Annotated in this window: 115 protein-coding genes, 2 pseudogenes and 1 riboswitch (2 of these 118 cut by a window edge); of the genes and pseudogenes, 60 read left to right on the plus strand and 57 right to left on the minus strand. The window is 62.4% G+C overall.

Features of this window, described 5'->3' with window-relative positions; all coding sequences use genetic code 11:
- The 4 genes from BMY91_RS14620 to BMY91_RS14635 form a co-directional block, all read right to left on the minus strand.
- On the minus strand, positions 1-556 hold the 5' portion of the coding sequence (locus tag BMY91_RS14620) for an aldo/keto reductase (RefSeq protein WP_090823134.1). The gene continues 449 nt to the left of window position 1, outside the view; only the first 556 of its 1,005 coding nucleotides appear in the window; its start codon is at positions 554-556; its stop codon lies off the left edge, out of view.
- A gap of 203 nt (positions 557-759) precedes the next feature.
- Positions 760-1,140: a DMT family transporter gene (locus BMY91_RS14625; protein WP_090823136.1), complete on the minus strand. Its 381-nt coding sequence runs from the start codon at positions 1,138-1,140 to the stop codon at positions 760-762.
- A 2-nt stretch (positions 1,141-1,142) separates the two neighbouring features.
- Positions 1,143-1,457 carry a DMT family transporter gene (locus tag BMY91_RS14630; protein WP_090823138.1) on the minus strand — a complete coding sequence of 105 codons (315 nt, stop codon included), beginning with the start codon at positions 1,455-1,457 and terminating at the stop codon, positions 1,143-1,145.
- Between the two features lie 9 nt (positions 1,458-1,466).
- A riboswitch (guanidine-III (ykkC-III) riboswitch) is annotated at positions 1,467-1,532 on the minus strand.
- Positions 1,533-1,589: 57 nt separating this feature from the next.
- Positions 1,590-2,213, minus strand: a complete 624-nt coding sequence (locus tag BMY91_RS14635; protein WP_090823139.1) for a HutD/Ves family protein — start codon at positions 2,211-2,213, stop codon at positions 1,590-1,592.
- A 97-nt stretch (positions 2,214-2,310) separates the two neighbouring features.
- On the opposite strand from BMY91_RS14635, the gene BMY91_RS14640 reads away from it, so the two are divergent.
- The 3 genes from BMY91_RS14640 to BMY91_RS14650 all read left to right on the plus strand — a co-directional run bounded on the left by BMY91_RS14640 (position 2,311) and on the right by BMY91_RS14650 (position 4,123).
- Positions 2,311-2,916, plus strand: coding sequence for a phosphoribosylanthranilate isomerase (locus BMY91_RS14640; RefSeq protein ID WP_090823140.1), 606 nt, complete (start codon positions 2,311-2,313; stop codon positions 2,914-2,916).
- 250 nt (positions 2,917-3,166) lie between these two features.
- Entirely contained in the window at positions 3,167-3,616 is a 450-nt protein-coding gene (locus BMY91_RS14645; RefSeq protein ID WP_090823142.1) for an SRPBCC family protein, read from the plus strand.
- Between the two features lie 105 nt (positions 3,617-3,721).
- Positions 3,722-4,123: a YccF domain-containing protein gene (locus BMY91_RS14650; protein WP_018778312.1), complete on the plus strand. Its 402-nt coding sequence runs from the start codon at positions 3,722-3,724 to the stop codon at positions 4,121-4,123.
- Positions 4,124-4,135: 12 nt separating this feature from the next.
- On the opposite strand, the gene BMY91_RS14655 is transcribed toward BMY91_RS14650, so the two are convergent.
- Entirely contained in the window at positions 4,136-5,830 is a 1,695-nt protein-coding gene (locus BMY91_RS14655; protein ID WP_090823144.1) for a sialidase family protein, read from the minus strand.
- A 57-nt stretch (positions 5,831-5,887) separates the two neighbouring features.
- Between BMY91_RS14655 and BMY91_RS14660 the strand changes: the two genes are divergently transcribed.
- Both BMY91_RS14660 and BMY91_RS23495 read left to right on the plus strand, forming a co-directional pair.
- Positions 5,888-6,259, plus strand: coding sequence for a hypothetical protein (locus tag BMY91_RS14660; RefSeq protein ID WP_090823146.1), 372 nt, complete (start codon positions 5,888-5,890; stop codon positions 6,257-6,259).
- 8 nt (positions 6,260-6,267) lie between these two features.
- Complete coding sequence (locus BMY91_RS23495) at positions 6,268-6,396, plus strand: hypothetical protein (protein WP_256212754.1); 129 nt, start codon at positions 6,268-6,270, stop codon at positions 6,394-6,396.
- A gap of 45 nt (positions 6,397-6,441) precedes the next feature.
- Here BMY91_RS23495 and BMY91_RS14665 read toward each other — a convergent pair whose 3' ends face one another.
- From BMY91_RS14665 to BMY91_RS14675, 3 genes are all read right to left on the minus strand, one after another.
- Positions 6,442-7,206: a 2-phosphosulfolactate phosphatase gene (locus BMY91_RS14665; RefSeq protein WP_090823148.1), complete on the minus strand. Its 765-nt coding sequence runs from the start codon at positions 7,204-7,206 to the stop codon at positions 6,442-6,444.
- Complete coding sequence (locus tag BMY91_RS14670) at positions 7,203-8,072, minus strand: DUF4031 domain-containing protein (RefSeq protein WP_090823149.1); 870 nt, start codon at positions 8,070-8,072, stop codon at positions 7,203-7,205. Before BMY91_RS14670 ends, BMY91_RS14665 begins: the two co-directional genes overlap by 4 nt.
- Positions 8,073-8,204: 132 nt before the next feature.
- Positions 8,205-9,539 (minus strand): FAD-binding oxidoreductase, encoded by a 1,335-nt coding sequence (locus BMY91_RS14675; protein ID WP_090823151.1) that lies wholly within the window; start codon positions 9,537-9,539, stop codon positions 8,205-8,207.
- 268 nt (positions 9,540-9,807) lie between these two features.
- Between BMY91_RS14675 and BMY91_RS14680 the strand changes: the two genes are divergently transcribed.
- From BMY91_RS14680 to BMY91_RS14695, 4 genes are all read left to right on the plus strand, one after another.
- Positions 9,808-10,218 (plus strand): TOBE domain-containing protein, encoded by a 411-nt coding sequence (locus BMY91_RS14680; RefSeq protein WP_090823153.1) that lies wholly within the window; start codon positions 9,808-9,810, stop codon positions 10,216-10,218.
- The gene (modA, locus tag BMY91_RS14685) at positions 10,215-11,021 is read left to right on the plus strand and encodes a molybdate ABC transporter substrate-binding protein (protein WP_090823155.1); all 807 of its coding nucleotides are present in this window, start codon (positions 10,215-10,217) and stop codon (positions 11,019-11,021) included. Before BMY91_RS14680 ends, modA begins: the two co-directional genes overlap by 4 nt.
- Positions 11,022-11,083: 62 nt before the next feature.
- Entirely contained in the window at positions 11,084-11,893 is an 810-nt protein-coding gene (locus tag BMY91_RS14690) for an ABC transporter permease (RefSeq protein ID WP_090823158.1), read from the plus strand.
- Positions 11,890-12,963, plus strand: coding sequence for a sulfate/molybdate ABC transporter ATP-binding protein (locus tag BMY91_RS14695; protein WP_090823160.1), 1,074 nt, complete (start codon positions 11,890-11,892; stop codon positions 12,961-12,963). The genes BMY91_RS14690 and BMY91_RS14695 overlap by 4 nt, the downstream gene beginning before the upstream one ends.
- Before the next feature lie 5 nt (positions 12,964-12,968).
- Here BMY91_RS14695 and BMY91_RS14700 read toward each other — a convergent pair whose 3' ends face one another.
- Positions 12,969-13,586: an MSMEG_1061 family FMN-dependent PPOX-type flavoprotein gene (locus tag BMY91_RS14700; protein ID WP_090823161.1), complete on the minus strand. Its 618-nt coding sequence runs from the start codon at positions 13,584-13,586 to the stop codon at positions 12,969-12,971.
- A 150-nt stretch (positions 13,587-13,736) separates the two neighbouring features.
- On the opposite strand from BMY91_RS14700, the gene clpB reads away from it, so the two are divergent.
- On the plus strand, positions 13,737-16,394 hold the full coding sequence (gene clpB / locus BMY91_RS14705; protein ID WP_090823163.1) for an ATP-dependent chaperone ClpB: 2,658 nt from the start codon (positions 13,737-13,739) through the stop codon (positions 16,392-16,394).
- Between the two features lie 16 nt (positions 16,395-16,410).
- Here the strand turns inward: clpB and BMY91_RS14710 are convergent, their stop codons facing one another.
- Complete coding sequence (locus BMY91_RS14710; RefSeq protein WP_256212755.1) at positions 16,411-17,265, minus strand: septum formation family protein; 855 nt, start codon at positions 17,263-17,265, stop codon at positions 16,411-16,413.
- A gap of 243 nt (positions 17,266-17,508) precedes the next feature.
- On the opposite strand from BMY91_RS14710, the gene BMY91_RS14715 reads away from it, so the two are divergent.
- From BMY91_RS14715 to BMY91_RS14725, 3 genes are all read left to right on the plus strand, one after another.
- Positions 17,509-17,733: a DUF3073 domain-containing protein gene (locus tag BMY91_RS14715; protein WP_024818182.1), complete on the plus strand. Its 225-nt coding sequence runs from the start codon at positions 17,509-17,511 to the stop codon at positions 17,731-17,733.
- Positions 17,734-17,917: 184 nt separating this feature from the next.
- Positions 17,918-18,700, plus strand: a complete 783-nt coding sequence (locus tag BMY91_RS14720; protein WP_177179925.1) for a VOC family protein — start codon at positions 17,918-17,920, stop codon at positions 18,698-18,700.
- Positions 18,697-19,467, plus strand: coding sequence for a VOC family protein (locus tag BMY91_RS14725; RefSeq protein WP_090823166.1), 771 nt, complete (start codon positions 18,697-18,699; stop codon positions 19,465-19,467). The genes BMY91_RS14720 and BMY91_RS14725 overlap by 4 nt, the downstream gene beginning before the upstream one ends.
- Before the next feature lie 136 nt (positions 19,468-19,603).
- Here BMY91_RS14725 and purM read toward each other — a convergent pair whose 3' ends face one another.
- From purM to BMY91_RS14755, 6 genes are all read right to left on the minus strand, one after another.
- A complete protein-coding gene (purM, locus tag BMY91_RS14730) occupies positions 19,604-20,752 on the minus strand; it encodes a phosphoribosylformylglycinamidine cyclo-ligase (protein ID WP_090823168.1) in 1,149 nt (382 codons plus the stop codon).
- Entirely contained in the window at positions 20,749-22,380 is a 1,632-nt protein-coding gene (gene purF / locus BMY91_RS14735) for an amidophosphoribosyltransferase (protein WP_090823170.1), read from the minus strand. Before purF ends, purM begins: the two co-directional genes overlap by 4 nt.
- 135 nt (positions 22,381-22,515) lie before the next feature.
- A complete protein-coding gene (locus tag BMY91_RS14740) occupies positions 22,516-22,848 on the minus strand; it encodes a hypothetical protein (protein WP_090823172.1) in 333 nt (110 codons plus the stop codon).
- A gap of 88 nt (positions 22,849-22,936) precedes the next feature.
- Complete coding sequence (gene uraH / locus BMY91_RS14745) at positions 22,937-23,278, minus strand: hydroxyisourate hydrolase (RefSeq protein WP_017199951.1); 342 nt, start codon at positions 23,276-23,278, stop codon at positions 22,937-22,939.
- A complete protein-coding gene (uraD, locus tag BMY91_RS14750; RefSeq protein WP_090823174.1) occupies positions 23,275-23,784 on the minus strand; it encodes a 2-oxo-4-hydroxy-4-carboxy-5-ureidoimidazoline decarboxylase in 510 nt (169 codons plus the stop codon). The genes uraH and uraD overlap by 4 nt, the downstream gene beginning before the upstream one ends.
- Before the next feature lie 153 nt (positions 23,785-23,937).
- Entirely contained in the window at positions 23,938-24,768 is an 831-nt protein-coding gene (locus BMY91_RS14755; protein WP_090823176.1) for a phosphatase PAP2 family protein, read from the minus strand.
- A gap of 193 nt (positions 24,769-24,961) precedes the next feature.
- Between BMY91_RS14755 and BMY91_RS14760 the strand changes: the two genes are divergently transcribed.
- On the plus strand, positions 24,962-26,056 hold the full coding sequence (locus BMY91_RS14760) for a pyridoxal-phosphate-dependent aminotransferase family protein (protein ID WP_090823181.1): 1,095 nt from the start codon (positions 24,962-24,964) through the stop codon (positions 26,054-26,056).
- 92 nt (positions 26,057-26,148) lie between these two features.
- On the opposite strand, the gene BMY91_RS14765 is transcribed toward BMY91_RS14760, so the two are convergent.
- From BMY91_RS14765 to BMY91_RS14830, 14 genes and pseudogenes are all read right to left on the minus strand, one after another.
- Entirely contained in the window at positions 26,149-26,421 is a 273-nt protein-coding gene (locus BMY91_RS14765; protein ID WP_139244871.1) for a hypothetical protein, read from the minus strand.
- A gap of 8 nt (positions 26,422-26,429) precedes the next feature.
- Entirely contained in the window at positions 26,430-27,524 is a 1,095-nt protein-coding gene (locus BMY91_RS14770) for a C2 family cysteine protease (protein WP_090823185.1), read from the minus strand.
- Positions 27,525-28,070, minus strand: coding sequence for a hypothetical protein (locus BMY91_RS14775; RefSeq protein WP_254779812.1), 546 nt, complete (start codon positions 28,068-28,070; stop codon positions 27,525-27,527).
- Between the two features lie 209 nt (positions 28,071-28,279).
- Complete coding sequence (locus tag BMY91_RS14780) at positions 28,280-28,699, minus strand: ATP-binding protein (RefSeq protein WP_090823189.1); 420 nt, start codon at positions 28,697-28,699, stop codon at positions 28,280-28,282.
- Positions 28,692-29,024, minus strand: a complete 333-nt coding sequence (locus BMY91_RS14785) for an STAS domain-containing protein (protein WP_090823191.1) — start codon at positions 29,022-29,024, stop codon at positions 28,692-28,694. Before BMY91_RS14785 ends, BMY91_RS14780 begins: the two co-directional genes overlap by 8 nt.
- Positions 29,014-30,987, minus strand: a complete 1,974-nt coding sequence (locus BMY91_RS14790) for a glycosyltransferase family 2 protein (protein WP_090823193.1) — start codon at positions 30,985-30,987, stop codon at positions 29,014-29,016. The genes BMY91_RS14785 and BMY91_RS14790 overlap by 11 nt, the downstream gene beginning before the upstream one ends.
- Positions 30,988-31,006: 19 nt before the next feature.
- A complete protein-coding gene (locus tag BMY91_RS14795) occupies positions 31,007-32,122 on the minus strand; it encodes a PP2C family protein-serine/threonine phosphatase (protein WP_090823194.1) in 1,116 nt (371 codons plus the stop codon).
- A gap of 179 nt (positions 32,123-32,301) precedes the next feature.
- On the minus strand, positions 32,302-32,769 hold the full coding sequence (gene bcp, locus BMY91_RS14800; RefSeq protein ID WP_090823196.1) for a thioredoxin-dependent thiol peroxidase: 468 nt from the start codon (positions 32,767-32,769) through the stop codon (positions 32,302-32,304).
- 96 nt (positions 32,770-32,865) lie between these two features.
- Positions 32,866-33,636 carry a winged helix-turn-helix domain-containing protein gene (locus BMY91_RS14805; protein WP_090823198.1) on the minus strand — a complete coding sequence of 257 codons (771 nt, stop codon included), beginning with the start codon at positions 33,634-33,636 and terminating at the stop codon, positions 32,866-32,868.
- A 10-nt stretch (positions 33,637-33,646) separates the two neighbouring features.
- The gene (allB, locus tag BMY91_RS14810) at positions 33,647-34,996 is read right to left on the minus strand and encodes an allantoinase AllB (protein WP_090823199.1); all 1,350 of its coding nucleotides are present in this window, start codon (positions 34,994-34,996) and stop codon (positions 33,647-33,649) included.
- On the minus strand, positions 34,989-36,158 hold the full coding sequence (locus BMY91_RS14815) for a glycerate kinase (protein ID WP_090823201.1): 1,170 nt from the start codon (positions 36,156-36,158) through the stop codon (positions 34,989-34,991). The genes allB and BMY91_RS14815 overlap by 8 nt, the downstream gene beginning before the upstream one ends.
- Before the next feature lie 25 nt (positions 36,159-36,183).
- On the minus strand, positions 36,184-37,959 hold the full coding sequence (gene gcl, locus BMY91_RS14820) for a glyoxylate carboligase (RefSeq protein WP_090823203.1): 1,776 nt from the start codon (positions 37,957-37,959) through the stop codon (positions 36,184-36,186).
- Positions 37,960-38,092: 133 nt separating this feature from the next.
- Positions 38,093-38,989, minus strand: a pseudogene (locus BMY91_RS14825) (2-hydroxy-3-oxopropionate reductase); the annotation flags it as partial.
- 65 nt (positions 38,990-39,054) lie between these two features.
- Complete coding sequence (locus BMY91_RS14830; protein WP_024818157.1) at positions 39,055-39,858, minus strand: hydroxypyruvate isomerase family protein; 804 nt, start codon at positions 39,856-39,858, stop codon at positions 39,055-39,057.
- A gap of 402 nt (positions 39,859-40,260) precedes the next feature.
- On the opposite strand from BMY91_RS14830, the gene BMY91_RS14835 reads away from it, so the two are divergent.
- The 12 genes and pseudogenes from BMY91_RS14835 to BMY91_RS23665 all read left to right on the plus strand — a co-directional run bounded on the left by BMY91_RS14835 (position 40,261) and on the right by BMY91_RS23665 (position 53,478).
- Complete coding sequence (locus BMY91_RS14835) at positions 40,261-41,469, plus strand: ABC-three component system protein (protein ID WP_090823204.1); 1,209 nt, start codon at positions 40,261-40,263, stop codon at positions 41,467-41,469.
- Positions 41,466-41,957, plus strand: a complete 492-nt coding sequence (locus BMY91_RS23660; protein ID WP_371261052.1) for a three component ABC system middle component — start codon at positions 41,466-41,468, stop codon at positions 41,955-41,957. Before BMY91_RS14835 ends, BMY91_RS23660 begins: the two co-directional genes overlap by 4 nt.
- Positions 41,954-43,894 carry a DUF3732 domain-containing protein gene (locus BMY91_RS14845; protein ID WP_177179926.1) on the plus strand — a complete coding sequence of 647 codons (1,941 nt, stop codon included), beginning with the start codon at positions 41,954-41,956 and terminating at the stop codon, positions 43,892-43,894. Before BMY91_RS23660 ends, BMY91_RS14845 begins: the two co-directional genes overlap by 4 nt.
- A gap of 298 nt (positions 43,895-44,192) precedes the next feature.
- Positions 44,193-45,188 carry a LacI family DNA-binding transcriptional regulator gene (locus BMY91_RS14850; RefSeq protein ID WP_090823210.1) on the plus strand — a complete coding sequence of 332 codons (996 nt, stop codon included), beginning with the start codon at positions 44,193-44,195 and terminating at the stop codon, positions 45,186-45,188.
- Positions 45,189-45,386: 198 nt separating this feature from the next.
- Complete coding sequence (locus BMY91_RS14855) at positions 45,387-46,697, plus strand: ABC transporter substrate-binding protein (RefSeq protein WP_090823212.1); 1,311 nt, start codon at positions 45,387-45,389, stop codon at positions 46,695-46,697.
- Between the two features lie 2 nt (positions 46,698-46,699).
- A complete protein-coding gene (locus BMY91_RS14860) occupies positions 46,700-47,641 on the plus strand; it encodes a carbohydrate ABC transporter permease (protein ID WP_090823214.1) in 942 nt (313 codons plus the stop codon).
- Positions 47,638-48,537 carry a carbohydrate ABC transporter permease gene (locus BMY91_RS14865; RefSeq protein WP_090823216.1) on the plus strand — a complete coding sequence of 300 codons (900 nt, stop codon included), beginning with the start codon at positions 47,638-47,640 and terminating at the stop codon, positions 48,535-48,537. The genes BMY91_RS14860 and BMY91_RS14865 overlap by 4 nt, the downstream gene beginning before the upstream one ends.
- A 39-nt stretch (positions 48,538-48,576) precedes the next feature.
- Positions 48,577-49,680: a Gfo/Idh/MocA family protein gene (locus BMY91_RS14870; RefSeq protein ID WP_090823218.1), complete on the plus strand. Its 1,104-nt coding sequence runs from the start codon at positions 48,577-48,579 to the stop codon at positions 49,678-49,680.
- A gap of 1 nt (position 49,681) precedes the next feature.
- The gene (locus BMY91_RS14875; RefSeq protein ID WP_090823221.1) at positions 49,682-50,428 is read left to right on the plus strand and encodes a ThuA domain-containing protein; all 747 of its coding nucleotides are present in this window, start codon (positions 49,682-49,684) and stop codon (positions 50,426-50,428) included.
- A gap of 4 nt (positions 50,429-50,432) precedes the next feature.
- Positions 50,433-51,628, plus strand: a pseudogene (locus BMY91_RS14880) (Gfo/Idh/MocA family protein).
- Positions 51,629-51,729: 101 nt separating this feature from the next.
- On the plus strand, positions 51,730-52,140 hold the full coding sequence (locus BMY91_RS14885) for a hypothetical protein (RefSeq protein WP_090823223.1): 411 nt from the start codon (positions 51,730-51,732) through the stop codon (positions 52,138-52,140).
- A 978-nt stretch (positions 52,141-53,118) separates the two neighbouring features.
- The gene (locus BMY91_RS23665; protein ID WP_371261053.1) at positions 53,119-53,478 is read left to right on the plus strand and encodes a PadR family transcriptional regulator; all 360 of its coding nucleotides are present in this window, start codon (positions 53,119-53,121) and stop codon (positions 53,476-53,478) included.
- A gap of 75 nt (positions 53,479-53,553) precedes the next feature.
- Here BMY91_RS23665 and BMY91_RS14895 read toward each other — a convergent pair whose 3' ends face one another.
- Positions 53,554-54,447: a LysR family transcriptional regulator gene (locus BMY91_RS14895; RefSeq protein ID WP_090823226.1), complete on the minus strand. Its 894-nt coding sequence runs from the start codon at positions 54,445-54,447 to the stop codon at positions 53,554-53,556.
- A 116-nt stretch (positions 54,448-54,563) separates the two neighbouring features.
- On the opposite strand from BMY91_RS14895, the gene BMY91_RS14900 reads away from it, so the two are divergent.
- From BMY91_RS14900 to BMY91_RS14910, 3 genes are read left to right on the plus strand one after another with little or no spacing between them, the layout of a single operon-like run.
- Entirely contained in the window at positions 54,564-55,328 is a 765-nt protein-coding gene (locus tag BMY91_RS14900) for an enoyl-CoA hydratase/isomerase family protein (protein ID WP_090823228.1), read from the plus strand.
- Between the two features lie 37 nt (positions 55,329-55,365).
- Positions 55,366-56,961, plus strand: coding sequence for an acetate--CoA ligase (locus BMY91_RS14905; protein WP_090823230.1), 1,596 nt, complete (start codon positions 55,366-55,368; stop codon positions 56,959-56,961).
- Positions 56,958-58,280 carry an MFS transporter gene (locus BMY91_RS14910; RefSeq protein ID WP_090823232.1) on the plus strand — a complete coding sequence of 441 codons (1,323 nt, stop codon included), beginning with the start codon at positions 56,958-56,960 and terminating at the stop codon, positions 58,278-58,280. Before BMY91_RS14905 ends, BMY91_RS14910 begins: the two co-directional genes overlap by 4 nt.
- An 86-nt stretch (positions 58,281-58,366) precedes the next feature.
- Here the strand turns inward: BMY91_RS14910 and BMY91_RS14915 are convergent, their stop codons facing one another.
- Positions 58,367-58,942 (minus strand): hypothetical protein, encoded by a 576-nt coding sequence (locus tag BMY91_RS14915; RefSeq protein WP_256212757.1) that lies wholly within the window; start codon positions 58,940-58,942, stop codon positions 58,367-58,369.
- 295 nt (positions 58,943-59,237) lie between these two features.
- On the opposite strand from BMY91_RS14915, the gene mpaB reads away from it, so the two are divergent.
- The 14 genes from mpaB to BMY91_RS14965 all read left to right on the plus strand — a co-directional run bounded on the left by mpaB (position 59,238) and on the right by BMY91_RS14965 (position 70,026).
- Positions 59,238-60,260, plus strand: a complete 1,023-nt coding sequence (gene mpaB / locus BMY91_RS14920) for a daptide biosynthesis RiPP recognition protein (protein WP_090823496.1) — start codon at positions 59,238-59,240, stop codon at positions 60,258-60,260.
- On the plus strand, positions 60,260-61,546 hold the full coding sequence (mpaD, locus tag BMY91_RS14925; RefSeq protein WP_090823233.1) for a daptide-type RiPP biosynthesis aminotransferase: 1,287 nt from the start codon (positions 60,260-60,262) through the stop codon (positions 61,544-61,546). The genes mpaB and mpaD overlap by 1 nt, the downstream gene beginning before the upstream one ends.
- Positions 61,543-62,763 (plus strand): daptide-type RiPP biosynthesis dehydogenase, encoded by a 1,221-nt coding sequence (gene mpaC / locus BMY91_RS14930; protein ID WP_090823235.1) that lies wholly within the window; start codon positions 61,543-61,545, stop codon positions 62,761-62,763. Before mpaD ends, mpaC begins: the two co-directional genes overlap by 4 nt.
- A complete protein-coding gene (locus BMY91_RS23145) occupies positions 62,760-62,903 on the plus strand; it encodes a daptide-type RiPP (RefSeq protein WP_175538643.1) in 144 nt (47 codons plus the stop codon). Before mpaC ends, BMY91_RS23145 begins: the two co-directional genes overlap by 4 nt.
- Before the next feature lie 50 nt (positions 62,904-62,953).
- Positions 62,954-63,079, plus strand: coding sequence for a daptide-type RiPP (locus tag BMY91_RS23500; RefSeq protein WP_256212758.1), 126 nt, complete (start codon positions 62,954-62,956; stop codon positions 63,077-63,079).
- Positions 63,080-63,141: 62 nt separating this feature from the next.
- Positions 63,142-63,279 carry a daptide-type RiPP gene (locus BMY91_RS23150; RefSeq protein ID WP_166660325.1) on the plus strand — a complete coding sequence of 46 codons (138 nt, stop codon included), beginning with the start codon at positions 63,142-63,144 and terminating at the stop codon, positions 63,277-63,279.
- Between the two features lie 84 nt (positions 63,280-63,363).
- On the plus strand, positions 63,364-64,179 hold the full coding sequence (gene mpaM / locus BMY91_RS14935; RefSeq protein WP_090823237.1) for a daptide-type RiPP biosynthesis methyltransferase: 816 nt from the start codon (positions 63,364-63,366) through the stop codon (positions 64,177-64,179).
- Positions 64,176-65,369, plus strand: coding sequence for a YcaO-like family protein (locus BMY91_RS14940; protein WP_090823498.1), 1,194 nt, complete (start codon positions 64,176-64,178; stop codon positions 65,367-65,369). The genes mpaM and BMY91_RS14940 overlap by 4 nt, the downstream gene beginning before the upstream one ends.
- Entirely contained in the window at positions 65,366-67,048 is a 1,683-nt protein-coding gene (mpaP, locus tag BMY91_RS14945; RefSeq protein WP_090823239.1) for a daptide biosynthesis intramembrane metalloprotease, read from the plus strand. The genes BMY91_RS14940 and mpaP overlap by 4 nt, the downstream gene beginning before the upstream one ends.
- A complete protein-coding gene (locus tag BMY91_RS14950) occupies positions 67,045-67,755 on the plus strand; it encodes an ABC transporter ATP-binding protein (protein ID WP_090823241.1) in 711 nt (236 codons plus the stop codon). Before mpaP ends, BMY91_RS14950 begins: the two co-directional genes overlap by 4 nt.
- A 20-nt stretch (positions 67,756-67,775) precedes the next feature.
- Positions 67,776-68,525, plus strand: a complete 750-nt coding sequence (locus BMY91_RS14955; protein ID WP_256212759.1) for a hypothetical protein — start codon at positions 67,776-67,778, stop codon at positions 68,523-68,525.
- Position 68,526: 1 nt separating this feature from the next.
- Positions 68,527-69,210 (plus strand): hypothetical protein, encoded by a 684-nt coding sequence (locus BMY91_RS14960; protein ID WP_090823244.1) that lies wholly within the window; start codon positions 68,527-68,529, stop codon positions 69,208-69,210.
- Positions 69,211-69,241: 31 nt separating this feature from the next.
- Positions 69,242-69,427: a SoxR reducing system RseC family protein gene (locus tag BMY91_RS23155; protein WP_175538644.1), complete on the plus strand. Its 186-nt coding sequence runs from the start codon at positions 69,242-69,244 to the stop codon at positions 69,425-69,427.
- Complete coding sequence (locus BMY91_RS14965) at positions 69,424-70,026, plus strand: NUDIX hydrolase (protein WP_177179928.1); 603 nt, start codon at positions 69,424-69,426, stop codon at positions 70,024-70,026. The genes BMY91_RS23155 and BMY91_RS14965 overlap by 4 nt, the downstream gene beginning before the upstream one ends.
- Positions 70,027-70,033: 7 nt before the next feature.
- Here the strand turns inward: BMY91_RS14965 and ggt are convergent, their stop codons facing one another.
- The gene (ggt, locus tag BMY91_RS14970; protein ID WP_090823500.1) at positions 70,034-71,869 is read right to left on the minus strand and encodes a gamma-glutamyltransferase; all 1,836 of its coding nucleotides are present in this window, start codon (positions 71,867-71,869) and stop codon (positions 70,034-70,036) included.
- Positions 71,870-72,093: 224 nt separating this feature from the next.
- Here ggt and BMY91_RS14975 point away from each other — a divergent pair, with 224 nt between their 5' ends.
- On the plus strand, positions 72,094-73,053 hold the full coding sequence (locus BMY91_RS14975; RefSeq protein ID WP_256212760.1) for a hypothetical protein: 960 nt from the start codon (positions 72,094-72,096) through the stop codon (positions 73,051-73,053).
- A gap of 74 nt (positions 73,054-73,127) precedes the next feature.
- Here the strand turns inward: BMY91_RS14975 and BMY91_RS14980 are convergent, their stop codons facing one another.
- The 8 genes from BMY91_RS14980 to BMY91_RS15015 all read right to left on the minus strand — a co-directional run bounded on the left by BMY91_RS14980 (position 73,128) and on the right by BMY91_RS15015 (position 81,881).
- A complete protein-coding gene (locus tag BMY91_RS14980) occupies positions 73,128-73,805 on the minus strand; it encodes a hypothetical protein (RefSeq protein ID WP_143054077.1) in 678 nt (225 codons plus the stop codon).
- A gap of 129 nt (positions 73,806-73,934) precedes the next feature.
- On the minus strand, positions 73,935-74,894 hold the full coding sequence (locus BMY91_RS14985; RefSeq protein WP_256212761.1) for a hypothetical protein: 960 nt from the start codon (positions 74,892-74,894) through the stop codon (positions 73,935-73,937).
- A gap of 98 nt (positions 74,895-74,992) precedes the next feature.
- On the minus strand, positions 74,993-76,147 hold the full coding sequence (locus BMY91_RS14990; RefSeq protein ID WP_090823250.1) for a glycerate kinase: 1,155 nt from the start codon (positions 76,145-76,147) through the stop codon (positions 74,993-74,995).
- A gap of 1 nt (position 76,148) precedes the next feature.
- Positions 76,149-77,642 (minus strand): C4-dicarboxylate transporter DctA, encoded by a 1,494-nt coding sequence (gene dctA, locus BMY91_RS14995; RefSeq protein ID WP_090823253.1) that lies wholly within the window; start codon positions 77,640-77,642, stop codon positions 76,149-76,151.
- Between the two features lie 94 nt (positions 77,643-77,736).
- Positions 77,737-78,834, minus strand: coding sequence for a tartrate dehydrogenase (locus BMY91_RS15000; protein WP_090823255.1), 1,098 nt, complete (start codon positions 78,832-78,834; stop codon positions 77,737-77,739).
- Positions 78,835-78,964: 130 nt separating this feature from the next.
- Entirely contained in the window at positions 78,965-79,873 is a 909-nt protein-coding gene (locus tag BMY91_RS15005; RefSeq protein WP_090823257.1) for a LysR family transcriptional regulator, read from the minus strand.
- A gap of 76 nt (positions 79,874-79,949) precedes the next feature.
- Positions 79,950-80,852 (minus strand): diacylglycerol kinase catalytic domain-containing protein, encoded by a 903-nt coding sequence (locus BMY91_RS15010; protein WP_090823259.1) that lies wholly within the window; start codon positions 80,850-80,852, stop codon positions 79,950-79,952.
- A 9-nt stretch (positions 80,853-80,861) separates the two neighbouring features.
- Complete coding sequence (locus tag BMY91_RS15015; protein WP_090823261.1) at positions 80,862-81,881, minus strand: SPFH domain-containing protein; 1,020 nt, start codon at positions 81,879-81,881, stop codon at positions 80,862-80,864.
- Between the two features lie 103 nt (positions 81,882-81,984).
- On the opposite strand from BMY91_RS15015, the gene BMY91_RS15020 reads away from it, so the two are divergent.
- Positions 81,985-82,707, plus strand: a complete 723-nt coding sequence (locus BMY91_RS15020) for an NUDIX hydrolase (RefSeq protein WP_090823263.1) — start codon at positions 81,985-81,987, stop codon at positions 82,705-82,707.
- A gap of 77 nt (positions 82,708-82,784) precedes the next feature.
- Here the strand turns inward: BMY91_RS15020 and BMY91_RS15025 are convergent, their stop codons facing one another.
- The 5 genes from BMY91_RS15025 to BMY91_RS15045 form a co-directional block, all read right to left on the minus strand.
- Complete coding sequence (locus tag BMY91_RS15025; RefSeq protein ID WP_090823265.1) at positions 82,785-83,699, minus strand: phosphotransferase family protein; 915 nt, start codon at positions 83,697-83,699, stop codon at positions 82,785-82,787.
- A gap of 98 nt (positions 83,700-83,797) precedes the next feature.
- Positions 83,798-84,394, minus strand: coding sequence for an AAA family ATPase (locus BMY91_RS15030; protein ID WP_090823267.1), 597 nt, complete (start codon positions 84,392-84,394; stop codon positions 83,798-83,800).
- Between the two features lie 96 nt (positions 84,395-84,490).
- Entirely contained in the window at positions 84,491-85,324 is an 834-nt protein-coding gene (locus tag BMY91_RS15035; RefSeq protein ID WP_090823269.1) for an enoyl-CoA hydratase/isomerase family protein, read from the minus strand.
- Positions 85,321-86,538: a CaiB/BaiF CoA transferase family protein gene (locus BMY91_RS15040; RefSeq protein ID WP_090823272.1), complete on the minus strand. Its 1,218-nt coding sequence runs from the start codon at positions 86,536-86,538 to the stop codon at positions 85,321-85,323. Before BMY91_RS15040 ends, BMY91_RS15035 begins: the two co-directional genes overlap by 4 nt.
- Before the next feature lie 28 nt (positions 86,539-86,566).
- Positions 86,567-87,958 (minus strand): SLC13 family permease, encoded by a 1,392-nt coding sequence (locus tag BMY91_RS15045; RefSeq protein WP_090823274.1) that lies wholly within the window; start codon positions 87,956-87,958, stop codon positions 86,567-86,569.
- A 112-nt stretch (positions 87,959-88,070) separates the two neighbouring features.
- Here BMY91_RS15045 and BMY91_RS15050 point away from each other — a divergent pair, with 112 nt between their 5' ends.
- The 6 genes from BMY91_RS15050 (at position 88,071) to BMY91_RS15075 (ending at position 92,616) form a co-directional block, all read left to right on the plus strand.
- Positions 88,071-88,835, plus strand: a complete 765-nt coding sequence (locus BMY91_RS15050; RefSeq protein WP_090823276.1) for an IclR family transcriptional regulator — start codon at positions 88,071-88,073, stop codon at positions 88,833-88,835.
- A 231-nt stretch (positions 88,836-89,066) separates the two neighbouring features.
- A complete protein-coding gene (locus BMY91_RS23160; RefSeq protein ID WP_175538650.1) occupies positions 89,067-89,225 on the plus strand; it encodes a hypothetical protein in 159 nt (52 codons plus the stop codon).
- Positions 89,222-89,485, plus strand: coding sequence for a hypothetical protein (locus BMY91_RS15055; RefSeq protein ID WP_090823278.1), 264 nt, complete (start codon positions 89,222-89,224; stop codon positions 89,483-89,485). Before BMY91_RS23160 ends, BMY91_RS15055 begins: the two co-directional genes overlap by 4 nt.
- Before the next feature lie 397 nt (positions 89,486-89,882).
- Positions 89,883-90,338 carry a hypothetical protein gene (locus tag BMY91_RS15065; RefSeq protein ID WP_090823282.1) on the plus strand — a complete coding sequence of 152 codons (456 nt, stop codon included), beginning with the start codon at positions 89,883-89,885 and terminating at the stop codon, positions 90,336-90,338.
- Positions 90,339-90,451: 113 nt separating this feature from the next.
- A complete protein-coding gene (locus BMY91_RS15070) occupies positions 90,452-90,955 on the plus strand; it encodes an SRPBCC family protein (protein ID WP_090823284.1) in 504 nt (167 codons plus the stop codon).
- A 128-nt stretch (positions 90,956-91,083) separates the two neighbouring features.
- Complete coding sequence (locus BMY91_RS15075; RefSeq protein WP_090823286.1) at positions 91,084-92,616, plus strand: CYTH and CHAD domain-containing protein; 1,533 nt, start codon at positions 91,084-91,086, stop codon at positions 92,614-92,616.
- Positions 92,617-92,668: 52 nt separating this feature from the next.
- On the opposite strand, the gene BMY91_RS15080 is transcribed toward BMY91_RS15075, so the two are convergent.
- Positions 92,669-93,505 (minus strand): alpha/beta fold hydrolase, encoded by an 837-nt coding sequence (locus tag BMY91_RS15080; RefSeq protein ID WP_090823504.1) that lies wholly within the window; start codon positions 93,503-93,505, stop codon positions 92,669-92,671.
- A gap of 148 nt (positions 93,506-93,653) precedes the next feature.
- Between BMY91_RS15080 and BMY91_RS15085 the strand changes: the two genes are divergently transcribed.
- Together BMY91_RS15085 and BMY91_RS15090 are read left to right on the plus strand one after the other, a co-directional pair.
- Positions 93,654-95,387, plus strand: a complete 1,734-nt coding sequence (locus BMY91_RS15085) for an ABC transporter ATP-binding protein (RefSeq protein ID WP_090823287.1) — start codon at positions 93,654-93,656, stop codon at positions 95,385-95,387.
- Complete coding sequence (locus BMY91_RS15090) at positions 95,384-97,354, plus strand: ABC transporter ATP-binding protein (protein ID WP_090823289.1); 1,971 nt, start codon at positions 95,384-95,386, stop codon at positions 97,352-97,354. Before BMY91_RS15085 ends, BMY91_RS15090 begins: the two co-directional genes overlap by 4 nt.
- 115 nt (positions 97,355-97,469) lie before the next feature.
- Here the strand turns inward: BMY91_RS15090 and BMY91_RS15095 are convergent, their stop codons facing one another.
- Positions 97,470-98,042 carry an MOSC domain-containing protein gene (locus BMY91_RS15095; protein WP_090823291.1) on the minus strand — a complete coding sequence of 191 codons (573 nt, stop codon included), beginning with the start codon at positions 98,040-98,042 and terminating at the stop codon, positions 97,470-97,472.
- A 64-nt stretch (positions 98,043-98,106) separates the two neighbouring features.
- On the opposite strand from BMY91_RS15095, the gene BMY91_RS15100 reads away from it, so the two are divergent.
- The 3 genes from BMY91_RS15100 to BMY91_RS15110 are packed head-to-tail and all read left to right on the plus strand — an operon-like array spanning position 98,107 to position 99,566.
- On the plus strand, positions 98,107-98,544 hold the full coding sequence (locus BMY91_RS15100) for a hypothetical protein (RefSeq protein ID WP_090823292.1): 438 nt from the start codon (positions 98,107-98,109) through the stop codon (positions 98,542-98,544).
- Complete coding sequence (locus BMY91_RS15105) at positions 98,541-98,732, plus strand: helix-turn-helix transcriptional regulator (RefSeq protein WP_090823294.1); 192 nt, start codon at positions 98,541-98,543, stop codon at positions 98,730-98,732. The genes BMY91_RS15100 and BMY91_RS15105 overlap by 4 nt, the downstream gene beginning before the upstream one ends.
- Before the next feature lie 54 nt (positions 98,733-98,786).
- A complete protein-coding gene (locus BMY91_RS15110; protein WP_090823296.1) occupies positions 98,787-99,566 on the plus strand; it encodes an alpha/beta fold hydrolase in 780 nt (259 codons plus the stop codon).
- Here BMY91_RS15110 and BMY91_RS15115 read toward each other — a convergent pair.
- Positions 99,563-100,162: a TetR family transcriptional regulator gene (locus BMY91_RS15115; RefSeq protein WP_090823298.1), complete on the minus strand. Its 600-nt coding sequence runs from the start codon at positions 100,160-100,162 to the stop codon at positions 99,563-99,565. The two genes, BMY91_RS15110 and BMY91_RS15115, sit on opposite strands and share 4 nt — an antisense overlap.
- Positions 100,163-100,242: 80 nt before the next feature.
- Here BMY91_RS15115 and BMY91_RS15120 point away from each other — a divergent pair, with 80 nt between their 5' ends.
- Positions 100,243-101,022, plus strand: a complete 780-nt coding sequence (locus BMY91_RS15120; protein WP_090823300.1) for an SDR family NAD(P)-dependent oxidoreductase — start codon at positions 100,243-100,245, stop codon at positions 101,020-101,022.
- Here BMY91_RS15120 and BMY91_RS15125 read toward each other — a convergent pair.
- Positions 101,017-101,442: an NUDIX hydrolase gene (locus BMY91_RS15125; RefSeq protein ID WP_256212763.1), complete on the minus strand. Its 426-nt coding sequence runs from the start codon at positions 101,440-101,442 to the stop codon at positions 101,017-101,019. The two genes, BMY91_RS15120 and BMY91_RS15125, sit on opposite strands and share 6 nt — an antisense overlap.
- A gap of 388 nt (positions 101,443-101,830) precedes the next feature.
- Between BMY91_RS15125 and BMY91_RS15130 the strand changes: the two genes are divergently transcribed.
- The gene (locus tag BMY91_RS15130) at positions 101,831-103,108 is read left to right on the plus strand and encodes a hypothetical protein (RefSeq protein WP_254779821.1); all 1,278 of its coding nucleotides are present in this window, start codon (positions 101,831-101,833) and stop codon (positions 103,106-103,108) included.
- A gap of 127 nt (positions 103,109-103,235) precedes the next feature.
- Here BMY91_RS15130 and BMY91_RS15135 read toward each other — a convergent pair whose 3' ends face one another.
- From BMY91_RS15135 to BMY91_RS15150, 4 genes are all read right to left on the minus strand, one after another.
- Positions 103,236-103,415, minus strand: a complete 180-nt coding sequence (locus BMY91_RS15135) for a hypothetical protein (protein WP_090823304.1) — start codon at positions 103,413-103,415, stop codon at positions 103,236-103,238.
- Positions 103,416-103,422: 7 nt separating this feature from the next.
- Positions 103,423-104,553, minus strand: a complete 1,131-nt coding sequence (locus BMY91_RS15140) for a glycosyltransferase family 2 protein (RefSeq protein WP_090823306.1) — start codon at positions 104,551-104,553, stop codon at positions 103,423-103,425.
- A gap of 243 nt (positions 104,554-104,796) precedes the next feature.
- The gene (locus tag BMY91_RS15145) at positions 104,797-104,967 is read right to left on the minus strand and encodes a hypothetical protein (RefSeq protein WP_018778796.1); all 171 of its coding nucleotides are present in this window, start codon (positions 104,965-104,967) and stop codon (positions 104,797-104,799) included.
- Positions 104,968-105,147: 180 nt separating this feature from the next.
- The gene (locus tag BMY91_RS15150; protein WP_090823308.1) at positions 105,148-105,978 is read right to left on the minus strand and encodes an oxidoreductase; all 831 of its coding nucleotides are present in this window, start codon (positions 105,976-105,978) and stop codon (positions 105,148-105,150) included.
- A gap of 123 nt (positions 105,979-106,101) precedes the next feature.
- Here BMY91_RS15150 and BMY91_RS15155 point away from each other — a divergent pair, with 123 nt between their 5' ends.
- On the plus strand, positions 106,102-106,995 hold the full coding sequence (locus tag BMY91_RS15155; RefSeq protein WP_090823310.1) for a helix-turn-helix transcriptional regulator: 894 nt from the start codon (positions 106,102-106,104) through the stop codon (positions 106,993-106,995).
- On the opposite strand, the gene BMY91_RS15160 is transcribed toward BMY91_RS15155, so the two are convergent.
- The 3 genes from BMY91_RS15160 to BMY91_RS15170 form a co-directional block, all read right to left on the minus strand.
- A complete protein-coding gene (locus tag BMY91_RS15160; RefSeq protein WP_090823312.1) occupies positions 106,965-107,507 on the minus strand; it encodes a GNAT family N-acetyltransferase in 543 nt (180 codons plus the stop codon). The two genes, BMY91_RS15155 and BMY91_RS15160, sit on opposite strands and share 31 nt — an antisense overlap.
- Positions 107,504-108,853: an LLM class flavin-dependent oxidoreductase gene (locus BMY91_RS15165; RefSeq protein WP_090823314.1), complete on the minus strand. Its 1,350-nt coding sequence runs from the start codon at positions 108,851-108,853 to the stop codon at positions 107,504-107,506. The genes BMY91_RS15160 and BMY91_RS15165 overlap by 4 nt, the downstream gene beginning before the upstream one ends.
- 78 nt (positions 108,854-108,931) lie before the next feature.
- Positions 108,932-109,816 carry a MetQ/NlpA family ABC transporter substrate-binding protein gene (locus BMY91_RS15170; protein ID WP_090823316.1) on the minus strand — a complete coding sequence of 295 codons (885 nt, stop codon included), beginning with the start codon at positions 109,814-109,816 and terminating at the stop codon, positions 108,932-108,934.
- A 221-nt stretch (positions 109,817-110,037) separates the two neighbouring features.
- Between BMY91_RS15170 and BMY91_RS15175 the strand changes: the two genes are divergently transcribed.
- Positions 110,038-110,964, plus strand: the 5' portion of a protein-coding gene (locus BMY91_RS15175; protein WP_090823321.1) for a methionine ABC transporter ATP-binding protein. 168 nt of this gene lie beyond the right edge of the window; 927 of the gene's 1,095 nt are visible here — the first part of the coding sequence; it begins with the start codon at positions 110,038-110,040; its stop codon lies off the right edge, out of view.

A 110,964-nucleotide genomic window follows, 5' to 3' on the forward strand; every position in this document is an offset into this window, starting at 1 on the left:
TGAGCTCAACATCCCTGCTCCAGATTGACCATTCACTTTGGACCGCGGCAATGGGATGGACGGCGTTGGCCTGCCTGAGCTCCTCGGCTGTCACTTCTGACAGTCCCAGGTGCCGGACCTTGCCCTCACGGACCAGCTCCGCCATGGCCTCCACGGTTTCCACTATCGGAACGCGGAGGTCACGGCGGTGCAGGTAGTAGAGGTCAATCACGTCAGCGTCCAGGCGGCGGAGGCTCGCTTCCGCTGCTTGCCTGACGTAGGGCGCATCCCCGCGGACTCCCGTGTACCCGTCCGCGGGGTTGCCCTCTATTCCAAACTTCGTAGCCACTTGGATCTCGTCTCGCCGCTCTTTCAGGAGCCTGCCCACGAGTTCCTCGTTACTGCCGGAGCCGTAAACATCTGCGGTGTCGATGAACGTTATCCCAGCGTCCACGGCATGCCTGAGGGTTTGCAAGCCTTCCTCAGGGTCGATTCCGCCGTAGACAGGGGTCAGCGCCATTCCGCCGAAACCGAGGGGACTAACTGTGAGGCCATCGCCGAGTTGAACTGCAGTCATGAACTTCTCCAATGTGCGTTTGGGTGCTCTTGAAGGCGTGAACTCCACGACGGTCGCGGGTATTCCAGCGTTACCTGCGCTCCTTCCCAGTTGGTCCGCTGATACCCGGGCTGGTGGTCCGCATACCTCCGTGGTTTCGGGGTTTTGTATGCTGCCGAATGGAGTACCGCGCGGACAACCGGGAAGGAACGCTGCGGAGTCTCCTACTCGGCCTTGGCTACAGGCTTATCGGAAGGCAAGGCCTTCAAACCGGCAGCACAGCCAACGATTCCCGCGATGAAGAGAAGCTTCAGCGGACTTGCCGATTCCACGCCCGTGATCATGGCCCAGCCAACAGTCAGCGCAGCACCAATACCCACCCATACGGCGTACGCCGTGCCGAGGGGGATGCGCTTCACCGCGAGGCCCAGTCCGATCATGCTCAGGACGGCCGTGACGGCGAAGACCAGGGTGGGCATGAGCTGTGTAAAGCCATTGGAGAGGCCCAATGCGGTAGCCCACACGGCTTCGAGCAGCGCCGATGCCAGGAGGATGATCCAGAAGATTCCGGTGCCTGTGTTCTTGGTATTCGTGCTCTTCGTCATGGCTATGCCACCACCTTCAGGCCCACTACGCACGCGCCGATGCCGGCAAGCAGAAGCAGCCGGGCCGTCGTTGCACGTTCAACTTTGGTGACCATCGCGTAGGCGGCGGTCAGCACCACGCCCACGCCAACCCACACAGCGTATGCAGTGCCTGTTGGAATGGATTGCATCGCGATGGCCAAGCCGCCCATGCTGGCGGTGACCGATACCAGGAAGACAACTGTGGGTATGGGTTTACGGAAGCCCTTGGAACGATGGAGAGCTGCTGCCCAGACGGCTTCAAGAGCTCCGGCAAGAATGAGAATTATCCACGACATGACATTTCCTTTGGCCAGTCTTGTCGCGTGCCGGGTACTGAACCGTCGTCCGGAGGTTCCAGAGGGGAACCTTCATTTCAGGCTAGCAACTCCCGCGCAGGGTGGCTACTTCTGGTGGTTAACGTCACCAGATCAGGCGTGGGCGGAATCCACATGATCAATGGAGATCACTGCCACGAAGCCACGGCCGGAGATCTCGGGACTGCGTGTGTCTGAGCCGACCACGGCGTCGTAGCGAGCCAACTCAACAGGTTCCACCGCGCTGCTTGCCGGAGCGTCGCCGTCTTCCTCCGGGGCGTCACCGGGCGCAACGCTCGCCTTGCCCTCCAGCAGGATGGCAAGCTGGCCCTCGAAAACGGGGTGTGCGCGCTTCTTGGAGATCTCCACAATGGACGTGTATCCCTTGAACGCGCCGGCGCGTGCGATGACGTTCAAATCCCGGATGTCACCGGTCGGGAGGGTGGCCGAGGACGCCGCCTCACCGGAGAACCTGAACGGACGGTACTTCTCCAGGGGGTGCTCGGAGCCGTCAACCGTGAGGAGCAGCAGTTCGCCGTCGATGATGGTGATGACCCGCTCCATTCCCGGGAACGTTGAGAACTCTCCGGCTTTGGAGACGTCCGCGATGCTGACCCGCCAGTCCCACGCACCGTCCTGTGCCGAAGCTGCCTTCGGATGGCTGGCGAGTTCGCGCGTCACCCCGCCCCCGTTGCGCCACGGTTCGGGATGAATGTCGGCAAAGCGGATGATCTCCATCCGACCAGCCTAGTGGTGGACGCTGGTTCTGCGTTGGCAACGTGGCTTGCTAACGTCATATGTGGAAAACGTTGCGGTTAAGGCTGGAGGCACGGGAATGTTCGTCAAAGTGTGTGGCTTGAGCACGCCCGAGTCTGTTCGCGAAGCCGTCGACGCCGGTGCAGACGCCGTCGGTTTCGTCCTTACCGCCAGCCTTCGCGAAGTCAGCCCGGAACAGGTACGCATCTTGCTGCCGCTGGTGCCCGCCGGGGTTCATGCAGTGGGCGTTTTCCGGAACGAGACCGCTGCTGATGCCGTCGCTGCTGCCAAGGCCGCAGGGCTCAGCTGGGTTCAGTTGCACGGTCACCGGACGGCGGACGACGTAAAGACAGTGCACGACGCCGGCATGCGGCTCATCCGGGCAGTCACCATGGGCGCCTCCCAGGAAGAGTTCGCTGATCTGGGCGAGCAAATGTTCCTGGTCGACGCCGCCGTGCCGGGGTCGGGGGAGTCCTGGGACTATGCATCCGTGCGCACCAAGGGCATCGACGGCCGCGAATGGCTGCTCGCCGGAGGCCTCGAGCCGGGCAACGTGGCCTTTGCCGCAACAGCCGCCGGAGCTTGGGGTGTGGACGTTTCCTCGGGAGTTGAGGCTTCGCGCGGCGTGAAGGACCTGGCCAAGATCCGCGCCTTCGTCCACGCCGCCAAAACTGCCGGCCCCTAGGACGCTCTCTCACCGTTCGTTGGTTTTCCGGTGATCCTCTCTCACCGTTCGTTGGTTTTCCGGCGATCCTCTCTCACTGTTCGCCGTCGGTCCGTGGGGAGGTGAGAGAGGGTTGGTGGAAATCGGTGATTTGGTGAGAGAGGGTCCGAGTTGTCGGGGCCACCCTCTAGACTCGCTTCCAACGGCAGCTTCACAGCGGAAACCTCACAGCTGAAACGCATCGAGTCCACGGAAAACCAGGAGTCACTCAATGAGCACGGAACACTTCACCCTGACCATGACCCGCGAGTTCGACGCTCCCCGCGAAAAGGTTTTCGAAGCCTGGATGAACCCGGATCTGCTCACCCAGTGGTTCGGGCCAGTGGATGTGGACGCACCGCGCGACAAGATCATCATTGAACCGCGTGTGGGCGGAGTGTGGCAGGTAGTGATGGGGTGGACGGACGAGAATGGGCGCCAGGAGGCCCCTATCGAGGCCGTCATCAAGGAGTTGGACGCACCCGCCCTGCTGGTCTCCACCGCGAAGGCAGCCCCTGACGCGGATCACGACTTCGAAGAGATGCGGCTGGAATTCGAGGACCTTGACGGCCGCACACGCATGCACCTGACGCAGAGCCCGTTCGCTTCCGAGGACTGGGTTGAGATGACACGCGATGGTTGGGGCACGTCATTCGACAAGCTGGATGAACTGCTGGCCTAAGTCCGCCGCCCCGGGCCTACGTTCCGGGACCATCGCTTGAAGTCAGGGAAGATTCAGGGCAGACCCCTAGGCTTTTTGTCTGACCCACAAGGGAGAATGAGGACTATGAAAACGATCCTTAACGTCATCTGGCTTGTCTTCGGTGGGTTCTGGTTGGCCCTGGGCTATTTCGCGGCAGGCATTATTTGCTGCGTGCTCATCGTGACCATCCCTTGGGGCATCGCTTCGTTCCGGATCGGCGCGTACTGCTTGTGGCCCTTTGGCCGCATGGTGGTTGAGAAGCCGGGCGGTACAGGGGTGTTCGCGCTCCTGGGCAACGTCATATGGTTGTTGGTGGCGGGAATCTGGATTGCCATCGGCCACGTGGTCACGGCGTTTGCCATGGCCATCACCATCATCGGTATTCCGCTGGCCATCGCCAACCTGAAGCTGATTCCGGTGTCGCTCATGCCGCTGGGTAAGCAGATTGTGCCTACCAACCAGCCGTTCGTCAGCACCTACCGCTAGGAATCGTTTCTTTCAGGAGGCGGTAACCGCCCCGGTGCGCAGATCGAAGCGGAACGTCCGCTCCAAACTCACCAACCCGCCGTCGGACCCTGCTGCGGAAACGCCTGCCGTGGACGCCTCTACCTTGAAAACGAGGTCCAGTGTTGGTTGGCGTAAGTCTGTTGTAGTGACGGTGTACGTCGGGGTGAAGTACAGGACTTGCTCGCCAGGCTGCAGGTCCGCGGGCGGGAAGTCGCCAGGGTTGTTGTGCGGTCCCAGAAGTACGACGCCGGAGGCCGGCTCAGTGCCTCTGTTGCGGATGCGTCCGGTGAAGGCGAGGACGTCCCCGGCTTTGTAGCCCGGGCTGACGGGTCCGTAGTTGAGGTCCTGCGCTTCCCGTGTGCCAAGAACCTGATCCCCGGCGTAGCCTTGGCCGATTTCCTTCCAGGTCTGTACATCCCAGGCGCCGGCGCTGCTGGAGGGGATCACGTGAAAGTCGCCGGCGTTCTGCCAGACGGCGGGCCGGCCTGGTGTGATGGACCGCAGTTCCATATGGAACACCAAGCCTGTGGCGTCCGAACCATCCGGAACAGCCCGCGGTGGAGCGGAAAGTTGCCCCGTGAGCTGCTCGGCGGGGATCGAGGCGAACACGATTTCCCGGTACCCCTGCCGTTCATAGAGCACCCCGATGTTCCCGTCCGGCAGCCGCGTCACGGTTGAGTATGCCGAACAATCCTCGCAGAGCAGCAGTTTGGCGGGCCAAGTGGCGCCATTGTCGGGGGAGAGGCTGAGTACGGTGTTGCGGCGCAGATGAGGGTCCTGATTGTTACTGGCGAGCAGCCACTGGGAGGTGTCCGGGGTTGCGAAGGCGGACACATTGGGAAGGGCGTCGAACCGCGCCACAGAGCCGTTGTCGCTCGGGTCCGGCAGCTCTGGAACCGGTTCAAGGATGCTCCACGTCTGAGCGCCGTCCTCGGATACAGCAGACAATCGGCACGGCGTAGCCCGCGAATGCAGGAGCAGCCGGCCATCGTCCAAGCACACCACCTTGTTTTCGTTGGGTCCCACCCCTGTGGAGCCGGGACCGATCAGGTCACCCAGGGCCCAGGTTTCGCCGTGGTCGTCGCTGAACGCAGATGCGGCCATGATGGTGCCCTCCACCAGCAGCACAAACTGCTGCACCAACCGGCCCGTATAAGGACCGGCATGCATCTGGATCCCTTGTCCCGCTGCGGCGAACAGTCCGGTGGCACTGCCTTGTTTGAGCTGAGCTGTGAGCCGACGATGCTGCCAGGTGTCGCCGTCGTCGTCGGAGAAGCTGACGTCGGCATGCTGAACGTCGTCGTTGGGTTCCATGCCGGGGACGGCCTCGAAGAAGCCCGCGTGTGTCCCGGCGGAGTGGAACATGAAGATGCGGCCGGTCCCGGCGTCCACCAGGAGGCTGGGATCCCCGAAGCCGTGGAGCCCGGAGCCTGTGCGTACCACCTGCTGTGACTCCCATGTGATGCCGTTATCGTGGCTGCGACGCAGGAGGAGATCGATGGGATTGGGCAGGTCATCAAGATTGGGCCGACCATCGTAGGCGGCCAGCAGCGTGCCCCGCGTGCTGACGGCAAGCGCCGGGATCCGGTACTGGCGGTAGCCGCCCACGCCGCGGACGGCCAGGACGTGCTCCACAGACGGTTTGGCCGGCGGCAGCTCAGGATAATCCAAGAGGTAGGAGGTCACACCTCTATGCTAGCCCGACCCCTGATACCCCTGAAACCGTGGCGGTAACCTTGGCGGGTGACCAACAACGCCCAGCCAAGCGCCCAACACCGAGCCGAAGCACTCAAAGAACGCGTCTATGTGACCTTCACCGGGTTGGCGGTGGTTCTCGCTCTGCAGTCGCACGCGGAGACCCTGACTGCGGGGGAGGCAGCGTCCACGCTGGCCATCACAGTGGTGGGAACGCTGCTGGCTGTCTTTGTTGCCGATCTTGTCTCGCACTTGGCCGTACACGCCAAAACCCCCACCAGAGCTGAGCTGTCGCACATGGCCCGGACCAGCTTCGGCGCGTTTGGTGCGATCGTCCTGCCGATGATTTTCATCGGTGTGGCAGCCGCGTCGGCCGGTGGAGCATCGAAGCCTCGCTGCGCGCGTCAACCATCGCCCTAATCACCGCCTTGGTCCTGATCGGTTATCTTGCTGTCCGCAGGGTGCAGATGGCGTGGTGGAAGAAGCTGATCGCGTTGGGGGCGGAGTTCCTGCTGGGACTAGCTGTGGTGGGCCTAGAACTCCTCGCACACGGCTGAGAACGCCAAAAATCGCGAAGAGAGGGAAGCTTCCGCCCGCCAGGACTAAGCCCCCTGAAACGCTCCATCCCGCAACAAGGCCACTTTCGAACTGGCATCAAGCTCGGCGGCAATCCGGACGTCGTCCGAGTAGCCGGAGTCCATGAGTTCCCGGCCGCTGGAACACCCGCGCAGGATCGCGGCCAGCCGGGGTTCGGCGGCGTCGAAAGCCGCGGCAGCAGCCGCCGCCTCCGGGGAGAAATTGTGCCGTCCGGCAGCGGAGAGTCCGGCGATGAAAGCACCCGCGCCCAGCTCATCCTCCAAAGCCGGCCGCAGGGCCCCGTGGGTCCACTTCTCACCGGCCGCAATGACGGCGATGACGGCACCGTCAGGCAACGTCGCATGAACCCAGTCGGCCGTGGCGGCGGCGTTGCGCAGCGAGACGGCCACCACCTGGCGGGCAGAGGCGGCCAGTTCATGGCTGATGGCGGAACCGTTGGGGGAAGGCAAAACCACCCGGTCCACTATTGACGCAGCCCGAAGACTCGCAGGGGACAAACTCAGCCCCTCAGAACCCCGTGGCCCCGCCAACGCAGCCCCATGATGGGCGGCGAACTCGCTGGCCGCTGCATCCCGCCAAGGGTAGGGAAAAACCTTCGCCCCGCGGTCCACCGCAACACTGACGCACGTGGTGAACGACAGGACATCAACCACCACGGCCAGGTCAGCTCCAGGCACCACCGCACGGGCGCCGTCGAGCCCCCACTCAAATCGGACCGAGTACGGAAGTTGCCGCTGCGGCGCGCCAGGTTCGCTGAGCGGGCTGCTCACGCGAGTTCGCCGGCCAGGTTGCGGCGGGCGGCGTCCAGCCACAGCCCTTGGGCGCGTTCGCCGTGGAACAGGGGGTCAAGTTCCAGGAGATGACGCACGACGGCGGCACGCCCCTTCGCGAAGTCGTCGTCACTGACGTGGGCATAGTCTTCACGGACGGCCGCCAGATAACGTGCGTAGGACTGCTCGTCTCCACCGAGCACGGAGAGGTCCGCATCGCAGAGAAGGGCTCCGGCATGGTCACCCGGCTCCGGGCTGTGTGAGGACGTGAGCCGGACCAGCCGCGCCACCTCGGCCACATCGGAGGAAGCCAAGCCCGCAGCCGTGAGCCGGTCTTCGGCCAGACGCGCAGAATCTTCCTCATCCTGCCCGGCCACTCCTTCATAGACGGCATCGTGGAACCACGCTGCCAGGGCAACTGTCCGTGCAGGCAGGGCGGGTTCAGTCAGGACGTCCAGAGCCTCAAGTACGGCCAGGAGGTGCGTGCGGCTATGGTACTTCCGCCCGTCCTCGCCCCAACGTTCCAGCAGCTCAAGTCCCAATTCCTCGTGGCCCGGGTAGATGCTGTTCCAGCGTTCCATCAAAGGTACGGTCAAGGCTTTGCTCCGCTCACGGGCCGGGATACGCAGTCCGCTCGCGATGAGTTTGCGGACCAGGATCCGGGCCTCCACTGGGATGGCGCCGGCAGCCACCAGGGAGTCGTACCGGCGTTCCGGAACGTCATAGTGGTCTCCGTCGAAGGCTCTCTCCGGGACTCCGGCGGCTGCCGCAAAGGTGTGCAGCTCCTCCAACGACGTGTCCGATACGAGGTGCGAAAAGACGGTCCCGTGTGCCGGCCACAAGGGCGGATCGACGTAGATGGCCATTGCCAAAGTGTAGTCCCGGGCGATCCTTCCCAGTTGCCGGCCATCGAGGCGTCTACCGCCGTGCTGCCGCCCCGGAAACCCGGGCTTCGCTGCCCGTGCTGTCCACGGCAACTGGGAAGGAGCGTAGGAGAATCAGCGTTCGGCCGGCAGGATGTTCTGGTTGCCGCGGAACACGTTGTCGGGATCGAACTCGCCCTTCACCAAGGACAGGCGACGGTAGTTTTGCTCGCCGTAGGCCGCCATGATCCTGTCTTGGCCTTCGTCGCCGATGAAGTTCAACCAGACGCCGCCCGTGGTGTGCGGGGCGATGTCCTGCCGGAACTGCTTGACCCAGGCTTTGGCTTCCAGGCCACCCTCACGCGTTTCGGACAAGCCGAATGGATGGCTGACCCACGCCGCGCCGCGGTGCTGCAAGGGTGTCTGGGCCGCGGCCGGCCCTGAAACGGCTCCACCCCAGCGCGCCACCAGTTGCTGCGAGTGGGCTCCGGGAAGCCTGTGGGCAGAATCCACCAGGAGATCCAGCGCGTCATCGCTGAGCTCGTTGTGGTAATCGGCGCTCCAGTAGTTGTAGAGGTCCGGAGGGTCATCGATCATGCACTGGAAATCCGCGTACCCCATGGGCGAGACCAGATCGACGGCGGGACCCAGGTCCCGGAATGGCTTTGCGTGCTCTTCGCCGGCCTCCAGATCACCGGCGTGCAGGTAGGCCATTCCGACGGCGAGCTTGCCCACCATGCCTTCCGGGACGAACTCTTCCGGCGGAGCGGTGAGAAACACGAGCGCTGTCCCCACGGCGTCGGGAGCTTCCAAAGCGAGTCCCCGGAAGGCCCGCGACAGGTCCGAGGCGTCCTCCCCAGGGAACAACATGAGGCCGGCCATGACAGTAGGGCCGACGTCGTGCAGCTGGAACGTGAGGGAGGTGGCTACGCCGAAGTTCCCGCCTCCTCCGTGGAGCGCCCAGAACAGCTCCGGATTCTGCTCCCGGCTTGCTGTCACCCGTTCGCCGGAGGCGGTCACCAAGTCAACGGAGAGCAGGTTGTCGCACGCGAAGCCATAGGATCGCTCCAGCCATCCCGAGCCGCCGCCCAACGTGAATCCGGAGACTCCCGTGGTGGAGGCTCGGCCGCCGGTGACGGCCAAGCCGTGCTGTTGCGTTGCGCGGTCGAATTCGCCCCAGGTAAGTCCAGCGCCGGCCGTGGCGGTCTTCGCCTCAGGGTCCACGCTGATCGACTTCATGGGGCGGACGTCAACCACCAGTCCGTCGTCGTTGGTGGACATGCCTGCCACCGAATGCCCGCCCGAACGCACTGCTACGTCCAGGTTGTGGTTGTGCGCATAGCTCAAGGCCTCGGCAACCTCGCCGGGATCGGAGCATTTGGCGATGACCGCCGGCCTGCGGTCGATCATCGCGTTGAAGAGTTTTCTGGCTTCGTCGTAGTCCGGACTGTCCGGACGAATCCATTCCATGGGACGTTCCTTTGAACATGAAACTCTCCCCCAGATCAGGGTACGGCGGCGGGTCTCCGTCGGCTAGAGCAAAGCGGTGGCCCATCACTTTCCGCCAGGCGCACCAGAGGTTACGGGTGCGTCGTGCGGCACCGGGTGCGATGAGAACGCCTAAGGGGTGCAGACGGCGGTAAAAGGTGCAGACGTCAGCACGCCACCCACAAAGTCATATTTCGTTTGCGGAACAAACAACGCTTCTGAACCGCAAACACGGAACTATACTCATTCCATGCCGCAAATACGAATTTCCGAGGCCGCCCGCTTCCTTGGCGTCAGTGACGATACCGTGAGGCGCTGGACGGAAAACGGGACGCTGACCGCGCAGAAGGATGGAGCCGGCCGGCTGGCCGTGGACGGCTTGGAGCTTGCCACACTTGCCCGGGACCAGTCCCACCTCCCTGACGACCCCTCGCGTTCAGGAAGTTCGGCCAGGAACCGCTTCGTTGGCCTGGTGACAGGCATCACCGCGGACAAGGTCATGGCCCAAGTGGAACTCCAGTGTGGCCCGTTCCGGGTGGTGTCACTGATGAGCAGCGAGGCCGTCCGTGAGCTCGGGCTGGAACTCGGGTCAGTTGCCACCGCCGTGGTCAAGGCCACCACCGTCATTATCGAAACTCCGCAAGGAAAGAGCATCATATGAGGACCCTCCACCTGAAGAAGAGCATCGTGGCCATGACGGTCGCGGTGGGACTGACCAGCGCACTAGCGGCGTGCGGCACCCCGGCGCCGGCCACAACGCCGTCCAGCTCCGGCAGCACGTCCCAGCTGAGCGGAACTGTAACCGTCTTCGCGGCGGCCTCCCTCAAATCCACGTTCACCCAGCTGGCCAAAGACTTTGAGGCGAAGAACCCCGGCACCAAAGTGACGCTAAGCTTCGCCGGTTCCTCGGACCTGGTGACGCAGATCAGCCAGGGTGCTCCGGCCGACGTCTTCGCTTCTGCCGACACCAAGAACATGACAAAGCTGGCTGACGCCAAACTGCTGGACGGTACCGCCACCAACTTCGCCACCAACGTCCTGGAGATCGCAGTCCCGCCCAGCAACCCGGCGTCGATCTCTTCCTTTGCCGACCTCGCCAAGTCCGGCGTCAAATTAGTCACCTGCGCCAGCCAGGTTCCGTGCGGGGCGGCAACGGACGCGGTGGAGAAGGCCAGTGGCATCACGTTGAGCCCCGTCAGTGAGGAATCCTCGGTCACCGATGTCCTGGGCAAGGTCACGTCGGGGGAGGCCGATGCCGGTCTGGTGTACGTCACGGACGTGAAAGGAGCCGGCGACAAGGTCAAGGGCATTCCCTTCCCGGAATCGGACAAGGCAGTCAATACCTATCCGATCGCCACGGTAAGCTCCAGCCAGAACAAGGAACTGGCCGCGGCCTTCATCGCAGCCGTCACCAGCGAAGAAGGCAAGAAGGTTCTGGGCGACGCCGGATTTGGCGCACCCTGACGGGAGCGCACCCTGACGGGAGCGCACCCTGACCGGCGCACCCGCACAACTGTAAGGAGAACATGAAGAGCGCCACCGGCTATCAAGGCATCCCGCGTTGGATCTATGCCATTGCAGCCGTGGGTGGGCTTCTGGTGGTGCTTCCGTTGGCAGCGATGCTTGCCAAAGTGAACTGGCCCCAGTTCTTCCCGCTGATCACGTCCGAATCTTCACTGGCCGCCCTGGGGTTGAGCTTGCGAACCTCGGCGGCCAGTACGGTGCTTTGCATTGTGCTGGGAGTTCCGTTGGCGTTGGTGCTGGCCCGCGGCGAGTTCCCCGGGCAGCGGCTTCTCCGCTCGTTCGTTCTGCTGCCGCTGGTGCTGCCACCCGTCGTCGGCGGCATCGCCCTCCTGTACACCTTTGGGCGGCAGGGCCTCCTTGGCAAGTCCTTGGAGGTGGCGGGTATCCAGATCGCGTTCTCAACCACGGCCGTTGTGTTGGCCCAAACATTCGTGGCTCTTCCGTTCCTGGTGGTTAGTTTGGAGGGCGCGCTGCGGTCGGCCGGGAACAGGTACGAGGCCGTTGCTGCGACGCTCGGGGCGCGTCCCACTACGGTCCTTCGACGCGTCACACTTCCGTTGGTCCTGCCTGGGCTGGCGTCGGGGGCCGTGTTGTCTTTCGCGCGCAGCCTGGGGGAGTTCGGTGCGACGCTGACGTTTGCCGGAAGCCTCGAAGGCGTAACGCGCACCCTGCCGTTGGAGATCTATCTTCAGCGGGAGACCGACGCCGACGCTGCAGTCGCGCTGTCCTTGGTCCTGGTGGCGGTGGCCGTGGCCGTGGTGGGGCTCAGCTATGGTCGCCGGCGCAGCACCACGTCGGAGGTGCACGCATGAGTTTTGAGGTGCACGCGAGCCTCCGCGCCAGAAATTTCGAGATGTCCCTCAGCCTCAACGATGGTGAAACCGTGGCCATCCTCGGTCCCAACGGTGCGGGAAAATCCACTCTGCTGGGTGTGATCTCAGGACTGTTGAGGCCGGATTCCGGTGCGGCGCGAATCGGCGACAAAGAGCTGTTCAGGCTCGACGGCGGAACCCGCCTGTGGAGCCCACCCCACCTGCGCGGGACTGCGCTCCTGGCCCAGGAAGCGCTGCTGTTTCCGCACCTTAACGCCTTGGACAATGTGGCGTTCGGTCCGCGGTGTGCCGGCGCTTCCAGGACGGCGGCGCGGGAAACCGCGGAGCATTGGCTGGCCGAGGTGGACGCCCTGCCCCTCGCCAAACGAAGGCCTGCCCAGCTGTCCGGCGGGCAGGCCCAACGCGTGGCGGTGGCCCGCGCCTTGGCGGCCGACCCCGAACTCCTGCTGTTGGACGAACCCATGGCGGCCCTCGACATCCATGCAGCACCGCTGCTCCGCCGCGTGCTCAAACGGGTTTTGAAGGACCGCAAGGCCATCATCGTCACCCACGATGTCCTGGACGCCTACATGCTGGCCGACCGCGTGATCGTGGTGGAAAAGGGGCGCATCGCCGAGGAAGGCCCCACGCGCCAGGTCCTGGAACGGCCCAGAAGCCACTTCGCCGCCGGACTTGCGGGACTCAACCTCGTCACCGGCACCATCACCGAGGATGGAATCACGACGCCGGATGGCCGGGTTTTCGCTGGACAGCACGATTCCGGCTGGTCACCTTCGCCCGGCCAGGCAGGCGTGGCGGCGTTCCCGCCGTCGAGCGTTTCCGTCTTCCTGGGTGACGTCCACGGAAGCCCCCGCAACTCGTTTGCCGTCACCATTACGGACCTTGAGCCGCATGGGGACCAGATCCGGGTCCGTGCCGGCGGGGGCAGTTCGGCCCCGTCACTGTCCGCCGACATCACGCCTTCAGCGTCCGCCGACCTGGGGCTTGTTCCGGGCATGGACGTGCGGTTTGTGGTCAAATCTGCGCTGGTGTCCGTCTACCCCGCCTGAGCCCCTTAGTCCCGGTACATCCGCTCTGCGTACGACGGTCCGTAATAGCTTTCGAGTTCTTCCAAGGGAGTTTCCGGCTGCGTGTAGGCCTGCGAGAGGGCCGCGATACTTGGCAGTCCGTCGGTGTCCCAGGTCTCGGGCTGCCACAGACCGCTGCGCATGAAGGCCTTGCCACAGTGGGTGAACACTTCCTCCACAGAAACTACGACGGCGGCACGCGGACGGTGCCCCTTGACCACCATGTGGTCGAAGAAGTCGGCGTCGCGGACAATCTGTGCCGTCCCGTTGATCCGGAGGGTGTCTGTGCGGCCCGGTACTACGGAGAGGATGCCAACGTTCGGGTTTTCCAGGATGTTGTGGAAGCCGAACGCGAGCTTGTTGCCCGGGCGTTCGGGGATGGCGATGGTGCTGTCATTCAGTACCTGGATGAAACCGGCCGGGTCGCCTTTGGGTGACGCATCCACGCGACCTTGCGCATCCGTCGTCGAGATCACGCAGAAGGGGCTGGCCGCGAGCCATTGCCTGTCGAAGTCGCTGAGCGAGGTCCGTACTTTCCGGCGGACGCGCTCAAGTGGCAGCCCGATCAGCTCTTCGAGTTCGTCAGCGGTGGAGATAGTGTCCATGGACCCAGCCTACTTACCCCTGATTTGGGTGGACTCTGGACACCGGTTTCGCCGTGGGCAAACATGGAACACAATGGGCCAAAAATCAAAGTTGAGCGTAGTAGACTCAACTTTGAAAGTATTGGTTCAACTCCAGAAAGGGAGCACTCTTTGGACGTCAAATTCACCACCAAAAGCCAGGAGGCCCTTTCTGCGGCCGCCATGAACGCCTCAACTGCCGGCAACCCGCAGCTTGAGCCCGCCCACCTCCTCAAGGCCCTCATGGACCAGCGCGATGGCGTCGCGGTGGCCCTGCTGCGTGCCACTGGCGCGGATCCGGATGCCGTGAGCGTGCAGGCCAGTTCGGCCATCAAGGCGCTGCCGTCGACTTCCGGCAGCTCGGTGCAGCAGGCACAGCTTTCCCGCCAGTCCATGCAGGCCATCCAGGCTGCCCAGAACGAGGCTGACAAACTCGGCGATTCCTTCGTCTCCACCGAGCACCTGCTGCTGGGCCTCTCAGCCGGAAGTGACGCCGTCGGGAAGTTAATGCGCGACGCCGGCGCCTCCCATGAAGCGCTGCTCGCCGCGCTGCCGGGTGTCCGGGGCGACAGGAACGTCAACTCGCCGGATCCGGAGAACACCTTCCAGGCCCTGGAGAAGTTCGGTACGGACCTAACAGCCGTGGCCCGGTCCGGCAAACTGGACCCTGTGATCGGCCGCGACAGCGAGATCCGCCGGGTTGTCCAGGTCCTGAGCCGCCGCACCAAGAACAACCCGGTCCTGATCGGTGAGCCGGGTGTTGGCAAGACGGCCGTCGTCGAAGGCCTTGCCCAGCGCATGGTGGCCGGCGACGTCCCGGAGAGCCTGCGCGGCAAGACGCTCATTGCGCTGGACCTCGCCTCCATGGTGGCTGGGGCCAAGTACCGCGGCGAGTTCGAGGAACGCCTGAAGGCCGTACTGGAGGAAATCAAGAATTCCAACGGCCAAATCGTCACGTTTATCGACGAGATCCACACGGTGGTGGGTGCCGGTGCCACGGGTGAAAGTGCCATGGATGCCGGAAACATGCTCAAGCCCATGCTGGCCCGCGGCGAGTTGCGCCTCATTGGTGCCACCACTTTGGACGAGTACCGCGAGAACATCGAGAAGGACCCTGCCCTGGAGCGCCGCTTCCAGCAGGTCTACGTCGGCGAGCCCAGCGTTGAGGACACCATCGGTATTCTTCGCGGCCTGAAGGAGCGCTACGAGGCACACCATAAGGTGGCTATCGCTGACTCCGCCCTGGTGGCCGCAGCAACACTGTCCAACCGCTACATCTCGGGCCGGCAGTTGCCGGACAAGGCAATCGACCTGGTGGATGAGGCTGCGTCCCGGCTCCGCATGGAGATCGACTCCGCACCGGAGGAGATCGACCAGCTCCGCCGCGCCGTGGACCGATTGACCATGGAAGAGCTGGCACTCCAAGGCGAGACGGACCCTGCGTCTGTGGAACGGTTGGCTGCGCTCCGTGCAGACAAGGCGGACAAGAACGAGGAACTCAGTGCCTTGAACGCGCGCTGGGAAGCTGAGAAGGCCGGCCTCAACCGCGTCGGCGACCTCAAGGCCAAGATCGATGAACTGCGTTCCGCCGCGGACAAGTCCCAGCGCGAAGGTGACCTCGAATCGGCGTCGCGAATCCTTTACGGTGAGCTGCCTGCCCTGGAACGCGAGCTGAGCGCCGCTGCCGAGGAAGAATCTGCCCGCAGTGATTCGAAGCCGGAGCTCATGGTGGCAGAGGACGTGACCGCTGACGACATCGCAGAGGTCATCTCTGCCTGGACCGGCATCCCGGCCGGCCGCATGCTGCAAGGGGAATCCCAGAAACTCCTTCACATGGAAGAAGAGCTCGGTAAGCGCCTGATCGGGCAGTCCAAAGCTGTTCAGGCCGTGTCCGATGCCGTGCGTCGTGCCCGTGCCGGCATCAGCGATCCCAACCGCCCTACGGGTTCGTTCCTGTTCCTGGGTCCCACAGGCGTGGGTAAGACGGAGCTGGCCAAGGCCCTTGCGGACTTCCTCTTTGATGACGAACGGGCCATGATCCGGATCGATATGTCCGAGTACAGCGAGAAGCACTCGGTGGCCCGCCTGGTGGGTGCCCCTCCGGGATACGTAGGGTACGAGGAAGGCGGCCAGCTGACCGAGGCTGTGCGGCGCAGGCCGTACTCCGTGGTGCTGCTGGACGAGGTGGAGAAGGCCCACCCGGAAGTCTTCGACATCCTCCTGCAGGTCCTCGACGACGGACGCCTCACCGACGGCCAAGGCCGCACCGTGGACTTCCGCAACACCATCCTGGTGCTCACGTCCAACTCCGGAAGCCAGTTCCTGGTTGACCCCACCATGGACGCCAAAGCCAAGCGGGAAGCCGTCATGGCCGTGGTCCAGGCATCCTTCAAGCCTGAGTTCCTGAACCGCCTGGATGAAATCGTCCTCTTCGATCCGTTGTCCGTGGAGGAGCTTGCCCGGATCGTGGAGCTGCACGTGGCCGAGCTGGCCAAGCGGCTCCGGGATCGCAGGCTCAGCCTTGAGGTCACCGACGGCGCACGGGCCTGGCTGGCGATGTCCGGCTACGACCCCGCCTACGGCGCAAGGCCGCTTCGCCGCCTCGTCCAGCGCGAGATTGGCGACCGGCTGGCCAAGGAGATCCTTGCAGGCGAAATCAGCGACGGCGACACCGTGCTGGTGGACACTGCCGCTGACTTGGACGAACTCACCATTGACGGCTTCGAGGCGTTGACGGGTGCCGACGGCGGCACCCCCGCAGGGACGGGGCTCACGGTCCGTCGGAAATAGCTCCTGGTGGAGAGGGCTACTTCTGGAGGAGGTCTTCCTTGATGGTGTTGCCAGAATCCACCACGATGAAGCAGTCAACGCGGCGGTCGCCCCGATCCCAACTGGTGGTGCTCGGGTACACGTTCTGCTGCAGCAGCACGTAGTTGTCGGCTGCCGCGTTGAGCTTTGCCACGGAGGCCTTGCAGACCTCGCGGCCCTTGTCCCGCATGGCGTTGGTTCCGGGGAATGAATCGTCGGCCGGGTAGACATGAACTCCGATGAGCTGGGCCGAATGCTCCGTGTCGCACGCTACGGCCCTTGCCTCGCTGGCATTGGGATCGAAGTCGGCAAAGCAGTCACCAACCTGGAAGTCCTTTGAGCTCGCATCCCGGGGGAGCGGTCCGGGGGTTGCTGTCGCACTCGGAGTGGGGGCCACAGCTTCAGGGCGGGAACCGAGCAGGTTAAGCAGTACCCAGATCACCACCCCAATGAGGGCAAGTACGCCCAGAACGATCCCGCCGATGACCAGGCGCTGCCGCTTGACCGGATCACCGTGAGGCTCGGGCTGCCATTCCTGTCCGGGGTAGGGCTGCTGACCTGGGTACTGGCCCGGATTCGGCTCCTGGAATTGCTGTCCTGGGTATGCCGCGGGGTAGGAAGGCGGCTGCGATTCCGTAGGAGGAGCGGCGGGATCAGGTTGCTCCCCAGGGTTCGGTACGAAGTCGGGATCGATCTCCGGTGCGGGATCCGGCTGGAGCCCCGAGGGTGGGGCCCAGGGCGACGCAGGGGGCTGTTCACCGGCCGCCGGAGGCGTTGTGGGCGCAGGGGGCACCCCATCCTCGCCTGAGTCGCGTGGTGAACCGTCACGTGGGGCAGTGTTGTCCTGGCTCATTTTCCGGGGTGTGCCTTCCTGCTGTGGAGCCGCATTGAGGCAGACTCTACCCAATTTTCGTGCCTCTGGGAGGTGTTCGGCCGTGGTTTCCGGAGGAGTGGGGCCGGACGCGGGGTGGCGGTGGCGCGCAGGCACCCCCGAAAGCATGTAATCTAGACATACGACAAATTGACCAAACATTCCGGGGCCTCACCGATAGCCAAGGTGACCACCTCCGGTCCAAGTACAAAAGGGGGTCACGCCATGGGGCGCGGCCGTCAAAAGGCAAAAGCTACCAAGCAGGCTCGGGATATTAAGTACTACTCCCCGAACACTGACTATTCGGCACTTGAGCGGGAGCTCACGGGTCCGTCCAGTCGTGTAAAGAGCCACTTCCCCGAAGATCCCCCGGAGCCGGACTATTCGGCTTATGAGGACAAGTACGCGGAAGACGATGACGACGAGGTTGACACCCGCCGAATCGGATAGCTGTCGCAACCAACAGGTGCCGCTGGCACTGAGTTGCGTACCGCCGTCGTACATCAAGGTCATCGCGCATCTCCGGATGCCGTAAATCTTTTGAAAAGGGCCCTCAGGGCACGTCATTCATTGGCGTACCCTGAGGGCCCTTTTTTGCGTAGGCTGGGGTTCGAGCGCGTTGAAAGGGAAATCCATGCCGGAGGTCGAAAGCTACAAACAAGGGACACCGTGTTGGGTGGACCTTTCCTCCACCGACATTGACATTTCCAGGAGTTTCTACAGCCGCCTTTTCGGCTGGGAACTGGACGCCATGGATGCCGGAAATGGCATGACCTATTACATGGCCAAGCTCAAGGGCCGCTACGTTGCCGGAATGATGCAGCAGCAGCCTGACGCTCCGGAGGGGATGCCGTCGTATTGGGCCAACTACATCGCTGTGGATTCTGCCGACGAGGCCGCCCAGCGTGTGGAGGCCGCGGGAGGAACCCTTCTTTTCCCTCCTGACACGGTTCCCAACGGCAGCGGGCGTATGTTTTTCGCCACAGACCCCACCGGTGCCCAGATAGGATTCTGGGAGGCCGGTAACCATCCTGGATCCGGTCTGGTGAATGAGCCCGGCACCATGATCTGGAATGAACTGCAGACCAACGATGTCCCTAAGGCGGTGGCTTTCTACGAGGCAGTCACGGGAGTTACCAGCAGCACCGAGCCGGCCGGTGACCTTCGGGAGTACACCAGCTTGTTAGTGGACGGGAAACGAATCGCGGGTGCCCTCACATTGCCCATCGAAGGCTTGTCGCCGTTCTGGATGACTTACTTCAACGTGGTGGACATTGACGCCACGGTGGAACAGGCCGTGGAATTGGGGAGCCACATCATTGCGCCCGCCTTCGACGTGCCGGCCATCGGCCGTATGGCGGTGCTCATGGATCCGGCAGGGGCGGCCTTCAGCATCATGACAGGAATTTCAGCATGACGGCACGGAAACACTACGCCAGCGGAGAGCCCTGCTGGGCGGACCTGCAGACCAGGGATGTGGCCTCGGCCAAGGAGTTCTACCAGCACATCTTTGGCTGGAGCTACAAGGACCTGCCTACGCCGGACGGACGAAGCTACGCGCAGGCGTTCGTGAACGATCAGCTGGTGGCTGTGATCGCTCCCCAGAACCCCCTGCAGGAAGCCGCAGGAACCCATGGCCAATGGAACATCTATATTGCGGCCACCGATACTGACGAGGTCGCGGAGGATGCGGTCCACGCAGGCGGCAAGCTCCAATTCGGTCCGGAAACGGTGGCGGATACAGGCGTTTTGGCCTTCATTGAGGCTCCGGGCGGGGGAACCACCGGAATCTGGCAGGCTGGAACGCATCTGGGAAGCCATCTGTTCAACGAGCCCGGTGCGTTGGCGTGGGCTGAACTGTTGACGCCCGAGCCACAGGCCGCCGTCGGGTTCTTCCAGCAGCTTTTCGGTCATGAGGTCACCGAGTATCCCCAGGACGACGGCGGCAGTTACAGCACCCTGATGGTCAACGGTGACGAGGTGGCTGGCGTTGTCCCTGCCGGTGAGGGCGAGGATGCTGCGTGGCAGATCTACTTCGGCGTGGCTGACGTTCGCAAGGCTGCCGAGGCCGCGGTTGCTGCCGGGGGAGAGGTTCTGGTGGAGCCGGAGGAAAGGCCCGAGACAGGCTCCCTCGCCACCATCCAGGACCCGCAGGGCGGAGTCTTGAGCCTGATCCAGGTCTAGAGGAACCCACTGGTCCGCAGATCACGTCGTCAAGAGCGCTCAAAACCACCTGATCTGCTACGTGGTTGGGTAAAAGGAGAAACAAAAGAGCGGCCGGGCAAGTAGCCCGGCCGCTCTCTTTGAGGCGATAAACCGCTTAGGCGTAGGCGTTCACCAAACGGACAGCGCCGCCGTCGACGCCCTTGGCACCCTGGACGTAGTCCGGGCCGGTCTTGTCGATGGAGTCGGAGTCTGCAGAAACGGTACCCATGACCCAGGACGGGAGGCCGCGGTCGTTAAGGCGGGCCACGGCGGCGTCGGCGGCTTCAGCGGACACGATCGCAACCATGCCCACGCCGAGGTTCAGCGTGCGCTCAAGGTCGGCCAGCGGAACGTTGCCAAGCTCGGAGACCAGCTTGAAGATGGCGGGCAGTTCCCACGTGTTGCGGTCAACCGTGGCCACCAGGCCCTGCGGAAGCACACGGGCCAGGTTGGCGGCCAAGCCACCACCGGTGACGTGGCTGAAGCCGTGAACCGCGTTGGCCGAGTGCACCGGGAAGGTGCGGGCCAGGTCCAGGCAGTCAGCTGCGTAGACGCGGGTGGGTTCCAGGAGCTCTTCACCCAGCGTGCGGCCGAGTTCGGAAACCTGGCGGTCCAGGGCCCAACCGGCGTGGTTGATGACGCGGCGGACCAAGGAGTAGCCGTTGGAGTGCAGGCCGGAGGATGCCATGCCGATCACGACGTCGCCGGCGCGGACACGGTCCGGGCCGAGCAGGGCGTCGGCCTCGACGATGCCGGTAGCGGCACCTGCCACATCGTATTCGTGTTCGCCCAGGAGGCCCGGGTGCTCGGCGGTTTCGCCACCCACCAGGGCGGTGCCGGCTACGGAGCAAGCAGCGGCGATACCGCGGACGATGTCCGCGATGCGCTCCGGGACAACCTTGCCGCAGGCGATGTAGTCGGTCATGTAGAGCGGCTCGGCGCCAACCACCACGATGTCGTCCACCACCATGCCCACGAGGTCGTAGCCGATGGTGTCGTGGATGTCCATGGCCTGCGCAATGGCAACCTTGGTGCCAACACCGTCAGTGGACGTGGCCAGCAGCGGCTTCTTGTAGGTGAGCAGCTTGGAGACGTCGTACAGGCCAGCGAAACCGCCGACGCCGCCAATCACCGACGAGTTGTGAGTCGCCTTGATGGCGCCCTTCATGAGTTCGACTGCGCGGTCTCCCGCTTCGACGTCGACACCCGCGGAGGCGTAGGTGATACCGGAGTTATTCTCAGCGGCGGGTGTTGCGGAGCTCATACAGACTCTTTCTTGTCGGCGTCGGTCAAACGATCAGCGTCGGTAAGGAGGTTTTCGAATTCGGCGTCGGGGCCGGGATCGCAACCCGTGGCGCCCGGCTTCCCGGCAGGGTCCTCGGAATCGTCCACAGACTCGGACTGAGCGGCCGGTTCAAGGCCGCCGAGGTCCGTGCGCTCCAGCAGGTTCTTACCCAGCTTGTCCGCGTGCGGCAGCTCGATGGGGTACTTGCCGGTGAAGCAAGCGGTGCAGAGGCGTTCGCGCGGCTGCTGGGTTGCCCCGATCATGCCGTCCTCGGAGATGTAAGCCAGCGAGTCCGCACCGATTGCCGTGGAGATTTCCTCGATGGTGGCACCGTTGGCGATCAGTTCCGCGCGGGAGGCGAAGTCGATGCCGTAGAAGCAGGGCCACTGGACCGGGGGAGAGGAAATCTTGACGTGCACGGCGGCGGCGCCGGCTTCGCGGAGCATCCGAACAATGGCACGCTGCGTGTTGCCGCGGACGATCGAGTCATCCACCACCACAATGCGCTTGCCACGGATCACGGATTCCAAGGCGTTGAGCTTGAGCCGGATACCGAGCTGACGCAGGGTCTGCGAGGGCTGGATGAACGTGCGGCCTACGTATGCGTTCTTGACGAAGCCGTGCGCGAACGGGATTCCCGACTGTTCGGCGTAGCCAACGGCCGCGGGCGTACCGGACTCCGGAACCGGAATGACAAGGTCTGCCTCGTGAGTGTTCTCGCGGGCCAACTGTCGGCCCATCTCCACACGGGCCTCGTACACGGAGCGGCCGGCAATGGCTGCGTCCGGGCGGGCAAGGTAAACGTATTCGAAGACGCAGCCGGCGGGGGTTGCCTCGGCGAAGCGCTGCGAACGAACGCCGTCCTCGTCGATGGCGATGAATTCGCCGGGCTCGATCTCGCGGATGAAGCTTGCGCCAACGGTGGCCAAGCCAGCCTGCTCGGAAGCGACAACCCAGCCACGGTCCAGGCGGCCCAGACACAGCGGACGGATGCCGTAGGTGTCCCGGGCTGCGTAGAGCGTTCCCTCATCCATGAAGACGAAGCAGAAGCCACCCTTGATCTTGGGCAGCAACTCCAGAGCGGTCTGCTCCAGGGTCTTGCCTTCTTCGCCCTCAAGGAGTGCGGTCACCAATGCGGTGTCAGAGGTGTTTCCCTGCTTCATTTCACCGGTCAACTGGCCATCGTTGCGCTCAAGGATCATTTCCCGGAGTTCAGCGGTGTTGGTCAGGTTGCCGTTGTGGGCCAAGGCAACCGTGCCGGTTGCTGTTGCACCCAGGGTTGGCTGCGCGTTGGCCCAGTGGCTTGCACCGGTGGTGGAGTACCGGCAGTGGCCAACGGCCAGGTGCCCGGTAAGGGTGTTCAGGGTTGTCTCATCGAAGACCTGGGACACAAGGCCCATGTCCTTATAGACATTGATGCGCTTGCCGTCACTGGTAGCAATACCAGCCGATTCTTGTCCGCGGTGCTGCAGCGCATACAGCCCGTAATAGGTGAGTTTTGCTACTTCTTCACCGGGAGCCCAAACCCCGAAGACGCCACAAGCGTCCTGGGGGCCTTTTTCGCCGGGGAGAAGATCATGAGAAAGTTTTCCGTCGCCACGTGCCACTGGTCGATTGTCTCATGTTGTGGCCGTGGTAAGTTCCCTCGCGGCCTATGTGACCCCGTGAACTGGCGTGTTCCCGCGAAAATGCGGTGTGTCTCACATCTGCAAGCCCACCAAAGAGGCGGGCCGGCCGCCCCCTTAGCGGACGTCGTCGTGCTCTGGTCCTTCATCCGGGACTGAATCCGGAACGGCTTCCACTACGGCGCGCTGTGAGCGCTTGACGCTGATGCGGTCCAGGACCAGAGCAAGGATGGAGAACAGGATGACGCCGCCACCGGCGCAGACGATCAGGAAGAAACCGAAGACTGTGCCGGCATCGAAGGCGGGATCGGCTTGGCGGCCGTACGCGATGATCGCGGCCACAATTGCGCCCACCACCGCGCCCAGAATCATGAACGGTACAAACTTGGGTGCCCGGCGAACGGTGATTTCGCGTCGGGTGGAGTTGGGGGTGGTGTCCTCTGAAGCCATGCGTTAAAGCCTACCGTTCCGCGTTTATGTACAGATAATGCCCCCAAGGAGTCACCTTAGGGGCATTATGTGTACACAAACTCGGGAGTTAGCTGCCGCGGTACGTCGAGAACGCAAACGGGCTCAGCAGCAGTGGCACGTGGTAGTGCTCGCCGGCGTCGGACACTGTGAAGTTCAGGTCCACTTCCGGGAAGAACGTCTCCGTGCCCAGGCCCTCGTAGTAGGCACCCGTGGCGAAGTTCAGGCGGTAGGCGCCACCGGGAATCCGCTCCGGTCCGAGCGTCTTGATGCGGCCGTCGGCGTCGGTTTCACCCTTGGCCACCAGCGTCCAGTCGTCACCTTCACGGACGTAAAGTACGACGGCGACACCCGCCGCCGGGCGGCCGGAACCGGTGTCCAGAATATGGGTTGTTACCTGTGAAACGCTCATGCGTTGACTCCTTCGCTGATCAGTCCGGAGAGGCGCAGCAGTGCGATCTCCCGCAGCTGGCCAGCCACGATTGTGTCTTCTTCTTCGGGCGTGTGCGTGATGCGTTCCTGCAGGGTGCTGAGGATTTCCTCCGCGCTGCGGCCCGCCGCGCGGATCAGGAAGACCCTGCCGAACTTCTCCTCGTACGCCCGGTTGCCCTCGGCGAGGGCGGCGGTTGTTTGGTTGTCGCCCGGGTCCACTCCGGCCTGCTCCGAGCGCGACATTGCGGCCTCGGTGGTTTGTGCCTTGGGGCGTTCACCAATCCTGGGGTGGTGGGCCATGGCGGACTCCACTTCCGCGGGGGTGAAGGGTTCGGCGGCACGCTGGGCTTGCCCCAGCAGTTCGTCGACGCTGGCGTAGGGGCGCGCGTCAACCACGGCTTCTACCCAGCGGCTGATATCCAGGCAAGGGGTCAGGGTCCTGATGGCCTCGTCCCGGTCAGCGCTGTTGAATACTGCAAGCTCCATGCTTGTCATCCTCGTGCAAAATGCTGGCATCCATGGTGTGGGCTATGCGGAACCCCTACTGGTGCAGGAGGAAGCCTTTGCTTCAAGCTTCCGCATCATGGAACTGTTATTTCAGCATACGTAATTCAGTTAAGCCGAGTGAACGGCTTGGTGTCAAGAGATTACCGCGTGCTGGCGCCTGGTCCGCACTGTCAGATAGAGGCGATGGGCGGTAATCACCAACGCCAGCCATGAGATGCCGATGGCCCACGCCGCCAGCACATCGGTCAGCCAGTGGTGGCCGAGGTAGACGCGGCTCAAGCCCATGGTGATGGCAAACGCGGATGCGACCGCCACCGTGATGACCCTTGCCCGCATCGTTTTGAGCCGCAGGATGATCAGGTACGCCACAATGCCGGCGATCACGATCGAGTTGAGTGAGTGGCCGCTGGGAAATGACGCTGAATGTTCGTAGGGCGGAATCGCATCGGCCATATCCGGGCGGCTGCGGCCGAAGATCGGCTTGCCAAGGACGGTGATGGCCAGTGATCCCAATCCGGCTGCGAGCATCAGGATGACGGGCGTCCATGAGCGTCGCCGTACCGCCAGAAAGATCATGATTCCAACCGCAATGATGGGCATGCCCACCGTGCCACCGATATTCGTATAGGCAGTGACAGCAACGTCCAGCGCTGGTGAGCGAACCGACTTGGCAGCAGCCAGGACCGGATCGTCCAAGCCGGCTACGCCGTCGGCCTCGGTCACTGATTCGTACACTTCACCGAAGGCGAGAGCCAGTGCCATGGCCACGCCAAGCCCTACTACAAGGGTGATGACCAGGGCCGCATAAGGTCCCAGTAGCCGGGTGATCCATTCCGCGCCTCCGGCCAGTAAGCGGCCTACCGGGGATTTCCAGCGTGTCAGATCCTGCCCTGCGACAAAGCGGTCCTGGCTTACTTCGCCCTGCACTCCGGCTTCCGGCGACTCTTTTCCTTCAGTCGTCACTCTTGTCCCCTATCCGTGGCGGCCTCAGCGTTGGTGAGCAACCTTAGCAGTTTGGGCTTGGAGGATCCTGGGTGAGCGGCCCGGAACGTTGCGAGGCCCGCTTTACGCCCCCTACGGGCGTTTTGGCGCGCAGAGTGGGCCCCTCATCGTTGGGTGGGGCAGAATGACCTCAACCAGCTGAAGGAGTTCGCACATGCCAGACATTCTGACGTCCAGGTTCCTGTTCGGTCCCGGCCCGAGCAATTGCTACCCCGAAGCCATGTCCGCGTTGGCCTATCCCGTGCTTGGCCACCTTGACCCTGTGTTCATCGAGCGGCTGGACCACACCTGCGAGGGCCTTCGGACTGTGTGGGGTACGTCCAACGCACGGACACTTCCGTTGAGTGCCACCGGTTCCGGCGGGATGGAAGCGGCTTTCGTGAACACCGTGTCCGACGGCGACGTGGCAGTGATCGCGGTCAACGGACTTTTTGGGGCGCGGATGTGTGAGGTTGCCCGGCGATGCGGGGCCACGGTGGTCCGGGTCGATCACGAATGGGGCCAGCCTGTGGACGCCGATCGGGTGCTCTCAGCGCATCCGAACCCCAAAGTCATCGCCGCCGTCCACGCAGAGACTTCGGTGGGAGTGCTCTCTGACATCGCGGCCCTCGGCGCAGGCAAGGGTGACACGCTGTTGATTACCGACGCGGTGACGTCCATCGGCGGACTGGAGTTGCTGGCCGACGACTGGGGGATCGACGTCGGCTACGCAGGAACGCAGAAATGCCTGGGTGTGCCGCCGGGACTCTCGCCTTTCACTGTCTCTGACCGCGCCTTTGAGCGACGTGTGAAGGATCCTCGCTCCTGGTACCTCGATATCGGATTGCTGGGCGGATACGTCGGCGCGGCCAGCGGCGCCAGGACCTATCACCACACCGCTCCGGTCACCATGATTGCCGGCCTTGAAGCCGCCCTGGACCGCATCCTCGCCGAGGGGTTGGACGTTGTGCAGGCCCGGCACCGCGCCGCTGGTACAGCCTTGCAGGACGGACTGCAGGACATGGGCCTGGAGCTGTTCGCCGCTGAGGGCGCCCGGTTGCCCAGCCTCACCACCGTCAAAGTGCCCGACGGCGTCAACTCGGCTGCCGTCCGCGCTTACCTTTTGGAGAACTTCAGTATGGAGATTGGTTCAGGTGTGGGGGAGTTCGCGGACACCGTGTGGCGCATCGGCATGATGGGCCCCAACGCCAACAGTGCTTCGGTGACCCTGGTACTGGGCGCGCTCAAAGAGGCCATCGCTAACGCCTGACGCTCTCTCACCTTTGGTGGGTTTTCGGGTGACGCTCCCTCACCTTTGGTGGGTTTTTGGGTGACGCTCTCTCACCCGCCCGGCGCCGACGCTCAATCGGTGACCGGGCCGCCGTCGTACGTCAGTGTGGCGGAGGCAGCCGTACTGCCTAGCGCGGGCTGGATGGAGGTGACCGTCAACAGGCCAGCACCCGGAAGGGTGACCGACTGGCCTTCTCGGAAGGCCTGCTTTCGTTGCTGCTCGGCGGTCCGGATCCAGAACTGGATGGCCGGAGCCCCATCCGCGATGCCGATTTTGACCACCCCCACTTTGACGCCGTCGAAGGTGGGCTGCATGCCTTGCTTGACTGTTACCAGCTGTTCCACGGCCATCCTTACTTCACGTCCACGGAGTATACGGAGTCAAAGTTTTCTTTGTACTCGTCCTCGGTCAGTTCCAGCGTGCCGGACTTGAGGTCGTCGTCGCCTTCCATGTAACCGCCGGAGGGGCCCCACGGGTTGGCCAGGACAATGACTTTCTCGCCGTCGTCGTTGGTTTTCACATCCACCACAACGTACGCGTGGTTGGGCACGACGTCGGTACGGTTGACTTCGTCGGACTCCCAGACCCAGTCGAAGTCGTCGTCCTTGACGTCCTCAGTTCCCACGGAGATGGCCTGTCCGTCCGAGAGTTTGTCCTCGATGTCATCAAAGTTCAACTCGCCGTCCTTGTCAGCGGACTGCCCGGTCATCAGCTCCATGGCTTCGTTGCTGAAACCGCCGTCGATGTCGTCATAGGACCCGCCGCGGTGCTCAGCTGCCGCGCGTTCGTAGATGGAAAGCCAGTTGGGTTCGCCGTCGGCGCCGCGGACTCCGCCGTCAACCGACTTGGCCTCCACAGTGACTTCCACGGGTTCGCCGTCTTCATAAAGCGTGACAACCCAGTGCGTTGGCGGGTCGCCCACGGGACGCATGTGCTCTTCCAGGAATTCGTCGAGCTTGCCCTCGCGCTCCAGCACCTGGGCCACCGAACCGATTCCAGCCAACAGCCAGCAGTCGCCAATCTGTCCTTGATTGATGTCGCTGGGGTCCCCGGCGTCGGGGTCGTTGCGGACATCGCCGGGCACATCGACGTCGGGCTTGTCCGGGTCCAGTGGTCCTGGGTCGCCGGGAGGGTTCGAATCTCCCCGCCCGGAACGATCGGACCGATCGGAGCCCGAGGAACCGGAGCTGGACTTGTCCTGCTCGTCGGCATTGCGGATCAGCTCTTTGGCTTGGTTCTGCAATTCGCTGGAGATCTTCTTCAGCATGGGACGGTGCTGGGAGTCCCACGACGCGCGGAACATCACGGCGTCACGGCCATCCCACGGAGCGTTGTTGATGAGGTTGCCCAGTTCCATGGACAGCGAGGTCATCCGTTCCGAATGCCGCGACATGGTCTTGGCGAGTGCCCGCAATTGGGCAATATCAGCACCGTAGAATCCGGGCATTTATCTGTCCCCCTGAGGAATTTCGTTGGAATCGCATTTCTCGGACTTAACCGGAACAGTGACGCTGAGGTAGGCCGGGGATTTTGATTCGATGGTCACCGTAGCGCCTGCGGCATCAGCGCTGCGGGTGACCACCCATCCGCCGGGCACGGGGTCGGTTCCGTCGAAGGCAGGGAAGCCGTGCTTTTCCAGCACCGGATCGGCTGCACCAAAGACGTCCTCAAAGTTTTTGGATGGCTCCACGATGTCTGCGCTGCTTTTCATGCTCCGTGGGGAGAGTGTGCATCTGCCGTCTTGGGCGCGGCTCAAGCGCGCCGGATCATCCACGGTCCAGGTGATGGCCGGCATCTTGGCTTCCAGGGCGGCAACAAGATCGGTGGTCAGGGCGTTGTACTTGGCGGCGCTTTCGGCCACCGACGCTGGCTCGGAAGTCACGGGCGGCGCCTCACTGGGCACCCGTTTGGGTCCGTCGGGGGTGTCGCTGCAGCCGGCAGCAACAGTCACCACCGCAAGGGCAGCGGCCAACGCCCAAGCGTTACGGTGCATGCGGCGGTTCATTTCGTTTCCCCAATGTTGTTACGTGCTCGACGGCGGATCTCACCGAATGCTGTCACGCTCAGTTGCGCTTTGGCCATGGGCAGAACAACCCGTTGCACTTCACGTTCGGCTCACGGCGCGTTTGGTGAGAGAGTCGGGTGGATCGGCGCGTTTGGTGAGAGAGGGTCGGGTGGAACGGCGCGTTTGGTGAGAGAGGGTCAGGTCTCGCGGGTAAGGATCCAGGTGTTGGTGCCGTCTTGGCGCTCGAACGTCACTGTGGTCACCAGAGCCTCGATAAGCGCCAACCCCCGCCCGGACTCGGCATCCGAATCCGGCATATTGGCCTGCATGTCGTTGGCGAACGGTTCGCGGGCGTTGAACGCACTGACCCGCGCCACCAGGCGAGTGGTCCGGACACTGATGTCGACGTCGATCTCCACGGGCGTCTCCGCTACCGGAAGCGCGTGCTGGACGATGTTCGCGGCCGCCTCGATGACGGCGGTGGTGAACGTCATGCGGTCCATGTCCGGAACAAAGGAGGCATCGTCCCACAGGGCATCGAGTTCGTTGTGGACGGCCTCAATAGCCTGGTCGTTGGACGGCCCATGGAAGCCCCGGCGGGCAATGACGTCAGTCATCGCCGAACGCTTCTTCGGCTGAGGGGTAAGCCGTGAGCACCCGGTCCATGTTGGTCAGTTCCAGCACCATCTTGACTTGCGGCTGAACGCCGGAGATGCGGAGATCGCCCCCTGCCTGGCGGGCGGCCTTAAGGCAACCGATGAGGGCTCCGAGTCCTGAGGAGTCCATGAAGTCAGTCTCGGCCAGATTGACGACAACCCGGCTGGAGCCGCCCGCCACTACCTCGTTCACAACATCGCGGAGCTTGGGGGCTGCCACCATGTTCAAGCGACCCACGCTCTTCACCTCCGCGTAGGAGTCCTTGACCTCGTAGCTAAACTGCATCTGCATTCCTCTCCTCCGGGCGCTCCGGCCCACCGTCAGGCACGAAGCCCTTGTACAACACTGCCTTGACCAGCACGCTTAGGACCACAAGGTCGAAAGCCACCCATGCCACGTTCACCAAGGTGCCCAGCGGCTCGGAAAGCCCGGCCAACAGGCGGGCGATCCCCACCACCAAAGCAATGGCCAACAACACGGCAACTATGATCTGCGGCCTGATCAGGCTCCAACTGGGGCCGCCGCTCTGGCGGGCCTTGGGGGTGACCGCAAACCCGAGGGGACGCCCGAACCAAACGTTGCGTGCCGCCGTCGTGCAGGCCTTGATCCAGGTGGGGAACAGCGCGAGGCTGTACTGCTGCCCGCGCCAGGTGGGTATCCCGTGCCCTGCCACCAGGAACAGCAGTTGGTTCACCACCATGAAGGGGATGAAGCGGCTGAAGAAGTCCCAGCTGAGGCTGCTGACCGGGAGGATGCCGAGGGTGAGATAGATGATGGGCGCCGCGAAGTACACCACGGCCGCGAATCCGCTGAGGTAGCTCCACATGGTGGAGAAGTACATGAGCCGCTGGCCCCAAGTAAGCCGGCGCTGAATCAGTGGGTTCTCGCGCAGCAGGACCTGCATTGTGCCCTGCGCCCAACGGAGGCGTTGGGTGAGCATGGTTTTGAGGTCTTCAGGTGCCAGGCCAAGGGCAAGGATTTCGTGGTGGTACACGCTCTTCCAGCCCAGACCGTGAAGACGCATGGCCGTCGCCATGTCCTCGGTGACAGAGATGGTGGCCAGCGGCATGATCGGCTGGGCTTCGTCGGTGCGTTCAACGGAGATGGCGTCCAGGACGGCGTGTACGGATTCGAGCGCTCCCAGCGGGGACCAGTCGCGACCGGACATACGGTCGACGGCGTCACTCGCCACGGTGGTTACGCCGGACTCGCCCACGTGGGCCAGTTCCATCGCAGCGATTTCTTCGAGGTCGGACTGCAGTGCGGAGAAGTCAGCGGCGACCAAGGTGCGCACGGCGTCGTCCACCTTGCGGCGGACGCGGTAGGTGATTTCGCTGAGCGAGACGCGGGCGTCGAGTTCCTGCTGTGCGAAGGTGGTGGCGGCTTCCACCTCGTTGAGCATCTGCGTCACCAGCGGGTTCTCGGCTTCGGCGGAACGGCGGGCCTTCTTGATGGCCGAGCGCGACGCTGCCAGCGCCCTGCGCACACTGTGCTCGGTGGCTTTGACGTAGCCCACCAAGCCGAGCTGCATGAGGGCTTCGCGGCGGAGGATGGCGTTGGAGCCGCAGAAGAACGCCGCATTCCAGCCGTCCTTGCCCTGCTGGATGGGTCCGTAGAACAACGGCGCCTGGCTGCCCAGGGGATCGTCGGCGGGGACGTTGATGAAGTACTGGGGTGTCTGGACCAGTGCAACGCGGTCGTCGTTGAAGTAGCCCAGCGTCTTGTCCAGGATGTCCGGCTCGGGGATCTGGTCGGCGTCGAGAATCAACAGGTACTCGCCCGAGGTCACCATGAGGGCGTTATTCAGGTTTCCCGCCTTGGCGTGCCGCGGCATGTCCGGTGTCCAGTCCGCGCCGCGCGTCACGTAGCCGATCCCGTTGCTCTCGGCGATTTGGCGCATTTCGGGGCGGTCGCCGTCGTCCAGTATCCAGGTGCTGTGCGGCCAGCGGATGTCCTTGGCGGCCAAAGCCGTGGTCATCACCAGGTCCAGCGGCTCGTTGTACGTGGTGATGAAGACGTCCACAGTGGCATCGGCCGGGGGTGCGGGCGGTGGTTTGCGGATCTTGAGGTTCCACACCGTCAGCCCGAACAGGATCACGTCAATGAGGCTGTACGTTTCGGCGATCACCAACGGGACTGCAATCCACCACGCCTCCCAGTTCAGCGACGCCAGCCAGCGCCATGCCACATAGTTGACGCCCAGTATGACTGTGAGGACAACAAAAAGCCGGGTCCAGAAACGTGTCACAATCCCCCCTCGTGTGTAGTTAGCGTCCGACGTCCGGTTTCCGGTGAACCACGACGGCGGTCACGTCGTCTTCCGCTGTTGCCGCTGGTGCCAGCTCCAGGAGGGCCGCGCATACTTCCTCCGAGCTGGTCCCGTTGCGTGCGGCTTTCTCAACGTTGACCATGAACTCGTCCAGGGAATTGTGGGCATCCAGGACGCCGTCGCTGACGATGACCAGTGAATCGCCGGGCTCCAGTTGAAGTTCAGAGGCTGCCCAATGCTGCCCATCCAGGATCCCGACGGGGGGTCCAGCAGAGACCAACCGCTTCGCCGTCCCTTCAACCGGGATGTGCAGCGCAAGTCCATGTCCGGCGTCGATGTAGCTGAGCTTGCCGGATGGGCCGTCCAGCCGCCCGTGGAACATGGTGACGAACGAGCCGGACTGGCCGATGTCCGAGGCAATGGTGGTGCTGGCGGAGCCAAAGGCCTGGTCCACGGCCGGGGTGTCCGCAACGGACCTCATGACGGCACGGACCGTCGCCGCGATCAGCGCCGCGCCCATGCCTTTGCCCATGGCGTCCGCGAAGGTGAGGTGCATTCCGTCGCTGGTCTGGTACCAGTCATAGAAGTCCCCGCCCACGCTGCGCGTCGGACGGAAGGCGCCAGCGACGTCGTATCCTTCCAGGCGGACCGCTTCGCGGGGAAGGAGGCTTTGCTGCACGACGGCGGCGCGCTCAAGTTCGTCGGTTTGGCCGGCATTCCCGGCAGGGGCGGGCGTCCGTGCCCGGCGGAACAACGCACGGATGCGGGCCTGGAGTTCCTTGGGGCTGAAGGGCTTGCTGATGTAATCGTCGGCGCCGGTGTCCAGTCCGTTGAGCCTGTCAATTTCATCGGCCCGGGCTGTGAGCATCAGGATGTAGGCGTCCGAGAATTCGCGGAGCCGGCGGCAAACCTCCATGCCGTCGATGTCCGGGAGGTTCACGTCCAGCGTCACCAGTTCGGCGTTGGTGTTGCGGACAGCCTCGACGCCGGAGAGCCCGTCAGGTGCCTCGATCACCACGAAGTCCAGCTGCTCGAGGACGACGACGAGAAGGCCGCGGATGTCGGCGTCATCTTCGACGACTACAGCGTGGCGCACGGGTGTGGAAGAGACCATGGCTCCATTAACTACTGTTGCTGGGTGTTTTGTCACGTTTAGTCAAGGCATATGTAACGCCCGCTCACAGAAGTGAGCGGGCGTTACAGGAATTGTGCAGTTATGTGAGAGAGGGATTCGCTCAAACACGCGGAAGGTGAGAGAGCGTTCGGCTCAAACACGCGGAAGGTGAGAGAGGGTTAGACGCCCAGCTCGTCCTTCAGCGCCTGGACGTGGCCCTGCGCGGAAACCTGGTACTGGGTGAGCTTCACGGTGCCTTCGCCGTCCAGCACGACGGTGGAGCGGACCAGGCCTTCGACGATTTCGCCGTCAACCAGCTTCTCGCCCCAAGCGCCGTAGGAGAGAGCCACAGCGTGGTCTTCGTCGGAGAGGAGCGGGAAGGTCAGGGCGAACTCGCCCGTGAACTTGGACAGTGCTTCAGGGGCGTCCGGCGAGATCCCGATGACGTCGTAACCCTTGCCCTGCAGGCTGGCGAGGTTGTCACGGAAGTCGCAAGCCTCGGTGGTGCAGCCGGGGGTGGCTGCCTTCGGGTAGAAGTACACAATGACGTTGCGTCCGCGGTAATCGGACAGCGAGACCTTGGTGCCGTCGGCGTCGAGCAGCGCGAAGTCAGGTGCTTGCGTTCCGACGAGGAGTTTCTGGGTCATGGCGATCCTTTACGTTCAACCGGTGTGCACCGGCGGTCATTTCAAACAAAAGCGGTCATACAAATTGCGGGGCGTTGATCTTTTACAACAGCGAACTTAGATGCTGTATTCCGCAGGTCCGCGCACTGTGGCATAGGGGCCTGGCACGAACTGGTAGCCGCCACCACGGACGGTGGCGACGGTGTGTCGGGCGGAGCCTAGCTTCCGCCGCACCCTTCCAACATAAACGTCGATCGAGCGAAATGCCGCGCCGGGAAGGTCAAATGACTCCAGAAAACGTTGCAATTCTTCACGACTGATGGCCCGGGAGCAGTTCACCACCAGGTAGCGGAGCAGCTTGTATTCCATGCCAGTAAAGGCAACCGGCTCGCCGTCCAGCAGCACTACTTCAGCGGCGAGGTCCACTGCAAGTTGGCTGCGTCGGCTCGCCAACGTTACGGGCTCGACGGCGGTGCTGCCGCCCGCTTCGGTGCCGTTGCCGCCGTCGGAATGGGCTTCCGAACGGGCGGCCGCGAGGGCATCGGCGAGCGTAACTGCGCCTGTACCCGAGTGGTGGTTACCGGCGTCGGCGGCTTCCTGCGGAGTGCCGCCCCAGGAAGTGTCGCCGACGCCGGAGTGCTCTGCCCCGGTGGCGGGCCAGATACGGACTTCCGCATCCGGGGCAAGTTTCATGGCGCGGGCCAGCACAAGGCGTGCTGCCCGCTCCCAGACCTCAGGATCGATCTCGTCGCCCTCGGCAGGGTTGACCCAGAGCGCCAGACCGTGTGCTGTCAGGCCATTTCGTTGATTCAAGCCGGCCCGCCGACCCGCGAGGCCGCGTGCTGCGGGTCCTCGCGACGGCGGTGGCCCGTAGGCATTGACTGCCATGACGGTTGACCTAAACGTTGCCGCGGCGGAGCAGCTTGCCGCCGGGGTTCTGGCCATCGATGGGGGTTCCGCGCAGGTAGGTCTTGCGGACGACGCCGGCCAAGGGACGGCCGTCGTACGGCGTGATCGGGTTCTTGTGCTTGAGCTTGGTGACGTCCACAACGAAGGCTTCGTCCGGGGCGAAGATGGAGAAGTCGGCGTCGTAGCCCAGGGCGAGCTGGCCCTTGTTGTGCAGGCGTGCCAGGGCGGCGGGCTTCTCAGCCATCCACGAGACAACCTGTTCCAGCGGGATGCCGCGGTGGCGGGCTTCGGTCCAGATCAAGGACAGGCCCAGCTGGAGCGAGGACACGCCGCCCCACGCCACTGCGAAGTCACCGTTTTCCAGGTCCTTCAGATCCAGTGTGGAGGGGGAGTGGTCCGAGACGATGCAGTCGATGGTGCCCTCCTGCAGGCCCTTCCAGAGGAGCTCACGGTTGGAGGCCTCACGGATGGGCGGGCAGCACTTGTAGGCCGTGGCGCCGTCGGGGATTTCTTCAGCCATGAGTGTCAGGTAGTGCGGGCACGTCTCAACGGTGAGGTTGACGCCGTCGCGCTTTGCTGAGGCGATCATCGGCAGGGCGTCCGAGGAGGAGAGGTGCAGGATGTGGGCGCGGGCGCCGGTCCAGCGGGCGCGCTCGATGACCTCGGCGATTGCCTTGTTCTCGGCGCCGCGGGGGCGGGAAGCGAGGAAGGTTTCGTAGTGGTCGCCGCCGGGGTGCGGGGCGCGGTCGATCGCGTGGGAGTCCTCGGCGTGCACGATCATGAGGGAGTCGAAGGACTTGAGTTCCTTCATGTCCTCTTCCATCTCGTCTGCATCGAGGTGCGGGAACTCGTCCACGCCGGAGTGCAGGAGGAAGCACTTGAAGCCGAATACGCCTTCGTCGTGCAGCGGGCGGAGGTCGCTCTTGTTGCCCGGGATGGCACCGCCCCAGAATCCGACATCCACGAACGCCTGGTCCTTGGCGACTACGCGCTTTTGCTCCAGGCCGTCCACGGTGGTGGTGGGCGGGATGGAGTTCAGCGGCATGTCGATGATGGTGGTCACGCCACCGGCAGCTGCGGCACGGGTGGCGGAGGCGAAGCCTTCCCACTCGGTACGGCCGGGCTCGTTGACGTGGACGTGGGTGTCCACCAGGCCGGGGATGAGGGTTTCGTCGTCTGCGAGTTCAATGACCTCGTTGCCCGTGAGGCCGTTGCCCAGGGGTTCGATAGCGACGATGACGCCATCGCGGATGCCAACTTCGCGTGCTGCGAGTCCGGCGGTGGTCAGGATGCGCTGGCCCCGGATAACGAGGTCATAGGCGCCGATTGCTTCAGACATTGAGGTACTCCTTGTTTTCGGTCCGTTCCGCCAGGTACACGCCTATGTGCTTACCTAATTGTTCAAGCAACGGACCTGCTTCAGCGATACATTTTTGGACATCTTTTTCCAGATCGGTCAGTGCATGCACCGTGTGGAAGCCGGCATCCGTGAGTTGTTCCCGGCTTAGGGTACTCCGCCCGCACACTGCGATCACGGGAACCCCGTTCCTCTGCGCCGCGCGGGAGACGCCCATGGGGGTCTTGCCGAGCAGGCTTTGCTCGTCCAGGCTGCCTTCTCCGGTGATTACCAGATCGGCGCCCTTGAGCCGCTGCTCGAGTTCAGTGAACTCAAGCACGACGTCGATGCCCGGCCGCCGCTCTGCCTTCAGTGCCGCGATGGCAATGTAGCCGACGCCGCCTGCCGCTCCAGCGCCTTCTGCCTTGGCTGCGAACTTGGCGTGCTGGCCGGTTGTGGCTGCAAGGACGTCGACGAAGTGGCTCAGTGCCGCATCGAGCGAGGTGACGTCGTCCGGCGTCGCGCCCTTCTGCGGACCGAAGATGGCTGGGGCTCCGCTGGCCCCCAAAAGGGGATTGTCGACGTCGGACGCCAACACGAACTCCGTGGCCTCAACGCGGACGTCGAAGTTGGAGAAGTCGATGGTGTCCAGCTCGGCCAAGGCCGCGCCGCCGCCGGGGAGCTCGTTGCCGTTCTTGTCCAGGAACACGGCGCCGAGGCCCTGCAGGACTCCTGCGCCGGCGTCGGTGTTGGCGCTGCCGCCCACACCCAGGATGATCTTGCGGCAGCCGAGGTCCAGCGCGGCGCGGATGAGTTCGCCCGTTCCGATGCTGGTGGCTGTCTTGGCCGCCTCGGACGTGGGGCCGTCCGGGAGGAGGGCGAGACCGGAAGCTGCCGCCATCTCGATGACAGCTTCCTGGTCCCGCACTGCGAAGTCGGCCTTCACCGGCTCGCCCAGCGGGCCGGTGACGGTGGTGGTCCGGCGGGTGAAGCCGGAGCCGATGGCGGCGTCAATGGTTCCTTCGCCGCCGTCGGCCACCGGAATGCGTGTTGCTTCGAAGCCCTTCGAGCCGAACCCCGCCAGCAGTCCTGTTGCCAGGTGCTCGGCGACGTCGGGCGCGGACAGCGAGCCCTTGAATTTGTCCGGGGCGATGACAACACGCATTCCGGTGCCTCCTTCCTTTACTTACTTACGCTTTGGTCAGGATCGCGGTGGGTGCGTCCGCCGCGGTTTCTGCCAGCTCTTCGAACTCGTTCACGCCGCTGATTTCAACGCCCATGGAGATGTTGGTGATCTTTTCCAGGATCACTTCAACAACCACGGGAACCTTGAACTCGCCCATCAGTGCCTTGGCCTTGTCGAAAGCGGCGGGGAGATCGTTGGGGTCCTCAACGCGGATGGCCTTGACGCCCAAGCCCTCGGCAACCTTGATGTGGTCCACGCCGTAGCCGTTGGTCTCCGGGCTGTTGATGTTCTCGAAGGCCAGGGAAACGTTCTGTTCCATGTTGAAGCCGCGCTGGCTCTGACGGATCAGGCCCAGGTAGCTGTTGTTCACCACAACATGGATGTACGGCAGGTTGAACTGTGCGCCAACGGCCAGTTCCTCGATCATGAACTGGAAGTCGTAGTCACCGGACAGGGCAACAACAGTGGCGTCCGGGGTTCCACGAACCACGCCCAGTGCGGCGGGACCGGTCCAACCCAGCGGGCCGGCCTGGCCAGCGTTGATCCACTTGCGGGCACCGAACACGTGCAGCATCTGTGCGCCGGCGATCTGCGAGAGACCGATGGTGGACACGTAGGTTGTGTCGCGGCCGAAGGCCTTGTTCATCTCCTGGTACACGCGCTGCGGCTTAATCGGCACGTTGTCGAAGTTGGTCTTGCGGTGCAGGGAACCCTTGCGCTCCTGGCACTCGGCAACCCAACCCGAGTAGTCCGGCAGGGTCTTGGCGGCCCGGCGTTCGCGAGCCAGCTCCAACAGACCGTCCAGCGCCGCACCGGCGTCGGACGCAATGCCCAAGTCCGGCGAGAAAACGCGACCGATCTGGGTCGGCTCGATGTCGATGTGCACGAACTTGCGGCCGGCCGTGTAGGTGTCCAGGCCGCCGGTGTGGCGGTTGGCCCAACGGTTGCCGATGCCGATCACGAAGTCGCTCTGCAGGAACGTCTCGTTGCCGTAGCGGTGCGAGGTCTGCAGGCCAACCATGCCGGCCATCAGCTGGTGGTCGTCCGGGATGGCGCCCCAACCCATCAGGGTGGGGATAACGGGAACGTTCAGGATCTCGGCCAGCTCAACCAGCTGGGCCGAAGCGCCTGCGTTGATGATGCCGCCACCGGCAACGATCAGCGGGTGCTGGGCTGCGGTCAGCAGGTCCAGAGCCTTTTCCAGCTGCTTGCGGGAAGCCTTGGGCTTCTCCACTGGCAGGGGCTCGTAGGCGTCGATGTCGAACTCGATCTCGGCCATCTGAACGTCGATGGGCAGGTCCAGCAGAACCGGGCCCGGGCGACCCGAACGCATCAGCTGGAACGCCTTCTGGAACGCGCCGGGAACCTGGCCCGGCTCCAGGATGGTCATGGCGAACTTGGTCAACGGCTTGGCGATGGACTCGATGTCCACGGCCTGGAAGTCTTCCTTGTGCAGCTTGGCAACGGGTGCCTGGCCGGTGATGCAGAGCATGGGGATGGAATCCGCCCATGCTGCGTACAGGCCGGTGATCATGTCCGTGCCAGCGGGGCCCGACGTGCCGATGCAGATGCCGATGTTGCCATCAGCTGCGCGGCTGTAGCCGTCAGCCATGTGGCTGGCGCCTTCAACGTGGCGGGCCAGCGTGTGGCGGATACCGCCGTGGGCACGCATTGCTGAATAGAAGGGGTTGATCGCTGCGCCTGGCAGGCCGAAAGCCTCGGTGGCGCCTTCCTTTTCCAGGATGGCGACTGCCGCGTCAACGGTGCGCATCTTAGCCATGGTGTACTCCTTGTTTATTGCCCTTTCGGGCGAAGTCTGGGGTGTTTTTGGGTGTGGTGAGGGAGCCGCCGTCGTTTAAGTACGACGGCGGATTCCCTGCTTTGTGTTGCTTAGCTGGCTTTTGCCGGGGTATTTACTTACGGCCGCTGAGCTGGAGGACCTGCTTGAAGAGGCCCGAGTGGTCGAGGCCGCCGTCGCCCTGGTTGACGGTTGCGGCGACGAGCTGGGCGACGACTGCGCCGAGCGGGACAGCGACGTTGGCTTCGCGGGCTGCGGAGGTGACGATGCCGAGGTCCTTGTGGTGGAGGGCCAGGCGGAAGCCGGGGTCGAAGTTGCGGTCCAGCATCTTCTGACCCTTCTGGTCGAGGACCTTGGAGCCGGCCAAGCCGCCGCCCAGGACCTTCAGTGCTGCGTCGGTGTCTACGCCATAGGCCTCAAGGAAGGCGATGGCCTCGCCGAGGACCTGGATGTTGACGGCTACGATCAGCTGGTTTGCTGCCTTGACGGTCTGGCCGGAGCCGGACGGGCCGACGTGGACGATGGTCTTGCCCACTGCGTTGAGGACATCCTGTGCTGCCTCGAAGTCTGCAGCTTCGCCGCCGACCATGATGGACAGAACGGCGTCGATAGCGCCCTGTTCGCCACCGGATACGGGAGCGTCGAGCGGGCGGATGCCGGCTGCGACTGCGTCGTCCGAGAGGCGCTTGGCGACGTCCGGGCGGATGCTGGATGCGTCGATCCAGAGGGTGCCCTTCTTCGCGTTGGCGAAGACGCCGTCCTTGCCGCTGACTACACCCTCAACATCGGGGGAGTCGGGGACCATGGTGATGACGACGTCGGCGTCCTTGACTGCGTCCGCGATGCTCGTGGCACCCTGGCCGCCCTCGGAGACGAGTTTGTCGATCTTGTCCTGGCTGCGGTTGAAACCGGTGACCGTGTGGCCGGCCTTGACGAGGTTGATGGCCATGGGGAGGCCCATGATTCCGAGTCCGATGACTGCAACGTTGCTCATAGTGGTTCTCTTTCTGAAAGTCTTTTTAGCTCAGGTGTGCTGTTTGGTGAGTCAGTCGCTTTGGCGGGTGCCGCCGTCGTGCTTTAGTTGGCGTTGGCGCGCTGGCGGATGGCCCAGCTGAAAGCCGATTCCTGCGGTTCCTTGTACTCGAGGCCGATGTAGCCGTCGTAGCCGAGTTCGCGGCTGCGGGCGATCCATTCGCCGAGGGGGAGCGTGCCGGTTCCGGGAGCTCCGCGGCCGGGGTTGTCGGCGATCTGGATGTGGCCGAAGTCCTTGGCGTGGTTCTCGATGACGGATTCGACGTCGTCGCCGTTGACTGCCAGGTGGTAGAAGTCGGCGAGGAGCTTGATGTTCTGGGCGCCGGATTCTGCCTTGACGCGGGCGATGACCTTGAGTGCGTCTTCGGCGGTGAGGAGCGGGTACTTGGGTGCGCCGCTGACCGGTTCGAGGAGGACGGTGCCGCCGATGCGGGCAACGCCTTCAGCTGCTGCGGCGAGGTTCTTTGCCGCGAGTTCGTCCTGCTCTTCAGGGGTGAACTCGTCCTGGCGGTTGCCGTAGAGGGCGTTGAAGGCCTTGCAGCCCAGGCGCTCACCGATGCCGGCTACGACGTCGATGTTGTCCTTGAACTCGGAGCAACGTCCCTTCCAGGAAACCAGGCCGCGGTCGCCGCCGGGCATGTTGCCAGCGTTGAAGTTCAGGCCGGTGAGCTGAACGCCGGCGTCCTTGATGGCTGTTTCAAACTCGGTTACTTGGGCGTCGCTGGGGACGGAGGTCTCGAAGGGCCACCAGAACTCGACGGCGTCAAAACCGGCTGCCTTCGCGGCGGCGGGGCGCTCGAGCAAGGGCAGCTCCGTCAGGAGGATGGAGCAGTTCACTGTGTACGTCATCGTAGGTCCTTCCGAGGAGGGGCTTTGATCTATCTTCCGTTGCTTGGCTGCTGCCTTGGTGCTTGGCCTCAGTTTTCCGCTTTGTGGAATTTAGATTCTGCTTTATGAAAAGTTTAGGGAAGGTGGGGGTGGGAGTCAAGGGGGTGGGTAGGGAGGTGGGGTTTGGGATACCAAGCATGTTGGACATGCCCTCTGGCGAAGATCCCGAGCCTGGCCTGCCACCCTACGCACGATCACTGGGTGTGTCGGGATTCTGATGACTGGCTGGCTGCTAGCTGATGCGGTCGGGGGTGATCGCAGATCCGACACACAAGTGGGTTGGGGCCACAATTACCAAGGGAGGATGCATCACGTGATCATATGGTCCTGGCATCTACGGAATCGAGAAGACGAGTAAAGGCAATGAGTGATGTATCTCAATTTGACGCAAGCGCCTCACTAATCGGGTACTTGCACCAGCTCCGTTATGCCCTCTGGCAGGCCATTGAATCGGCGCGCGAAGACCTGCTAGGGCGAATCGCTATCGAGTCGGCGGATGATGTCGAGCTGATAAGCGTGTCGGGGCATCGAATTGAGCAGCTGAAACACCGCGACGTGGACTCCTCTCTTACTGACAGAAGTTCAGATCTGTGGAAGACGCTCAGGATTTGGTCGTCCCTGTTTGACGAGCCAGGAATCGATCTGAGCAAAGTTAGTTTCAGATTGATAACTACCGGTTTTGTGGCTTCTGGCAGTATCGGCTCGCTGCTGTCACCTGATGAATCGACGAGAGATGTGACTGCGGCCCTCGCGATCTTGCGCAATATAAGCACGGAAAGCAGCAATGAAGGAAACAGGAAAGCGTACAAGGCTTTTCGCGATCTAGGTCCACAAAGGCAGGAGTTGCTCTTACAGAAGATTCAAGTAATTGCGCAGTCACCCAATATCGAGACTGTCAGAACTCAGTTAGAACGCAGTCTGGCTATCGGCATGCCCAGGCATCTCCTTTCCGCGTTTGTCGATAACTTAGAAGGTTGGTGGGTCTCTCTTTGCATTGAAAAGCTCATGAGTGACTCTGACAAGTTTATAGAACTCGATCAACTTGATGCCTACATACAGGGGCTCAGGGATGACTTCTCGGCCACAAGTCTCCCAATTTCACAGGAAATCGCAAATCTGCAGCCTGCGCCAGAGCGTTTTCAGAATCACATTTTTGTAAAGCAGCTTCGATTCATTGAAGTTAATGAGCGAAGAATTAATCGGGCAATTACAAACTATCTTCGTGCGTTCAATCAGCGCTCCTCGTGGCAGCGACAAAACTTGATTATGAAGGAGGAGCTTAAGAACTACGAGCGACAGCTGATTGAAGAGTGGGAGCTCCATTTCGACCAGCTCCATGACGTACTGGGGGCGGCCGCAAGCGAAGAAGCCAAACTCTCGATGGCGAGAGAGCTGTACTCATGGGCTGAGGGAGCGGCGCAACCTGTCATCAGGGAGAGATGCACTGAGGCATTCGTTGTAAGGGGCTCTCTTCAAATGTTGGCCCATGAGAAAGCAATTGGCTGGCATCCAGAGTTTGCCGCGAAGCTAATGGCGTTGTTTGAACCTGAGCAGTCTCAGGGGGCTCGATGAGCCGGGTGTGGTTGGACCTGCCGCGAGACTCGGCCGCCCTTTTCAATCCAGCGCTTCTCGCCGTAACTGTCTTGCGAGGGGTTCAGGGAGCGGTTGAGGAGGGGAAGCGTGGTCTCCCCTGGGAAACTGCCTACCTTGTCGTGCCGATGTGCTTAGACGCGGACGTCAGATCGGCGTTGTCCATGAGGTTAAACACGCCGATGGTGTCCTGGATTGCCTCCCACCCATCAGAACGCGCCGCTATTCCGGGCAAGGCTGCGGCGATTTCACCCCTCGTTACGGTGGGGCTGGACCTGGCGCTCAGGACGAGGACGCTAGCCATTGACGGCGCGCTCATCGTCCCGGGTGAACACAAGGTCCCTAAGGTCATCAAATCTGCTTCGTCAGAGGTTGCTCAAATCCAGAAGGCCGCGAAGTACCTAGGTCGATGGCTGACAGTAAACCCCAACACTACCGCGGTACTAAATATTTTTGGAGTAAGACCATGACTTTCCAAATCCAGGCGATTCATTTGTTTAACCGTGTCGGACAAAGGCGCTCGGTCAAATTTAGGCTTAACGAACTGAATATAATTACCGGGGGATCTGGTAAAGGTAAGACATCTCTTATTGATATTATTCAATATTGTCTTGGATCTACTGGTTTTACTGTGCCAAGTGGTGTGATAAGAAATCATGTGGAAGTGTTTTGTCTTGAGTTGGTTTCCGAGGGAACAAGGATTCTTATTGCAAGGCCGGCCCCAGAAACGGGTCGCCAGGTGAACACCCGTATGCACTATTCAACCGGATTTGTTCCCGCTGATCTTAAGCTTGCAGACGTGCAAAGCAATACTGACGTTGATACTGCGATCGAATTACTATCCCGTGAAATCGGTATTCAGGAAAACCGAACTGACGTCGGTGCCGGAACGAGATCATCCTTCTCTGTGTCCGTGAAGCATACTAACCATTTCACCCTGCAGCATCAGGATGAAATAGCAAGTCAATCAGTCCTATTTCATGGCCAAGCCCTTGAATGGGTGCCCCAGGCAATACGCGACGTATTGCCTTACTTCCTAGGAGCGGTTGACGTCGACCATCTTTCGAAGCTGGAAGATCTCCGCATGAAGAAGCGGGAGCTACGTCGCCTTCGGGCAGCCGACTCTGAGCGATCGGACGTATCGGCCCCTCCTCTTGCCCGTCGGCTGCTTCGTGAAGCTGTGTCGCTTAGTCTTATTGCGGGTCCAACCATGGACGATGCTGGTGTTGTGCTGGAAGCTCTTGGGGGTCTCCTAGATTTTGAGCCCTCCGAATTCGAAGAATTTGCCGATGAAGATCAAATGACCATACTGGTGGATAATAGAGAGCGGCTCCGCATGCGGCTTGCCGAATTGCGTTCCAGTAGGCGAGAAGTCGTTGCGTTGATGCAGCACGAATCTCGTTTCAGTAGCGAGGCGGGCGAACAGAAAGCTAGACTGGAGACGCTCAACTTATTGCCGAACCTCAGCGACGCCGAGACTATCTGCCCGCTTTGCTTCACATCTCGACCCGCAGGCGACTCTTTAGCGGCGACTCTTCACGAGCACCTTACGGCTATTTCTGCCGAGCTCGAGGACGTCCGGGGTGACACACCTCAACTGCAAAAAGTTCTCGATGAGTATGACAAAGAGCTAAACGAACTCTCTGCAGAACTACGTCTAAACCAAGAAGAAATTGAGGCCGGCACTACGGCTCACGATGCCTTTATCCAAGCAAGGGAGCTCAATTTGACAAGAGCTGAATTGCGCGGAAAAGTGAGATTATATCTATCGTCTACAAGAAGTCAGATAGAGTCGTCGTTTACTCAGTCTCGAATAGCTGAGCTCCAAGAGCAAGTGGACTTGCTCGAACGTCTGCTCGATCCTGAAGGTGTTCAGGAGCGGTTGTCCACCGCCCTCGCTCTAATTGGCCAGATGGCGACCGAGGTTGCGACCGAGCTCCAACTCGAGCACGCGCCAGCGCCGACGAACCTGGACATCCGTAAGCTGACGGTCGTAGTCGACACTCCTGAAGGCCGGTATCCCTTGCGTGAAATTGGAAGCGCGGAGAACTGGCTTGGGTATCACTTGGCCGTCCTTATTGGCTTGCATAGCTACTTGGGGCGCACAAACCGGCCCATGCCCCGCTTTCTGTTCTTGGACCAGCCGTCTCAGGTCTATTTTCCGGCAGATCATAAGGACCCCTCGGAGGAAGATCTAGGCGAAGATGATAGAGAATCATTGATTGCAATCTACTCCGCAGTCCGGAAGTTCATTGCTACCTCACCGTCGGGATTCCAAGTAATCGTTACTGAACATGCCGATCTTGAGGAAGAATGGTTTCAAGACGCCATTGTCGAGCGTTGGCGAGGGCACGAAGCGCTCATACCTCCGGAATGGCTCTCTGGACAGTCTGGTGATTTGGGGTGACTTTTCATAAAGCCTTGTTCTTTGGCTATTACGGCCTCTGCAATGGGTTTTTGTTTCTGTGATGGTGAATTGTTTCAGATCTTGCCTACATACGTTGCCCATAGTCTTCCCCCAATGCGGCGGCAGATCTGGGCGTTGAACCCGAATGCTCTAGGCCGCGCGTCGTAGTGAACCGAACTCAGATTCCCACCGTTCGCAAGTAGCCTTGAGCGTTCCTGTATATACCCGGAGCTAAGTTGGAGCGTCGGCAGGCACGGCAGTGGCGTCGCGGCAGCGACTCTCCTGAAAGGACAATCAAATGGCTCGGCCGACAGTTCAAGACGTCGCTAGGACTGCCGGCGTGTCCGTAGGGACAGTGTCACGCGTCTTGAACGGGAGCCCGGCTGTCAGCCAGGCGGCCAAGGAGAAGGTCAACGCCGCCATCAAGGAGCTCAGCTACCGCCCTCTCGCGTCGGCGCGGGATCTCCGACGAGACCGGACCATGCGCGTCCTGGCACTGGCCAAGAACTTGGACTCCTTGGTGATCAGTGAGGTTTTCCGTGGTGTCGGCGATGCTGCCGCGGATTCGGGCTACGTCAGCCTCATCGCAGCGACTGATGGGGACTTGGATCGCGAGCAGCAGCTCGTCGACATGCTGCGGAACGGTTCCGTTGACGGATTGGTGATTTTCTCGCCCACGATGCCAGACGACGACGTCAACACAGTCGCCGAGCAACTGAGTGTTGTCCAGGTCTGTGAAATCGTTGATGCCGAAGCTGCGTTCGGGGTGTCCATCGATGACCGCCAGGCCGCTTACGACGTCACCAAGCACCTGATCGACTCGGGCGCCAAGAAGCTGGCAATGCTCGCCCATAGGGGTGCCCGCTCGGGCCGGCTGCGTGAGGAAGGCTTCCGCCAGGCACTCAAGGAAGCAAGCTTGGAACAAGATCAGATCCTGTTCGGCGAAGGCAACTTCGGCTTCCATACCGGCCGTACGCTCGCCAAGAAGCTTCTCAAAGCAAGAGACCTCCCGGACGCCGTCTTCTGCGGGACCGACGTGGTCGCGGCGGGCTGTGTCCGCGAGCTCACCGATGCCGGACTCCGAGTTCCACAAGACATCGCCGTAGCCGGTTTCGACGACTCAGCCCAGGCAGAAATGTGCGTCCCGGAGCTGACCACGGTCCGCCAGCCGGCCTACGAAATGGGTCGAGTCGCCTTCGCTGAACTCCTGGAGCGGATGACCGTCGAGGGATCACATCGCAAGGGAAGAACTTTCCTCCCGCACGAGCTCGTCATCAGGGACTCCACTAAATAAGAGGGTTGACAGCCCTCAGTGGTCCCTGTCACACTACTTTGGAATCGATTCCACGGCCGCAAGGTCATTTCTTTTGAGCACATTTGGAATCGATTCCACGGATCACATGCACCACCGGCAAAGAAGCCACCCTCAGCACGCGGGACAGCCAAAGCGCGTACTGAATGCCACCGCCCACAGACCCCAAAGGAGCCACTTGTGGACTTGAACCGACCTGCTCTCCTGCTCCAAATCAAAGCCCCAACAAACCGCAAAGCCCTAGCGGCGACTGCAATAGCCGCGGCCCTCCTCCTCAGCGCGTGCGGCGGGGGAGCCGCACCCCAAGGTTCCGAACAAGCGGCAGCTGCCGATCCGGCGTCGGGCGCTAATGCCAGCGGTGCCGTGAACATCTGCGGCGTCAAGGACGCGAGCGGCATCTACAAGGGCACGGCGGAGGCGTTCACCAAGGCGAACGGCAAGGTCACGGCCAAGTACACGGAGATCGGCGCCACCACGGATGAAGCCCGCACGCAGATCGTGCAGCGGCTCGAGGGCAAGTCCACGGAGTGCGACCTCTTCGTCACAGACGTCATCTGGACCTCCGAGTTCGCCTCCCAGGGCTGGCTGCTGGACCAGACCAAGCTGGTGGAAGCCAACAAGGACCGGCTCATTCCCTCCACTGTGGAAACCACCAAGTACCAGGACAAGTACTGGGGCTCGCCGTTCTTCACCAACGCCGGATTGATTTACTACCAGAAGGACAAGGTAGCCAAGCCCGAGTCCTGGCAGCAGCTCTACGCGGAAGCCGCGAAGGCTCCCGGCAACGGCTTTGTCTACCAGGGCAAGCAGTACGAGGGCCTCACGGTGAACTTCCTCGAAATGCTCTACAGCGCAGGCGGCGAAGTCCTCAACGATCAGGGCGACGTCAAGATCGACTCCAAGGAAACCCGCGACGTCCTGAACTTCATGAGCGAGGGCCTCAAGGACGGCTCAGCCGACCGCGCCGTCCTCACCTACAACGAAGACCCGGCCCGCCTCGCCTACGAGTCCGGCGACTTCGGATACCAGCGCAACTGGCCGCACGTGTACCGGCTGTTGAACGCGACACCGCTCGCGTCGAGCTTCGCGGTCGCGCCGCTGCCGGCATGGGAAGGCGGCAAGGCCTCCGGCGTGCTGGGCGGCTGGAACCTGGCCATCTCGGCGCACTCCACCAACCAGGCGGGCGCGGTCGCGTTCATCGACTTCGCCACCACCCCGGACTGGCAGAAGCACGTGGCCATGGATTACTCGCAGGCCCCGGTCAACGAAGCTGCCTACTCCGATCCAGCGGTTCTGCAGAAGATGCCGTTCGCCACGGAACTCCTCGCCTCGGTAAAGGGTGCCAAGCCGCGCCCGATCTCCCCGGTCTACCCGCAGATCAGCCAGGCGATCTACAAGAACGTCTACGCCGTCCTCTCCGGTACCGTCTCCACGGAAGAAGCCGTGCAGAAGATGGCCGAGGAAATCACCACCGCCAAGGCGAGCTTCTAGCTATGGCCATCAAAACAATCCCGGCAAGCCGCGGCCCAGCGAAGACAAGCGGCCGCGACCGCGCCGAGCGCAAGCTCGCGTTCCGCATGACCGCCCCGTCGCTGGTGATCATGGCGCTGGTTGCGGCGGTCCCCATCGGCTACGCGATCTGGCTCTCACTAAACCAGTACAGCGTCCGCACCGCAGGCCTGTCCCGCTTTGTCGGACTGGAAAACTACATCAACGCCCTTGCAAGCCAAGAGTGGTGGGCCGCGTTCGGCCAGACGTTCCTCTTCGCAGGCCTCTCGGTCAGCCTGGAACTCATCCTCGGCACGGCCATGGCGCTGCTGCTCAACCTCGCGTTCAAGGGCCGCGCCGTCCTGCGCACCGTGGTTCTGCTGCCCTACGCGATCATCACCGTGGTCAGCGCCATCACCTGGCAAACGATGTTCCAGCCCAACATGGGCCTGGTCACCAACGTCCTCTCCACCCTCGGGCTGCCGGGCGGCGACGTCGTCTGGCTCGGTGAGCACGGCTACGCGATGGCCGTGATCGTCATGGCCGACGTCTGGAAGACCACGCCCTTCGCAGCGCTCATCATCCTGGCCGGCCTGCAGGTCATCTCCGCCGAAACGTACGAGGCCGCGGAGCTCGACGGCGCCAGCAAATGGCAGACCTTCGTGAACATCACCCTGCCGCTCCTGCGCCCGGCAATCGTCCTCGCCGCGATCTTCCGCACCATGGACGCCCTCCGCGTCTTCGACCTCCCGTTCGTCCTCACCCGCGGCGCCAACGGCACCGAGTCGATGTCCATGCTCGCCTACACCCAACTGCGCGAAAACCGGTTGGTGGGCGAAGGCTCGGCGCTGTCCATCCTGACCTTCCTCACCGTCATGGTGGTCTCGGTCATCTACGTCCGCTTCGCCGGCGGCAACATCCGCGACGTCGCGAAGGAGGAACAGTGAGCACACTGACTGCAGAACGCCCGACGCCGGAACTCGCCACGCGCCCCAAGGCGCCGAAGCGTCGCTTGCGTGGGGAATCGAAACTGCACCCCTTGGTATGGGTGTTCGTGGTGGCCGTCATGGCTTTCTCGCTCATCCCGTTCTACTGGCTGGTGAACACCTCCCTTAAGAAGGGTGCGAGCCTGTCCCAAGGCGAGCTGTTCCCGAGCCAGCCGACACTCGAGAACTATCTGGTGGTCTTTCAGAACCCCGAGTTCCTCCTGGCCTTGCGCAACTCGGTGATTATCGCCGTCGTGACTACAACCGTGGCGCTGGTGTTCGCGTCCTTCGCCGCCTATGCGCTGGCCCGTCTGAAGATGCGCCGCAAGGCGATGATCCTGACGCTGATCCTCTCGGTCACCACGTTCCCGGCCATCGCCATCGCGGCCCCGATGTTCTCCATCTGGCGCGAAATCGGCCTGTACGACACCTTGCTGGGCCTCATCATCCCGAAGCTGACGTTCGCGTTGCCGCTGGCGATCTACACGCTGACGTCCTTCTTCAAGGAGATCCCGCGTGAGCTGGAGGAATCCGCGTACATGGACGGTGCCACGCCGTTTGTGGCCTTCCGCAAGGTGATTTTGCCGCTGGCGGTCCCCGGTTTGGCGACGACGGCGATCCTGGTGTTCATCTCGGTCTGGAACGAATTCCTCCTGGCCGTCACCCTGACCACCTCGCCCGAAGCCCGGCCCGTGCCGGTCGCGATTGCGTTCTTCAGCGGCACCAGCGAGTTCGACCAACCCCTCGGCACCATCAGCGCAGCGTCGGTGATCATCACGGTGCCGCTCGTGGTCCTGGTGCTCGTGTGCCAGAAGCGCATCGTTTCCGGCATGACGGCCGGCGCGGTCAAGGGCTAACCCCAAACCATCAAGAAACCCAGAAAGAACAGGAACAACGTGAGCATTCAGCAGCAGGCCCCGTCCACAACCCTCAAAGTGGGAGTTGTGGGCATCGGTTGGGCCGGCCAGCAGCACCTCAAGGCGTACAGCACCATCCCCGGCGTCGAAATTGTCGCCGTCGCAGGCATGGAAGCCGACCTTCTTGCCCAGCTGAAGGAGGAATACAGCATTCCCCACGCGTTCGCCCGCTGGGAAGACATGATCGAGCTCGAAGGACTCGACGCTGTCAGCGTCGCCGTGCCGACGTTCCTGCACGCGCCCATCGCCATTGCGTCGCTTGAGCGGGGACTGCACGTGCTGAGCGAAAAGCCGTTGGCGCGTAACGCCGTCGAGGGTCAACAGATGGTGGACGCCGCCCGCACGGCCGGCCGCGTGCTGGACGTCGCGTTCAACCACCGCCGCCGCGGCGACATCCAGGCGCTCAAGGAAGTGATCGACGCCGGGACGCTGGGTCGCCCCTACTACGCCAAAGCATCCTGGCTCCGCAGGCAGGGCATTCCAATGTTGGGCAGCTGGTTCACCAACCCGGAACTCGCCGGCGGCGGACCGCTTGCTGACATCGGCGTGCACGTCCTGGACTACTCGCTGCACCTCCTTGGCGAGCCGAAAGTCCTGGCTGTCTCCGCGTCCACCCACTCCGAACTTGGCCCGCGCGGCCTCGGCGGCAACGCCCGGTACACGGCGTCGAACTCCAGCCACAAGTTTGAAGTGGAAGACTTCGCATCGGCGTTCATTCGGCTAGAAGGCGGCGGTACCTTGATCCTTGAAGCGGGGTGGGCCACGTACCGCGACGAGCGGGACCTGATGGACTTCACCGTTTACGGCACCGACGGCGGAGCGGACTTGCGCTCGGTCGGCGCCTCCGAGAACCCAGTGGCGGACGTCCATGTCTTCACCGAGAAGGACGGCGAAAACGCCGACTTCGAGGTAGTGGCTGAACCCGGGCGAGCCCACCAGGCTGTCGTCGACGACTTCATTGCCGCCGTGCGCGGAGGCGAGACCGTGTGGGGAAGCCACGACGGTTCGCTTGCCCTCAGCCGGGCCCTGGTGCTCGATGCCTGCTACAAATCCGCCCTCGAACAACGTGAAGTGGTGCTCTGAAATGTCTGATTCGAAACTGAAGATTGTCGTCTGGAACGAGGCCGTCCACGAGGCCCGCAACGAGCCCGCCACGATCGGCGACATGTACCCCGAAGGGATCCACGGCGCCATTGCCGCCGGGTTGCGCGGTTTCTACCCGGATTCCGAAATCTCGACGGCCACGTTGGCTGATCCCGAGCACGGACTCTCCGAGGAAGTGCTGGAGCAGACCGACGTACTGCTCTGGTGGGGGCACATTGCTCATGAGGAAGTCTCTGACGAGGTAGTTGAGCGCGTGCAGCGCCACGTCCTCGGAGGCATGGGCTTGGTGGTGCTGCACTCGGGGCACTTTGCCAAGATCTTCACTCGATTGTTGGGCACCACGTGCTCGCTGAAGTGGCGCAATGAGGGCGAACGCGAACTGGTGTGGACGGTCAAGCCTTCGCACCCGATCGCGGCTGGAATTGAAAGCCCAATCGTCATTCCGCAGCAGGAAATGTACGGCGAACTGTTCGACATTCCCGAGCCCGATGACCTGATCTTCATCAGCTCGTTTACCGGGGGAGAGGTGTTCCGTTCAGGCGTGACGTTCTCGCGCGGCAGGGGCCGGATCTTCTACTTCAGCCCGGGCGACCAGGAATACCCGGTGTACCACCAGCCGCAGATCCAGAAGGTCATCGCCAACGGCGTCGGATGGGTTGCTCAGCCCGGCGTTTTTCGTGATGCGCCGGAGGTTTCCAACCCGGCCCGGGGTTGGTTCGAGGGTTAGGACCATGACCACTTTCTCTCTGCCTTCTGGCCGTCCGTTGGGTGTGGCCGTGATCGGTTACGCCTTCATGGGGAAGGCCCACTCGAACGCGTGGCGGACTGTGGCCAGCTTCTTCGACGTCCCGGCCTTCGAACAGAAAGTGCTCGTTGGCCGGGACGCCTTGGCGGTGGCGGAGGCCGCCGCCAAGTACGGCTGGGCCGAATCCGCTACGGACTGGCGTTCCGTGATCTCGCGGGACGACATCGACATTGTGGATATCTGCGCGCCGGGCTGGATGCACGCGGAGATCGCTATCGCGGCCTTGGAAGCGGGGAAGCATGTGCTCGTTGAGAAGCCGCTGGCCAACACTCTGGAAGAAGCTGAGCTGATGGCCGAAGCGGCGGCCTCGGCTCGGGAACGGGGCGTGCGGTCGATGATCGGATTCAACTACCGCCGCGTTCCTGCGCTGGCATTGGCCCGGGAGTTGATTGCCGAAGGACGTCTCGGAACTGTGCGGCACATCCGTGCCGCTTACCTTCAGGACTGGCTTTCCGACGTCGAAACCCCCATGAGCTGGCGGCTCCGCAAGGAGACGGCCGGGTCCGGGGCGCTCGGCGACATTGCCTCCCACGCCATCGACCAAGTCCAACACCTGACGGGTCAGACCGTTACTGAGGTGACGGGAACGTTAAGGACTTTCGTGGCCGAACGCCCCGGTGCCGCTGGGCTGGAGAAAGTGACAGTCGACGACGCCGCGTGGGCCACTTTGGGCCTGACCGGCGGCGTGAGTGCCTCCGTAGAAGCGTCGCGAGTGGCCACGGGGCAGAAGAACTCACTGAAGATAGAGATCTACGGGTCTTGGGTTCGTTGACGTTCGATTTGGAGAACCTGAACGAACTTGGCTTTCTGGATGCCACACTTCCCGTGCGGGAGCAGGGCTTCCGGCGGATCCTGGTCAACGAGCCCGAACACCCTTACGCTGCGGCGTGGTGGCCGCAGGGGCACATCATTGGCTGGGAGCACACGTTCACGCACCAGGTCCGCGACTTCCTCCTTGCCGTTCGCGACGGAAGCGAGCCATCGCCGTCGTTCGCTGATGGGCTCCAGATCCAGCGGGTGCTGGCCGCCGTCGAGGAGTCGGCGCGGAACAGGAGTGTGGTGACGGAGGTTCCAGCCGTCACTAAGGGAATCGGGGATCTTCAGGCTCTGGGCGCGAAATAGTTGGCCTCTTTCGCGGATGTAGGGACTGCTCCACACTGGTTTTAAGCGGCTTCTCTGGGGATGAGCCGGAGCCATTAGGGCGGGTCGAAACGAGGAAGGCTATGCAGAAAGCGCGCGTGGCGGCCGTGCTGACGTGGATCTACGCTGCGGCGTTCGGAATTCCGGCGGTTCCAGTTAGCATCCATCTCCTGCAAAACGGGTACCTGCCGATGTTCATGGACCTGTTCCCGATGTATGCGGGTCCATGGGACGGACTGCAAAGCTGGGCCTTCGTGTCGCTCCTCATGGTGTTCCTCGTTGTAGTCCTGGCAGCATCGTGGGCGGCTTGGCTGGCTTGGAGGGGGCGTAGGTCCGGGCTGGTTCTTGGCCTTGCGCTTATGCCTGTGGAAGCAGTGTTTTGGTTGGGCTTCGACCTACCGTTTCCTTGGTTGTTCGGTGTGGCCCGCGGCTTGCTGTATGCGCTCGCTCTGATGTCCCTGCGACAACGTCCGGAGGGGCGAATGGCCGGGTAGGCGCTTTCAAATTGCTATTCTCTGCGGAAAGCAACCTCGGCTTAGTTCGACGTCCTACGCCCGGCCCTGCACAGCCCGAGGTGGAAGAATCGTTCGCAAGGAATAGCGGCAGGGAGCTCGAGGATTTATCTTGCCACGCGAGCATCAGCTAGGGCGCTCGGTATTGAGCAAAACTGGACCATACGCAGCCGCGACAAACCTAAGCTCCTTTCTGAGCTTTATGTCGTGAAATCAGTGCAATATATATGGCCATAACGACTGCTGCCACCAAAACACCTATGCCAAAAGCCGTCAAATGCCCAAAGATTGGCCAGCATATGGCGTAAGGGACGAACCCGGCCAAAAAAACAGTAAGAGCGCGTCGAATGCGAGGAGTCACTTTCATGCAATGACGCTACCATGGCCCGAGGGCCCTGGTAGCGTCATATTGTTTTGGTTTTAGCTATTCGCGGCGCCAAACACGCCGCCCACGAAGAACCAGATAGCACCAGTCACCATATTGCAGGCGAATGAGTTACTCGAACACCAAGCATTCAAATCGATTTCGGTCCTAGCTGGTTGGTCAGCCACGAGCTGGACCATATTGACGGATCCCACCATGTATCCATCGCGATATCCTGTCAAAGTCCCACTACAAGCGTAGGGGTCGTGCCCATTCCAAATCGTTGTACCCCAACTACTTGCGCAGAAATAGTCGACATCGCCCGTTGCTGCATGCGCAGGCGCCGCAGCAAGCGGTGTTATAACTGCGCCGATCGCGATGGCGGACCCCAGAAGCGACCGCCACAGCTTCATGGTGCCCTTCTTCGGAGCAGTGGTCGGGCCTTCGCATAGTACATCTGACTGCATGATTCCCCAGATCTGGAATGGTCAAGAGCCCATTCCTCCTTGTTGATTCAAGGCCAAATGGCCTTGATGCGTCGAAACTAAATGAGATTTGACTTTGAGCTAGAACGCGGCGGGAGGTACCTTTCGTTGATGGTTAGCGGAGGGCAATCCGGAGATCGAAGCAGCATCCGCCGAGCGCTCGTGGTGTTTGCGGTGTTGGCGGTTCTTAGGAGAGGTCCTACGCACGCATACGATATGACGCGACAGCTACGGGATGCGCACGAGCTGCTGGCGTGCGAAAGTGACCTATACGCACTCATGAATCGGTTAGGCCGCCAAGGATTGGTCGTTCATAGGTGGGAAATATCGCCTACTGGTCCACCGCGAAAGCGTTACCAAATAACAAACGAAGGGCTTGAAGCCCTGGAGTGCAGACGCTCAACTTGGAAAGAACTGCGGAAATCTTTGCTGGAACTCTTAGACTTAGAATTCCGCGTGCCCAAGAGTTGACATTCCGCGTTCAGTGCCAAAATTGAGCTATTATTCATGGCGGATCCGTTTTCAACATCTAAACGGCGAGATACCTTACCCGTGCCCACCTGCCTCCAACCCCGCACCCACAGCGGAAACAAACGCGTCCGTCTCGGCTGACCGTCGGCTCTTCAACCACAACGCCGACGTTCGCCAAGCCAACGGATCACCAACCAACGGCCGCCACACAATCCCCGAAGGCAGCGGCGTCCAGGGCTCCTCGTTGAAGTGGACTCCACGGCCGGCCATGATCAGCCCGTGCGTAAAGTGTTGATTCCGGGCATGAACAATAGCCGCGGGCAAGTACCCGGCATCCCGGCACGTATGCAGGAACGAGTCGTACAGGGTCGGGGCCATGTGGCGCGGGAAGATGATCAACGGACTCCCGGCCAAGTCACCCAGCCGCACGGCCTCCGATGAAGCCAGCGGATGCGAAGCATTCAGCACCACGCCCAGCGCCCGCGAGAACACCGGCCCCGACTCAAAACCCACGCTGCTCAACGGGTGACGGACCACCGCGACGTCCAGTTCGCCGTCGCGCAGTCGCTCAACCTGCTCAACAGTGGTGAGTTCATGCAGATTCAGCAGAACGTCGGGCGCAGAGGCAGCGAACGAAGAAACCATCGTGGACAGGGCAACCGGGTTCGTGTCCGGCGGTACCGCCACCTGCAGGATGCCCGAAGCGCCGGGCCGGATCCGCCGCATCGACTCCTGCGCCATGGCCACGTGATCCAGCACCCCACGCGCGTGCTCCAGCAGCAAAGCCCCGGCTTCGGACAGCTCCACGCCGGTGCGTCGACGATTAAACAACTGCACCCCGAGCTCTTTCTCCAGGTCCTTGATTCGCTGGGAAAGTGGCGGCTGTGCCATGTGCAGACGCTGCGCCGCACGCCCGAAATGTAGTTCCTCGGAGAGCACCACAAAGTACTTGAGATGGTGAAGGTCCATCGCGGAACAATATCAGTTTGGTATCAAGACGAGTAGATATTGATGTTAGACGGGTCACATTCGCTGATGGTCAGATGGGAATCAAGAAGCCCCAACGAGCCAAAGGAAACTCCCCAATGTCCCAGGACGTCCTCTTCGAACAGACCGGCCCCACCGCCATCATCACCCTCAACCGCCCGGACAAGCTCAACGCCTGGACCGAGGCCATGCGCAGCGAACTCATCCACTACTTGGAAGGCCTCAAGGGCAACGACGAAGTCCGCACGGTCATCCTCACCGGCAGCGGCCGCGCGTTCTGCGCAGGACAGGACTTGGCCGAGACCGCGTCCATGAACCCCGAGGATCACGAGTCAGCGGAAGCCTGGATCGACGGTTTCGACCGCCTGTACCGGGCAGTCCGCAACCTGGACCAAATCACCATCGCCGCGGTCAACGGCGTCGCCGCCGGCTCCGGTTTCCAGTACTCGCTCCTCGCGGACCTCCGCGTCGGCGATTCCAAAGTCCGCATGGGCCAGCCCGAAGTCCTCTCCGGCATCCCCAGCATCACCGGCATCTGGGCCATGTGGAGCATCCTCGGCAAGTCCAAGACCTCCCAGTTCGTCCTCACCGGCGAACTGGTGGACGCCGCCGAGGCCCAGCGCCTCGGCCTCCTTAATTACTTGGCGGACGACGGCGGCGTGCTGGCTTACGCGAAAGAACTCGCCTCGCGCTTGAGCCTCCTTCCTCCGGGTGCGGTCCGCTTGACCAAGAACCGCCTGCGCAGCCTCGAAGACGATGACCTCACCGATGCCATGGCAGAAGCCAAGCGCGTCCACCGAGAGGCCTACGGCACCGGCGAACCGCAGCGCGAGATGGCCCGCTTCCTCGCCGGCCGCCGCTAAGCCGCCAACCCGCAAAGCAGAAGCAGGAGGCAGAACCATGACAACCACAGCAACCCAAGACCGCTACACCGAACTGCGGAACAGCCACCGCTGGGAGGTGCCTGAGCTCTACAACATGGCGGTCGACGTCGCCGACCGGCACCCAAGGGACAAGCGGGCACTCATCCTGGAGTCCGCCGTCGAAGGTCAACGCGAGGTGAGCTGGGGCGAAATCCAGGACCGCTCCCGGCAGATCGCCGCCACCCTGCAAAAAGCCGGCATCAAGAAGGGCGACCGGGTCGCCGTCCTCCTCCCTCAGCGTTCCGACACTCCGGCTGCGTACCTCGGCGTGCTCCGGACGGGCGCCATCCTGGTGACGATGTCCCTGCTCTGGGCGGCTGAGCCGATCCGTTTCCGGCTGGAGGACAGCGGTGCATCGGTGATCATCGCCGAGGAGTCCGCTAAGCACCTCTTCAAAGATTACGAAGGCACGTTCATTGACATCGACGGGCCGGCCATCAAGGAAGCGGACACCGAATTCGAGGACGTCGAAACCAAAGCCGACGACCCCGCCCTCATCTTCTACACCTCGGGTACTACCGGTCGGGCGAAGGGGATCGTCCACGCGCACCGGACGCTGCTTGGCCACAACGAGTTCGAGTATTGCCACCAGATCGGCGACGGCGATGTCTTCTATGGAGCAGGGGATTGGGCATGGTCGTTGGCCAAGCTCATGGGCCCGCTCCGGCTTGGTGCAACGCACTTGGTTTTCCGTCCCAGTGGCGGCTTCGACCCCGCAGCCCTGCTGGACAGCATGAGCCGGCACCGCGTCACCAGCGCGCTGGTCAACCCGACGTTCCTGCGTAAAATGCGCGAAGACGTGCCCGACGCCGGTACTCGCTTTCCGCTGTCCCTGCGGACGGTTTGCTCGTCCAATGAGCCGCTGACGCCGGACCTGATCACGTGGTTCGAGGGGCAGTACGGGGTAACGCTGTTGGATTACTACGGTTCCACGGAGTCCTACCCGCTGCTGGGCAACTACCCGGATGTGCCGGTGAAGCCCGGGTCCATGGGGCGTCCACTTCCTGGATGGGAAGTCCGCCTGCTGGACGAGAATGAGCAGGAAGTGGCCGCGGGCGAGACCGGCGAGATCTGCCTCCGGGCGCGCTCCAACCCCCAATTTCCCTTGGGATACTGGAACATGCCGGAGGCGTCCGCCACGGCGTTCGGGGGCGCCTGGTACCACACCAAGGACCAGGCCTACGCGGACGACGACGGCTATGTCTGGTTCCTGGGGAGGACCGACGACGTCATCAAAACCTCCGGATACCGGGTTGGACCCTATGAGCTGGAGGCAGTCATTCGCGAACTCGATCCCGTGCGGGACGTGTCAGTGACGGGTGTGCCCGACGAGCTTCGCGGCCAGTCCATCAAGGCCTGGATCGAACTGATGCCCGGTCACGCTGGGGGAGCGGAACTGAGCGAAACCATCGTGGCGCACGTGAAGGAGAACTTCTCCCGCTTCGCGTATCCCCGATTTATTGAATACGTCTCCGCGCTGCCGAAATCGGCCACCGGAAAAGTCCAGCGGGCCCAGCTCCGCGAACTCCCACACGTTGTAGCCTCTCCCCGCCCCGAAGGACAACAATCATGAATACGATGACCCAGAAAGTTGCTGACACTGAGTCTTCCCCCCGGCGCAGCCTGAAGCGCGTCGCCGCGGCAGCCGCCGTCGGAAATTTTGTTGAATGGTTCGACTCCGCGGCTTATGCGGTCATGTCCGTCACCATCGCCAAACTCTTCTTCCCGGATTACTCCACGACGGCGTCACTTCTGGCCGTGTGGGCGATCTTCGCCGGTGGCTTCATCGCCAGGCCGCTCGGGGCGGCTTTCTTTGGACGCTACGGTGACCGGATTGGGCGCAACAAGATGCTCGGCCTCTGCGTCCTGATCATGAGCGCGGCGACGTTCTGCATCGGTATCCTGCCGACTTTCGCGGTGATCGGCGTGTGGGCTCCGATCCTGCTGTTCCTGTTCCGTGCCGTTCAGGGCTTCACCACAGGTGGCGAGTACACAGGGTCATCGGCGTTCATTGTGGAGTACGCCCCGGAAGGCAAGCGGGCAACGTACGCCAGCATCATCCCGGCCACCGTGGGACTGGCTTCGGTTGCCGGTGCGTTGCTGGGTGCGGCCATCACGGCCACTTTGAGCCCTGCCGATTTGCAGGCCTGGGGCTGGCGGATTCCGTTCCTGCTCGCGGCGCCGCTGGGACTGATCGGCCTGTATATACGGTCAAAGGTTGACGACACCCCGGTGTTCCGTGGCCTGGAGAATAAGGGCGAAGTGGCCAAGCGGCCGTTGGGCGACGCCATCCGCATGTGTTCCCGCCAGATCTTCACACTCTTCGGTTACAGCATCACCAACGCGATCGCTTACTACCTGATGAGCAGCTACATGATCGCCTACATGACATCGAGCCTTGGATACTCTTCGGCAGAGTCAATGATCACGAGTGTGATCACCATGTTGGTGTACACAGGGGTTTGCCCGCTGGCTGCACGGGCAAGCGACCGCTTTGGACGCAAGCGGATGCTGTTGGTAGCCTGCGTCGGCTTCGTGGTGATGACCATCCCGGCCTTTTCGATCATGCCGCTGGGCCTCGGTTTCGCGATCCTGGGTACGAGCGTCCTGGGCGCCTTGGTAGCCGTGATCGGTACGTCCAACGTTCCGGCTTTGGTCGAGATGTTCCCGTCGTCGGTTCGGGCATCGGGCTCAGCGATCGGGTACACGCTGGCCTACGTGCTGTTTGGTGGAACCGCTCCCTTCGTGGCCACCGGATTGGTAGCGGGCTTTGGCTCGCCGTTGGCCCCGGCCTTCTACCTGATGGGCATGGCACTGGTGTCCGCAGTTGTGGTGGTCCTGTTCTTCCGCGAGACCAAGGACCTGTCGCTGTCGCGGACCACGGTTCTGTAGAGGCGTTTAGCATGAAAGAGGTTGGGTCGGGCGCGCAGTCAGCGCCCGACCCAACCTCTTTGCACGTGCCCGATGAACGTTGGGGCTTAGCCAAGTCCCAAGATAAACTCCTCAACCCGTGCGAACACTTCGGCTTGTGCCTGCTGGGAAGCCCTCCAATCGTTCGAGATCTGCAAAGAGTGGTCGGCTCCTGGCACCTCAAAGAACGTGCCTGCACTCTCAGTTTTGCGGCCTCCGTCCCAGAGCCCGTCCGATGAACCGCCGATAAACAGATCGTCTTTAGACGATGCATTGATGGTGATTCGCACGCTCCCATCTGTGAGCAAGGGTGTCAGCCAGATCCCAGGAATGCGAGCTTTTTCGGCCCAAGGAATGCACAAGGTGCTGAACGACTTGGCGACGATCAGCCGCTGATCGGCGTCGGGTGCGTCAGCAAAAGCCTGTTCCGCGGCATTGGCCGCAAATTCATGAGGGGCTGCACCCGGCGAATCGTCAGGAGTCCACCGGACAGCCTGAACATGCCAACCGAGGGATCCGAGCATTTCACCAATCCAGAAGAGGACTGGACCCTCCACTGGATATCCGGAACCGGGAAGCAGAACAGCGACTTTGGTTTTCTCCGGATGATCAGTGGAGGTGTTTGCCCAGGTGAAGGATTCCATAGAGGCATGCTAACGGGCGTCTGGGGTGCTTTCGTGGCAAGCCAATGGAATTGATGACCAACCTCGCTCCTGGGTCGAGGACGCCAAATAAGAGGTCCAAGCGCAACACCTAGGCATCCCATACCAGCACCTAGATTTCTCCAAATCACCCCTAATTTCGGCGCATTCGCCACCTAGTTTCATTTTTCCCGCCTGTGGCCCGCTTACCCGCCCATAGTGTCCTTCTCAGAACGAGCACCCGGAAACCTCCGGGCCCGCTCCGGAGAAACGTGAACAACTAATGGGGGTTGGGTCATTGAAGCTGAGTCAGCAACAGAGCATTGCCGCCGCCGTGGATCAATGGATCACCGGCATCCCCGGACGAATCCGGGACCACGTGATTTTTGTCGAGAATCCTGAGCACACGGACTACGCGAAGACGCTTGCCGGCGACGACTCCACCATCCTGGTCCTCAACGGGGACACCACCGACGGAGACATCATCCCGGTCTCGGGAGCATTCGATGCTGCCGGAGAAGAACTCCTTGTGGACGGCTCCCTCAGCCTGGAAATTCAGGACTACGTAGCCATAGCATTCGTCAACCTGGTGGGGGTAACTGTTGTCAGAGTTACCACCAAAGAGGACTGGCAAGCGTTCTTTGATGACGCCGAGGAAGCCTGCCGCTCGGGACACTTTGTACAGCAGCTCACCGAGGTCAACGCGGTGTTTGCTGAGCGTGGGCTTCTGTCAGGGGTCCTGAAGGACAACCTCGTATTGACCCGGCTCCACATCACCTTTGACGGATCCATCCTCAGCGGACCTTATGGAACCAAGATCGGCAGGGTGGGTGACGTGCTGCCTGACTTGCGTCTCAGGTCAGTCACCCTCCGGCCCGAGTCCGCTGTTGCCTCGGTCTACTACCCCTGGGACATCTACGAATCACTGGCCGCAAAACCTTGGATCCCCCGATACGTGGCCGCTTTGGACGCGTGGAAGTTCATTCCCCGCGAGGACCGTGCCACCACCACTTTGCTCGGTTTCGGAACCAGCCTTTACGGCGCGGCCCTCAGTGACGGCCTGCCGTCGGCGGATGCTCCGTTCATCCTCAAACGAGGAGATGAACTTACCCTCCTGGACACCAAGACAGGCCGGCTGTTCAAGATCGGCCCGGATGCCGCCGCCCTGATCGAGGCGGTTTCCAACCTCCGTGACGTCAAAATAGCTGCCATTGCGGCCGCCCCGGCCCTCAAAGTCTCCGTCGCGCTGGCCGAGGAATCTATACGCGCCGTGATGGCGCGGTTTGAACAGCTCGGTATCGACATCATCGGTGCACGCTGATGACCGTTGTCCCGATCCTGCCCACCCCCAGGACCCAGCTTCCACTCTGGGTACCCCTGGTCACCCAGCACGACTTCACAGCGTCGAGTCACACGGCGATCAGAGCCAATGGCGTTCACGTCGCTTTCGTCGACGGTCAGCAGCGGATTTGTGCAAAGAGCGGCCTGTGGAACGCCAACCTTGGCTTCGGAAACCAGCACATCGCAGATGCCGTGGCCGCGGAGCTGCGTAGGGCGTCCTACCTTCCTCTTTTCCGCACGGCCCATCGCCAAGCCATCGCAGCCTCCCGGGCGCTGTTGAGCCTGCCATCGCACTCCTTCCAGCGCGTGGTTTTCTCCACCTCCGGAGGCGCGGCTAACGATGCTGCAATGAAGCTGGCACGCCAGTACTTCGTCCTGAACGGGCAGCCCGAACGGAAGCTGGTGGTTGGCCTGAAGGGCAGTTACCACGGGCTCACGTATGGAAGCCAAGCCCTGAGCGGAGACGAATTGGGTCAGGCCATGTATGGCGTTGACCAGCGCAATATCCGGCATGTCAGCTTTGACGACGGCGCAGAACTCACCCAGCTCATGGAACGCGAGGGTCACAGGATCGCAGCGGTGGTGGTGGAACCCGTTCTGGGCTCGGGCGCGGACGTGGTGCCGGATGCCTTCATTGAAGCTGTCATCAAGCACCGCGATCAGCACGGCTTCCTCTTGGTGGCCGACGAGGTTGCCACTGGATTCGGCAGGGTGAATGGCTGGTTTGCGTCTGACGAATGGACCCGACAGCCGGACGTCATCGTTACGTCCAAGGGACTGACCAACGGCACCAGCGCATGCGCGGCTCTGCTGATTGCGCAGCGGGTGACCGACGCTTTCGACCAACACGAGTCCGTCTTCGTTCACGGGGAAACGCAGGCCGGAACCCCGGTGACGTGCGCCGCCATCCTCAGCACCATCGAAGAGATGGAACGGTTGGACCATAACACCCTGACCAAGCAGGTGGCGGTGGGTTTGAACAAGCTCATCGAGGAGCTTCAAGGGACCCGCGGAGTAGGAAATTCCACAGGCCGCGGCTGCATGCGGGGAATCAAACTGCTTTCCCGCAACGGCACGACTCTCCCTTCACACCAAGTGCTTGCGGTGGTTCAGCGGATCCATCAGGCAGGAGCAATGGTGCAGCCGGGCCCCGGCCGAATCCAACTCCTGCCAGCGCTCATCTATACCGAGGAGAACTTCGACGAACTGAGCACTGCGATCACATCCGGTCTGGCTGCAGCAGAACGTGACGGGGTGTTCGCATGATTGCCGACCACAACTGGAAGACCCGCTGCATCATTGTCAGTGCCGGAACAGCGGGCAAATACATTGGCGACGTGACCCGGGGACGAACCGGCGTGGTCGTGGACAGCCACCTCATGGATCACGGCGGACAGCTGCTGGCGGGCGACCTCAGGGGAGCGCCGGTCCTGGAGTTGAAGGCCGGACCTGTCACGGTGGAAATCCTCCGGAAAGTGGGCAGTTTCATCCGTGAGAACGGGCTTCAGACCGTTGCCGCTCTTGGAGGCGGCTCAGTACTGGACGCGGTAAAGCTCGCAGTTCTTTTCACCGCTGACCCAAGCCTGGCCATCTTCGTGGAGCGCCACGCCAAGCGCTCAGGCCTGTTGGTCCTGCCGCCCATTACGAGCCCGAAAGAGCGGCCCAAAACCATTCTCCTGCCGTCCACCGTGGGGACCGGCGCTGAAGTCAGCGGTGTAGCGTGCCTGGACACCGCCGTCGGACGCCGCCTGATTGTCTCGCGTCACCTGGCAGGTGACACAGCGATGCTCGACGCCGGACACCTCGCCACGCTGCCCAGGCAGCTGCTTTTCGAAGGCCTGCTTGAGGCGCTGCTCAGAGTGGCGGGCACCATGATTGGCAGCGGTAGCAGCATTTTCGACGACGATGGTCACGTCCTCATCCAGCGGATGGTCCGCTTGGGGCAACGCCTCACGCGCGATGATTCACCTGAGCTGAGGCTGGCCGCCGCCCGGCTCAGCATGGAGACACATACCGGCTGGGCACTGATGGGCCGCAACCCTTACGGGGCTAAGCACTGGTATGTGGCGAACGAGCTCGCCTACATCACTGGCGAGCGGAAGATGGCCGCAACGGCATCGTTGATCGGTCCCATCTGGCAGGAGATTGAGAATGGCTCCACCGGTTGGGGTGATCGCGAACGCCTCCACAGTCTCTGGTCCGCGGTGACACATGCGGATCCTGATCTTGACCCCAACCCGGTTCTGGGCGTCACCGAGCTGATGTGGCGGTGGGGCATTGCCGGGCTCCAGACGATCAGCGAGGAAACGGTGGTGCGGACCACTGCCGCCGCCGTCAGCAACTGGGGCGGGGTGCTTCCCATGCTCCGGGGTATTGACGCGGCACAAATCCACCACGTCCTCAACGCCGCCGCGGGAGGACAACCCATCTTGCCAAGCCCAACGGGCGAACTACTCGGCAGGGGAGAGGAGGTGAGCACATGAACAGCAACATCGCACTCAAGAGCCTGGACCTCCACATTCAGGAGCTGGAGCCCATGGATGTCCCGGACGACTGGGACGAACGAATCAAGGGCATTTCAGCAGGCCTGGCATTGGTGGGCATCGCCGTCGCGATCACCTGACCGTCAGCGTTGCCGCCACTCAAGCAGCAGTGAAGGGAGGTGAAAAGCGCATGCAAAATCAGCTCAATATCTCCATCCAGGAGATCGAGTCGATGGACACCCCGGATTTCCAGAACTGGTTCATCGGGGTCTCCCAAGGAGTCGCAATCGGCATCATCGCCGTCAGCATCACGTAAGGGCTGTCCACGCCCACCGTCCAAATACACCGTCCAAACAACAGCAAAGAAAGGAGGAACCAATGATCGCAAACTCGAACCTGCAGCTGTCCATCGAAGAGCTGGAGAACCTCGACACCCCGGACGATACACCGTGGTACATCCGGGTTGGTGACGTCATCATCATCGCTGGCATCGTCGTCGGAATCGCCGCCACTTAGCCAGTGCACGCGGGTGGTGCCACAGTCCACCGCCACCCGCGTGTACCCCCGGAACCCAATCAATCTCCCGGAGAACACGAGCTGATGAATACTGCAACCGATAAGACCGCCGACGCCATTCTGCGGGTGCTGGGCCACGTAGATCCACCCGAGGATCTCTACAGCGTTCCAGGCTCCCGCCTCTACGACCAAGTCACCGCCAACGATCTCACTGAACTACCCGAGATCCTGACAGCGGCCCGCAAAACTGCCGGACCCATCCTGGAACTGGCCGCTGGATCCGGCCGGATCACGCGTCCCCTCCTTGCCCTGGGACGTCCTCTCACAGCGGTGGACTCGTCGCCTGAAATGCTCGCGCTGCTCAAAGTGAAGGTGGCAAGCAAAGCCTTCAACCCCCGCGGCGCTTCGGTGGAGTTGATGGAGGCTGACATGGCCAGCTTCGAGCTCGACGGCGGATACGGTTGCGTGGTTCTCGGTGCCAGTTCCATTACCCTCCTTGATCCGAAGGGCAGACGGGACCTGTTCCGCAAGGTGCGCGGCTGCTTGGCGCCCGGCGGCCAGTTCCTCCTGACGGTCCTCAACGCAGACAGCCACCAGGCGCACGACGACGACGGCGGCACCTCAGTAGCGGCGTTCGGTGAAGACTCGTTCCTGATCACCACCGAAAGCCGCGACCCCGCGAACGGTGCCCGGCACGTCACTATGATCCACGTCAGCTTCGGCGAAGGCGGCACATACCGGTCCTCGGCGTACAGCAGTGACATCGCTTTTGTTAGCAACAGCCTCATTGAAGAGGAAATCAAGGCTGAAGGCCTCACCATCCTGGAACGCCGTCCGGTCCGCATCGCCACCCAAACCCCTGGCCTGAACGACGTTGAGCTGTGGGTGTGCGCGGCATGAGCCTCGATCCCGTGCGGACACTCGATCCCTCGCTGGGCCTGGTGTCCGAATCTTCTGTCTATCTACCCAACGAGGTTGGATTATGGCGAACGGTTGGCTTGCTGGCACATGGACAGGTCCCGCAGCCCGGGTTCGCCTCCGCCGTCGGGGCCTTTGACGTCAAGAAGCGCGCCTCCATCACACGGGGTGCGGGGGAAGCCGTGGAACGGTTTGCGTTGGCTCCGGTGCCCGCTGATTCCCAGCACCTTCTTGCCCGTGCGGAGAGTTTGGACAAAAGGATCGACTTTGCCACGGCAGGGCTGGGACGGGGATCGGCGCTCGCCTACGAATTTCCTTGGTACAGGGCCACAAACCTGCTGACGGGGAAGGTTACCCACATACCGGCGCCTGTGGTGGACTACTGTCCCGGCCGCGCAGAACCGAAACCATGGGACGCCTTCTTCGATCCGTCACCGAATGGTGCGGCCTCCGGGCCCACTGAGAGCTTTGCCCAGGCCGCAGGCATCGCGGAAGTTTTGGAGCGGGACGCGTTCCTGTCAGCCTGGCGCCAACAGACACCGCTGCATCGTTTCGACGCGACTGCCCTTCCTGTACCTTTGCGGGCAACGTCGGAGGCGCAGAGCCTTTGCCTGCTCCTTGAAACGGCCAAGGCTGCCGGCGTCGATCCTGTTTTGGGCTTCATTCCCCCTGATGGAAGCCCGCTGGTAACAGCTGTGTGCGTGATCGCCCATGACACCCACTTCGGGGCGGTGGGCCTCAAAGCGGCCAGCAACCCGGTATCCGCGTTGCTGGGAGCTCTTCAGGAAGGCCTCCAGATCCGTGAACTATTCCTTTCCCGCACACCGTCCGAGTCGGCTGGCCCGGCTGTGACGGACGACGATTCCCGCGCGGACTTCTGGACCACCACGCCAGCGATTGCCGGGCTGCGCGAGTGGGTGCGTTCCTTCCGTGACGCGGAGTTTCCCGACGTTCAAATGCCCCGCGACGTAGACGGCCTGGTGGGGTATCTGGCGGCAAGGGACATCCACACACACTGGGTGAGCCTCACCCACAGGCTTCCTCCGGCCATTCGGGACATGGGGTGGGTTGCCGGCAAGGCGATCTGTCCGGGCACCATTCCTCTGACAATGGACGAGACTAAAGGCGCCTTCCTCCCGGGTCACTCTTCCACGCCGCATCCCTTGATATGAGCAGGGTCAGAGGTTCCGTATCCACCAACGCCCCGGCGGCGGCTTGGCCCGTGCAGCTTTCTCCGTCGGCGTCCATCGACCAGCCTCTGAAGGACGGCGGTCCGTGGATTGTTGCCGTCAACGGTGTGCCGAAAGCACGGGTCTCCGCCGACGTCGCGAGTGTCCTTACAACGGTTGACGGGCAGAAGGATCCCGTCCAGGTCGCCCACATCCTCGGATCGCCATGGACGGCACAGGACGTCATGGGGATTGTCCGCCAGTTGGCGCACACCGGAATATTCGACGCCGGTGCGCGGCCAACCAGGATGCGCCGGGTTCAGTTCAGGGCACCCTTGACGGTGCAATTCACACTGTTCAACCCTGCTCCGATCCTGCAATTCCTCCGGCCCCTGGTTGCGGCCATGGCCCGGCCCGCCACGGCTGCCGTGGCAATGTTGCTTCTGCTCGGCGGATTGGTGGGGGCGGTCATTGCCGGTCCCAGTATGTGGCGGGTCCTCTCAACGCCCCTGCCAGTGGAGGCGTACCTGTATGTGGTGGCGGCGATGTTCGTATCCACGCTTCTCCACGAACTTGGTCACGGCATGGCGCTCACTTACTTTGGCGGCACACCCCGCCGTGTGGGAATCATGCTGTTCTACCTTTCTCCCGCCTTCTTCTGCGATGTGACGGATGGGTGGCGGCTGGGCTCCAGAAAGCAACGGGTGCTGGTGGCCCTCGCAGGACCGTTGGTGCACGTTGGTCTTGGGAGTCTGGTTTTCGCTGCCCAAGCGCTGCTTCCGGAGTCATCGGTGAAGGACGCCGCTGTCCTCTATGCGGTTATTTGCTATGCCGTGGCAGTGCTTAACCTGTTCCCCTTCATCAAATTGGATGGCTACGTGGCTCTCATGTCTGCCATGGACATTCCCCACCTCCGGAAGAAATCGCTGGAGGCACTGTCAGAGGTGGTCAGCTTCCGGCTTCTCGGAACCCAAAGCACTTTCCGCAGCACCGGCTTTCTTCCGTGGTTTGGGCTGGCCAGCTTTGTTGCCGGAATTGCCTTCATGGTGGTCGGGTTCCAGCGGCTCTTGCCCATCTTTCTGCAGCTGGGCTATGCAGGGCATCTCATTGTCCTCGCTGTCCTTTGCCTGCTGATGGTGTTGGCATGCAGGGGAGTGCTCCGGTTCTTTCGGGCGGCCGCAGTAAATGGAAGTCCACTCTGGCGGCGAGCCCTTGTGGTGTCACTTGGGGTGGTGGCCGCCGCAGCGCTCTTGGCCGTTATCCCCGTGAGGCCGGTGACGGTGGCTGGCTACACCTATCAGAGCGGTCAATTGAAGATCGTGACGCCGGTCCAGGGCTCCAACGGGACCCTGTCATCCGGCGATCACGTCACGTTGCAGTCGCAGGGAATGATCATTCACGAGAATCTGGGCCGGGCCACCATCACTGGCCAGCCGCCGTCGAACTCCATGGCGCCCCTGGACACTCTGGTGCCCGTGGCGCTGGCGGGTGACAGCCTGCCGTCCGTTGCCTTGGTTGCAGAGCTCGAATCAGGGACAAACCTCTCGTCCTCCGGGCGGGCGGAAGTGGCCAGTAAGCACCAGACGAGCCTGGGGGAGTGGCTCTGGACGTCGATCACCACGTCACCCCTATGGCCGGGTCAGGCCGGGCAATCCACAGATTCCACGAAAGGGCAGCCATGACTATTCACGCCAGCTTTGAGCGGTTCAGCAAGAAGAGGGGCGCATATTTTGCCGTCGAAGAGCTGACCTTCGACGTGCCTGCGGGCCGGGTGGTGGGACTGATCGGCCCCAACGGTGCCGGGAAGAGCACTGCGCTCGCCGGTCTTACGGGTCTGGTGGAAGCGACGTCCGGCAGAGCATCGGTTTTTGGTGTCGACTACCGGTCCCTTAGGAGGCCGTCCAGAAAGGTGGGGGTGAACCTGGACGGGATGGACATTGAACCCGGGCTGACGGGACGCCGGCACTTGCAGATCCATCAACTCGCTGCCGGGGTCCACCGGGAGAACGTGGACCGGGTGCTGGTGCAGGTGGATCTTGCGCGCGAAGCAAACAAGAAGGTCCGGGACTACTCGCTGGGCATGCGGCAACGGCTGGGGATTGCCTCTGCGCTGGTGGGGAATCCCCAGTTGCTTGTCCTTGACGAGCCAGCCAATGGCCTGGACCCGGAAGGCATTCAGTGGCTGCGACGCTTCCTGCGCGAGTTTGCCGCTGCTGGTGGGAGCGCACTGGTTTCAAGTCACCAACTGATGGAACTGGAGCAGGTGGCTGACCAGGTAGTCATCCTCAAACAAAAGGTCCTGTTCCGCGGAACCCTCGGAGAGGCCAAAGCGCGTGGTGGTGGCAGCCTTGAAGCCGCCTACTTCAAGATCCTGGCGGGCGCCCAGTGACCAGTCCTGGCGGGCACCCAGTGACCAGAGGCGCCCTGGAGGAAGTGACAGGTGGGGTCAAGTCCGAGCTCCTCAGATACGTCAGCGGGTATTCCATTCTGGGCATCGTGGCATTCAGCGCGGTGGTTCCCTGGTTCGTGGCCAACTTCCTCGGATGGCCCTATGACCCCGGCGTTCTGACGGCGGCGGACAACATCCGCATCTTTTGGTCGCTCTCAGCGAGCATCGCACCGGTGGCAGCATTTGCAGGGAGCTACTTGGTAACCAGGGAAGCGTATTACGGGACGCTTCGGCGCAGTGTAGTGACGTCCGGCATGGCCACTGTGATGGTCAGTAAATACATTGCCGCGGTGCTTGTGGGACTTGGAACTGTCATCACAGGAATCGGGGTGTGGGGCGCGAGCATCGCTTTATCGCTGCCACCGGACGTGGCCTGGCAGCTCCTGGCACCCGAATCTCTTGGAAGATTGCCAGGGGTGCTACTGGCTTCGGTTCTCGCTTCACTTTGGGGTTGCTCGCTCGGCTGGGTATTTCAGCACTACTACGCGACGACGATCCTCACTTTGGTGATTCCGCTCGCCGTCGAACTGCCCTTGATGGTGAACGCTCCCGACCTGGCCCGATGGCTTCCGTCCGGCGCGTTGGCTGGCATCTCATCCGTGCCATTCGAGGGCCTCCTTGACCCTGCGCCGGCCGTGTTCGTGTCTCTTGGTTGGCTGCTCGCAGCAGGCTGCGGTGCAGTGTGGTCCCTCCGCGGAAAGGAGCTTTAGCGTGGTGCCGGCTTTCCTGTCTGAACTGCGGCGCCCATGGCTGTGGAAGGGGTGGGCACTGGGAACCATCCTGGTTCTGGGCTTCATAGCCCTGCTGCTCTTTGCTGCCTGTCTTGAGGATGGGGTCTCGCTGGCAGAGCTCCAGGGTCCCTTGCTCGAAGCCGCTTTGACGCTCACGCTGACGGGGTCCGCAGTGGTGGGTTCGTTCGCATTTACTGCGGACTACCGCACCGGAGGCCTCAGACGGCGGGTCTTGCTGTTCCAGCGATGCCCGGCGTTCCTCGCCCGGGCAATGGCCACAACTCTGACGGGGTTCCTCAGCGGTCTCGTCATGGGCCTGATATTTGGCCTTGCCGTGCAGGTGTTGGATGAGGAATGGCACGTGCGCCCGCCCACTATCCTGGCCTTCGCCGGCCTGGCCTGGATGGGAGCAGGCTGGGGCTTCCTGTCCGGATCCCTCATCCGCAATCACCTGGTGAGCCTCTTCGCCGTGCCCCTTAGCCTGCTGCTTCCCGGAATGCTGATGGGGCCGCAGCTTCAGTACTTCCCAGTCCTGGCCACCGACTGGGCAAACCAAACAGCTGTCAACATACCGGCCTTGGGCTCTTTCATAGGCGCTGTGGGCTGGCTTCTAGTAATCACAGCAATAGCTTTCGGAGCTTTCCTGAAGCGCGATCTGGCCTGACAGTTCATCCATCTCATTAAGGAATACATTCGTGAATCGCAAACCACTGGTATGGCTGTTGCTGGCCTTGGTGCTGGCCGCCTATGCCGTCTCAATCTTCATCTCATCTTCAGGCCAATCTCCATGGTCCATGGTCTCTGGAATCATCGTCGCGGCTGCATCGTTGGTCATGGTGTGGAGATACAGCCGGGAGCTCAAGAACAACCGCCCATCTTGACCGAGCCGGACGAATTGTGGCGCAAACTGTGGAGTACCCGGGCCTACAAGGGCTTTGTCACCGTTAATAGGGACACGTATCTGGAAGCCGATGGCTCTGTCTCCGAATGGGACGTGATTGCCGGCCCTGACTCGGCCGCAGTCCTGGCCTTCACAGAGGGCGGCTCGGACGTTGTCCTGTTTGAGCAGTTTCGCGTAGGGCCGGGAAGGACGTTGCTGGAACTGCCTGGCGGGTACGTGAATTCCGGTGAAGCCCCCCGCGCAGCAGCCCAACGCGAGCTGAAAGAGGAAACAGGCTACGAATCGTCAGCTGTCTACTACGCAGGATCCGAGTGGTGGTCCGCCAACTCCTCCCGGCGTAAGCACTTGGCCATCGCAGCAGAAGCCCGCCTGGTTGGCGACCCATCGTGGGACGTCTCCGAGGCGGGCTTTGTGCGTCTCCTTCCGAGTGACGAACTGTTTGATTTCCTGATGAGTGGTGAGCTGACGGACGCGGGGCTGGCCTGCCGGGGTCTGCTCAAGTTCGCAGTCAGCACCCAGGAAGATGCTGGACTGGCCAAGCTGCAAGCGACGGTTCGCGGCCTCTTACCTGGCTACTGACGCCCGCTTACCTGCCAGGTTTGACCGGTTTGACCACAATTGCAGACCCACCGCCCCGTCTGGTGGGCTCTGCGGCCGCGGTCAACTTTCCGTCGCTCCCGAATTCGATCGCCGTTGCGGCACCAATCTCTGCAGCCGAGGTGAACGCGTCCCCGGCCGGAACCAGGTCATGCCCCAGCGACTCCAAGGCCGGTCCATAGGCTTCAATGAAGGCGGGCTCGGAACTGACAGTGGCACCATTCCGGGGCGCAGCTCGCGGCGCGGCGAGGGCCTGAGACACTGTCATCCCCATATCAATGCGGTTCAGGATGGTCTGCAGCACCGTGGTGATAATGGTGGACCCGCCGGGGGAGCCCAAGGCAAGGAACGGCTTCTGATCCTTCAAAATGATGGTCGGCGACATCGACGAACGCGGGCGCTTGTTGGGCTCAATCCGGTTGGGATCCTTCGGGTCGTAGACCGTGCTGAAATCCGTTAGCTCGTTGTTCAGCAGGAAGCCCCGCCCCGGAACAACAATTCCCGAACCCCCGGTCTGCTCGATCGTGAGCGTGTACTCCACAACGTTTCCCCACTTGTCCGCAACAGTCAGGTTCGTTGTGGATATGTTCTCGGTGTCCGATTCATTGGCGAGCGGTGCCGCGGCGGCCGGGCACGCGCCGTCGTACGTTTGGATGTTGCCGGGGGCTACAGGCTTGGCGGCTGCCGCCGTCGGGCTAATTTCGCAGGACCGTTCCTTCGCGAAGACGGGGTCCAGCAGCGTTTTGGTGGGCACATTGACGAAGGCGGGATCGCCCACATACGCGCCGCGGTCCGCGAAGGCAAGCGAGCTCGCCTCGAAGTAATGGTGCAGGGCACCCACCGGTTTCATGCCCTTGAGGTCGTAGTTTTCCAGGATGTTCAGCGCTTCGCCTACCGTGGTTCCGCCACTGCTGGAAGGAGCCATGCCGTAAACGTCGTAGCCCCGGTACTCCACTTTGGTGGCGTCCTGGTCCAGGACTTTGTAATTGGCTAGGTCCTCGGTGGTCATGAACCCCACCGGGACAGGAAGTTTAGTTTCCTTGGTCTTCGGCGGAGCCTGCACGGTCTTGGCGATTTCCTCCGCCAAAGCGCCGCCATAGAAGGCATCGGTGCCCTCCTTGGCCAGGAGCCGATACGTCGCCGCGAGGTCGTGGTTCTTGAAGACACTTCCGACGGCGGGAGCGTCACCACCGGGAAGGAACAGGTCCCTGGTGGAAGTAAACGCATCGAAACGGACCTCGTTGTCCAAGGTTTGCTGGCGGAAGGTCTGGTCCACCACGAAGCCGCGGTTGGCCACCTTGATGGCGGGCTTCAGCGCCTCACCCAAGTCCAACGTCCCCCAGCGCTCCAGCGCGCGCTCCCACGTGGCCGGCGTACCGGGGACACCCACTGAGACACCACTGGTCACAAGGTCGGGCGTGAAGTTGTACGGCTTGTTGGTGGCGGGGTTGATGAACGCATCGTTCGGAATGCCCGCCGGAGCGGTTTCACGCCCGTCGATGGTGCCCACTTGTTTGGTCTTGGCGTCATAGAAAACGAAGTAGCCGCCGCCGCCAATGCCGGCGCTGTAAGGCTCGGTGACACCCAGGGTTGCTGCGGCTGCGACAGCTGCGTCTGCTGCATTGCCACCCTTCTTCAGGACCTCGATGGCAGCGGCCGAGGCCTCGGGATCCACGGTACTCACGGCACCTCCGTAGCCGGTGGCCGTGGCGTTCTTCTCGGTTTCACGGGGATCGGCGAAGGCCGGACTGGCCATCGCGCCGCTTGTTGCGGTTAGTGCCAAGGCTGCCGTGACAGCAGCCAACTGACGTCTCACATGTGTCATGGTTTCTCCCAGAGTTGTCCAGACGGCGATGTGGGTGGACGGTCCGGTCACCCTACCCCGCGGCTCAACGAGGGACAACGGTTGAAATGTGAAGGGTAAGGAGCAGATAATCCCGCTCTTTGGAAAAGTTTTTTGTCCCCGCTGTAATCAATGGTCCTGTCCCGGAAACTACATAGTCGAGCAGCTGTTCTGCTCGACCATCCAAGGGGGAAGGAACCCAGACCATGACGTGCCACCGGTCCAATCACGCAAAGTATGTAACTCTCGCTGTGCTTGCGCTCGCGCTCACTCTCACCGCTTGCTCACCGACAGGACCGGATGCCGGTACTTCGATCACGTCTGTGGCATCGGAGGAATTCCTGACCTCCTCCCAGCCGTCTGCCGAACCGGTGGAAGAAATCCTCCCCTCAACAGGGGCCGGTGCCCCGGCTGGTGTCAGTGAGCCTGTCCGGATCTCCGTGCCGGCACCAACACAGGCCGCTCCGGTTATCGCCACGCCTGTGAGCCCGGCGCCCGTTCCTGTGCCGACAACTCCCACCACGACAACTCCCACCACGGCGGCCAAACCTGCGGCGCCGGCTCCTGTGGCCACCGCTCCGTCCCTTGCACCTGTGGTAACCCCGGTTGCACCACTGCTTCCGGCAACTCCGCAGACCGGCAGCTATACATTCCCGGATGGGCATATTTCGTTTGAACTGCCGGCGGGTTGGAGCGCGGAGATCGAGCAGGGCGACTACAACGAGCTGGCTGAACTTCCGGGAGGCAAAGAGAACTCGCTCATCGCCAACATTTACAACGCGGCCGGGGACAACGTTGCCCGCATCACCAGTGGTGCTACCGGAGGCAACATCGCAGGCCCGGTGAACCGGACCATCCTGGACTCCCAGAAGCTCACATCATTCGACAGCCGCGATGGTGCCTCGTACTTCGCCATGTTCAAGGACGACTACCCCTTCGATCCGTCCACCACCCGTTACTTCATGGGCGTCGTGACCGAAGCCTTCATGACCGAAGGCCCAGAGAGCCACTCGGCCAACAGCTTCCTCATCATGGGCAACGGTGTAGCCCAAGCAATGGCCCACATCGACGTCACCATGTCCCCGGAAAGCGCGGCCAGTTGGATGGAATCCGAGCAGTACAGCAATCTCCGCTCGCTTCTGACCAGCCTTCACTACACGGCATAGCAGTACCGCCCAGAAAGGAGACAGCGAAGGCCGCGACCCCCAGCGGGGGTCGCGGCCTTGAGCGTGCTGGACTGCTATTTGATCAGTGCGGCGGCCTGCTCCATGAGGTCTCCTGCCGTGGCTACACCGTTGGCTTCAGCGCCTTTGCCGGATGCCGTGGCGGAAATCAGTACCCCATCCTTGATGGCGTAGGCCATGTAGGTGGTTTGTGCCGAACCGCTGGCCGTGGACATTTCGGTTTTGTAGGCCACAGTACCGGGGACCGTGTTGATGCCGTCGAACTTTTCAGTGGCGACGTTCATGGATTGACCGGACATGGACAGTGTCATCGTCGCGCACTTCTCGGCCTGGACACCGTTCTTGTCGATGCTGTCCTGGAGCTTCTGCTTATCGAGCCCGGACGTCAAGGTCACCATGGTCATCACGCCCGATGCAGCGTCCAAGTCGGCGCCGGCAGCCGTGGTTGAACCGGCGAGGGTCTCACTGCCTCCCAGAGTTGCAAGATCCTTGCACTCGGCTGGTTCGATGGTGAACATGCTCATGAGTGCCTTCATGGGATTCTCTTGGGCGAGTTCTTCGCTGGAAGCGACGGTCAATTCCTTGCCGGACTTGGGCTTGATCTGCTTGACCAACTCAACCAGTTCGTCGTTGGTGTATTGCTTCGCGGCTGTTGGCGAGGGCGACGCCGTAGCTTCCGGCGAAGCGGCATCTGTGGACCCGGTTGATCCTCCGCAAGCGGTCAATGCCATCATTACCATTGCCGAAATACCGACGCTCTGCAGCGCAAACTTTTTCACTCTATTCCCCCATCGGGTCTTACTTTTGAAAGCCAGGCGGTTGCCAGCCGAGATAACACTATCTGTATTTGACGTTCCAACCCGTTAGTCCGGGAGTGCCCGTGGACCTCCCTCCAAGCCCCTGCGTGAGGCGAGGGCACGCGCTCCAACCCCCACCAGGCCGATGGCCAATGCCACCACCAGGGTGGGCAAAGCCCCTCCATCCGGGCCGAGCGTTGCTGCGAGGATTTGCCTGCTCATCAGCAGCATCTCCTGGAGGTCTCCGGCCAGTACCCGGGTCCCCAGGACGTACTGCACGGATATGAACAGGGCCGGAATCGCCCACAGGAACGCAAGGTTGAGAACCCAAGCCACTATTCGTCGGGCAGGCCGGAGCCCGCACCCGGCCAGGGCACAGCCCACCAGGACCGCGGGCACCCATCGGGCAATTGTCGGCACGGCAGTGGGTACGTTGATGTATCCCACCACGCCGACTACCCATTCGACGGCCCAGGATGTGAGAGGGACCGCCATGAGCCCACATCCGATAGTGGTCGCGACCGTTGACCTGGAAGCGATCAGCACCAAGGCGACCAGCGCTGCAATCATGGAAGCGATGACGCCGGCCAAAAGCCCACCGAAGTAGAGGCCGGACGTGCTCCCGGGGGCGAGGCCCTGGTTCAGTACCAAGAATGACTGGGCCGTGGCGAGGAGCTGGACACTGAAAACGCCGCCTACTGCGCACCAGGTGACGAGCCGACGGCGGGCGGGTGACCAAATGCGGACGGCGAAGCCGGCTGCTGCGCCGCCCACAGTGAGGAGCGCGACGATGGTTGTCAGTTCGTATTGGCTCAGCGGCAGCAATCCGAGGGGCATCTGATCCGGCATAGCCTGGGTCGCCCACAGGTTCTGTACGGGGAGTCTGGCGCCGGTGATCCACCAAGGGGCCAGCCCAAGAGCTCCGGCGAGGAGGCCAATCAGCCAAGCCCGGGCGGCGTCGCGGCCCGGGGCTGGGTGGGGATAGGCCGGATCTTTTTGTTCCGTTGCATGGTGGGGATGGCTCACGGAAGCTCCTCGGAGTGAGTCGGGAGACGAGTCGGCCGCACGGAGAAAGCGGACCAGCCCCCAATAATACACCGAATGGATTAACGACTTACTGAGCCTCAGACCCGGGCCCGCCCCAGCACACGCTCCCCAATCTCCCGCCCGATCTGCCGGAGCAAATCGCCTGACAACTCTGGGTCCTTGGAGGAGTCGCTGTCTGTGTAGTCAGTCAATGCGTACACCGACTCCAGGGACATCCCGGCCCACTGTTCCCGAGCCAGGAGCGAGCGACCCGCGACGGCGATGACTTGCCGGGTGCCGGAACGGCGGGCGACGGCGGCCGGCAGCTTCCCTGCCAGCGTCTGTTCGTCGATGCTGCCTTCGCCGGTGATAACCACAACGCAGGCCTCCTTGCGGGCGTCGAAGTCCAGGAGGTCCAGGAAATAGTCTGCGCCGGAAACCTGCTTCGCGCCGAGCAGCAGGCACGCGAAGCCGATACCTCCGGCGCTGCCGGAACCAGGGTGGTGAGCCAGATCCACAGCGTCGGCCGGGAGAACCCCTGAATCGGCGAGCTTCGAGGCAAAGTGGGCCAATCCGGCGTCGAGCGTTGAAACGTCGGCGGAAGTGGCCCCCTTCTGAGGGCCGAAAACGGCAGCTGCGCCGATGGGGCCGCAGAGCGGGTTGTGGACATCGCTGGCGAGGATGAGTTCGACGCCGGCAAGTTCCGGGACCAGCGAGCCGGTCACCGAGTGAACCTGGGACAGCGAGCGGCCGGAGCCGTCCAGTACATGCCCGGCGAGGTCGAGGAACTGCAGGCCCAAAACGGTGAGCATGCCCATGCCGCCGTCGGTGCTGGAGCTACCACCCAACGCCAAAACAACCCGGGATGCCCCAAGCCCCAACGCGAACAGGACAGCTTCGCCGAAACCGCGGCTTGACGCGTCCATCGGCTCCAGAACAGCTCCGGGGAGGACGGCCAATCCGCAGGTGTTGGCGACCTCCACAACGGCCGTGATGCCGTCGAAAGCAACAGTCGCGCGGACGGGCTGCCCGGTGGGGCCAGCAACGGTGCAGCTGTGGAGGCCGAAGCCGGAGGTGATGGCGGCGTCCACGCTGCCATCACCTCCGTCTGCGAGGGGAAGGATCTCGCAGTGGACCGTCCCGTTGCCGTGCGATCCCGCGGAGCGGAGCCCTTCAGCCAGGGCCTCGGCCACCTCGCTGGCGGTCAGGCTGCCCTTGAATTTGTCGGGAGCAATAAGAACGGTGGTGGTCATGTCAGACGGTCTCCGAGTAGGCGGGGCGGCGGTCGGATGGGGAGGTGTGCCTGGATGGCCCCTCGTCCGGTGAGCCGCTCTGGGCGGTGGGGTGCTTGGGGCCATGGTGTCCGTACTCGGTTAAGTCGTCATCGATGTCAGTGACTTCGTCCAGATGGATGGGGTCCTCGGAGGGCATGGGCTCCACGGTTTCGCCGGCGAAGACGCGGCGGGCGCGGTCTGCGTCCAAGGTGCGGTCCCACCAGGCGATGAAGAGGGTGGCGACGGCGTTGCCGGTGAAGTTGACCAGTGCGCGGCATTCGGACATGAACTTGTCGATGCCGAAGATGAGCATGATGCCGGCGGCGGGGATGGTGCCGAGGGTGGTGAGCGTGGCGGTAAGAGCAATGAATCCGCCACCTGCCACTCCTGCAGCGCCCTTGGACGTCAGCAGCATGACTGCCAGAAGTCCCAGCTGCTGCCCGATGGTGAGATCCGTGTTGGTGGCTTGGGCGATGTAGAGGGCTGCGAGGGACAGGTAAATGGCGGCGCCGTCCAGGTTGAAGCTGTATCCCGTGGGGACAACCAGGCCCACCGTTTCCTTCTTCACCCCGGCGTGCTCCAGTTTGCGCATCAGCCCAGGTAAGGCGGGTTCAGCAGTGGAGGTGCCCAGGATGAGCATGTACTCCTCTTTAAGGTGTCGGATCATGGTGAAGATGTTCAGCTTGAGGAACGCCATGACGGAGCCAAGGACAATCACCACGAACAGGATTGAGGTGACGTAGAACAGCGCGATCAGTCCACCCATGCTGGTGAGCGAGGAGACACCGTACTTGCCCACGGCGTAGGCCATGGCACCGAATGCGCCCAGCGGGGCGGCTTTCATGATGAAGCCCAGGATCTTGAACATCACGCTGGTGAGCCGCTGAATACCATCCAGCACAGGCGCCCCCACCTTGCCCATGGCATTCAGGGCGATGCCGAAAACAACCGCGATGAAGATGATCTGCAGAATGTTGCCTTCAACGAAGGGCGAGACCATGCTCTCCGGAATGATGTGCGTGAGGAACTGCCACCATTCCTGGTGCTGCCCTGCGTCGATCAGCTTGGCGGCCGAGTCCGAGGTCTGGATGGTGCTGGCATCCGCGTTGACGCCGTCACCCAGACGGAAGATGTTGATGGCCACGAGACCGAAAACCATGGCGCAAATGGTGCCGATCTGGAAGTAGGTCAGGGCCTTCAGACCCGTCATCCCCACCTTTTTCAGGTCGGCAACACTCGCGATGCCACCCACGATGGTCAGGAATACGATGGGGCCGATGAGCATCTTCATGGCATCAACGAACGTGGTGCCGATCGGTTCCATGGCGATGCCGGCCGCTGGAGCCAGCCACCCCACCAGGATGCCGATGACGATTGCGGTCAGTACCCAGAAGTACAGCTGTTTGTACCAGCGGGTCTTTGTTGGCGCCTTAGTGCGTGAAGCGGCTGCGCCGGCAGTGCTGCTGTGATCCATGATTCCTACCTCGTTGTGGAATGTCTCTGGAGGGAAAACTGAAGGTGACGTTCGACGGCGGCGGGCTGGCCGCCGTCGAACGTTGAGTCTGTGGTCAGACGGTCGCGAGAGTGGTGACGAGTGCCGCGATGATGGCCTCGGTGACGTCGTCGGTGGTGGCGGTGCCGCCGACGTCGCGGGTCAGATGGCCCGAGCCGGTGGCCGCTTCGATGGCTGCCTCCACACGGCGTGCTTCCTCATGCAGGCCGAAGTGGTCCAGCATGAGTGCGGCGCTGGCGATGGCACCGATCGGGTTGCTGATGCCCTGGCCGGCGATGTCAGGTGCAGATCCGTGAACAGGTTCGAACATGGACGGGAAACGGCGCTCCGGATTGAGGTTGGCGCTCGCTGCCAGGCCCAGACTGCCGGCGAGGGCGGAGCCGAGGTCCGAGAGGATATCTGCGTTCAGATTGGACGCGACCACCACGGACAGATCCTCGGGCTTGAGGATGAACTTGGCGCTCATGGCGTCAACCAGAACGCTTTCGGTCTGCACGTCCGGGTAATCCAGGGCGACGCGCTGGAAGGTTTCGTCCCAGAGGACCATGCCGTACTGCTGGGCATTGGATTTGGTGACCGAGGAAACTTTCTTCACGGTGCGGGTCCGGGCGAGATCAAAAGCGAATCGCATGATGCGCTCGCAACCTTTCTCCGTGAACAGCGCGGTCTGCAGTGCCACCTCGTTGCCAGGGCCGCGACCGCTCAGGTTGCGGCCGCCCAGTCCGGCGTATTCGCCTTCGCTGTTCTCGCGGACAACCACCCAGTCGAGTTCGGTGGTGTCTGCTTTGCGGAGCGGGGACTGGACTCCGGGGAGGAATTTGACCGGGCGGATGTTGGCCCACTGGTCAAAGTTCTGGGTGATGTTCAGGCGCAGGCCCCAAAGGCTGATGTGGTCCGGGACGTTCTCCCAGCCGACGGCTCCGAAGTAGATCGCGTCGAATTCCTTGAGGGCCTCCAAGCCCTTGGGGTCCATCATCTGCCCGGTCTTGGCGTAGTACTCCGAGCCCCAGGGGAACTCGGTCCAGTCGAAAGCGAACTTGCCGTTGGAGTTCTCAGCCAAGGCTTCCAGGACGCGGCGGCCGGCGGAAACAACTTCCTTGCCTACACCGTCTGCGGGGATCGATGCGATGCTGAATTTCTGGGTGGCGCTCATGCCTACCTCCTCGTTGAGTTTGTTAGCAGTGAGCCTGTTATGCGGGTCACACTGTTCTTCCTCTTCAAGTACACGGGGGAGGGGTAGGCGGCGTCCAAGACTTAGTTTCGATACGCCTGATAGGTACTGCCTATCTGTCTGCTCCGGAGCCACGTTCAGTGTGTTGGACGGCCACCTCCAGGAAGGCCTTTGCAGCCGGCGTGAGGTTCTCCTTCCGGCTGAGTACGGCCACATCGAGGTAATTCACCGGCTCCACCAGCAAAGTCCGAAGCCCGGCCTTATGAGCTGTAGGCGCCCACGACGACGGCATCACAGCATGCCCGACGCCCGCCAGCACCAGCGGCAGGATGGACGTCCGGTGCGCCACCTCCACCACGATCTCCACCTCTACCCCGTGGGCCAAAGCGTCGTCCACGAGCCACCGCATCAGAGATCCGCGCTGACTAGCGATGAGCCGGTGTCCGCCCAGTTCTTCGCGCTGGATGGCTGTGCCGGTGGAGGGGAATGTATCCGCATGCGGGTTGACGATCAGGATCAGCGGTTGCCGCTCGAGCTCCAGGACCTCGACGCCGGGGACCTTGATGGGAGTCGATGAACCGGCAAGTCCAACCTCGTGACTGCCGCTGCGGACAGATTCAATGACTTCTTCCGGAGTGAAGGCGGCGCCGACATTCAGCCGAACCGACGGGTGAAGTTGGGTGAAGGAGGCAATCATTGACGTCAGGGGCTCTATGCCCGGAGACGGCATGGTGATGATGTCCAGTTTTCCGCTGCGGATCCCGCGCAGGGATTGAACGGCGGACTGCGCCGCGTCCAGGTCCCGCATCACGAGTCGGGCCGGGCCCACCAGTTCCTTGCCTGCTTCGCTGAGGACAGCCCGCCTGCCGATGCGGTGAAAAAGGGGAACGCCGAGCTCCTTCTCAAGGCCCGCTATGGTTTGGGACAGCGACGGCTGGGCGATGAGGAGATGTTCAGCAGCGCGGTTGAAGCCGTCGTGATCCACCACGGCGAGGAAGTATTTGAGCTTGCGCGTGTCCATGGCCTGGGGTCCTTTGGAATGTCGGGCGAGGGCATCGATAGTTTATGCCTATCAACCCTTCTGGGCACCGGTTGGATCACACCACCAGCCGCAGCGGCGTGCGCCCCAGCTGAACCACAATTTCCTGTCCCCACGACGCCGTCAGCCGGTCGTCTTCCATGCCGTCGCCGAACACCACCAGCTGATCGGACGCTACGGTCATCCGGAGAACCTCCCCGGCTTCCAGGACGCCTTCCGTCAGTGAGGCGCCGGTGACAGGTGAGGGCCAGGCTTCGCGGACAAACCACGCGAGCCGGGGATCGGTGGGTGCCGGCAAGGCACGCCCGCCGCGTTCGAGGGCTATGGAGGCGCACCAGCCGGTGGCGCCGGTGCCCGTGGACACGATCAGGCCGGACGATGATTGCCGTTCGGTCTGTCCGCCCGCCTGGGTGAAACTCGGGGCCGTGATGGAGTATTTCGCCGATTGGTGTGAGGCATGCCCGATGAAAACTTCGTTGAGCGCCGAAAGCTGCTGGCCGTCGTCGAGGGTTGCTGTCACGGTGGTGAGGTCCTGGCAGCGCAGCCGCCCGACGTCACCTGCACTGAGCAAGGCAGCGGCGGCAGCCGGTGTGTGGCGGACCAGGATGCCAGGGTTGGCGCCGGGCTCGGGATCGATGCCGATCACGGGTTGGCCGTTCAGGTACTTGGCCACATTCGCCACCAATCCGTCTTGCCCCACCACGGCGATGATGTCCTCCGCGGTGAGCAGGAAGCGGCTGAGGTCTGCGCGTTCCACCTCGGCTTGCCGCCAATCAGACGGTACGGAGGACCTGATAGTTGCCAGTGCGTCAGTCAGGCGGTCATGCCGATCCTGAACGTCCTGGATTCCCCGGCCGCGGGTGCTGAGGAAGAATTCGGCCTGTCCGCGGGTGGCGTGGCGGTCCAGGAGTTCCTGAAGTTCGGTCCGACGGTGGACGATGACGATGCGCGGGGTTGCCATGGCGGGTCCTTACTTGGTGATTTCGGCGGTTGCGGCGGGTTCCTTGAACAGTCCGGCCAGGGCTCCGCTGAGCAGGTCCGGAGTGATGGTGAGGTTCCCGATGTTCGGCAGGCTGCCGGCTGCGTCCTTGAGCGCCAGGGCCAGCAGGGTGGCCTGTTCCATGCCGCGGTAAACCTCCATGGTGGCGGCTTCCCGGGCCGCGGCGGCCTCACCCACAAGACGGATTTGCTGGGCCTCGGCGGCAGCACCGATGCCCTTTCGTTCAGCCGATCCTTGGGCCTCGATGAGTCCCGCGGCTGCCTTCTCTTCAGCAGCGCGCCGGGCGTTGGCGCCTTCCTGTGCTACCAGGTTCTCGCGGCGGACGGCCAGTTCGATCTGGCTCGCCATCTCGTTTTCGGAGATAGTGCGTTCACGTTCGACGGCGACCGCTCGCCTTTCGTACACAGCCCGGTCCGCTTCGGCTTGAAGCTGCTCACGAACCGGCGTCTGCAAAGCGCGTTCGACGTCGGCCTCCGGGCGAATCGCGAGGACCTGCACGGCCAGGATCTCGATGCCGGTGGACTGGAGCCTCGCGTCGGCACGGAGTGCGTCGGTCAGCACCAGCCGGAGTTGGCTGACTCCGCGTTCAAGGGCTTCGGCGAGCGTGGTGGTGGCGATCTGGTCTATCGCGTGGCTCTGGCACAGCTGGCCGATGATGGTGGACACCTGCTCGCGTCCGGTTGCCGGCGCCTTGCCCGCTGACTGCAGTCCAAAGTCCAGGCGGGTTGAAACGGCCACGGGATCGATGAAGCGGTAGGTCACGTTGGCCTGAACGCTGACGTCCTGGTGGTCGCGGGTAATGGCGTGGAAGAGGGTGGGCAGTTCCTGATCGTCCACGGGAACCTCGCTGAGGACGGAGTTCGCGGGGCGGAAGAAAAATGCCTGTCCAACTCCCTGGTGCTTGACGGCGCCCTTCTGCAGGTGGACGACATAGCCGGTGGGGCTGCCAAGGAAGTGGCTGATCCAGGGGTAGCGCTTGATGATGGCCATGATGTTCTCGCTTTCATTTGTTCTCGTCAACTTGACGATAATTAAACAGTAGAGCGGCCTCGGCATTATTGTCAACATGACGATAAGTACCTACGATTGATGCATGCCTGAATCCCATCCGGCGCCTGAGCGCTTCCCGGTGACCGTCGACGTCGTCGCCCTTACTGTTCGCGATGGCGAGTTGAACGTCCTGCTCATCACCCGCCTCATCGAGCCCTTCCGCGGCAAACTCGCACTGCCGGGTGGCTTCGTCCTCGCAGCGGAGGACCTGCTTGAGGCGGCGGGGCGGGAACTGGCGGAGGAGACCGGCGTCGAACATCTCCCCGGGCACTTGGAGCAATTGGGAAGCTATGGCCCGAAAGGGCGCGACCCCCGTGGTGACGTCCTGACCGTAGCCCACCTGCTGTTGGCGCCGGACTTCCCGGTGCTGGCGGCGGGCAGCGACGCCGAACAGGCCGCGTGGTACCCGGTTGCTGAGGTTCCGGAATTGGCCTTCGACCACGCGCGTATCCTGGACGACGCACTGGAGAGGGCCAAGGCAAAACTTGAATACTCGCCGCTCGGTGCGGCCTTCTGCGGTGAGGAATTCACCATCGCCCAACTCCGGGCCGTCTATGAAGCCGTGTGGGGCACACGCCTGGATCCGCGGAACTTCCACCGAAAAGCGACCGGGACGCCCGGCTTCCTGGACGAAGCCGGACGGATGACAACGGGCGACGCCGGGAGGCCGGCCGCGCTGTTCCGGCTCGCCCCCGAGGCGCGTCCGACGGCGGGCCAACCCACGCGCGCGGTCCTGAACCCGCCACTGATGCGGCCGAGGGAGTAGGGAGGCGGCCCTCCCTGCAAGGGGACAGATAACTCCTTAGTGGGAGCTCAGAGGGACGTTATCTGTCCCTCAGTCCTTCACAGCTGTCCGACCAGCGTCTTTATTCGGGATAGGAAACAGTCCCTCACCCCGGGGTTAGGGGCTACCGAGTCAAAGACAATGGCCAACATGACGGCCGCATCCAGTCTGAGGAGCGGCCAAGCCGCACTGCCGACGTCGATGCTTCCGCCGCCTTGGGTGTAGCCGTCCAGGAATGCGCTGAAGTTGATGCCGTTTTCCTCAACGATCGAATACTCCTCGAGCCGGGCAAGCTCCATTTCGGGAGGCGCCAGGAGGGCGTTGCTCCAGTCGAAGATTGACGATGGCACACCGTCGAGGACCCTGACGTTTTGGCGTCGAAGATCCAGATGGGTGAGGCGCGGGGCGCGGATGTTGTTTTCTATGGTGGCGTGCAGAGCTGCCGCGTCGGGAAGCGCTGGAAGGACGTGACGATTACGGAGTTCCGTGTAGCGCTCCTTCAGGCGGTGCACGAGCCGGGCTGCCAAGGGCATCCCATGCTGAGCCACCAGGTTGATGTTCGGACAGGGTTGGCGATGCATGGCAGCAACCACTGAGCCGAGGGCGGCGGAATCCAGCTCCGTTCCGTCGTCGTCCATAACTTCCAGAATCAGTACTGAAGAATCGTTCTGCTCGACCAGGTCCACGACGCAGGCAGTTGGTATTCCGTTCTCAGCCGCCCACCGCGCCATGGCCATCTCCTGATGTTGGAGCATGCGGGCTGATACGCCCCGATTGTTCGCTGTGTTGAATTCGACTGAACGTGGAATTCGGTAGCCCTCCCGGTTCCCGCCCAGTGTTGCCTCGTAGAAGTCGAACTCAGTTCCGGCTCCTGCCAATCTCACGGACTCGGCGCATCGGCGAGCCGCGACCGCAAAGGCGGTCCCCGCCGTCGTGCTCTCGGCAGACTGGTTCAAAGCGGCAGTTGTCGGCATGGGGCGAGCCTACCTGGCGGGCGACAGGCAGCGAGTCAAGCGGTCCCGCTGCCGGAACATAGGGGCAGATAACGCGCTATTGAAGGCCCAATGGGGCGTTATCTGTCCGCTGGTTGGATGAGTGCGGGTTCCCTGGCGGCAACCGCCCGGTTCAGCTGGGCCAAGACTTCGCCAGGCTCGCCGTTGGCGTCCACCTCAACAAAGTTTTCATACTCAGGTAGAGAACGGTATGCCTCCCGGAATGCCTCCAGATGGACAAGGGACTCGTCATCGGTTCCGCGGGCGGTGACGCGTTGGTGGGCGAGGCGGGGATCGGCGTCGAAGTGCACGTGCAGGTCAGGGGTTGGCAGTTTCTCGAGTAGCCGAGGAATCAACCGGCCCCGCTGCAACCCATGGGCCTGGCGCAGCGCCAGTTGGCAGTGCAGGTGGCGGTCCATCACCACTAAACCGTCGAATCGCTGGGCGCGGGCGTGGTTGACCAGTACGTTGAACAGGCGAACGCCGGTCTCGACGAAGTCGGCAATGCGTGGCGGCAACTGCCAGCCGAAGCGCTCGCTGAGCACCGACATTCGCCTCCGGGCAGCGTGATTACTGAGCAGCAGGGCGCTTCGTCCTTCAGCGCGAGCCGAATCGACCAAGGCGCGGGCCGCCGTCGTTTTTCCTGAGCCGTCAATTCCCGTCAGAACAATGAGCATGAGCCCTCCCTTCGTCTTCTGTACAACTCGTTCCATGTACAACGCGGGGAGGGCGTCACTTGTGCCGGTTGAGGTGCAGATCACACCTCATGCGGCTTAATCCACAGGCCGCCACCTGAACTGCGGCTGCTCACGGTTAAGGAACGCGCTGATGCCGATCTCCATGTCCGGACTGTCCGGCATGGCAGCCCAGGCGTCAGCCCATTCCCGATCAGCGTCGGACGGTGAGGCGTCCGCGGCGTCCACCAGTCGCTTCATGGAATGCATGGAGAACCGCGAGCGGCTCCTCAGTGAACTGACAAGCGCCGCGGACTTCTCTTCAAAGGACGCTGAAGGCACGACGTCGGCCACCAGGCCAAGTGCCCGGGCTTCGGTTGCGCTGAACGTCCGTCCCGTGAGGAGGATGTACTTCGCATTGGCTTGCCCCACCAACCGGACCAGCCGTTCCATGCCCGGGCGGGGGTAGATGATCCCGATTTTGGCCGGAGTCAGACCGATCACGGCGCGGTCGTTGGCGATGATGAAGTCGCAGGCTGAGGCTATTTGCCAGCCGCCGCCCATGCAGGCACCATCCACCAAAGCGACGGAGGGCTTGGAGAGGGAAGCGATGGCAGCATCGGCCCCACTGAGATGATCCACGGAGGTGCCGTCCGGTTGGGCATCCACCAGCACAGAAGAGAGTTCACTGATGGAGGCCCCGGCGCAGAATGTGTCCCCGGAACCACGCAGCACAACGACAGCCACGTCCGCGTCTGCCTCCAGTCGAGGCATCAATTCCTGGATCTCCCAGCACATTGCGCGGGTCAGGGCGTTCCGCTGTGCGGGGTTGCAGATCTCCACGGTTGCCACACCATCGGCGATGGAAACGGAGATGCGGCCTGCACGTGAAGCATCGCTGCGGACCCTTTCGGTGGAGGAGAGGACGGTCATCGCTGGGCTCCAATCTTTGCCGGCCCGCACACAACGCGGCCCTCGCGCTCAAGCCGGGTGACGTCGTCGTGCGTCATTCCGCGTTCCATCAGTACCTCGGCAGTGTGCTCGCCCAGAAGCGGCGGCGGCGAGAGGATCTCGCTGGCCTGCCCATCAAGGCTTAGCGGTCCGCGCAGTAGCGGGAGCTCGGAGCCGTCCAGTCGCTGGCGGTGTTGAACGAGACCCAGGGCGGCAACCTGTTCCGAGGCCAAGGCTTGCGTGTAGTCGTAGATGGGGCCGCAGGGGATTCCCGCCTGGCTGATCAGCGGAACCCACTCGGCGGCGGACTTGGACGTAAGGGCAGATTCGATGAGCTCAGTGAGCTCATCCCTGTTTGCCGAACGGTCCGCTCCGGTGATGAAACGGGGATCCTCCATTGCTGATGGAACGCTGAGCAGGCCGCAGAATGCCCGCCATTGCTTGTCGCTGCCCACCGCGATGTTGATCGAGTCCGTGGCCGTAGCGAACATGCCGTAAGGCGCAATGACGGGGTGGTTGTTGCCCTGTGGCGTGGGTGCTTCGCCCAGGCTCATTGCCTTCTGCCCCTGGAATGCGGACAAGTTCAGGGCGGTCTCCAACAAGGACGTTGACACCCGGCCGGGGCGTTCGCCGTTCCGGGCTCCCAAGAGAGCTGAAACTATGCCAAACGCACAGATCATTCCGGAGGTGATGTCCACGATCGGCACGCCCACACGATAAGCCGAGCCAGGCCCGGGACCGGTGACGGACATCAGCCCGGACATTCCCTGGATGACCTGGTCCAGTCCGGCGTCGTCCTTGAGGGGGCCGGTGTTTCCGAATCCGGTCACGGAGCCCACTACGAGCCCGGGGTTCAACTCATCAAGCCGGGCAGGAGTGAAACCCATTTTCTCCAGCGTGCCAGGCTTGAAGTTCTCCACCAGAACATCAGCGTCGGCGATCAGGCCGGAGAGGATGTCTTGTCCCTCGGAAGAATAGAAGTCCAGGCATACAGACACTTTGTTCCGGTTGACGGAGTCGAAGTAGAGGCTGTGCCCGTCCTGGAAGGGAGGCCACTGCCGGGCGGTATCGCCCCCGTTGACGCTTTCCACCTTGATGATCCTGGCACCCATATCGGCCAGGAGTGCAGTGCAGTAGGGGCCTGCGAGAGCTCGGCTGAGATCGATCACGGTGATTCCGCGAAGTGGTTTGAGCATGGTAGGCACCTTTCGTGCGTGGGACTGGTTAGAGACTGGACGGAAGAACAAGGGCGCCAACAAGCAATAGGGGACCGGCCACCACCATGGAGAGCCCCCACCGCGTGAGGAGTCTGGTGATGCGGGGGCGCTCATCAGCGTCGACGGTGGCCACGAACGTGGCACCTACGGTGGAGAACGGCGAGACGTCAACGATCGAAGAACAGACGCCCAAGGCGGCAATGACAGCCCACCCGGCGATGTCCCCGGACGCCACCAGTGGGAGGGCCAGCGGCACCAGTGCCGCGAGCATGCCAGTGGTGGAGGCGAACGCTGACACCAGGCCGCCGATCGCGCAGATCACCAGGGCGGCCAGCAACGGAGTTCCGACGGCGCCGGCTGCTTCGCCCAGCAGGGCGACGGCTCCCATGGTCTGAAGGACTCCGACGAACGTGATGATCCCGCCCACCAACAAGACGGTGGACCAATCGATCTTGCTGACGGCCGATTTGCCCGATTGCGGATCACAGAGTGTGAGGACCGACGCGAACGCAAAGCACAGGACGCCGATGTCCGGGTTCGCGCCAAGGATGGACATCAGGATGACGGTGAGCACCAAGCCAGCCATGCAGAGCACCGTGATGATCTGGTTGCGGTTCAGCCGAAGGCTCGACGCCGGTGCCTCCGTGGGCGGTTCGCCGCCTTCCAGGACCTGGACGGTTTTGGCGGTCGCCTTCTGGCCCCGGGCAATGTTGCCCTCACGCTCAAAAGGGTGCGACGGCATCGGGCGGCTTGCGCTGAAGCGCGGCACAGTGGTGCCAAAACCGTCAGCGGTGCGTGTGTGGAGTAGCTTGAACCCGCCGAACAGAACGTAAGCCGTAGCCAACAGCAAGAGGTTGGTGCCCAACGCCACGCTGAAGAGGACCAACGGGTCGAGGTCGATCCCGGCAGCCCGGGCCGTGCCGTAGGTGACGATTCCGAAGAGGCTGGTGGGGGCGAATCCTCCGGCGCTGAGGCCCGAGCCGATCGCAATTCCCATGAGCATGCGGTCGATGCCGTATCTCTTGGCCAATGGCATTCCTATGGGCGCCATGACCAGGCCGGCCAAGGGCGAACCCATGGCCGAGATGCCGATGGTCAGCGCAAAGAAGGCCACCGGTAGAAAGAAGGCGCGGTCACCCACTTTGGTGATTGCCATTTCGATAATGCGGTCGATGGTGCCGTTGGCTTGGGCGATCGCGAAGAAGTAGGTCACTCCGACCAGGAGGACCAGGATTCCGATGGGAAAGCCCGCCACCACCTTGTCGATTGTCATCCCGGCCATCCAGACGCCAACCCCGGCAGCCGCTGCGAACATGAGCACTCCGATGTGCACCTTGCGCAGTGTTGCCAGGACAAAGACGCCCACAAAGATGGCCAGGGCAAGTATTTGCCATTCCATAAGCCCGTTCTCCAATCAAACTTCGTCGGTTCACTGGATGAACCATTGGTTCATTTTGGGAAGTCGCCTGTAATGTAGGGCACTGGGAGTAGTCGGTCAAGCGGGAGGGTGAATGAGTACGCAGAGCGTGGTCACGGCGATACGCGTATTGGAAGCCGTCTCGGATAACCAGCCTGCGGGGCTGTCCGAGCTGAGCCGCGAGGTGGATGTGCCCAAGGCAACGGTCCTCCGGATGCTCAGGACGCTTGGCGAATTGGGGTGGGTTTCCCAGTCCGAGGCGCAGGCCGGGAAATGGGTGCTGACCAACCATGCCTTCGCTGTAGCCAGCCGTGGAAGCAGCGGTTCCGTGATCCGCGATGCCGCCATGGGCCCGCTCAACGCGCTGCAGTTGGACACCACCGAGACCGTGCACTTGGCGGTGCCGGACCGTGGCTACATGCTGATCATCGAGCGCCTGGACACCCCGCACGTCCTCCGGGCTTTCCTGCCACTGGGGTCGCGGCTCCCCATGCACGCCTCTTCCACAGGCATGGCCTATCTGTCTGCCGCGGATGAGGTCTTTGTCAATGAGTATCTGGCCGGGCCGCTTGAGGCGCTGACGCCGCAAACCGTTGTTGATCCCGCGCAGCTCAGGGCGATGATCGTGGACACCCGCGCCCGTGGGTACTCCATCAATGAACAGGGTCTCAGTACGGGCATTACGTCAATCGGTGTCCCATTGCTTGGCCCGGGTGGCGTGGCGGCCGGGTCCATCTCCATCTCCGGCCCCTCAAGCAGAATTGTGCCCGCGAAGTATCAGGAGTACGGCGAGGCTGCTGCGGGGACTGCCTTGGAAATCAGCCGTGCCCTGGGGGCCTTCTCCACAAAGGGGTACTAAGTTTCCTGACCAAACTACTTCGCGGCGACCCAAAGGGTGCTTATCATGATGCTGTGAACGTGCTCCGCCCGGGCATCAGTTGGATTTGAAACCTATCCGGGTGGGTGCGTAACAAAAATGGAGATGCACGTCTCCATTTGGTGCCCGTTGGCATGGGTGGCGCTCCGTTAGCGGAGTGTCAGCGGACGCCTTCCTGAATAAACAACAGTTATTGAAGGGACGCGTAGCTCAATGAACACACTCCTTATTATCGCCGGTGTTATTGCGATCATCCTGCTCCTGGTTGGAGGACTCAACCAGGCTCTCAGTTTCTTGCTGTGGGTTGGCATCATCCTGCTCGTCCTGGCAGTTCTTGGCTGGGTTCTGGGCCGTGGGCGGTCTCGCGTATGACAACTGATCCAAGCGAGGTAGCCGGTTTCGATCAGGTTCGCGATGGAACCACAACCCCGGGAAATCCCATCCCGCGGGATCCCGCATCGGCTCAGACCGGCCGCCAGCCTTCAGTCGGTGACGCATCGTCGGAAAGTCCGGACGACGCCGTCGATGCTGGTCCCAGCGAATCAGCCACCCCGCCTGGTCCGGCGGAACAAAAGGACGAAAAGACTGCGGACAACCGGGGTCTGACAACCGAAACCAATCCCACGGATTGATCGGGCCACGTGCGGCCGCGGCGGGAGCAATCCCGATCCGCGGCCGCACTTCTTTGGCTACCAGGGGTTTTGTCAGTATGCTTACTAATAACTGGGGGTGTTGGTTCAGCGATTGGAGCAGTGATGCGAATCGGTTCAATCATTGGATTGCTGGTGGTGGTATGGCTCGTTATCGGGGCCGTGGCCGCCGGGCAGCGGGGCTATTTCACGGCTCCGCCGGCGCAGTGTTCTCAGTTCGCGACGATTGCGTTGAATATCGTTGCGGGTCCCTTGAATTACACGGGACTGGATCCCCAAGGGGGATGTGAAATTCCGCAGCCCTCGTGATTTCAGCGAGGCAGTACCTTAGCGCGTTTATTCAGATATTGCTAAGATTGCTGATTAATTTCGTGCGGGCATGGACATCCCGCCGACTGCGCTTATAGGTTCGAAGAGTTCCATAAACAGGTTCACCGCTGAGGAAAGGACAGGTCGCATGGACAAGAAAGACGCCACACCGGAAGAGGCAGTGGGAGGCTATGGCACCCCAACCGCAGAGCAGGAAGCAGGCGGAGGGCAAGCCCAGCCCCGCGTGGAAGAGGACCTGTCTGAAGCCGGTTTGAGCCAAGACAGTCCCGACGGCGAAACGTACGCCACGGGCGCACCCAACCTCAGCCATCTGGATCCTGAGAATTCAGACAGCGCGGGGGAACCCGGCGCAGGCCGCTTTGGCGGGATCGACGAGCAGTCGCACGCCGAGCAATCCTTGCAGCCCGATGGCGGCGCCGAGGACTTGCCGGATGGCAGCGGCAACGATCTCCCGCAGGAACAGTCACCGAATGACGATGACGAAGAAAGTTTTGACGCCGGCTAAGAGCTTTGGCTGGCGCGCTTGAACTGGCGCGCCACTGGTTAAGCAGCCAGCTGGCTGGCGCGCCGCCCCACTTGACGAAACAGCACCCGAGACACGATCGAAGGAGCAAAACCTTGGCAACCGTCAATAAGTCAATCGAAGTAGATGTCCCCATATCTGTTGCTTACAACCAATGGACGCAGTTCGAAGCCTTCCCCGAGTTTATGAACGGGGTGGAGGCCGTTGAACAGATCGATGAGACGGCCCTTCATTTCTCCACCAACGTGGGAGGTGTGAAGCGCGAATACAATGCCCAGATCATTGAGCAAGCTCCGGACTCCCTGGTGAGTTGGGCCAGCGTTGACGGTCCTCGCAACGGCGGCACTGTGCGCTTTGAACCCCTTGGGCCAGCCCGGACACGCGTCGACGTCGAGATTGTCTGGGAGCCCGAAGGCTTGGCGGAGAAGGCTGGATCCGCCCTGGGCGTGGACGGCATGCGGGTTGGTGCAGATCTGGACAAATTCAAGAAATTCATCGAAGCCCAAGGCCATGCCACCGGGGCTTGGCGTGGCACGGTGTCAGGTGGCGATGTGGATGACACGGGAGAGTCCACCCGTCCCCGCTCCATCGACATCTAGCGCTGGGGTTCTTCCTGACCCACACTGGATACAGCACCAATAGATAGCTCCAACGAGGGCCGGCCACCACAACGGGCCGGCCCTCTTGGCATACCGGAAACAACCACGAGTGAGGAGTTCTGACGGCCATGGCAACGTCCAGCAACGTGGAGGCCGAGCGGAAATTCGACGCCGATGCATCAACTCCGCTTCCGGCGCTCCACAAGATCGACGGGATTGGAAAAGTTGGCGACCCCACCAGCCACAGCCTGGAAGCGATCTACTTTGACACCCGCCATTTGGCCCTTGCCGCCCGGGGCATAACGTTGCGGCGCCGCACGGGAGGCCTGGACGCCGGCTGGCATCTCAAACTCCCGCTCGGCCCTGGCAAGAGAACCGAGATCCACGCGCCTCTGGGTAATGCCGAGACTGTCCCGGTGGACATCATGGACCGTGTTCTCGCCTACACCCGTGGGCATGCAGTGGCGGCAATCGCCACCCTCACCACAGACCGCACCACGTACGCCCTGTACGGCAGCAACGGAGAGCGGGTGGCTGACTTTGTTGATGACCATGTCAGCGCCCATGTGGTGGTCGGTGAGCCACGGGAGCTGCGATGGAGGGAGTGGGAGGTGGAACTGGCTGCGCAGGACGGCGCAGCTGACATGGACCTCCACCCGCTGGACATCATGACCGAACAACTCGCAGCGGCGGGAGCCAAGCCCAGCGAACGAACGTCCAAGCTGGCCACTGCCTTGGGTGAATCCTGGCCCGAGGCCAAGGGAGCCGGCCAGGAAAAACCGGGAGGCAAGAGCGCCGCTGTGGTTCCTGTCCTCGATTACCTCGCAACGCAAGTTGCCGATCTCCTTCTTCAGGACGCCCACGTGAGGCTGGGCCGCGATGATTCGGTCCATCAAATGCGGTCAATCATCCGCCGGATCCGGTCGGTGCTGCACACGTACCGCAATCTCTTCACCAAAGATTCTTCCGGTAGCGTCGAGACCGGGCTGAAGTCGCTTGCCAAAACACTGGGCCGTTATCGCGATACTGAAGTCCTGCACCACCGGCTCAGGAACGATCTTGAGGAGCTCCCGGGAAAGCTCGTTTTGGGTCCACTGCACGATCACCTCGATCAACGGATGGCGATCAGGGCGGATACTGCCATGGCGGCGGTCAAGAACCGGCTGAACAGCCCCCGCTATTTCAGGCTCCTGGACGAGTTGGAATCGTTCATCGACGCCCCGCCGCTGGCTCCCAAAGGAAAGAAGCGGGCCACGAAGACCACCGCCAAGCTCGTCAACAAGGCCGCCAAGAGGCTTGGCGAACGCCACGAAGCCGCGGTGGGCGCCGTCGTCGGGCCTCAACGTGACACTGCGTTTCATGAGGTGCGGAAGTCCGCCAAGAAGTTGCGCTTTGCTGCAGAGGCCGCGGTGGGCGTCCATGGTAAGCGGGCCGAACGGCTGGCGGATGCGGCGCATAAAGTCCAGTCGATACTGGGTGAACACCAGGACAGCGTGATGGCCCGCGCTGAACTGCTGAAGCTGGGCTCGGCCCCTGACGTTGGCAACAGTGCTTTCACGTACGGACTGCTCCATGCGATGGAACGTTATGCTGCCGACGCTACGGAGCAGGAGTATTTGCAGAACGGCGCCAAGGCGCGGAAGCTGCGGCTCAGGAAATGACAAGGCCCGACGCCGGAACAACCGTGCGTCGGGCCCATCAGTTTGGGTTGGGCTACTTCTTCAGGAATGCCAGCAGCGCCTGATTGACTTCGGCGCCGTGCGTCCAGAGCAAACCATGCGGGGCGCCTTCGATTTCCAAGTATTCCGCGCTGGGCAGGGCGTCCTTGAAACGGCGGCCGGTGACGTCGATCGGCAGGATGTTGTCCGCCGTGCCGTGCACGATCAAGGCCGGAACATCGATCTTGGGGATATCGGCGCGGAAGTCCGTGAGCCAGGTTGGCTGGGCGGCAACCGATGCGAATGCCCCCGACTTGCTGGCGAGGTTCCAGCTGGCGTCCACGGATTCCTGGCTCAGGCGATCAGTGCCCAGGAAGGTGTCGCTGTTGTAGAAGTTCTTGAAGAAGTCGGTGAAGAACGCGTAGCGGTCTGCTGTGACGGCGGCGGCGAGCCCGTCGAAGACGTCCTGCGGGACGCCGTCCGGGTTGTCATCGGTCTTCAACAGATAAGGTTCCAGCGATCCCAGGAATACAGCCTTGGCCACGCGGGCCGAACCGTAGGTGCTGATATAGCGTGCAACCTCACCGGTGCCCATGGAGAAGCCCACCAGGACAGCATCGTTGACGTCCAGGGTGTCCAGGACGGTCTTCAGATCCGCAGCGAAGGTGTCGTAGTCATAGCCCTGGGTGGGTTGGCTCGACTTTCCAAAACCGCGGCGATCGTAGGTAATGACGCGGTAGCCGGCGTCCAGGAGGGCTGCGGTCTGCTTCTCCCAGGATGATCCGTCCAACGGATAACCGTGGATGAGGACAACTGCCTGGCCGGTTCCGTGGTCTTCGTAGTAAAGCTCGATTTCAGTGCTGTTTTCGTTTCCTACGGTGATGTAAGCCAAAACCCAGTTCCCTTCGAGGCGATTCAATACGAACGTTTCCAGCCTACTGTCCGGGGCCGACGGCAGGACAGGACTATTACCTCTAGTTGCCCGCAGCAACCAGACGTAAACTGGCCTTCGGTTTATACGGCGTCTGCTTGGAGTTCCCATGCTGTGGAAGGTTCTTGTCCGGTTCCTGCGGCCGCATCAGCGGTTGCTGATCGCCGTCGTCGTTTTCCAATTGGCGCAGTCCATTGCGTCGCTGTACTTGCCCACACTGAACGCCGACATCATCGATCAGGGCGTTGCCACTGGGGACACCGACTACATCCTGCGCATGGGCGGACTCATGCTGCTGATCACGCTGCTGCAGATCGCGTGCGCCGTGGTTGCCGTGTACTTCGGTGCCAAAGCCGCCATGGGGATGGGCCGCGATGTCCGTGACGCCATTTTCAGCCGGGTAGGGGAGTTCTCCGAGCAGGAGGTCACCAAGTTCGGGGCGCCATCGCTGATCACCCGGTCCACCAACGATGTGCAGCAGGTACAGCAGCTGGTCCTCATGTCCTGCACGCTGATGGTCGCAGCGCCCATGCTGAGCATCGGCGGAGTGATCATGGCCGTGCGGCAGGACGCTCAGCTGTCATGGCTCATCGCGGTCTGTGTTCCGGTGTTGCTGGTGGCGGTGGGACTGATCGTGACGCGCATGGTGCCGCTGTTCCGGAAGATGCAGGTCCGGATTGACGCCGTGAACCGGGTTCTCCGCGAGCAGCTCACCGGTATCCGCGTGGTGCGTGCTTTTGTCCGGGAGGACATGGAGGCCACACGGTTTGGCAAAGCCAACGACGACGTCACTGACGTTGCGCTGAGGGCCGGCCGCTTGATGGCGCTCATGTTCCCGGTGGTCATGTTGGTGATGAACGTTTCCAGCGTGGCGGTGATCTGGTTCGGATCCTTCAGGATCGAGGACGGTTCCATGCAGGTGGGAACCTTGATCGCCTTCCTGAGCTACCTGATGCAGATCCTCATGTCCGTCATGATGGCGACGTTCATGGCCGTGATGATCCCGCGCGCGTCCGTTTCTGCCGACCGGATCGGCGAGGTTCTGGAAACCAACTCAAGTGTCCAGCCGCCGTCGAACCCTGTCACCGGCGGTATCCGGCGCGGCGAATTGGAGATGCGCGGCGTTGGTTTCGCCTACCCGGGTGCGGAGCAGCCAGTCCTCAGCGGGGTCACTTTCACGGCGTTGGCCGGCCAGACCACCGCGATCATCGGCAGCACCGGCGCCGGAAAAACCACGCTGGTAAACCTCATGCCACGGTTGTTCGACGCCACCAGCGGCTCCGTGCGAATGGACGGCGTGGACGTCAGGGACCTGCATCCTGACCTGTTGTGGGGACACATCGGCCTGGTGCCGCAGCGGCCGTACCTGTTCTCCGGTACGGTCCGCAGCAACCTTCAATACGGCAAACCCGATGCCACCGAGGACGAACTGTGGCAGGCGCTGTCCGTTGCCCAGGCCCGGGATTTTGTAGAACAGATGGAGGGCGGCCTTGATGCGGCGATCTCCCAAGGCGGCACCAACGTTTCCGGTGGCCAGCGGCAGAGGCTCGCGATTGCCCGGACCCTGGTAAAGCAGCCGGAGCTCTACATCTTTGACGACTCCTTCTCTTCCCTGGACACCGCCACCGACGCACGCCTCCGGCAGGCCCTCAAACGCCACACCAACGGTGCCACCCTGGTGATCATCGCCCAGCGGGTCTCCAGCATCGCCGACGCCGACCAGATATTAGTGCTCGACGACGGCAGGATCGTTGGGCAGGGAACACACGATCAGCTGTTGGAGTCTTCCGAAACGTACAGGGAAATAGTGTCGTCCCAACTCGCGGCGGAGGAGGCAGCATGAGCGCCGTATCAGCCGGTCCCCGCGGACCGCAGCGGCCAGCCATGGGACCTGGCCGCGGAGGACCGTTCGCCGGTATGAACATCCCCGCCGAGAAAGCGTCCAACTTTGGGGCCTCAGCGCGCAGGTTGTTGGGTACGTTGCGGCCTGAACGTTCTTGGTTGATTCTGGTGTTGGTCTTTGCCGTGGTCAGTGTGGCCTTGTCCGTGATTGGGCCGAGACTACTGGGCGAAGGCACCAACCTGATCTTCGCCGGCGTCGTGTCCAAACAGCTGCCAGCAGGGGTTTCCAAAGCTGACGTCATCGCAGGACTCCGCGCCTCTGGTGATGACAGCAAGGCCGACATGCTGAGCGCCATGACCCTGACACCCGGCGTCGGAATCGACTTTGCTGCACTGTCTTCGGTGCTGCTGTGGGCGCTGGCGCTGTATGTCCTGGCCTCAGCATTTGGCTGGATGCAGGCGTACGTGCTCAACGGCGTCGTGCAGCGGACCGTCTACCGGCTCCGCCAAAGGATCGAAGCGAAAATCCACCGGCTGCCGTTGCGCTACTTCGACTCCATCCAGCGCGGTGAACTGCTGAGCCGGGTGACCAACGACGTAGACAACATCTCCCAAAGTCTCCAGCAATCCATCAGCCAGGTGGTCTCGTCCCTGCTGACAGTGCTGGGCGTGCTGGTGATGATGTTCCTGCTCTCTCCGCTCCTGGCCTTGATTGCACTGGTCACCATCCCGCTGACCCTGGGAACTACGCTGCTGATTGCCAAGCGCTCTCAGAAGCTCTTTGTGGCGCAGTGGAAGAACACCGGCGAACTCAACGGGCAGATCGAGGAAACGTACACCGGGCACGCCTTGGTGAAGGTGTTCGGGCGGCAGAACGAGGTTCAGGAGAAATTTCGGGCGAAGAACGGCGAGCTGTATCAGGCGAGCTTCGGTGCGCAGTTCGTGAGTGGCCTGATCATGCCGGCAATGACGTTCATCGGGAACCTGGTGTACGTGGGAATCGCCGTGGTGGGTGGCCTGCAGGTGGCCTCCGGTTCCATGCAGTTGGGCGACGTTCAAGCCTTCATCCAGTACTCGCGTCAGTTCACCATGCCGCTGGCCCAACTTGGGTCCATGGCGAACATGCTGCAATCCGGCGTCGCATCGGCAGAGCGGGTGTTCGATCTGCTGGATGAGGAAGAAGAGTCCGCTGAGCCCGCCCCAGTTCCGCAGTCCGGTCCTTCGCGGGGGCGTTTGGTGTTCGAGAACGTGTCCTTCGCGTATTCTCCCGACAAGCCGCTGATCACAAACCTCAGCTTGGTCGCCGAGCCGGGGCAGAGCATCGCCATCGTTGGGCCTACAGGTGCCGGCAAAACCACTCTGGTGAACCTGATGATGCGCTTCTACGAGCTGGACGCCGGGCGGATAACGCTCGACGGCGTGGACGTCGCCTCGATCCCGCGGCACGAGCTGCGCTCGCGGATGGGGATGGTCCTCCAGGACACCTGGCTGTTCGGAGGGACGATCCGCGACAACATTGCCTATGGACGGCCTGCTGCTTCCGAAGAGGAAATTTTGGAAGCGGCCCAGGCAACCTACGTGGACCGTTTTGTTCGCTCGCTGCCAGAGGGTTACGACACCCTGCTGGACGACGAAGGCGGCAACGTTTCCGCTGGCGAAAAGCAGCTGTTGACCATCGCCCGGGCCTTCTTGTCCCGGCCATCGGTGCTCATCCTGGACGAGGCCACCAGTTCAGTGGATACCCGAACCGAAGTATTGGTGCAGAAAGCCATGAATGCCCTGCGCTCGGACCGCACCAGCTTTGTGATCGCCCACAGGCTCTCCACCATCCGCGACGCGGACCTCATCCTGGTGATGGAGGCCGGGCAGATCGTGGAGCAGGGGACCCACTCGGAGCTGCTGGCCGCCGGTGGGGCGTACGCCCGGCTGTACGAGGCACAGTTCGCGGCGCCGGTGGCTGAGGTGTGAGGCTACTGTTTGCGGTGCCCGTGGCCCAGCTTGGGATGAGGGAAGGCCCGTCTGCCACCCGATGTGGTTGAGTTGGGCTAACTTCCACCCAAAGAAGGGCTACTTCCGTTCCGGATTACGGCAACCGCGACGGCCGCAGAACCTTCGCCTCCCCGGCCTTGGCGGGATCCATTGGCACAGGGCTTACCAGCACCGCATGCCCCCGATGCAGCAGACCGCCGGAGATCACCTGGCAACGCACGCCCCCGCGCCCGCGCATCGCTTTGTGGGCGCCGGGAGCCAGCATTTCGTCCATCCAGGCACATGGGTGTGCGGGGCGGCCGGCCTTGAGCCGCACCGTGTCTCCGCCGGACTCCAGCGTGAACTCATGGCCAAGCAGCGGAGCCAGCTCGACTCCGCGTAGAACCAGATTTCGACGGGTCAGGAGCGGATTGAAGGGCCCAGCCCCGAGTTCGGCTGCGATGGCTTCGAGAGCTTCCACGGCGAAGACCGTCACGGCTGCATCCATGTGTGCGGCCTTGCCGAAGAACCTGTCGCCAACAATCCCTTTCCCTGTGACCAGTTCGGCCTGGTCGGCGTCAGTAGTGGGCACGTCAGCGGCGCCTTCCCTTGCGCGGCCAAAGTAGGCGTGGGCCGGCGACACCAAAAGGTGCAGCACCTCGACGTCGTACCTGTACTCAGCGGTCATCCCTCAACGCTAACCCTCCACCGCGTGCATTGCCTCAGGATGTAAAGGGTGCTTTACTTCAAAGATGAGTAAAGCTTCCTTTACATCAAGGCGTGCGCCGGTACATCACTACGTCCTCGCAGTCATCCTCGGCGCCATCCTGACCATCGCCGTCTCCTTGTTGGTGGGGGTGTCAAACCCGGGCGACTTCTGGCTCGCAGCGGGGATTGGAGCCCTCTGTGCTGCCTATCCCGCGATGTCGCTAGGAGCCAGGGTTTTCGTTTCACGCCACACTGTCACCCGCGATCCGCATGGGGAGCAGAGCGTCGAGTTGCAATGGATGCGCCAGGCCGGGGCCGGAGCGTTTCTTGACGTGCTGGTGGCCACCATTGTGGTTGCGGCGGTGCTGGCTGTAGGCCGGATCGGCGTGGATGCGCTCCAGGTTCTGTTGGGACTCGTCGGGCTGAGCGCGCTGGATGCCGGGCTCCGCTACCTGGCCATCCGGCACCGTGCGCTGAAGTGAAGAACAACATCGCCGAGCGCCGGGCCGGGCGCCAATGGACGCAGGCTGACCTGGCTGCTGCGCTGGGCGTCTCCCGGCAGACGGTCATCTCCATCGAACGGGAAAAGTTTGATCCTTCGCTACCGCTGGCATTCCTCATCGCCCGGACCTTCGACTGCGCCATTGAGGACATCTTTACCGCAGATTGACGCACTGTGTCCTGCGCCGCAGCACTTTGAGTGCCGCCCGGATACTGTGGCACGGTGAACTTTGCGGAGGCTCCGGATGGCGCCGAACTTGCCTGGAGCGAGTCCGGCGACGGTGACCCGTTGCTGTTGATCGCCGGGCAGGCAACCGCCATGGACGGTTGGGGCCCGACGGCGGAGCTGCTGTCCCGGTATTACCGCGTGATCCGCTTCGATCACCGGGGGATAGGGAGGAGTGCCAAGGGTACCGCTGAGCGCTACACCACCAGACTGCTGGCCGAAGATGCTGCCACGGTACTCAACGCGGCCGATGCGGATTTAGCACACGTGTACGGCCACTCGATGGGCGGGCGTATTGGCCAATGGTTGGCCATCGATTACCCGCAAAAAGTCCGTACGCTGATCCTCGCAGCGACGAGTGGTGGCAGGTGGCCGGATGCCAGCGCCCAGCCGGATAAAGCTGCCATGGAGGCCCTGGTCAGCGGTGATATGTCACGTCTGGAAGAACTCTTCTTCGACCCCGCATGGGTCCGCGCCAATCCCGAAGCGACGAGCACGTTCTTCAATTCCCGGGCCTCAGCGTGGGCGAAAGCACGTCACTTCAAAGCCAGTCGCGACCATGACGCCTGGAGCGAATTGGGCTCCGTTCAAGCGCCCACGCTGATACTTCACGGCACGGAAGACAAGCTCACTCCGTTGCCAAATGCCCTGCTCCTTCGTCAGCACATCCCTCGCTCAGTGCTGGTGCGCGTACCCGGCGCGGGGCACGGTTTGCACCTGGACCATCCGGAGACAGTCGAGTGGATCCGGCAGTTCATCACCCGGAAAGCCCGCTAACCAGAGGGAACTCTCAAAACCTCGAGTGCGGCCTCTAAATAAGGGACCGGATCGGGATCTGATCCGGCGGCCCATTGCATCCATGCTTCGAAGGTTGTGGCAAGGTACGCGGCGCTCAAATAGCGTGCCGCCGGGGTGGAAAGGCCGCTCTCCACAAGGAAGGCCAAGGTCCTTTCGCGCTGTGGTGCCAGGGACTCGTAGCTCCGGCTGGTCAGTTCAGCATGCTCGGCGATCAACCGGAGCCGTCCGCGGGTCACGGACAGATCCGGAATGACAGCGACTCCAGCAGCCGCAGCCTCTCGGAGCACCGCCAGCACATCGCCGTCGGGCTTGCCACGCCTGTGGAACGAGCCGAAGGCGAGTGCTGACGCCTCGACCACGGGTTCGGTGCCGCCCCAGACGAGGTCCGCCTTGCTGGTGAAGTAGCGGTAGAGGCTCTTGCGGCCGATACCGGCGGCGCGGGCGATGTCTTCCATGGAGGTGTTTTCATACCCGTGCCCAGCGAACAGGTCCAAGGCGAGTCTGGCGACGGCGTCGGGGTCGATGGTGGCGGGGCGACCGCTTGCGCGCGGGGGCTTGGCATCTTCCGAAGTCATCCCTCCAGTATTCACTCTTACATAATGACACAGAGTGTCATAAGATGGGTGAATCACCCCGTAAACATCGGAAGGACATCATGGGCAGCGAAGCTTCATGGCAGGAGACCATCACGTCGGGCCGCTTTGCGGGCAAGACCATCATCGTCACGGGCGCGGCCTCAGGTATCGGCCAGGCCACCGCGTTGAGGATCGCCAGGGAAGGCGGCAAGGTCATTGCAGCCGATATCAGCAAGGAGCGTCTGGATGCCCTGGTTGAGGAGAATGGCGGCCTGGACCTGGTGCCAGTCGCAGGTGATATTTCCACTGAGGAAACCGTCGCTTCGGTCCTCGCCGCGGCAGGGGCTCGCGTGGACGGGTTGGCCAACGTTGCGGGCATTATGGACAACTTCGCTCCCATCCACGAGGTTGATGACGAACTGTGGGAGCGTGTCTTCCGCATCAACGTCACGTCCCTCATGCGCCTGACCCGTGCAGTGGTGCCGCCCATGCTGGAAGCCGGAACAGGATCGGTTGTGAACGTAGCGTCGGAGGCAGGCCTGCGTGGTTCCGCAGCCGGAGCCGCCTACACCGCTTCCAAACATGCGGTGGTGGGGCTTACCAAGAACTCGGCCGTGATGTACGGGCCCAAGGGTCTGCGCTTCAATGCTGTGGCTCCCGGCCCAACCATCACCAACATTGTGGCGAATTGGGGATCGCAGCTCGCTGCCGAACGCTTGGGGCCTCTCATGCAGGCGACTGTTCCCACGCCCGCCACTGCAGCGCAGTTGGCGGCCTCCATCACCTTCCTTCTCAGTGACGACGGCACCAACGTCAATGGCGCCATCCTGGCGTCCGACGGCGGCTGGTCGGCTCTATAGGGCTATCTCGCCAAGGTGCCGGACCAGCGCGTCCACGATGGGCAGTTGCCCCTTGACGAGCTTGGTCCGGGCCGTGGCTTCGTCGAACCAGCGGGCGTCATCGATTTCCGGGAAATCCTTGATGGTCCCTGAGCCCTTGGGCCATTCCATGGGAAAGGTGTTGCTGACAATCCTGGCGGGCTGAAAGTCTTTGGCTTCGGCGGCGAATGCGGTGATGAGTTTGCCTGAGGGTTGATTGAAAACGCCCAGTAATTCATAGTTGGCCGGCGGGGGTGGTGTCCCGATTTCTTCGGTGAATTCGCGTTTCGCCGCAGCCAACGCTTCTTCGTCCTCAGGGAATTCACCCTTGGGAATGGACCAGGCATGCTGGTCTTTCCTTGCCCAGAAGGGCCCGCCCATGTGCGCGATCCACAACTCCACTTGCCCGCCTGATGCTTGCCGGTAAAGGAGTATGCCTGCGCTGCGAATGGTGATGATGGCCTCCGGAAAGCGATGCTGCGCGTGGAGCGGGCGGACAGGTCAAGGTTACTCCTTCCTGAAGTGCCGTTATCCAATTGATGTTGAAAAGCCAATCTTGCTGGTTCATTTATCTTCCGGCGGATCACGTACTCGTCGATAATCGAGGAGTTGCACGTTCCTCAGGGGGTGGAACGTCACAGCGGCCTCCGGCAATTGCCGGAGGCGTTTCTGGGCGCATCAGCAGGAGGACACAGCTATGGCACTTTCAGTGAGGCTCCTTCCATATGGGGGAAGAAAAGTAATGGGTTTGGCCGTCATTATGGCGGTAGGTTTATCGATGTTCACGGGCATGAGCCCGTCAAGAGCCGCGGATACCACTCCGATGGCTGAGGATCCCGGGCCTGTGGGCAGCTTCGCCTGGAAGGGGTTCAACTGGCAAAAGCGCTTTTGGGGTGGGGCACCCATGTACAACGCCAGTTGGGACGCCAACAATGTGAGCAACCCTGACGCCAACGGGTACGTCAAGCTTTCCATCAGCAACCCAACGGGTTCATCTCCCAAGGGTGCAGAGTTCCAGTCCACGCGTGAAGGTTTCGGCTACGGCACGTACAGCACCACGGTGGAGAAGGACGTCAGCGCCCTTCAGAAGGAAGTGGTGTGGGGCTGCCTCTTCACGTATGACCCCGCAGCCGAACCGGGCTACACGGAGATCGATCTCTGCGAAGCGTCGGCTTGGGGCGGCGGCGCCGCGTACGGTGAAAACTGGCCGGTGACTCAAGGGCATGGCTATTGGTTCGATGCCACCTTGCCCCCTGGCCAGGGCAACAACACCGTGACGTTCGATGTCACCAACGCCCCGATTCTCACCCACAGGATGGTCTGGGAGCCGGGCAAGCTGACCTTTGAAACCTTCGCCGGAGAGGGCTACGGCGGAACACTGCTGAAGAAGACCGTTCTGCAAGGATCCACGGTGCCGCTGCCGGCCAATGAACAGATCCACTTCAACCTTTGGGTCACCGGTGGTGGCGGCGGAGATGCGGCACACGTTGCTCCTGAAACCGTCACGATTCGTGATTTCTCGTTTGTCCCAGGCATCCCGTTGACCGCTCCGACTCCTACGGTGTCCGGAACAGCTGCCGTCGGATCAACCCTGACGGCAAATCCGGGAACGTGGACCGCCGGAACTGCCTTGGGCTACCAGTGGTACAGGAATGGTGTGGCGATTTCCGGAGCTACCGGTTCCACCCGCGTTCTTGCCGCCGCCGATCAAGGCACCAAGCTGACTGTCAGGGTGACAGGAACCAAGGCCGGATACGCAACAACCACCAAGGAGTCGGCACCAACAGCCACTATTGTGGCGGGCACTCTGGTGGCGCCCGTTCCCACCATTACTGGAACCCTGACTGTAGGCTCCACATTGACCGCCAACGTGGGCACCTGGACGTCCGGAACCACCCTGACCTACCAGTGGTACCGGTCTGGAGTCGCAATTGCGGGAGCCACCGCCAAGTCCTACGTGCTGGTGAGTGCCGACCAAGCGGACACCATGAGCGTGAAGGTCACCGGCACCAAGGCCGGTTACACCACAGTGGCTAAAACCTCGGCGAGCACGGCGCCCGTAGCCTAAGCAGCGTTTTTCTGTGGCCGGTCCGTGCGGCCTCGTGGCCACGGAAACAACCAGCCCGCAGTTGTATCGCGCTGGGGGGAATTAGCGATACACCTGCGGGCTGGTTGGGCTTATGGGGAAGAAGCGGCTAGGCCTTCTTCTCTGCGCGGACCGGGACGATCCTCTTGATGGCGAGGCCCAAGGCCAGCATGGCGAATGCTGCCAGTGCGAACCAGAACAGGTCTCCGGCGCCGGTTGCGGCGAGTGTGCCTGAGCCCATCCCGGCTGCGGTGACTCCGGTAAGGGGAGCTACTGGGTTGTTGTACATGAGTCGTTTACCAAACTTTCTTGCGGTTGAGTGCTGCATCCAGGTAGGCCTTGGCGTGAACGGCCTGCAGGAAGATATCGATGACGGTTTCGTACATGGTTGCGGCCAGCAGCATGTACCTCCAGCCCCGGAACCGCAGTGTGACGATGCGTTCCAGGACGAAGATGGCGGTGACTGCGATCCAGAATGGCTGGAGGTTCAGCCCCATTCCGGTGGTCAAGGCGAAGATGATGGAACCGAAGTAGGCCAGGGTCACCAGGACACCGATCATGGAGAGAAACTGGCGTCCCCAGTACGGCCTGGTGATTTTGGTCCATCCGTACTGCACGCAGTTCTCCACGGCGCCGCGCTTCCAGCGGAGCCGCTGGGCCCACAGTTCACGCCACGTGGGCATGACCTCGGTGACAAGCGTGCAGTTTGAGGGTGAAGCAATGCGGTACCCGAGAGTCAGCAGAGCGAAGGAGAGCTCGTTGTCCTCGGTCAGGACTGAGGTGTCGTAGACACCGCCCTTGCCGTTGCCCGGAGGAAGGGTGCCTTCCAAGCGGGCTGCGACCACGTCCCGCAGCGTCTTGACCCGGAAGAGCGCGGCCGTTCCGGTTACCACCAAGCATTTGCCGTGGAGGCGCTTGACGTCGCGGGCGTAGCGGGCGTACTCGTTGCGCTGCAAGTGACCTACGAAGCCGCCGCCCGGACCGCCGCTGAACACTCCACCAACAGCACCGAGCAATTCGTCGGTCAGCAGGTTCTTGGTGGCGTTCTCGATGAAGTCCAACGCGAGTTGCGAGTCAGCATCCTGAACCAGGACCAAGTCCTCGGGGTCGGCATCAGGAAGGAGCTCGCTGAGGGCGAAGTTGAGGGCGCCGGCCTTCTTGTCCTTGTTACCAACAGTCCGGATGACCTCTGCGCCCTGGGCAAGCGCGAGGGCCTCGGTGTCGTCGGTGCAGTTGTCAGCCACCACAATGATGCGGTCCGGACGACGGGTCTGGTTGTTCAGGGAGACCAGCGTCTCTGTGATGCCCGCGGACTCGTTGTGTGCCGGCACCAGAACCGTGACAACTCCGCCGGCGGCACGGTGGGATCCGCGGGGTGCGGCAGCCGTGTCCGGTGCGTCCGTGTGGACTGTGGTTTCCGTGAGCATTGTGATCCCTCCGTTCGAGCGTTGAAGCGTTGACTCACTAAGAGTTCCAACGCCAACGCAAGAAATGCGCAGGCAAAGCGTCAAGGAAAACTCAAGGTTTGCTCAGGACTTCCCTTGAGGCGTCACGTTTCGGGCTCGAGGGCCACTAGTACCTAATACACGCAACCTGCGGATGCGCCTTAAACGCAAGAGGACGACGCCGGTAAGTACCGGCGTCGTCCTCTTGCGTTGAGTTTGAGCTGCTTAGCGGCTCAGGCTGACCGTGAAGGTTTTCGGTCCGCTGAGGGTCACAGCGATTCCGCAGTTTTCTGCGGCAGCGCGGTGTGAGAGGGACTGGATGGCGGCATCGATGGTGTGGTCGATGGCCGACTTGTCCCAGATTTTCAGCGTGATGGAGTCAGTATGTGTCGTCATTGTCAGTACTTTCACTCAGGCCGTTATCAGCCCCAAGCTTCTTCGCAGGGGCCGCATCCTCGTCGGTGAGGATTGCTGATTCAGCTTGTATGGGAAACGAATTCCCTCATTCATGGTTCATGCTGCCCACTGCGATTGACAAGCGAATCCGGCCAAGTGTGACCGATTACACGTTCCTCATTACTCCGTGTAACCCGTGCTGACGCTGAGCTCCCGCCAACGGTTCACCTCGGCCCGTTGGGCTTCTTCCACGGCGTCGAAAGCCTTGGCTGCGTCTTCGCCAAGCAGCAGGAAACCGGGAGTTTCCGGTGCTTCGACGGCGGTCATGATCGCGGCCGCTGCCTTGGCCGGATCGCCCTGTTGAGTGCCGTGGACGGTGTCGAGCTCCTTGCGGCGCTTGCCTGCGGTATCGGCGTAATCGGCGATCGCCTCGGCTGACTGGGTGAGCGAACGTCCCGCGAAGTCGGTCCGGAAACCGCCTGGCTCCACCACGGTCACGGAGATGCCCAGTGGCTTCAGTTCCTTGTGCAGGGAACCGGACAGTCCCTCCAGCGCGGCCTTGGTAGCGGAGTAGTAGCCGGAACCGGGAGGCGAGATGCGGGCGCCGATGGAGGAGATGTTCACGATTGCGCCGGATCGCTGCGAACGCATCCCCGGAAGGACGGCTTTAATCATGGCGACGGGACCAAAGACGTTGGTGTCGAACAGCGTGCGGACATCGGCGTCGTCGCCCTCTTCAATCGCCGCGCGGTAACCATAGCCCGCGTTGTTGACCAGGACGTCTACGGAGCCGAAGCGTTCCTGGGCCTGCTGTACCGCTGCGTCAACCTGCGACTGCTTGGTGACGTCGAGCGCAACGGCGAGTGCCGTCGTCGGGAATTGCGCGGTGAGCTCCTGGAGAGTTGAGGCGTCGCGGGCGGTGATGACGGCGTTATCGCCACGTGCGAGAACGGCCTGCGCCAGTGCGCGGCCAAGTCCGGTGGAGCAGCCTGTGATGAGCCAGGTAGTCATGATGTTCCTTTCATGGGTGGTCCATTCCATTGGAACGCTACTCCCGGGGCCGCGGGAGTGCATGGTCTTCCGGGTACTCCCAGTGCCTCCCTGTTCGGCGGGCGGCGACCTACGCTTGGGTGCATGGACAACCGAAGTGAGATCCGTGAATTCCTGTCGACGCGCAGGGCACGGATCAGCCCCGACCAAGCGGGGTTGCCGGCGTATGGCGGGAATCGTCGTGTCCCGGGGCTGCGGCGCGAAGAGGTAGCGCTGTTGAGCGGCATGAGCATTGACTATTACATCCGGCTGGAACGCGGGAATCTCAGTGGGGTGTCCGAGGGTGTCCTGGAGTCGTTGTCGCGGGCCTTGCAACTTGACGACGCCGAGCATGCCCACCTGTTCGACCTCGCCCGGGCTGCCGGCTCACCCAAGGCCCCGCGCCGGAAGCCCGTTGAGCAGCAGGTGCGGCCCACTGTCCAGCGGATTCTGGATGCCATGACCGATGTCCCGGCGTATGTGCGCAACGGGCGTCGCGACATCTTGGCGGCCAACAAACTGGGGCATGCGCTGTACTCCGAGCTGTTTGCGGATCCCGGACGTCCGGTGAACGTGGCGCGTTTTGTGTTTCTCAGCCCGAAGGCCCGCGCGTTCTTCATCGACTGGGAGGGCGCAGCGAATGACCTGGTGGCAGTCCTGCGCACGGAAGCCGGCCGCAATCCCTACGACCGCGCCCTGACGGACCTGGTAGGCGAACTGTCCATGCGCAGCGAAGAATTCCGGACGCGGTGGGCAGCACACAATGTCCGCTACCACCGGACAGGCCTCAAACGTATCCATCACCCCGTGGTGGGGGATCTCGAATTGTCTTTCGAAGCCATGGACCTTCCGGCTGATCCCGGGCTGTCCTTGATTGTTTACAGCACAGAGCCCGGCTCGGCGGCGGAGGAGTCACTCAAGTTGCTGGCGAGTTGGTCCGCGAGCGACGGCGATCCAGCGTCAGCGCCTCAGGCGGCCGACGGCAAGTCCAGCGTGTAGACCACCAGCTGCACCTTCGGCGCAGGGCGTTCCTTCTCGCGTTCGGGCCGGCGGACGTAGCCCAGGCGGCGGTAGAGACGCTGGGATGGTTCATTGTCGACGGCGGTGTCCAGGACCACGCGCCCGGCACCTTGGGCTGCGGCAAGGCGGGCGGATTCGTCAAGGAGCTTCTGGCCAAGACCCGTCCGCCGCGCCTCGGGGAGCACTGCCAGCAGCCTGAGCTCTACTTCGCCGTCCTGTGCCTGACGGCTGAGGTGTGAACCAAAGGGCAGGAGGCTGGCGGTGCCCACCAAGCGTCCGGTTTCCACGTCTTCGGCAACCAGCAGCACGCCTTCGCGGGCCCGTGCCGCGGCATCCAGCAAGAGTTCAAGACGCTGTTCGTCGGGCTGGCGTGCCCCGGGTAGATGATGGCCGAACCCGTCGTACGTCAGCCGCCCCACGGCGTCGTACTCTTCGGGGCGGGCGCGGCGAATCACGTGGGTGCCGGTGGCAACGGTTGGTGTGGTGGTCATGACTGTCCTTTCGGCTCCGGATCGAGTCCGAGGTGTGATTTCAGGGTGGTGCCCGCGTACTCGGTGCGCGCAAGGCCGCGTTCCTGGAGCAGGGGGATGACGCCGGTGGCGAAGCGCTCCAGGTCCTGGGGGAGGAGGGAGAACATGAGGTTGAAGCCGTCGGCGGCGCCTTCGGCGTGCCAGCGTGCCAGGGAGTCGGCCACATGGTGCGGGGTCCCGATGAAGTCGTGGTTCCTTTTGTCACCCGTAAGGATCGAGTAGAGATCCTTGAGCGTGACCTCGTCCTCGCGACCCCTGATCTGTTCCCCGGCGGAGCGGAAGTCGGTCCTGGGCTGCGTGATGGTGGGAATGCCGGACTGGGCAACCGTGGCGTCAGCACCGAGCCCGGTGAAATCCAGCTGGCCTGCGAAGTATTCCTGCAGGAAATCCAGCACCTGCTGATCGGTGATGAGGCTGTCCAACTCCCGGATGCGGTCCAGGGCTTCTTCCCGGGTGTCCGCGACCACGGGCGAGATGGCCTGGTAGACGTAGATTTCGTCAGGGTTCCGGCCGAACGCCTTCGCCTGAGCCCGGACGGACTCCCGGTACTGCCGAGCCTGCGGAATGTCCGGGTGGCTTGCGAAGAGAGCGTTGGCGAACCGCGCGCCCAGCTTCTGGCCGGGGACGGACGTGCCTGCCTGGGCCAACAAAGGGGAGTGCTGCGGGGAAGGCCCTATGTTCAGCGGCCCGGCCACTTTGAAGAACTCGCCCTGGTAGTCCAGCCGGCTGAGTTTGCGGCGGTCAAAGAATCGTCCCTGCGCTTTGTTGTAGAGGAAGGCGTCCGGGTCCCAGGAATTCCAGAGCCCTTGGGTGACCTCCACGAATTCTTCAGCGCGGCGGTAACGGAGGCTGTGGTCGAAGTGATCATCGGCGCTGAAGTTGCCGGCAGTGCTGTTGGTGAGGTCCCGTGTGGTCACGATGTTCCAGCCAACACGCCCGCCGCTGATGTGGTCCGCAGTGAGGGCCGCGCGGGCAAAGTTGAACGGCTCGTCATAGGACGTGGAGGACGTGGCGATGAGGCCGATCCTGCTGGTGACTGCGCCGAGGGCCGTGACCAGGCCGATGGGGTCGAATCTGTTAAGAATGCCCGGATTGGACGTCTCATCGATCGCGAGGGAGTCGCCCAGGAAGATCGCATCGAACTTGGCTTCTTCGGCAGTTTTGGCGAGCTGCACCTGGTGGGCGAAGTCGATGCTCGCCTGAGGGAACGCTGTCTCGTGGCGCCATGAAGCCAGGTGGATGCCTGTGCCCACGAGGTAGGCGAAGAAATGGATCTGCTGGCGTTCACGGATGAGTGTCTGGTTCATGGGCCTGTTTCGGTGCTGTTTTTCCGGGGGAGTGTGGGGCGGCGGCGCTCTGCGGCGCAGGACCGCCGCCCACAGGTGCTACTTGGACTTCTTGATGGCTGCCTCTTCGGCGGTAAGGACTTCCTGCAGCTTGGCAGCGGTCCAGTCAGCCTTGAACTGCAGGTTGCCGTCGTTGAGCTTGGTCACCGAGGCTTCCACCTCAGGGGTGTGATAGGCGTCCACGATCTTCTTCCAGGTGGGATCGTCCTTGCGGTCTGCCTTCACTACGAAGCCGTTGATGTACGGCGCCAGGGACTCCGAGTTCAGGTCTTCCTTGAAGATGATCTTCTCGTCGCCCAAGCCGCCCTTCTGGGCCTGCGTGTTGTTCACGACGGCGGCATCCGTGGTGCCCTTGAGTGCGTTCACCGTCTGGTTGCTGTCCACCGGCACAACCTTGATCTTGCTGGAGGTGATCTCAGCCGGGGTGGACAGCGAGTTGCCGCCGTCCTTGAGCTGCAGCAAGCCGGCGGTCTGCAGGTTCAACAGTGCACGGGCCTGGTTGGTGGGGTTGTTGGGGATGGCAACCTCGGCGTCGGCGGGCAGCTCCTCCACGGACTTGAACTTCTCCGAGTACAGCGCCAGCGGGTAAACGGCCGTGGCGCCCACCGGAACCAGAGTGCCGTTGCTGTTGACGTTGAACTGGGACAGGTACTTCAGGTGCTGGAACAGGTTGATGTCCACCTGTCCCTGCTGGGTTGCCGTGTTGATCTGCGCGCCATCGGTGAAGTTCTTCACCTCAAGATCGATGCCCTGGTCCTTCAGCTTGTTCTTCAGCAGCGTCCAGTGCTCCTCAGCGCCGTCGTCCACACCGATGACCACCTTGGTGTTCGCGGAGGTTGACGAACCACTCGAAGCACCCCCGCATGCCGAGAGCGATAGGGCGGCGATCAGGCCGACGGCGGCAACTAACAAGCGGTTCTTCATGACGCTTCTCCGTACAAAGGGTATTGATGCGAATGGAAGGTGCGGGGTGTTCCCCCTGCCTCACGCTAGGCAGTTGCCATGGTGGGAATCGAACGCCTTCGCAACACTCCGACGCGCACCGTCAAGGAACGAAACCGCAGGTCACAGGGGGTCATTGGGTTCGATTGGGCGGCAGACGCGCTGCTGGAATGGGCATTCAAACAACCCCGAAGGAGGCTCCGGTGAGCGCGATCGTTTCCCTGCGCGGAGTCAGCAAGCTGTTCCCGGTCCAAGGAAGCAAGCGCAGCCAACGCACCGAACCAGTGCGTGCCATTGACGACGTCACCTTGGACATTGAAGAGGGCACGGTGGTGGGCATCGTGGGATATTCCGGTGCCGGAAAATCCACGCTGGTCCGCCTGCTGAACGGACTGGAACGTCCCAGCGAGGGCCAGGTTTTCGTCAAGGGCCAGGACATCTCCTCGCTCCCCGAAGGCCAGTTGCGCAAAGTCCGCTCAGGCATCGGCATGATCTTCCAACAATTCAATCTGCTGAAGTCCCGCACCGTGTTCGGAAACGTCGCGTATCCGTTGAAGGTGGCCGGCTGGCCCAAGGAAAAGATCAAGCCGCGCGTGGACGAACTCCTGGAGTTTGTGGGCATCGCGGACAAGGCCGGCTCCTACCCCCGCCGGCTCTCCGGCGGACAGCAGCAACGCGTGGGCATTGCCCGTGCTCTGGCAAACGCCCCGGACATCCTGCTCGCTGACGAAGCAACCAGCGCCTTGGACCCCGAAACCACCCGCGACGTCCTCCGCTTGCTCCGGCGCATTAATAAGGAACTCGGCACCACCGTTGTGGTGATCACCCACGAGATGCACGTTGTCCGGGAAATCTGCGACACCGTGGTAATGATGGAATCCGGCCGGGTAGTGGAAGCCGGACCCACCTACTCCGTGTTCGCCGATCCCCAGAGCGCCTCCACCCAACGCTTCGTCTCAACCGCCGTGCACGGCACACCGGAATCGGACACCGTCAGCCGCCTCGCCGCGGCACACCCGGGCCAGCTTGTCTCCATCGGCATCTCCGAGGCATCGCCCACACCACTGGTTGCGGCCACGTTCGAGCGCCACGGCGTGGGCTCCAGTGTGGTGTTCGGGGGCGTCACCGAG

Source organism: Arthrobacter sp. yr096, from assembly GCF_900108925.1.
Classification (GTDB): domain Bacteria; phylum Actinomycetota; class Actinomycetes; order Actinomycetales; family Micrococcaceae; genus Arthrobacter.

Bases quoted from the DNA above. Each gene is read 5' to 3' on its own strand.
- BMY91_RS14625 (WP_090823136.1), bottom strand. From the start codon at position 1,140: ATGACGAAGAGCACGAATACCAAGAACACAGGCACCGGAATCTTCTGG.
- BMY91_RS14630 (WP_090823138.1), bottom strand. From the start codon at position 1,457: ATGTCGTGGATAATTCTCATTCTTGCCGGAGCTCTTGAAGCCGTCTGG.
- BMY91_RS14635 (WP_090823139.1), bottom strand. From the start codon at position 2,213: ATGGAGATCATCCGCTTTGCCGACATTCATCCCGAACCGTGGCGCAAC.
- BMY91_RS14640 (WP_090823140.1), top strand. From the start codon at position 2,311: ATGTTCGTCAAAGTGTGTGGCTTGAGCACGCCCGAGTCTGTTCGCGAA.
- BMY91_RS14645 (WP_090823142.1), top strand. From the start codon at position 3,167: ATGAGCACGGAACACTTCACCCTGACCATGACCCGCGAGTTCGACGCT.
- BMY91_RS14650 (WP_018778312.1), top strand. From the start codon at position 3,722: ATGAAAACGATCCTTAACGTCATCTGGCTTGTCTTCGGTGGGTTCTGG.
- BMY91_RS14670 (WP_090823149.1), bottom strand. From the start codon at position 8,072: ATGGCCATCTACGTCGATCCGCCCTTGTGGCCGGCACACGGGACCGTC.
- BMY91_RS14675 (WP_090823151.1), bottom strand. From the start codon at position 9,539: ATGGAATGGATTCGTCCGGACAGTCCGGACTACGACGAAGCCAGAAAA.
- BMY91_RS14680 (WP_090823153.1), top strand. From the start codon at position 9,808: ATGCCGCAAATACGAATTTCCGAGGCCGCCCGCTTCCTTGGCGTCAGT.
- modA (WP_090823155.1), top strand. From the start codon at position 10,215: ATGAGGACCCTCCACCTGAAGAAGAGCATCGTGGCCATGACGGTCGCG.
- BMY91_RS14690 (WP_090823158.1), top strand. From the start codon at position 11,084: ATGAAGAGCGCCACCGGCTATCAAGGCATCCCGCGTTGGATCTATGCC.
- BMY91_RS14695 (WP_090823160.1), top strand. From the start codon at position 11,890: ATGAGTTTTGAGGTGCACGCGAGCCTCCGCGCCAGAAATTTCGAGATG.
- BMY91_RS14700 (WP_090823161.1), bottom strand. From the start codon at position 13,586: ATGGACACTATCTCCACCGCTGACGAACTCGAAGAGCTGATCGGGCTG.
- BMY91_RS14710 (WP_256212755.1), bottom strand. From the start codon at position 17,265: ATGAGCCAGGACAACACTGCCCCACGTGACGGTTCACCACGCGACTCA.
- BMY91_RS14715 (WP_024818182.1), top strand. From the start codon at position 17,509: ATGGGGCGCGGCCGTCAAAAGGCAAAAGCTACCAAGCAGGCTCGGGAT.
- BMY91_RS14720 (WP_177179925.1), top strand. From the start codon at position 17,918: ATGCCGGAGGTCGAAAGCTACAAACAAGGGACACCGTGTTGGGTGGAC.
- BMY91_RS14725 (WP_090823166.1), top strand. From the start codon at position 18,697: ATGACGGCACGGAAACACTACGCCAGCGGAGAGCCCTGCTGGGCGGAC.
- purM (WP_090823168.1), bottom strand. From the start codon at position 20,752: ATGAGCTCCGCAACACCCGCCGCTGAGAATAACTCCGGTATCACCTAC.
- BMY91_RS14740 (WP_090823172.1), bottom strand. From the start codon at position 22,848: ATGGCTTCAGAGGACACCACCCCCAACTCCACCCGACGCGAAATCACC.
- uraH (WP_017199951.1), bottom strand. From the start codon at position 23,278: ATGAGCGTTTCACAGGTAACAACCCATATTCTGGACACCGGTTCCGGC.
- uraD (WP_090823174.1), bottom strand. From the start codon at position 23,784: ATGGAGCTTGCAGTATTCAACAGCGCTGACCGGGACGAGGCCATCAGG.
- BMY91_RS14760 (WP_090823181.1), top strand. From the start codon at position 24,962: ATGCCAGACATTCTGACGTCCAGGTTCCTGTTCGGTCCCGGCCCGAGC.
- BMY91_RS14770 (WP_090823185.1), bottom strand. From the start codon at position 27,524: ATGCCCGGATTCTACGGTGCTGATATTGCCCAATTGCGGGCACTCGCC.
- BMY91_RS14775 (WP_254779812.1), bottom strand. From the start codon at position 28,070: ATGCACCGTAACGCTTGGGCGTTGGCCGCTGCCCTTGCGGTGGTGACT.
- BMY91_RS14780 (WP_090823189.1), bottom strand. From the start codon at position 28,699: ATGACTGACGTCATTGCCCGCCGGGGCTTCCATGGGCCGTCCAACGAC.
- BMY91_RS14785 (WP_090823191.1), bottom strand. From the start codon at position 29,024: ATGCAGTTTAGCTACGAGGTCAAGGACTCCTACGCGGAGGTGAAGAGC.
- BMY91_RS14795 (WP_090823194.1), bottom strand. From the start codon at position 32,122: ATGGTCTCTTCCACACCCGTGCGCCACGCTGTAGTCGTCGAAGATGAC.
- bcp (WP_090823196.1), bottom strand. From the start codon at position 32,769: ATGACCCAGAAACTCCTCGTCGGAACGCAAGCACCTGACTTCGCGCTG.
- BMY91_RS14805 (WP_090823198.1), bottom strand. From the start codon at position 33,636: ATGGCAGTCAATGCCTACGGGCCACCGCCGTCGCGAGGACCCGCAGCA.
- allB (WP_090823199.1), bottom strand. From the start codon at position 34,996: ATGTCTGAAGCAATCGGCGCCTATGACCTCGTTATCCGGGGCCAGCGC.
- BMY91_RS14815 (WP_090823201.1), bottom strand. From the start codon at position 36,158: ATGCGTGTTGTCATCGCCCCGGACAAATTCAAGGGCTCGCTGTCCGCG.
- gcl (WP_090823203.1), bottom strand. From the start codon at position 37,959: ATGGCTAAGATGCGCACCGTTGACGCGGCAGTCGCCATCCTGGAAAAG.
- BMY91_RS14830 (WP_024818157.1), bottom strand. From the start codon at position 39,858: ATGACGTACACAGTGAACTGCTCCATCCTCCTGACGGAGCTGCCCTTG.
- BMY91_RS14835 (WP_090823204.1), top strand. From the start codon at position 40,261: ATGAGTGATGTATCTCAATTTGACGCAAGCGCCTCACTAATCGGGTAC.
- BMY91_RS23660 (WP_371261052.1), top strand. From the start codon at position 41,466: ATGAGCCGGGTGTGGTTGGACCTGCCGCGAGACTCGGCCGCCCTTTTC.
- BMY91_RS14845 (WP_177179926.1), top strand. From the start codon at position 41,954: ATGACTTTCCAAATCCAGGCGATTCATTTGTTTAACCGTGTCGGACAA.
- BMY91_RS14850 (WP_090823210.1), top strand. From the start codon at position 44,193: ATGGCTCGGCCGACAGTTCAAGACGTCGCTAGGACTGCCGGCGTGTCC.
- BMY91_RS14860 (WP_090823214.1), top strand. From the start codon at position 46,700: ATGGCCATCAAAACAATCCCGGCAAGCCGCGGCCCAGCGAAGACAAGC.
- BMY91_RS14875 (WP_090823221.1), top strand. From the start codon at position 49,682: ATGTCTGATTCGAAACTGAAGATTGTCGTCTGGAACGAGGCCGTCCAC.
- BMY91_RS14885 (WP_090823223.1), top strand. From the start codon at position 51,730: ATGCAGAAAGCGCGCGTGGCGGCCGTGCTGACGTGGATCTACGCTGCG.
- BMY91_RS23665 (WP_371261053.1), top strand. From the start codon at position 53,119: ATGGTTAGCGGAGGGCAATCCGGAGATCGAAGCAGCATCCGCCGAGCG.
- BMY91_RS14895 (WP_090823226.1), bottom strand. From the start codon at position 54,447: ATGGACCTTCACCATCTCAAGTACTTTGTGGTGCTCTCCGAGGAACTA.
- BMY91_RS14900 (WP_090823228.1), top strand. From the start codon at position 54,564: ATGTCCCAGGACGTCCTCTTCGAACAGACCGGCCCCACCGCCATCATC.
- BMY91_RS14905 (WP_090823230.1), top strand. From the start codon at position 55,366: ATGACAACCACAGCAACCCAAGACCGCTACACCGAACTGCGGAACAGC.
- BMY91_RS14910 (WP_090823232.1), top strand. From the start codon at position 56,958: ATGAATACGATGACCCAGAAAGTTGCTGACACTGAGTCTTCCCCCCGG.
- BMY91_RS14915 (WP_256212757.1), bottom strand. From the start codon at position 58,942: ATGGAATCCTTCACCTGGGCAAACACCTCCACTGATCATCCGGAGAAA.
- mpaD (WP_090823233.1), top strand. From the start codon at position 60,260: ATGACCGTTGTCCCGATCCTGCCCACCCCCAGGACCCAGCTTCCACTC.
- mpaC (WP_090823235.1), top strand. From the start codon at position 61,543: ATGATTGCCGACCACAACTGGAAGACCCGCTGCATCATTGTCAGTGCC.
- BMY91_RS23145 (WP_175538643.1), top strand. From the start codon at position 62,760: ATGAACAGCAACATCGCACTCAAGAGCCTGGACCTCCACATTCAGGAG.
- BMY91_RS23500 (WP_256212758.1), top strand. From the start codon at position 62,954: ATGCAAAATCAGCTCAATATCTCCATCCAGGAGATCGAGTCGATGGAC.
- BMY91_RS23150 (WP_166660325.1), top strand. From the start codon at position 63,142: ATGATCGCAAACTCGAACCTGCAGCTGTCCATCGAAGAGCTGGAGAAC.
- mpaM (WP_090823237.1), top strand. From the start codon at position 63,364: ATGAATACTGCAACCGATAAGACCGCCGACGCCATTCTGCGGGTGCTG.
- BMY91_RS14940 (WP_090823498.1), top strand. From the start codon at position 64,176: ATGAGCCTCGATCCCGTGCGGACACTCGATCCCTCGCTGGGCCTGGTG.
- mpaP (WP_090823239.1), top strand. From the start codon at position 65,366: ATGAGCAGGGTCAGAGGTTCCGTATCCACCAACGCCCCGGCGGCGGCT.
- BMY91_RS14950 (WP_090823241.1), top strand. From the start codon at position 67,045: ATGACTATTCACGCCAGCTTTGAGCGGTTCAGCAAGAAGAGGGGCGCA.
- ggt (WP_090823500.1), bottom strand. From the start codon at position 71,869: ATGACACATGTGAGACGTCAGTTGGCTGCTGTCACGGCAGCCTTGGCA.
- BMY91_RS14975 (WP_256212760.1), top strand. From the start codon at position 72,094: ATGACGTGCCACCGGTCCAATCACGCAAAGTATGTAACTCTCGCTGTG.
- BMY91_RS14980 (WP_143054077.1), bottom strand. From the start codon at position 73,805: ATGATGGCATTGACCGCTTGCGGAGGATCAACCGGGTCCACAGATGCC.
- BMY91_RS14990 (WP_090823250.1), bottom strand. From the start codon at position 76,147: ATGACCACCACCGTTCTTATTGCTCCCGACAAATTCAAGGGCAGCCTG.
- dctA (WP_090823253.1), bottom strand. From the start codon at position 77,642: ATGGATCACAGCAGCACTGCCGGCGCAGCCGCTTCACGCACTAAGGCG.
- BMY91_RS15000 (WP_090823255.1), bottom strand. From the start codon at position 78,834: ATGAGCGCCACCCAGAAATTCAGCATCGCATCGATCCCCGCAGACGGT.
- BMY91_RS15005 (WP_090823257.1), bottom strand. From the start codon at position 79,873: ATGGACACGCGCAAGCTCAAATACTTCCTCGCCGTGGTGGATCACGAC.
- BMY91_RS15010 (WP_090823259.1), bottom strand. From the start codon at position 80,852: ATGGCAACCCCGCGCATCGTCATCGTCCACCGTCGGACCGAACTTCAG.
- BMY91_RS15015 (WP_090823261.1), bottom strand. From the start codon at position 81,881: ATGGCCATCATCAAGCGCTACCCCTGGATCAGCCACTTCCTTGGCAGC.
- BMY91_RS15020 (WP_090823263.1), top strand. From the start codon at position 81,985: ATGCCTGAATCCCATCCGGCGCCTGAGCGCTTCCCGGTGACCGTCGAC.
- BMY91_RS15025 (WP_090823265.1), bottom strand. From the start codon at position 83,699: ATGCCGACAACTGCCGCTTTGAACCAGTCTGCCGAGAGCACGACGGCG.
- BMY91_RS15030 (WP_090823267.1), bottom strand. From the start codon at position 84,394: ATGCTCATTGTTCTGACGGGAATTGACGGCTCAGGAAAAACGACGGCG.
- BMY91_RS15035 (WP_090823269.1), bottom strand. From the start codon at position 85,324: ATGACCGTCCTCTCCTCCACCGAAAGGGTCCGCAGCGATGCTTCACGT.
- BMY91_RS15040 (WP_090823272.1), bottom strand. From the start codon at position 86,538: ATGCTCAAACCACTTCGCGGAATCACCGTGATCGATCTCAGCCGAGCT.
- BMY91_RS15045 (WP_090823274.1), bottom strand. From the start codon at position 87,958: ATGGAATGGCAAATACTTGCCCTGGCCATCTTTGTGGGCGTCTTTGTC.
- BMY91_RS15050 (WP_090823276.1), top strand. From the start codon at position 88,071: ATGAGTACGCAGAGCGTGGTCACGGCGATACGCGTATTGGAAGCCGTC.
- BMY91_RS23160 (WP_175538650.1), top strand. From the start codon at position 89,067: ATGAACACACTCCTTATTATCGCCGGTGTTATTGCGATCATCCTGCTC.
- BMY91_RS15055 (WP_090823278.1), top strand. From the start codon at position 89,222: ATGACAACTGATCCAAGCGAGGTAGCCGGTTTCGATCAGGTTCGCGAT.
- BMY91_RS15065 (WP_090823282.1), top strand. From the start codon at position 89,883: ATGGACATCCCGCCGACTGCGCTTATAGGTTCGAAGAGTTCCATAAAC.
- BMY91_RS15075 (WP_090823286.1), top strand. From the start codon at position 91,084: ATGGCAACGTCCAGCAACGTGGAGGCCGAGCGGAAATTCGACGCCGAT.
- BMY91_RS15085 (WP_090823287.1), top strand. From the start codon at position 93,654: ATGCTGTGGAAGGTTCTTGTCCGGTTCCTGCGGCCGCATCAGCGGTTG.
- BMY91_RS15090 (WP_090823289.1), top strand. From the start codon at position 95,384: ATGAGCGCCGTATCAGCCGGTCCCCGCGGACCGCAGCGGCCAGCCATG.
- BMY91_RS15095 (WP_090823291.1), bottom strand. From the start codon at position 98,042: ATGACCGCTGAGTACAGGTACGACGTCGAGGTGCTGCACCTTTTGGTG.
- BMY91_RS15100 (WP_090823292.1), top strand. From the start codon at position 98,107: ATGAGTAAAGCTTCCTTTACATCAAGGCGTGCGCCGGTACATCACTAC.
- BMY91_RS15115 (WP_090823298.1), bottom strand. From the start codon at position 100,162: ATGACTTCGGAAGATGCCAAGCCCCCGCGCGCAAGCGGTCGCCCCGCC.
- BMY91_RS15120 (WP_090823300.1), top strand. From the start codon at position 100,243: ATGGGCAGCGAAGCTTCATGGCAGGAGACCATCACGTCGGGCCGCTTT.
- BMY91_RS15130 (WP_254779821.1), top strand. From the start codon at position 101,831: ATGAGCCCGTCAAGAGCCGCGGATACCACTCCGATGGCTGAGGATCCC.
- BMY91_RS15135 (WP_090823304.1), bottom strand. From the start codon at position 103,415: ATGTACAACAACCCAGTAGCTCCCCTTACCGGAGTCACCGCAGCCGGG.
- BMY91_RS15140 (WP_090823306.1), bottom strand. From the start codon at position 104,553: ATGCTCACGGAAACCACAGTCCACACGGACGCACCGGACACGGCTGCC.
- BMY91_RS15145 (WP_018778796.1), bottom strand. From the start codon at position 104,967: ATGACGACACATACTGACTCCATCACGCTGAAAATCTGGGACAAGTCG.
- BMY91_RS15150 (WP_090823308.1), bottom strand. From the start codon at position 105,978: ATGACTACCTGGCTCATCACAGGCTGCTCCACCGGACTTGGCCGCGCA.
- BMY91_RS15155 (WP_090823310.1), top strand. From the start codon at position 106,102: ATGGACAACCGAAGTGAGATCCGTGAATTCCTGTCGACGCGCAGGGCA.
- BMY91_RS15160 (WP_090823312.1), bottom strand. From the start codon at position 107,507: ATGACCACCACACCAACCGTTGCCACCGGCACCCACGTGATTCGCCGC.
- BMY91_RS15165 (WP_090823314.1), bottom strand. From the start codon at position 108,853: ATGAACCAGACACTCATCCGTGAACGCCAGCAGATCCATTTCTTCGCC.
- BMY91_RS15170 (WP_090823316.1), bottom strand. From the start codon at position 109,816: ATGAAGAACCGCTTGTTAGTTGCCGCCGTCGGCCTGATCGCCGCCCTA.